A 115,343-nucleotide genomic window follows, 5' to 3' on the forward strand; every position below is an offset into this window, starting at 1 on the left:
CGTACTGGCGGAGCACCCCCACGTGCGTGGGGAGGACACTTCGTGACCTGTGCGTCTATCGGCCGTGGGCGCGGTTTTGCGTCGGTCGAGTCGTGGTGTCGTACGGCTGTGGTTGCATGCTGATGCCCTTGCGGAGCGGGTACGAATGGAGGGGGTCGGATTGGGGGTCGACCATGACGGGGTCGATGCTGGGATCTGGGGCAAGTCTAACCATCTCCCGAGACCGTATCCGTTGCTCTGGCATTTGATCGATACCGCGGCCGTTGCTGGTGCGTTGTGGGATCGCTATCTGGCCCCGAACCAACGGCGGGTCATTGCAGAGGGGCTGGCCACCGACGACAGTCACGCTAAAACGTTGATCATGTTTTGGGCGGGGTTACACGATGTCGGCAAGGCAACCCCGGGGTTTCAGAAGAAGGACGGGAGCGCGTTCGATGCGCTGCGGAGTGCTGGTTCGTATGAGGATGTTGTGGGCGATGGCTCGTTGAGGCATGACGCCGCTGGCCAGTTGGCTTTGCCGGATCTTCTTGCTCCTTTGGGGTATCCGCAGTTGGTCAGGCGGGTCAGTGACCGCTTGGCCTACCGCGTCGCTCAGATCGTCGGCGGCCATCACGGGCGTTTCCAGCAAACCAGTGGTCCCCATGGTGGCCGGGCGCAGCTGGGCAAGGGCGGCTGGTCGAAGCAGCGCGCGGCCCTGGTACGGGTGGTGCATGAGGCCGTGGGTTCACCCGAGCAGCCGCCGGCGATAGGTGCCGCAGCCAGTGTGCTGGTCACGGGGGTCGTGATCCTCGCGGACTGGCTGGCCAGCCAGGAGCACTTCTTGCGTCAGCAGTCTTCACGAGTGCCGCAGTACACGGGCGCCGAAGCGGCGTCGACTCATCTCGCGGCCTTATCCGCGCCCGCTGCCGCCCTGCTCGACGACGCCGGCTTGGGGTCACCGTCGTTTCGGGCGGTGGGTTTCGATGATCTGTTCCCGCACCGTCCGAACGCTCTTCAGCGGTCGATCATTGAGGAGTTGCTGCCGGTGGTCGACAGTCCGGGCCTGTTGGTCGTGACGGCGGCTACGGGGGACGGGAAGACCGAAGCCGCTCTGGTGGCTGCCACAAGGTTGGCCGAGGTATGCGGGGCGCACGGGTTCTTCTTCGCTTTGCCGACGATGGCGACCTCCGACGAGATGTATCGCCGGGTACGGGCGTTTGCCGCCCGGCTTGCCGCCGGTCCGGCGCCGGTCACGCTGCTGCACAGCATGTCGTGGTTGAACGCTGAGTACGAGGCTCGGGCGGTTGTCGACCCCGGTGGTGCGGCTGAGGTGGTGTCCGATGATCCCAGTGGTGATGTGGTGGCACCGGAGTGGCTGCGCGGCCCCAAGCGGGGGCTGCTGGCGCCGATGGCGGTGGGTACGGTTGACCAGGCGTTGCTTGCCGTGCTGACCACCAAGCACAACGCGCTGCGTCTGCTCGCTCTCTCGGGCAAGGTGTTCGTTGTTGACGAGGCGCATGCGTACGACGACTTCACGACCTCCCTGCTGTGTCGCCTGTTGAACTGGTTGGGGGCCTACGGATGCCCGGTCGTCCTGCTGTCGGCGACGTTGCCCTCGTCGCAGGCGGCGACTCTTGTAAGGGCGTACGAGGAGGGTGCTGGCGTCGGGCCGACCAACACGTCTGTGCCATATCCGGGTTGGACCTTCGTGCCGGCGATCCAGGGGCGCGCCACGGTTTCGATCTCACCAACGATGCGGGAGGCCCTGGTCTCGGGTAGGACCGTGGAGTTCACGCTCGACCTACGCCCTGTTCGTCACCTCGTCGGGTCGGAGAGCGACCCAGCGGATCGTAGGGCGGTGGTGCGGCAGGTGCTGGCGCCGGTGGTCGAGCAGGGTGGGTGCGCTGCCGTGGTCTGCAACACGGTCAACGACGCTCAGCAGACCTACCGTGTCGTTCGTGACTGGGCGGCCGGGGGAGTGGATGTGGTGCTGCTGCACTCCCGTTTCCCGGCTCGGCGCCGGGAGGAGATCACGACGCGGATCATCGGTCGGCTGGGGAAGGACGGCAACCGCCCTAGATCGATGATCGTAGTTTCTACTCAAGTGCTAGAGCAGTCACTTGACCTGGACTTCGACCTGTTGGTGACGGATCTGGCGCCGATGGCGCAGCTGTTGCAGCGTGCCGGTCGGTGTCATCGACACCGCAGGACGAGGCCGCCGTGGGCTGCGCAACCGCGAGTGGTGGTTCTCGACCCGCGGGGCCCGGACGGTGTCGAGCATGTCAGGCCGGCCGCTTGGGGAGACGTGTACGCGCGGTACCTGCTACGGGCCACACACCTTCGGCTGGCGGGGACCGACAGGATCGCCGTTCCGCACGCAGTGCAGAACCAAGTGGAAGCGGTATATTCGCCACAGTCAGTCGACCTTGATCCCGTGCTAAGCGCCGAATACGACGAATACCGCGCCGAGGCGATGGCCCTACGTGGGATGGCTGAACTCGGTGTCATTCCTGAGCCTGTTCAGGTGGCCGACCTGGCAGCGCTGAGTCTTACCGAAACGCCGGAGTGGCGTGCGTCAACCCGCCTGGGAGCTGAGTCGGGGCGGGTGCTCTGCTGCTACCTCGACGCTGGCGGCAGGCAGTGGCTCGACCCCGAGCGGCGCACCCTTCTACCGCAGTGCGGGGCGAGACCCGACGGCCGTTTCTCCAGCCAAGAGGTACGGATGATCCTCCAGGAGACGATCCCGCTCCGAACCGACATCCTCATGGGATATGACCCACCCGCCGCCTTACCAGCATCCTGGAGCAACAACGCCTGGCTGAAGCGTCTCCTGCCGCTGTGGCTTCCGATCCTCCCCGACGGGCCTGGGTCGGCGGCTTGGGCTCGTCGATCAGTGCACCTTGACCCCGAACTCGGGCTGGTTGTTCTCTCCTCTTCGGAAGGACGGCAGTCTGGTGTGGTGAGTGAGTGAGCAAAGGGCGACGAAGGATGGACGCAGTAAGTGTGTCTCGCATCACAATTATCAATGCCTGCTCACGTCAGGCCAGCTCGATAGCTGTGGGGATCTCCGCCGGGTTGGATGCGGCGGCTTGCGAGACGGCGATCTTGGGCTTGCCCGAGCCCCCTCGCTGTACGATCCGGATTCGGCCAACGACCTTTTGGAGGAATCATGGAACGGTGTGAAGCAGGGCTCGACATCTCCCTCCGGTTGCCGGCTGCAACGGTGCTGACCGTCGTGGTGATCGTGATCCATGTGCTCGTGACGTGGATGTGAACCGTACGGAGTGAAGTGCGGGTTGCTGGCGGCAGCGCCGCAAGCAACCCGCACACCGCACCAATAGTGAGGAAGTCGATTGCCACGGGTCGTGGATGCGGCCGACGACCGGAGCACCCCCACGGTGAGGATCTCTCCGACTGTAAGTCATGTAGATGACATGCAACTTCGCGTCGGCGCGTGAGTTTGGCAACGTCAGTGGGCCTTCAAGTGGAAGCGATCACGCTTATGATCAAACCGTTCGATCTCACGGACCAGCCGTGGATACCGGTCGCGGCGAACGGCGAGCCGGAGTTGGTCGGCCTTCGGGAGCTTTTTACCCGTGCGGCCGAGTTCGATGACCTGGCTGTTCCGGTGCCGCCGGCGGCGTCCGGGTTGTGGCGAATTCTGTACGCGATCACTGCACGGGTGACTGGCCTGGACTCGCTGCGCGGGCCACAGTGGCGGCAGCGGCAGGAGTGGCTGCTTGACCAGGGCGGGTTCGCCGCAGGCGACGTCGATGCCTACTTTGCGAAATACTCCGACCGCTTTGACCTGTTCGATCCGCTTCGTCCGTGGATGCAGGATCCCCGGCTCGCTGTCGAGTGTCCGAGGTCCTCCGGGGTCAACAAGCTGGTGTTCGACCGTCCAGCGGGCAACTCTCAGGTGTGGTTCGGCCATCACACGGATGTCGAGGCGGTGGCTCTGGCTCCGGGGGAGGCGGCGTGGTATCTGATCGCGCAGCTGTATTACGGCGCATCTGGGCGGTGCAGCAGCCGTGAGGTGGCCGGGCAGAGGTTCGCCAACAGCAACGCCGGTCCGCTGCGGGGGGCCATGTCGTATCACCCGCTCGGGGAGAACCTGTTCGAGTCGCTGGTCGTGGGGGTGCCCCCACGGGTGTCATCAGGGCAGGACGAGGGGCTTGACCTGTGCCCGTGGGAGCGCGATGAGTTGCCGGATCCGCTCGGTGCGCCATGGTCGGTGTCGTGGCCGTGTGGCGCGTTGACGGGCCGTGCGCGGCATGCCGTGCTGCTGGTTCCAGATGCCGCCGGTGAGGCCGTGTCGGATGCCTACGTCACCTGGGCGTGGCGGCTTCCCGGGGCGGCGTCTCCTGATCCGTACGTGGTGCGTCGGCAGAACAAGGAGGGCGGCTGGTACCAGCTGCCGGCCGACGGTTCCCGGGCTCTGTGGCGGGACGTTGACGCCCTGCTGGGCGGCAACACCGAGGTCAAGACGCACCGTCCCGACATCATGACTGGCGCCGCCGACCTCGGTCTCGACGGACGGGTGCGCGCGTATGGCTTCGATCAGGACGGGCAGGCCAAGGATCGGCAGTGGTTCATCGCACTGACCCCACCAGTTCTTGGTTGGTTGAGTGAGCGCGACCCGGTGACCGCGGACGGCGTGGCCCTGTTGACCCGGGCGGCGGAGTCGATCGGTCGGCGTGTCGGGGCCGCACTGCGGCAGGCCTGGCGGGAGATGGTTAGCGTCAAGGACCGAGAGGGCCCGTGGGCTCATACGGGTGAGGCGTACTACTGGACGCGAGCCGAGGCGGTGTTCTGGGAGCACGTGCGAGACGGCCGTTTCGCCGAGGGTGGGCGGGCTTTCGCGCGGTTAGGGCACGAGGCCATCGACCACGCCGCGGATGGCGATGCCAGCTCACCGCGCCTGGTGCGGGCCACGCAGACCGCGCATCGGCTGTTGACAACACCGTTGAGGAAGGGATCGGGCGCGTGATGTCCACGGAGATTGAAGAACGGCCTTCCGACCGGTTCGCGAGGCGGGTCACCGAGCGGTGCCGTCGTGATCGTGGTCAGCGTGCGGCGCTGCGCCGAGGTCTACGTCGTCCTCCCGAGCAGGCGCACACCATGCATGCCGTTGTCGCCCCATTGCTGTCGGCGTCGGTGACGCAGGAACACGAGTATGCCCACTACGCCGTAGCGGCGATGATCGCCGCGTCGGTTCGTGACAGGCCAAAGGTCGAACCCACCGACGTCGAGCCAGCGAACGTCACTGACGCCGAGGAGGTAGCCGCAGCGGACGCCGACACCACGCCGCATAACCGCCCCAATCTGGGGCAGTCGTTGGCCTGGGCGGTGTGCCGGCCGGGCCTTGGCCGTCGGGCGATGAACCGGGCTACCGCGGAGAAGCGACTGCATCTGCTGGTCCGGCAGGGCTACCCCGGCGTCTACCAACACCTAGCCGGGGTGGTGCGGCATCTCGGCGCGGTCGAGGTCCAGGTGAACTGGGGGCAACTCCTCGACGACCTCTGTCAGTGGCGGTACCGCCGTGACCAGGTCGCCAAGCGATGGCTCCAGTCCTACTACCGCACCCTGCACGAAGCCGACCGCCACGCCGAGCAGCAGAAAAGCAACCCGAGCCTGGAGGAGCCCGCATGACCGCCCGTTACGTCGACATCCATGTGCTGCAGACCGTCCCATACGCCAATCTCAACCGCGACGATCTGGGCTCACCGAAGGCTGTGCGCTTCGGCTACGCCGATCGCACCCGGGTCTCCAGCCAATCCTGGAAGCGAGCCGTTCGGCGGGAGCTGGAGGAATCGTCAGGTGACAAGGCCAAGCGCACCCGGCGGCTGCCGCAGGCCATCCAGGCTCGGCTCACCGGGTCCGACTGGGACTCGGAGCTGGCGGCCTTCGCGGCGATGCAGGTCATGGCCACGCTCGCCACGATCGCGGTCAAGGCCGACGGTTTCAAGGTGGACAAGGCCACCGGTGAGGCGCAGGTGCTGTTCTACCTGCCGGAGCGGGCCTTCGACATGCTCGCCGAAGTCTGTGTGCAGCAGCGTGATCGGCTCATCGGCCTGCGGTCCGGCGCGCTCAAGCTCAAAAAGGGTGAGGCGCCGCTGCCGGCCGAAGCCGTCCGTGCGGCGATGGAGCACCGCAACGATGTGATCAACCTGTTCGGGCGGATGCTGGCGGAACTGCCCGGCAGCAACGTTGACGGGGCGGTCCAGGTTGCCCACGCGTTCACCACTCACGGCACGGACCCGCAGGTCGACTTCTTCACTGCCGTCGATGACCTCAAGCAGGACGCCGACCAGGCCGGCAGCGGGCACATGAACAGCGCCGAGTTCAGCACCGGCACGTTCTACCGGTACGCCAGCGTCAACCTGGAAGACCTTGCCCACAACCTCGGCGACCCGGCCACCGCGGTCGAGCTGACCACGGCGTTCCTGTCGGCGTTCATCACCGCCATGCCGCAGGCCAAAAAGAACGCCACCGCACCGTTCACGGTTCCCGAACTGGCCTACATCGCGGTTCGCGCCGACCGGCCGGTATCATTGGCCAGCGCCTTCGAAACCCCGGTACGGGCCACATTCGACAGCGGATACGCCGAGCCGTCACGTCGGCAGCTCGCCGAGTACGCCGGACAGATCTACCGACTGATCGGCGACCAGGGAATGGTCTACCACGGTTGCGCTAGCGTCGACGACAAAGGCCTGGAACAGCTCGGCGAGACTCGCCGGAGCTTCGACAACCTGATCGCCGCCGCCGTCGACAACCTGAGGACGAAATGACGGGTCTGCTGCTGCGGTTGGCCGGGCCCATGCAATCGTGGGGTGACCACAGCACCTTTAGCGTCCGAGACACCGGCACCGTCCCCACCCGATCGGCCATGATCGGCATCATCGCCGCCGCTCAGGGCAGGCACCGCGGCGAGCCGCTCGGCGACCTCGCCCCGGTGCAGTTCACCGTCCGCGTCGACCGGCCCGGCACGGTCATGTCCGACTTCCACACCGTCGGCGGTGGGGCACCGCCGGAACGGACCGTACCGACAGCAGAAGGCAAACGCAGGACGGCGGGTGCCGGCACCATCGTGTCGCGTCGGTCCTACCTGGCAGACGCGGTGTTCACCGTCGCGGTCACCGGCCCAGCCGAACTCGTGGGCCAAGTCCACGCGGCGCTGATCCGCCCGGTCTGGGGGCCGTACCTCGGACGCCGTTCCTGCCCCGTTGAGCACCCGTTCCTGCTGTCCGGCCCGATCCCCGACCCCGTCGGCCACCTGGAACACCTGCCGCTCAACCGACGCCGCCCCCCGGGCGACGAGGAGACCGTCAGGGTGGACTTCGTCGCCGGGCAACCAAGCGGCGACGGCGCCGCCAGCCGGATGACACTCAACGACGTACCCATGGAACCAGTGCCCGGAGACCCTGACCCGCGTCGACGGCGTTACCTCACCCGCCAGGTTTACGTCACCACCCGCAGCCTGCCCGCCGATCTGTGCGCCGGCACCGGCCTCAACTACCTGGACGCACTGGACGAGCACCTGCGAGGAGTCCGAACGTGATCGCCTGGCTGACCCGGATCTCACTTGACCTCCGCCATCCGGCGGCACGACGGGACCTGCGCGACACGAGCGCCCTGCACCGTCGCGTGATGTCGCTGGTGCCGGACGGTCTGGGCGAACAGCCACGACACCACGCCGGCGTGCTCTTCCGGCTCGACCACACCACCACTGGCCCGATGCTGCTGGTCCAGACCACCCTGCCACCTGACCCGAACCGGCTGCCCGACGGCTACGCCACCGTCGACACCCGCGACATCAGTCCGCTACTGAAGGCCCTGACCAACGGAATGGCGATGCACTACCGGATCGCTGCCAACGCATCCAAACGAGCGTGGAAGGGCAACAGCGCCGGCAAGGTCGTCGCCTTGTCTGGCCAGCAGGCTGAGCAGTGGTGGCAGCGCAAGGCCGAGGCCACCGGACTCGATCTGCGTCACCTGCGCGCCCAGCCACAACCGGCCGCTCGCGGACGCGCCATCCCCGTACGCCATGCCATCACCCTGTTCGAAGGGCAAGCGGTGATTACCGACGCGGACCAGGTCCGCGCAGCCGTGCTGACCGGCATCGGCCGCGGACGCTCGTTCGGCTGCGGTCTACTCAGCCTCGCACCGATGCGATGAGCACCAGCGCCCAGCGGCGACTCGCCGCACCGACCCTGGCCATGCTGCCCCGCGTGGCGGACTCGCTTAGCTTCCTCTACGCCGACATCGTTCGGATCGTCCAAGACGACACCGGAGTCCTCGCCCAGGTCGATACCCCGAAAGGGGCCGAACGCGTCTATCTGCCCACAGCCGCGCTCAGCTGCCTTCTCCTCGGACCCGGCACCTCGATCACCCACCACGCCCTGTCCACCCTCGCCCGCCACGGCACCACCGTCGTCTGCGTCGGCTCCGGTGTCGTCCGCTGCTACGCCGGCATCACCCCCACCTCCCTGACCACCAACTGGCTGGAAAAGCAGGCCCGCTGCTGGGCCGACGACAACACCCGACTGCAGGTAGCGATACGCATGTACGAGCAACGCTTCGGTGAAGCCGTCCCCGACGGCACCACGCTGGCCCAGCTCCGCGGTATGGAAGGCCAGCGCATGAAGACGCTCTACCGCCTTTTGGCTCAGAAGTATCGAACCGGCAAATTCCGCCGCAACTACGACCCCAACAAATGGGACACCCAGGACCCGGTCAACCTTGCGCTATCAGCGGCCAGCGCCTGCCTATACGGAGTGGTCCACGCCGTCATCCTCGCTTTGGGCTGTTCACCAGCGCTCGGCTTCGTCCACAACGGCACCCAACACGCCTTCGTCTACGACATCGCCGACCTCTACAAGGCCAAGGTCACCGTGCCGCTCGCCTTCTCCATGAGCACCTCCGCCCACCCCGAACGTGACGTACGTCGAAAGCTGCGCGGCGAGTTCCGCCTACTCAGGCTGATGCCGACGATCGTTACCGACATCCAACATCTACTCGACCCCGACAGCACGCCGAAACAGCGGCAACCTGCCGCCGAAATCACCTCACTCTGGGATCCAGAGATGGGAGCCATGCCGTCCGGAGTCAACTACAGCTCAGATCCCTGGGACTAGCATGGCTTCCCTTGTCGTCCTGGCAACCACGGCCGTACCCGATCATTTGAGAGGCGCACTCAGCCGCTGGATGATCGAAGTAACACCCGGCATGTTCGTCGGAACGCTCTCCGCCAAAGTCCGCGACGAGCTATGGAACGCAGCAAGCGGCGTCGTCGGCGACGGCGCCGCCGTCCTCATCCACCCAGACGACACCGAACAAGGCTTCTCCCTACGGACCGCAGGAGAACGCAGACGCCGCCCGGTCGACTTCGACGGCCTCACCCTGGTAGCCATGAGCCCGAAAGAACACCACGACGACGCCCCCACCCCAGCAGAAACCATCTGGCCGGAAGGCTGGTAAAACCGCAGGTCACTAAGTGTCCTCCCCACGCACGTGGGGGTGCTCCGGCGAGCCTCAGACAGCCGGCCCCGCAACCCGTGTCCTCCCCACGCACGTGGGGGTGCTCCGGAGAACGAGGTGTCAGTAGTCAGCGTATCGGCGTCCTCCCCACGCACGTGGGGGTGCTCCGAGAAGGTGGACCGTAAGGTCGTACCTAATCCGGTCCTCCCCACGCACGTGGGGGTGCTCCGCGACGTGGGGGCCGGCGCCGGCGAGGATGATCGTCCTCCCCACGCACGTGGGGGTGCTCCGGACCCCACCGAGCAGGCAAACGCCGCCATCGCGTCCTCCCCACGCACGTGGGGGTGCTCCGCTCATCTTCGGCGGGATGTCCAACGGCGCCGAGTCCTCCCCACGCACGTGGGGGTGCTCCGCCGGGTCGGCGCCGCTCGTGCCCGCTTCCGCCGTCCTCCCCACGCACGTGGGGGTGCTCCGTACGAGTGAGCAGGCCACATGTCCGCCACAGCGTCCTCCCCACGCACGTGGGGGTGCTCCGCAGCACTCGCACACTGGATGCGCAGCCCCGCCGTCCTCCCCACGCACGTGGGGGTGCTCCGTCTGTGCTGACCAGGCCGGTCGCGGGTCGAGTGTCCTCCCCACGCACGTGGGGGTGCTCCGGCGGCGCGGCACTTGGCCGATGACTGGCGAGCGTCCTCCCCACGCACGTGGGGGTGCTCCGCCAGGACGGCCCTCGACGGCCATGGTTGCTACGTCCTCCCCACGCACGTGGGGGTGCTCCGGCTACTGGGCCACGGCCACGGCCGTGTCGGTGGTCCTCCCCACGCACGTGGGGGTGCTCCGCTTGAGTAAACGCTCATAGCTTGAGACACGGTGTCCTCCCCACGCACGTGGGGGTGCTCCACGGAAGCCGGGTCGTACACCTGGAAGATCAGCGTCCTCCCCACGCACGTGGGGGTGCTCCGCTACGGCCGGTGCTGCCGCTGCTGCTGATCAAGTCCTCCCCACGCACGTGGGGGTGCTCCGGTCGAAGAGCGCTAAGCGCGCCGACCCGCCTGGTCCTCCCCACGCACGTGGGGGTGCTCCGCTGGCAGTAGCGGGCGCCGTGCTCTGGAGGCCGTCCTCCCCACGCACGTGGGGGTGCTCCGACCTCGCCGGTCAGCGATACGCCCTGCACATCGTCCTCCCCACGCACGTGGGGGTGCTCCGTGACCAATGACTCGCCAGTCTTCAAGTCTGACGTCCTCCCCACGCACGTGGGGGTGCTCCGCCGCCCGCGCGAAACTCGCCGCCCGGGTGGGCGTCCTCCCCACGCACGTGGGGGTGCTCCGCCGGTGTGGCACTGGAGGCGTCCGCCAGCCAAGTCCTCCCCACGCACGTGGGGGTGCTCCGGCTCCCGGCGGTGGTTGCGTCACCGGCCCGGGGTCCTCCCCACGCACGTGGGGGTGCTCCGGAAGCGCCATGACCGAGATGGCCGCCCATCGGGTCCTCCCCACGCACGTGGGGGTGCTCCGACCTGGGAGCCAGAGCGGGGCCAGCTCTGGCTGTCCTCCCCACGCACGTGGGGGTGCTCCGATCCGCAACGGTCGCCACCTGCCATCGGCGGAGTCCTCTCCACGCACGTGGGGTGCTCCGCTGGGCCGCCTACTGGCACGACTCCGCGGCTTGTCCTCCCCACGCACGGCTTCTGGAGGCGACAAATGATCGAGCCTGTGCAGATCTGCAGGGCGCCCGCGGGTGAGAGCATGCCGTCGCTGGGCTCCCGTGCCCTGGCCACCGCGCCGATGGCGCTGCGGACTTCTGCACCCGCGATCCAGCCACTGCCGAACCGCCTGAATCGCTCACCCTTTGGTGGCAGGTCCGCGGTGGTGCGTGGTCCTGCCACCGATCAGCGAAGGGCCACAGTCGAGTCGAAGCGGTCCGCCACGTAGTTCAGCATGCTGGTCAGCTCCTGAGCGCTGACCGCATGGCCGGCCGGACGTGGCCCGTCGATCGGTAGGGAGCCGACATGGGCCCACTCCAGCCGTCCGTCGGGGCCGACCCGGCTCCTGGTCCGGCCCTGAGTGTCCGGGTGCAGGCAGTACGGAACGTCCAGCAGGCCGCGCCGGAAGGCGATGCGCAGGGCGGTGCCCAGGTCCGGGTCGAGTGACCGGACCGTGTCGATCATCGTGCGGGCCTCCTCGTACAGCCCGGACTCCGACGGCGTCCAGGGGTGGCGGCCGGCGGCCCGCATCTGCTGGGAACACCGGACCTCGCGCTCGGCCCGTTCCACGGCCGCGACGTTGTCGGCGACGTCCGGGATCCGGACCGACTCCATGACTGTCTTGACGATGAGCCGCTCGGCACCGCCGAAGACGGCGATCCGGGCGCTCTCGTCGAGCAGGGCGGAGGAGCCGGCCCGGGTCCGGGGGAAGACGCCCATGTACGTGTAGAGGACGACGTGGACGTCAAGGTCCGGCAGCAGCTCGCCGATCAGGCGCCGGAGGGCGGCCAGGGCCTCCAGGTCCTGTTCGGGCTGGGTCTGCTGGGCGTAGCTCAGTGAGATGCTCGGCACCCGATGCTGGGCGAAGAACAGGCCTTCCAGTACGGCGATGGCCACCAGCAGCGATGGCGGGCACATCTGCCCCAGCATGCAGCCGCCGAAGCTCTCCAGGTGGGCCGGTCGTTCCGGCGTGGACATCTCGGCCAGCCGGTCGCATGCGGCCGACCATTCGTTGACCGCGGACCGTAATGGGGTGCGGCCGTACGGTAGGCAGTAGGAGACCGGTCCGCCCTCGGTGGCGTCCAGCCCGATCCGTGCCATGGCTTCGATGATGTGACCGGGCCGCGCTGAGCCGTGCCGGATCTGGATCGGGAATCCGGGCCGGTATACCTCGGACAGCATGGACCTGGTGGTGTCGTCGGGATGAGTGCACAGCGGGTAGCCGTTGAGGCGGGTCCGGGTCCGCACGGCGGTGCGGGCGCTGTGCAGGTCGCCGACGCGGGTGTAGCTGTCGAGTGTGATCGTGCCAACGGTGGTCGCCCGGGCGTCCCGGACCGCGACCAGTCCCGCCCGCATGGCTGATGGCTCGGCGAAGCCCATCCGGGGCTGGACGACCACCAGACCGGCACGCCGAGTGTGGTGGATCGCACCGGCGAAGCCAGTCTCCGGTGGAGCTGTCATCGCGCGCCTTCCAGTTCGCGGCCGGCAGCGGCAGGGGCAGTGGCGGCGGCGGCAGTGGCAGTGGCAGTGGCACGGGTCTCGGCGAGCAGCCGCATCAGCTCCGGCAGGTCGTCCTTCTCGAGGACGGCGGTCACCCCGGCGGCCTCCAGCGCGGGCGCGTGGTCGGCGTTCGGGTCCCCGGCGGTGCCGAGCAGCCCGCCAACGATGATCGGCATCGCGTCGTGCCGGGGGTCGTCGCGCACCACGGCGGCCGCCCGGGCCGCGTCGGTGTGGCCGTGTCCGTTGACCGAGCTGATCACCAGTGCGTCGGGCCGCAGCCGGACGCAGGTCTCGGTCAGCAGGTCGTCCGGGACGCACGGCCCGAGGTTGGTGACGTCGTGGCCGGCCTCCTCCAGGGCGAGCTGCAGGTACATGAGGTTCCAGGTGTGGGCGTCGGACGACGTGCCGGTCACCAGTACGTGCAGGCGGCGCAGGGTCACGACGGACGCCCGCCGATCAGGGCCGCCAACTCGGCCGGAGTGCGGTGCTCAAAGACGTCCACATAGGTCAGCTCGGCGTCGAACCGCCGGTACACCTTCGAGATCAGCCGGGTGGCCTTCAGGGAGTCGCCGCCGGCGTCGAAGAAGTCGTCGTTCACGCCGCACGGGGCGCCCAGGACGGCGGAGCACAGGTCGGCCAGCTCGGTGGCGACCGGGTCGACCTCGGGTGTGGCGGGCGCGGTGTCATTGCTGGAGATCATGCTGAGGTTCACCTTTCCGTTTGGGAGCAGCGGGAGTCGGTCGGCGATGCGCAGGGTCGCGGGTACGAGGTAGCTGGGCAGCCGCCCGGCGAGCCAGGTGCGGATCGCGGCGGCGTCCGGGGCGGTACCGGGGTCGAGCGGGACCACCCAGGCGGTGAGACCGCTCGGGCCGTCGGGGCCGTCAACCGGCGCCACGGCCGCGACGTGCAGCTGCGGGTGGGCGCAGAGGGCACGTTCCACCTCCTCGGGTTCGACGCGCAGTCCCCGGATCTTGATTTGCCGGTCGCGGCGGCCCAGGTAGTCGAGCCCGCCGTCCGGCCGTTCGGCGACCAGGTCGCCGGTGCGGTAGTAGCGGCCGGTGCCGTCCGGGCCGGGACCGAACCGGGCGGCGGTCTCCTCCGGCTTGCCGGCGTAGCCGAGGCTGAGCGACGGTCCACCGACGAGCAGTTCGGCGATGCCGTCCTGGTCCGGCAGGAGGATCTGTTGCACGTGGTCCAGGGGTGTGCCGATCGGCACCCGGTCGCTGGGCCCGATCCGCCGGCCGAACCCGCCGCCCAACTCGGCGGCGTGGGTGACGAGCACCGTCTCGGTCTGCCCGTACGTGTTGAGCAGCCGGATTCGGTCGGGGGCGCGCCTGGCCCAGGTCCGTACCTGGGGCGCCCGGACCTCCTCCCCGCCGATGATCACCAGCCGGAGGTCGCCGAGCAGTGCCGCCGTCGCCGCCGGGGTCTCGTCGGCCTCATCGAGGAATGCCACCAGCTCGTACCAGAAGGCCGTGGGCAGGTCGATGACGGTGATCCGGTGGCGCCGGACCGCGCTCAGCAGGGCGGGCACGGATCCGCTGGTCGCGGCCGGGTCGATGACGAGGGTGGCTCCGGACAGGAACGCCGACCAGATCTCCTCGCCGCTGGTGTCCCAGCTCAGTGCGGCGAAGCTCAGCACCCGGTCGCCCGGGCCGGTGGCGCACAGCCTGATCAGCGAGGTGGCCGCCGCGTGCAGGGCGCCCTGTGACACCCGGACGCCCTTGGGGTCGCCGGTGGAGCCGGAGGTGTGAATGACGTACACCGGGTCGTCGGGGTCCGTGACGTCGTCGTCCAGGCTTTCGTCGGACCGCGGAGCTGGATCGGTGTGCAGGAGTTCCACCGAGAGGCTGCGCGGGAAGCCCATCAGGGCGTCGGACCGCCCGATGACTGTCCGGACACCGCTGCCCGCGATCATCCGTTCGAGTCGGGGAGCGGGCTGGGCCGCGTCGAGCGGCGTGTAGGCCGCGCCGATCCGGCCGAGCGCCAGCAGGCAGAGCAGGCTCTGCCGGGTGCGTTCGGCGGCGACGCCGACCACATCGCCGTGGCCGATCCCGTGGCGGCGCAGGGACCCGGCGAGCATCCCGGCCTCAGACCACAGGTCGTGGTAGGTCAAGGTTCCGTCGGGGTCGACGAGGGCGGGGGCGCCGGGCCGCAGCGTCGCCGAGCGGCGCAGCGCCGCGACGACGGTGCCGGGGCTCGGCCCCGGGTCGGTCACCGCTTCGGCGGCGGCCGGGCCGGTGCGGGAGTAGGTCGCTGTCATGGCGTGTCCCTGTGGTCGGAGGCGGCGGGGATCAATTCGCGGCTGTCTGCTGGCGCTGCCGGAGGCTCAGCGGCCGCATGTCGGTCCAGAGGGTCTCGATCCGGTCCAGGCAGGTCTGCTTGGGGCCGCGGGTCCCCTCCTCCCGCCAGCCTTGTGGGGCCGGGCGGCTGGCCGGCCAGATCGAGTACTGCTCCTCGTCGTTGAGTACGACCTTGAACTGTTCGTCGGTGTCGGACACGGCCTCGCCTTTCTCGGAGGTGATGCGCAAACGGTGGATGTCAGTGCCGGCGAACGCCGTCCACCGTGCCGAGTGCTTCCACGCAGGCGTTGACGACGGTGGGACAGCGGTCGGTGGTGAGCATGGTGGCGTGGATCCCTGGCAGGTGGATGGTCCGCGGCGCCGCGGACCGGCCCAGCAGCTTCCGCCACCCGGCCGCATACGGGCCGTAGGCGGTGTGCGAGGTACCGGAGGGGCGCTCGGGCGCGGCGTCGGTGCATTCGGCCGAGACCACGAACTGGGTACGCACCGTCGACTCGTCCGGCAGCGGGAGTGGGCGGTACTCGGCGAAGGCCGCCAGCATCTGGCCGCAGGCGCGCATCGGCAGGGCGTCGCCGAGGCTGACCTCGCCGGCCGAGTACCCGGCGTCTTCCAGCAGCCGGGTCAGTTCGGCCCGCAGCCGGTCGCCTTCCGGGTCGCCGGCGGGCAGCCGGAGGATGCGCTCCGCGAGGTCCGCGCCGCGCAGGTAGCTGTCCCGGGCCGGCCGGTGCAGGTCGATGGTCCGGGCCACCTCGGGCAGGGTGGGCTCGAGCAGGATCAGCTGGACCGGCTCGCCGAGCCGGTCCAGCTGCCGCGCCAGCTCGAAGGCGATGGTGCCGCCGAGGGACCAGCCGACCACGACGTACGGGCCCTCGGGCTGCACCAGTCGCAGGTCGGCCAGATACCCGGCGGCCATGTCCTCGATGGTCTCCGCGGGTGCCTCCCGCCCGTCCATGCCCAGCGGCTGGAACGCGTGCACCGGGTGCGCCGTGGGGAGGGCGCGCGCCAGGGGCAGGTACCAGGCGACGCCGCCGCCGCTTGGGTGCACGCAGAACACCGGACGTCCGTCGCCCCCGGCACGCAGGGTCACCACCGTCCGCGTCGTGCCGGTGTGCCCGGCGCCGAAGACGGTGTCCAGCACCGGGGCGTACGCATCGTCGCGGCTCCGCGCGATCGCGCGCATGGCCTGCCCACGGACGGTCGGTTGCTCGAAGACGTCCTTGGGCGAGATCTCCACCCCCGCCCGGCGGCAGGCGCCGGAGAGCTGGATGACGGAGATCGACGTACCGCCAAGGTCGAAGAAGTTGTCCTCGATCCCGACCCGGTCGGTGCCCAGGACCGTGGACCACACCTCGGCCAGCAGCTGCTCGCCGGGGGTGCGTGGCGCCTGGTACCGGTCCTCGAGTTCCGGTCGTCCGGACGTCGGGCCGGGCAGCGCCGGGTGGTTGACCTTGCCGTGCGGCGTGAGGGGGAAGGCGTCGAGCGCTACCCACTGGGTCGGCACCATGAACTCCGGCAGTTGCTCCGCGCAGAACCGGCGCAGCGCCGACACGGTGACCGGCGGGTGGTCCTCGGCCGGGATGAACCAGCCGACCAACTGCTCGTCGCGGGCCAGCACCACCGCTTGTGCCACCCCGGGGTGCTCGGCGATGCGGGCCTCGATCTCGCCCAGCTCGATCCGGTAGCCGCGCAGCTTGACCTGGTCGTCGACTCGTCCGACGAAGTCGAGGAGTCCATCGCCGCGCCACCGCACCAGGTCCCCGGTGCGGTACATCCGCGCGCCCGGCTCGCCGGCCGGATCGGGCAGGAATTTTTCGGCGGTGAGGGCGGGCCGGCCGAGGTAGCCGCGGGCGATGCCGTCGCCGCCGATGAAGAGTTCCCCGACGGCCCCGACCGGAACCGCCTCGAGCCACGCGTCGAGAACCTGGAGCCGGGTCTCGCCGAGCGGGCGGCCGAGCGGCAGTGGGCTGTCCCCCGCCAGCTCCCCGGCATCGCGCACCGGGTGCACCACCCGCCCGATCACCGTCTCGGTCGGCCCGTAGTGATTGATGACCTCGGCGTCCGGGCGCAGCTCCAGCAGCTGCTTCACCAGAGCCGGGTCCAACGTCTCGCCGCCGACGACCCAGCCGCGCGCCGCCGGTGGCAGCCCCTGGCCGGTCCAGTGCCCGACGAGGTGGCGCAGGTGCGACGGGGTGAGCCGGATGTAGTCGTACGCCAGTGGCCCGGACAGTTCCTCGGCCAGATCGGCCAAGGTCGCATCGGCTGGCATCAGGGTGACGCCGCGACCGGACACCAGCGGCTCGAAGAGGGCCGACATGGTCAGGTCGAAGCCGACCGACGAGTGCGCCAGGGTGCCGCGCCGTCCGGCAGTCGGGTAGTGCGCGGCCGCCCAGGAGAGGTAGCGCACGAACCCGATGTGCTCCACCGCGACGCCTTTCGGCTGCCCGGTCGACCCGGACGTGAAAATCGAGTAGGCCAGGCTGCGGGGGGCGACGGTCACCTCGGGGCGTTGGTCCGGCATCGCGGTGAGCCGGTCGGCCACCCGGTCCAGCGCCACCACCGGCACGTCGCCGAAGACCTCGGTCCCCGGTAGGCACCCGCCCTGCCCGGTGCGGGTCAGGACCAGCGCGGGGGAAACCGTGCTGGCGATTCGGGTCAGCCGGGCCATCGGGTAGCCCGGGTCCACCGGGATGACGTAGCCCCCTGCCTTGAGGACGGCGAGCATCGCGACCACGAGTTCCGGGCTCCGGTCCAGCAGGAGCAGCACCGGTGTCTCCGGGCCGACCGGCGGTGCCCCCAGCGCCCCGGTGTGCAGGGCGTGGGCCAGGCGGTTCGCCTGGGTGTCGAGGCCGGCGAAGGTGAGGCTGCTGTCGCCGGTGCGCAGTGCGGTCCGCCCCGGGGTCCGGTCGGCCTGCGCCTCGACGAGCTGGTGCACCGTACGGTCGTCGCCGACGTGCTGCTCGGAACGCCCCCACCGGGACGTGCGTACCGTGTCGCTTGCGGACGTGAGGGCCAGGCGGGTGACCGCGAGCTGCGGGGTACGGACGGCAGCGGCGAGCAGATTGGTCAGCGAGGTCACGAGCCGTTCGGCGGTGCTGGGCAGATAGAGGTCGTCGGCGTACTCGAGGACGCCCTCCAGTGTCGAGCCGTCGTCCACCACGGTCAGGACGAGGTCGAACTTGCAGGTCGTGACCGGTACGGGTACGGGTTCGAGGTCCACGTCGCCGGTGCTGCGGCCGGCCGGCTCCTGGCTGCTGAAGCTGTACATGATTCGGAGCAGTGGCCCGCTGCCGGCGCCGCGGTCGACAACCAGATGCTCGAACGGGAGCTCCTGGTGGGCCAGGGCGTCCGCGGTCCGGGCGTGGGTGCGGCGCAGCAGTTCGTGGAACGTCGGGGTGCCGGACAGGTCACCCCGCAGGACCACCGTGTTGACCAGGCAGCCGATCAGGTTGTCCAGCCGCGGGTCGCCGCGCCCGGACACGGTGCTGCCGATCACGACGTCGTCGCCGCCGGTGATCCGGTACAGCAGGGTCTGCAGTGCCGAGAGCACCACGGTGGACACCGTGGTACCGCACCGGCGGGCCAGCGCACGGATGTCCTGGATCTGCCGCGGTGCCAGCGCGAACTCCACCGCGCCGCCACCGCCGCCGGGCGTGGCCGGGCGCGGGAGGTCCCCGGCCACCTCGGTGGCGACGGCGCCGGTCAGCTCGGTGCGCCAGAAGTCCCGCTCCGCCGCGTACCGCCCGTGCTGCGCCGACTGGCGCTGCCAGAACGCGTAGTCGGCCTGCGCAAGGGCCGGCTCGCCGAGCGCGGGTTCACGGTGCCCGGTGTTGGCCGCGTACAGCTCGGTGAGCTCGCGCTGGATCAGGTCCATCGACCAGGCGTCAACCGCCACGTGGTGGGCGGTCAGCAGCAGGACGTGCTCCCGCTCATCGAGGCGCCACAGCACGGCGCGCAGCGGGTGCTCGGTCGCGAGGGCGAAACCGAGGGCGGCTTCGGCCAGCAGGAGCTGCGCGAGGGCCGTGCCCGGTGCGGCATCGCGTTCGTCGAGTGTCGCGCCGCATCCGGCGGGGTCCGCGACCTGGACCGGCCTCCCGTCCGGGCCGGGGTAGATCCGGGTGCGCAGCATCTCGTGGCGGTCGACCACCCGGTTCAGCGCGCGGCGCAGCGCCCCGCGGTCCAGCGGGCCGATCAGCCGCAGCGCCAGCGGCACGTTGTAGACGCTGTCGCCGGCAGTCACCTGATCCGCCAGCCAGATCGATTCCTGCATCGGCGACAGGGGCATCGGCTCATCCCGGGGCACCGGGGCCAGGCTGACGGCGTCGTCACCGGTGGACGCCTCGGCGGCGAGTTCCGTGGCGACGGCGGCGACGGTCGGGGCGGCCAGCAGCCGCCGCAGGGAGAAGCCGGCGCCGAATTCGTCGCGGATCCGGGCGAGGAGCCGGAAGGCGAGCAGCGAGTGGCCGCCGAGTGCGAAGAAGTCGTCGCTGACCGCCACCTCCGGCAGGCCGAGCACCTCGGCGAAAGCGGTGCAGAGGAAGCGCTCCCGGTCGTCCCGCGGCGGGCGGGCGGCGCTGCGTGTGCCGTAGTCCGGCGCGGGCAGCGCGGCGCGGTCGAGCTTGCCGTTCGGTGTCGTGGGGAAGTCCGGCACCGGCACGATCACCGCCGGGATCATGTAGTCGGGCAGCGTCCGGGAGAGCTCTGTGCGCAGCGCGTCGGGGTCGACCGGGCCGTCCGGGATCACGTACGCCACCAGTCGCAGGTCACCGGGCCGGTCCTCGCGGACGACCGCCGCGGCCCGGCGCACCGGACCGGCGGCGATCAGCGTCGTCTCGATCTCTCCGAGCTCGATCCGGAATCCGCGGAGCTTGACCTGGTGGTCGGTGCGGCCCAGGTACTCCAGGTCGCCTGCGGCGGACCAGCGGACCAGGTCGCCGGTGCGGTACATCCGGGTACCGGGCGGGCCGAACGGATCGGGCAGGAACCTCTCGGCCGTCAGACCGGGCCGGTTCCAGTACCCGCGGGCCAGCCCTTCGCCGGCGATGTGGAGTTCACCGAGGACCCCGATCGGGGCGGGGCGCAGGTTCGCGTCGAGGACGTACACCTGGGTGTTGTCGATGGGCCCGCCGATGGACCCGCGGCGGGTGCTGCCCTCGCTGGCCGGGCCGCTGGTAGACCAGATGGTGGTCTCCGTCGGTCCGTACATGTTGGTGACCTCGGCGCCGGCGTCGCGTAGCCGGCGGGCCAGTTCGGCGGGGAGCGCCTCGCCGCCGACCAGGACCCGAATTCCGGCCAGCGCCGGTCCGGACAGCTCCGGTACGAGGGCCTGCCACAGCGTCGGTGTGGCCTGGGCCAGGGTAACCCGGTGGCGGCCGGCGAGGTCGATCAGCGCCGCCGGGTTGCGGGCGGTGTCCGCGTCGGCGAGCACCACACCGGCGCCGGAGCGCAGCGGCAGGTACAGCTCCAGGGCGGCGATGTCGAACGAGGTGGTGGTGGTGGCCAGGACCCGGTCATCGGTGGTGAGGGGGAACCGTTCGGCCATGGCCGCCAGGAAGTTGTCGAGCGCGGCCCGGGTGATCACCACACCTTTTGGCCGGCCGGTCGAGCCCGATGTGTAGATCACGTACGCGGTGTGCCCGGCGGGGACGGCGGGCAGCTCCGCGGCGGAGTAACCGCCGGTGTCGGTCTCCTCGAGGACCACGAGCCCGGTGCTGTCGTCCGGGCCGAGTCGCCCGGCCGTGGCGGTGTCGGTCACCACCAGTACCGGGCGGGCGTCGGACAGCAGGTAGGCGATCCGCTCGAGTGGGAGGTCCGGGTCGATGGGCAGGTACGCGGCCCCGGCCTTGATGACGGCGAGCAGGGTGACGAGCAGATCGGCGGAGCGCGGGAGCAGCACGGCCACGAAGGTCTCGGCCCCCGCGCCCCGCTCCATCAGGAGCCGGGCCAGCCGGTTCGCCCGCTCGTCGAGCTCGCGGTAGCTGAGTGTCGTGTCCCCCTCGATCACGGCGACCGCACCGGGTGTGCGGCGGCACCACTGCTGGAAGCGTTCGCCAAACGACGCGGCGGGCAGCGGCCGGGCGGTGTCGTTCCACGTGCGCAGGACGGTGTGCAGCTCGTCCGCGTCCAGCAGGTCCACCTCGGACACCGGCCGGTCGGGCGCCCCGGTCAGCCCGGCGAGCAGGCTGAGGAACCGGCCGGCCAGTTGTTCCGCGGCCGCCGGGGTGAACAGGTCCGCGGCGGCCAGCAGGGTGACGGCGAGGCGATCGCCGTCGTCCAGGACGCTCAGGTCAAGGTCGCATTTGGCGAGGGCCACGTCGACCGGCTGCTCGGTGCCGGCGGCCTCGCCGAACGTCAGCGCCACGGCGGTCGGTTCGGTCCCGGCCATCGCCTGCACCAGCGGCTGGCTGCCCGCGATGCGGTCCCGGCGCAGCTCGCGCACGAGCCGGTCGAACGGGATCTGCGGGTGGGCGAAGTCGTTGCGCGAGCCGGCGACCGTACGGCACAGCACCTCGTCGAATCCGGGCCGGCCGGTCAGGTCCAGCCGGACCGGTACCACCCCGGCGAAGAGGCCGACCACCGATTCGAGGTCGGTACGCTCGCGACCGGCGACCGGTACGCCGACCGCGAGGTCGTCCTGGCCGGTGAGCCGGTGCAGGAACGTTCCGTACGCGGCGAGCAGCACGGTGAACGGTGTGGTGTCGTGGGCTGCGGCCAACCGGCGGACGGCCGCCGCGGTGGCGGCGGGCAGTTCCCGCCGGCTGCTGTGCGCGCGCCAGTCCCGGTCTGCCGGGCGCTGCCGGTCGCCGGGAATCTCCAGGTCGGGCAGCCCGGCGAGCCGCTGCCGCCAGTACCGGAGTTGGTCGTCCAGGGCACCGGCGGCGAGTCGCCCGTGCTGCCACGCGGCGACGTCACGGAAAGCCGGTGCCGCCACGCCCGCCGGGAGTTCGCCTGTGTAGGCCCGGGCCAGGTCGGCGAGCAGCAGGCCGCCCGACCAGCCATCCAGGACGAGGTGGTGGACGGTGACGAGCAGGACGTGCTGCCGGGTGGCGACCCGGTGGAGCCAGGCCCGCAGCAGCGGCCCGCGTTCCAGGTCGAAGGGCTGCTCGGCGGCGGTACGCAGCGCCTGCGGCAGATCGGCCTCGGTGAGGTCGATGACCGGCAGTGTGACCGGTGCCGCGGGGGCGGTCTGCTGGACTGGTTCGCCGTCCGGCCCGAGCCGGAACACGGTGTGTAGCGCCTCGTGCCGGGCCGTCACCGCGTCCAGCGCCGCGCGCAGCGCGTCCACGTCGAGCGGGCCGGTCAGCCGGACGGCGAGCGGCACGTTGTACAGCGGCGTCCCCGGCCGCAGCTGTTCGGAGAACCAGATGCCGGCCTGCCCCGGCGCCAGCGGCACGGGTCCCGGCGGCTGGACCGGTAGGCCGCCGCCGTGCGCCGCGCCCTGGCGCAGACGGGTGCCCGCGCGAGCGATCCGGGCCCGGACCGCCTCCAGGCGCGGGTCCGTCTCGGCGCGGGGCAGCTCTTCGATGGTCATGCTGTGCCTTCCTGCGTGTCGGAGACGAGGGCGCTCAGGACGGATTCGGCGACGGCGGCCACCGTCCGGGTGGCGTACAGCTGGGTCAGGGAGAACTCGATGTCGAAGCTCTCCCGGAGGCGGGCGACGAGCTGGGTCGCACGCAGGGAGTGCCCGCCCAGGTGGAAGAAGTCGTCGAACACCCCCGGCGGGTCCGTCTGCAGGACCGCGGCGAACAGCTCCGCGACGAGCTGCTCCAGGTCATTGCGGGGCTCCGTGCGGCTGGTCCCGCGCAGGCCGGTTCGCCGCGGATCGGGCAGGGCCTGCCGGTCCACCTTTCCCGCGGTGGTCAGCGGCAGCCGGTCGAGTGCGACGAACAGGGCCGGGATCATGTACGACGGGAGCGTCGCGGAGCAGAAGCGGCTCAGGGCGGCGGCGTCCAGGCGGTGCTCGGCGTCCGGCACCACGTAGCCGACCAGGACGCGTTCTGCGCCAGGCTCGGGTGCGAGATGGTCGACGACGGCCGCCGTCTCCACACCGGGCGCCACCGCGAGCCGGGCCGCGACCTCACCCGGCTCCACCCGGTGGCCACGGATCTGCACCTGGTCGTCGGCCCGACCCAGGAAGTCGAGGCGCCCGTCGGCCCGGGCCCGAACCAGATCGCCGCTGCGGTACATGCGTTCGCCGGGGACCACCGGGTCGGGCAGGAACCGCTCGGCGGTCAGCGCGGGCCGCCCGAGGTACCCGCGGCTGAGGCACCCGCCGATGTACAGCTCGCCGGTCGTGCCGGGTGGCACCGGCCGCAGGGCGTCGTCGAGCACGTGCACCCGCGCGCCGTACCGGGGGCCGCCGATACCGACGACCTCCGCCTGCGCCTCCGTCAGGGTGACGTCGACGGCGGTGGCGGTGATGGTCGCCTCGGTCGGGCCGTACGTGTTCACCAGCCGGCACCGCGGTGCCCACGCGAGCCAGCGTCGGGCGACGGCACCGGATACGGCCTCACCCCCGAGAACGAGCAGCCGGAGCAGGTCCGGCGGCGGCGCGTCACCGAGGCGGTTGACGACGGCGGACCAGTAGGCGGGCGGCAGTTCCGCGACGGTCACCGCCGTGCGGCGCAGCAGCTCCGGGAACTCCTCCGGCTGCCACAGCTCGTCCGGGCGCAGCACCACCGTGGCGCCCACCGTCAGTCCGGGCAGCAGTTGTTCGAGCGAGGCGTCGAACGAGTGGCTGGCGAACTGCAGGACGCGGTCGGCGGCGGTGAGCTCGTACGCCGCGGCCATCGCCCGGCAGTGCCGCGTCAGCATGCCGTGCAGCCCGATGACGGCCTTGGGGCGGCCGGACGTTCCCGAGGTGTAGATGAGGTACGCCGGCTGCTGGACGTCCACCGCGGGCAGCGGGCCCGGGCCGGCTTCCGGGCCGGTGACCGGGACCGGGACGACGCCGTTCGGCAGGGTCAGGCCGCCGTCCACGACGGCGAACCTGGTCCCGGAGTCGAGCAGGAGTGCGCAGCTGCGATCGGCCGGCAGGACCGGGTCGACCGGCAGGAAGGTGCCGCCGGCGCGGAGCACCGCCAGCAGGGCGACCACCGAGTCGACGCCACGCGGCAGGTGTACGGCCACCGGCTGCTCGGGCCGCACGCCGAGGGCGACCAGCCGCCGGGCCAGGTTCCCGGCCCGCTCGGTCAGTTCCGCGTAGGTGAGCCGGTCCGCGCCGCAGACCACGGCTGTGGCCGAGGGGGTGCGCGCCGCCTGCTCGGTGATCAGGTCATGGATCGGGCAGTCCGGTTCGTCCGCGGGTGTCCGCGTGTCCCACGGGAGAATCGCGGAACCGCCACCGTCCAGTTCGCTCACCCGGACGCCCGGGTGGGCGGCTGCCTGTTCGAGCACGGCCAGGAAGCGGGCGGCCAGTTGCTCGGCCGCAGCGGTGGTGAACAGGTCGGTGGCGTATTCGAGCGTCGCGCTCAACCCGCCGTCCGTGTCCAGTTCCAGGTCAGCGGTCAGGTCAGCGGAGGCGCTGAGCCGGGGGAGCGCGGCACCGCAGACAGTCAGGCCGGCGACGGCCACCGGCGTCCGGTCCACGTGCCGCACGTCGAACAGCACGGTGAACGGACTCTCGGCCGGCAGGTCACCCCGGCGGCGCAGCTCGCCCAGCAGTCCCTCCACCGAGCAGCCGGGGACCGCCCGGCCCGCTGCCGACCGGACCCGGCCCCGGGAGTACCGGTGGGTGTCCAGGTCGCCGGTGCGGACGGTCTCGATCAGGGACAGTATCGTCGGGTCCGCGGACAGGTCGACCGGGCGCGGGACGGTGTCGACGAAGAAGCCCGCGACGGTCTCGCCGTCCGCGTGCAGGCGGTCGGCCAGCGGCGTGCCGACACACGTGCGGGGGTTTCCGGTCCAGCGGGACAGCAGCGCGTGGAAGCAGGCCAGCAGAACCACGTTCGGGGTGGTCCGCGAGCTCGCCGCCAGGTGGCGCAGGGCCGCCGTGGTGCCGTCCGGGACGGTGACGGTGAGCGTGGCGCCGCGCCCGGTCCGCGCCGCCGCTGCGGGGACGTCAACTGGCAGCTGCGGTGCGACGGCGTTGGCGAGCCGGCGGCGCCACCAGTCGAGCCGCTCCGCGGCCGGCTCGGCCTCCTCGGCCACCCGGGCCAGCGTGAAGTCGCGGAATGACACTGGTTCGGGCAGGGTCGGGCCGTCCCCGCCGGCGGCCTCCCGATACAGGTGCAGCAATTCGTCGCGCAGGACGTCGAGTGACTGGCCGTCGGCGGCGACGTGTGCGACGGACAGCAGCAGCACATGCCGGTCGTCTCCGGTGCGGACCAGCAGGACCCGGGTCAGTGGCCCGGCAGCGAGGTCGAACGGGCGGGCGAGCTCGTCCTCCAGCCGGTCCGTCAGCGCGGCGGCCGGGTCGGCCGCGCTCCGGACGTCGGCGTACCGGGGGATGATCACGGCCGGGCGGCGCGATGTCCAGTGCGGACGGCCGTCCGCGCCGGCGACGATGCGGGCGCGCAGGGCCTCGTGCCGGGAGACCAGCCCGGTCAGCGCCTCGGTCAGGGCGGCCCGGTCCAGCGGGCCGTCCAGCGCGAGGGCCAGGGGACACGCGTGCGCGGCGGAGTCCGGCCGCAGCTGGTGTGCCGTCCACATCCGCTGCTGACCGGCGGTCAGGGCGAAGTCCGCGGGCGCCGAGCGCCGGGACGGGACCAGGCCGAGCGGTGCCAGCAGCCGCAGGGCACCAGACGGCGCGACGGCGAAGACGTCCACCCCGGCGTCGGCGTCGGCGGCCACCGCCGTCAGCCCGCGCGTCAGCGTCTCGCTCAGGGCCTCGATGCCGGCCGGGTCGAACAGCCCAGAGTCGTACTCCACAAACGCGGTCATCGCGCCGGCCTCGTCGGCGACGTCCAGCAGCAGGTCGAACTTGGCGGTCGCCCGGGGCACCGTGACCGGTTCGACCGAGATTCCCGGGAGGTCCAGGGTCTTGCCCACGGCATTCTGGTAGTTGAAGCCGACCTGGAACAGGGCGGTCCCGGTCGGGGTCCGCCGCGGGCTCACCCGGCGGACCACCTGGTCGAAGGGGACGTCCTGGTGGGCGTAGTTGTGCAGTGCGGTCCGGCGGGTGTCGGCCAGCAGCGCGGTGAACGAGCTGCCGGGCACGACGCGGACCCGCTGCACCACCGTGTTCACCAGGTAGCCGACGACGTCCTCGCTGCCGGGAACCGACCGGGTGGCGACCGGTGAGGTCACCGCCACGTCCGGGCTGCCGCTCCAGTCGCTCAGGGTGGCCTGCAGCGCCGCGAGCAGCACCATGTAGACCGACGAGCGGGACGTCCGGGCCAGCGCACGGATGCCGTCCGCCGTACTGGCCGGGATGACGAAGTGGATGGCGGCGCCCGCGCCGCGGTGATGCCGGTGGCGGGGCCGGTCGGTGGGCACGGCCAGGTGCCGCAGCCCGGCGAGCCCGTCCGCCCAATACCGCAGGTGCTTCTCGGCGTCGAGCCCGGCCAGACGTTCGTTCTCCTGCCGGACCAGGTCCGGATAGTCCAGTTCCGGTCCCGTCCAGGCTGCCCCCTCCTGGTACGCCGCGCCGAGGTTGCGCAGCAGGATGCCGGTGGACCAGTCGTCGAAGACGATGTGGTGGACGGTGAACACCAGGACCGCGTCGTCGGGACCGAGGCGCAGTAGCTGGGCCCGCGCGAGGGGTCCGTTCGCCAGGTCCAGCGGCTGCCAGCCGAACCCCGCGGCGGCGGTCCGGGCCGCCTCGACGGTGCCGCCGGGCAGGTCGACGACATCGAGGTCGAACAGGGCGTGCGGGTCGATCTCGTGCCAGGGCTCGCCGTTCTCGTCGACCGTGAACCGGGCGCGCAACGCGGCGTGCTGCCGGGCAAGTGTGTCCAGGGCGGTCCGCAGCCGCTGCTCGTCGAGCGGGCCGCGCAGGCGAACCGCCACCGGGACGTTGTAGGCGGGGGCCGCGTCCTCGAAGAGTTCGGCGAACCAGATGCGCTGCTGCCCGGCGGTCAGGGGCAGGCGGGCGGCCTGCGCGGTCTCCGGCGGCGCCACGTTCGGCGTGGTCATCGACTCACCTGCTCGGCGGGCGCGTGCCGGCACCACCACTGTCGGTTGCTGACGCCGGTCTTCGCCACCTGCGGGTTCTGGTGCCAGTCCGGGTCGGTGAGCTCGCGGCTGCGGTACGTGTACGGCTGATCGGGCAGAGCCGGTGCGGTGGGCGCCGCCTGCCGCAGCGCGGTGGCGGCGTCGAGGGCGGTCTTGGTCACGTCGTCCTCCTTGTGGGGGAAACGGGCGTGGAAGGTCAGCGGGCAGGGTCCTCGACCGCGGCGGCGAGACCGGCGACCGTGGGCTGTTCGAGCAGGTCGAAGTAGGTGAGCCGGACGCCGTGCGCGCGCTGGATCGCGTGCAGGGCGCGCGCGGCGAGCAACGAGTGCCCGCCCAGTTCGAAGAAGTCGTCGTCGGCGCCGATCGGGTCGACCTTCAGCAGCTCGGACCAGATCCCGGCGATGCTGGTCTCCAGGTCTCCCTGCGGTGCCCGGAAGGCGGCGGTGCAGGTGCGGCCCGCCACGGCGGGTCCGTGCAGCGCGGACCGGTCGACCTTCCCGGTCGGCCCCAGCGGCAGCTCGTCCAGGGCGGTGACCGTGTGCGGGATCTGGTAGGCCGGCAGCGTGTCGCGGAGCCGGTCCTGCACGTGCGCGACGAGGGCCGGTCCGGCCGGTGCGTCCGGGGCGGTGACCACGAAGGCCTGCAGCCGCGTGGTGCCGTCGTCGTCGGCCTGCGCGACGACCGCTGCCTTGCCGATCTCCGGCAGCCGGGTCAGGGCGGCTTCGACCGCGCCCGGTTCCACCCGGAACCCCTGGATTTTGACCTGCTGGTCGGCACGGCCGAGGAACGTGAGGGTGCCGTCCGGTTCCCAGCGGGCCAGGTCGCCGGTGCGGTACATGCGGACCATGGTCGCGTCCGGGCCGGGCAGGTTCCGGAACTTCTCGGCGGTCGCATCCGGGCGGCCCAGGTAGCCGCTGGCCAGGCCGTCGCCGAAGGCGTACAGCTCGCCGTCCTCGCCCACCGGGACCGGCTGGTGCCCGGCGTCCAGGAGCGCCACGCCGGTCCCGCTGACCGGCCGCCCGATGGGGACCGGCCCGTCGATGGTGGCCGGGCCGTGCACCGTCCAGCAGGTGGTGAAGGTGGTGTTCTCGGTCGGACCGTAGCCGTTGGTGAAGGTGAGGTGCGGGTGCGCCGCGAGTAGGCGACCGACGAAGTCGGGCGACAGGACGTCCCCACCGGCGAGCAGGTGCCGCAGGCCGCCGAGGGCGTCGAGCCGGGTGTCGACCATGTGGTGGAAGAAGCCGGCCGTCAGCCACAGCACGCTGACCTGCTCGTCCGCCAGGACCTCGGCGAGAGTGTCGGGGGTGGTTCGGCCGGCTGGGTGGATCGCCAGCCGGCCCCCGAGGGTCAGCGGGGTCCAGATCTCCAGCGTGGACGCGTCGAAGGCGACCGGCGCGAGTTGCAGGAACACGTCGTCCGCGGTGAACGACGCCCAGTCCGGCTGCTGCACCAGGCGGGCGATCGCGCGGTGCGGGACGCACACGCCCTTCGGCTCGCCCGTCGACCCCGAGGTGTAGCTGACGTATGCCCGGTCTTCCGGGGTGACCGGGGTGGCGGGCGCCGGGTCGGTGACCGGTTCGGCGAGGAGCCGGTCCAGGTCGGCTACGGGTGCACCGCATGCGCTGGCGGTGCCAGACAGGGACGGGTCGGCCAGCAGCAGCACCGGGTTCGCGTCCGCGACGAGGGCGGCGAGGGCGGCCGGCGGGGCGTCGTGGTCGAGGACGAGGTACGCGCCGCCGGCCTTGAGGATGGCCAGAAGTGCGACGATCAGCCGCGGGGACCGTTCGGCCAGCACCGCGACCACCCGATCCGGTCCGGCTCCGCGCGTGACCAGGTGTGCGGCGAGCGCGGTCGCGAAGGCGTCCAGTTCGGCGTACGTCAGCCGGTCCGCACCGCTGGACACCGCCACCGCGTCCGGGGTGCGGCGGGCCGCCTCCGCGACGAGATCGTGGATACACCGGGCGGGCGCCGGTGGGGCGGGGTGCCCGCTCCACGAGCGGATCGGTTCGGGCCAGGGGCTCGGGTCGGCGCTGCGCGGCTCAGCCGGACGAGCCGGCGACGTGATGGTCATACTGGGCTCCGATCGTTGTCGGGCGGGCCGGCGTCCAGCCAGCCGGTCAGTTCCTTGGGGGATCGGCGCCAGGGGTCGAACGCCTCGATGCGCCAGGTCGCCCCGGCGGCGGCCAGCAGGCCGGTGCGGTCGGCGGCCTGCCCGGTGCCGGGCCGGCTGCGGTCCAGGGCGACCACCTCGTACGGGCGGTCCGGGGACTGCGCGGGTGCCAGTTCGGCCAGGCGGGTCAGAATGGCCGTCAGCTCCGCCGGTTCCGGGCCGCGCAGGTGCCCCCGGTCGTCGCGGACCATGGGGGCGACCCCGTCGAACCGGGCGGCGCGGCGCAGCGCTCCGATCCGTGAGGCGGGCCAGGTGGCGGCACTCCAGACGGTGACGGCCGGGTGGCCGTGCCGGTCGGTGCTGCGAGGCGTCGGTAGGAAGGTGGCCCGGTCGACCCGGTAGTGCTCGCCGGTGTGGCTGAACTCGGTCCCGCGCCACAGGCCGGACAGCACGCGCAGCGCCTCATCGAGTTTCGCGGCCCGGGTCCGCAGCCCGGTGGGTTCGCCGAACGCCCCGAAGTCGAGGTCTGGTTCGGCGCCCAGTCCGGCCCCGAGCACCAACCGCCCGGCGGACAGGTGGTCGAGTGTCGTCGTCTCCCGGGCCACCTTCCACGGCCGGCGCCGGGCCAGGGGGGTCATCAACGGGCCGCTGCGCAGCCGGGTGGTGCGGGCGAGGATCGCGGTGACGACGGTCCACGCGTCGGCCATCGGGAGGCGCAGTTCGCGGGCGAACATCAGGTGGTCCCAGAGGAACAGTCCGTCCCAGCCGGACTCCTCCGCGCGGACCGCGACGTCGACCAGCCGCGCCGGGTCGGCGTAGTAGCCGGCGTTCGGGAGCAGGAGACCGTGCCGGACGCCCGGAGCGCTCACCGCGGTACCCGTTCGCCGGATCCGGCCGGGCGGGGGATCCGCCGGACGAGAGCGTTCGCCGAGCGGACGGCGCCTTCGAGGTGGCCGAAGAAGTACGGCGAATGTTCTGCACCCACCCGGTGCAGGGGACCGCCCGGGTCGGCGGGGGATCGGGCGTCGAGCCAGGCGCCGGGATGTGGCACCGCCGCGTAGCAGCCCTGGACCCACGGCTGCCGCTGCCAGTCCTGCGCGGTGACGTGCACGGGCGTCAGGGCCGGGGGCCCGAACCAGTCCGCCAGCCGGGCCGTGAGGCCTGCCCAGGTGATCCGGCCGGCGCGGTAGGCCCGGGCTTCCGCCCCGGTCAGGAATCCGACCAGAACACCGAGGCCGTCGCGCCCGTTGGAGTCGTCGACCAGGAAGCGCAGCGGTGCGCGGTCCGCGGTGACCCAGCCGCTGAGCCCACCGTCGCGCCAGAACGGCGTCCGGTAGACCAGGTGGATCTTCACCACCGACCCGCCGGTGGATGCCGGCACCGGCGACGCGGCCACGCCCGGGATCGCCACTTCGACGGCTCGTTCCGGTCCCGGTCCGATCGCTAGGACGACCCGGTCGCAGTCGGCGACGAAGCCGTCGGCCTCCACCCGGATCCCGCCGGTGGTGCCGCAGATGCGGCGGACCGGGCGACCGGTCCGCACCGGGCGGTCCAGCCGGGCGGCGAGCCGCTCGCTGAGTCCGGCGGCTCCCCCGGCCAGGCGGAACTCCTGGGCGCCGCCGGCGAAGGCGGTGAGAAAGTCGAGACCGCCGCCGGATTTGACGTAGAAGAGGAAGTGGAGCAGGGACACCTCATCCGGCTCCGAGGCCAGCATCTCCCGTACGATCTGCTCGATCAGCAACGTGGTTGCGGAGGTCATCCGCTCGGTGCTCAGCCACTCGTGCACGGTGATCCGGTCCTGCTGCGCCGCGTCCGGTGACGAGCCGGGGGAGTGGAGGTCGACGGCCTCGGTCAGCTCTTCGATACGGTCCAGGGCGAGGCCGAGGGCCAGCGCGTTGAAGGGCGCGTCGGCGTCGTCGTCCCGGTACCGGCGACCGGACAGGTCGAACAGTGCGGCGCCGGGGGCGACAGTACGTTGGAGCGGCACGCCCAGCCGGTCGGCCAGCTGCCGGACCTCGGTGTGCCGGTTCCCGAGGTAGGCACCGCCGCAGTCCAGTGCGAGTCCGAGCGGCGTCGCCTCCGTGCGGGTGCGTCCACCCAGCCGGTCGGATGCCTCCAGGACCTCGACGTCGTGCCCGTGCGCGGCGAGCGCCTCCGCGGCGCACAGACCGGACAGACCCGCCCCGACGACGACGACGCCGGTCCGGATTCGGGTACCGGTCACCGTGCTGTCCATAGCGGACGAATCTTGCTGTCGTTGCGGTATGCGTCAGCCAATGCCCGTAGGAAGGTGTGGAGCTCCTCCTCGTGCGAGGCGAGCGGGCCGGCCATATACCGCGGATCGGAGACGCCCCGCTGGGTGGACGAGCAGGCGTCCCAGTCCTGCTGATTGGTGGTCTTCCAGAAATCGATCGCATAGTCCGGCGTGAAACCGGTGCTGGTCAGCAGTTCTTCCGGGAAAAACCATTCGCAGATCACCCGGGTGCGATCCGGAGCGACCGGGTCGAGGCGGTGGGTGACCACGTAATCGTGCATCGCGGTGACGAAGAGACCGGGTAGCACCGCGTGGTAGCAGACCTGTCGTGCCCGGTTCTCGTCGAGCTCAGGGAAGGTCCACTCCGGGCCCTTTCCGTCGAGGGACATGCTCGCCGCGGAGTTCTTCAGATCAAGGGAACCGCCGAGCCACATCCCCGTGCTGGCGAATCCCTCGCCGTTAACGGTACGTTGGACCCTGCTGAGTTCGGGATGCGTACTGGGGCAGTGGTAGCACTCCAGGTAGTTCTCGACGAGGAGTTTCCAGTTGGCGTGGACGTCGTACACCTCGGTGCCGACCTGTGTGAGGGTGCCAAGGTGATAGGGCGCGAGGATGTCGGTGAGATTGCCGAGGGATTCGCCGAAGTCGTCTGCGTCCCCGGAGTGGTTGACGAACAGCCATCCGTTCCATTCGGCGGATCGGACCGGAAGCAGGTCCATGCCCTGCGGGTAGCGCTCGGCGGCGTCCTCGAACCGCGGCGCCCGGCGCAGGTCGCCGTCCAGGCCGTAGACCCAGGCGTGGTAGGCGCACCAGACCTGGGCGCGCCGGACCGTGCAGGCGGGGGCGACCAGCTCGTGCCCACGGTGGCGGCAGGCGTTGACGAAGACGTTCACCCCGTCGCCGGTGCCGACGATCAGGATGTTGCGCCCGGCCGACATGACGGCGGCCTGGGTGCCCTTCTCGGCGAACTCGGTGACCCGGCCGACCGGCAGCCAGCCCTGCCCGAATAATCGCTCCAGCTCCCAGGCGAACAGGACTTCCGACGTGTATGCGGGGCCAGGAAAAGAGCGTTCGTCCTGCGTCTCGGCTATTATCCGATCGATTGTGTCGGATCCAGTCAAATTGAATCCGACGCCATTTTTGGGCAGCGTTGAGCGCATATACCTCACCTTTATCGGGATGGGGCGACGGTCCGGGGAATGGCGCAGCGCTAAGCGCGCCGGGTCGGCTGGTCGCGCTTAGCTGCACGAAATGTCAACCATCGAATCGGTGACTACGCAAAACGTACTACTCGGGGTAGGGCGCAGATCTACCGAGTTCGTAAAGTTTGGCCCGCCGCCAGTGCATTGCGATTCCCTCCCCCTGGTGCGTGGCCGTGAGGTTGGGATGATTATTTACCACTGTGAGTCCGCCTTAAAGAGCATGTAATTCTCGTCATAATCCTTTATTAAGTCTTGACTGCAGGGTTCTGGCAAGGTAAAGATATGGCGGACGGGAGCGGATTTCCCGGATAATATATAGACGGATAGGAATATTCGGTGATCACCCCGGTGTCGGCGGGCCTCGCGTACCGGCCGGCACCGGGGCGGGGCGGCGGGCGCGTACCGTGGACGTCAATGCCCCGCGTGGCAGTGGCCCGGCTTGCGCCCGCCGTCGCCCAGCGGGGCGTGGACGCCGTCGCGGCACTGGCCGAGATGGGCTCGCCCTGCATCAGGCGTTGCGTCGTGCCGCCCTGGATGGCCTCGGCTGCCCGCCAGCGTGGTCATGGCGCTGGTGACCGGCAGGCTTTCGTCGCCCTTTCCCCGATCCCGGAGATCGACGCTCCGTTGACGAGATGGGTGTGAGCAGCATGATTGCCGTGCTTGTAGGCGGGCGGCAGCCGCTACCGCCAGTCGCTACCGCCAGTCGCATCGAGGCGTCTTGGCGAATTCGGGCTAGGCGGCAGACGGGGTGAGCAGGTACGGTGCACCGGTTGACCTTGAGCAGGAGGAACGGGGCGCGTGGGCTGCACCTTCTATGTGGACCTTCGAGGGGTTGTTGATCTGCTTAGTCACCATCCTTACGCCAGTCCTCGCGTGTATGTGCGGGAGTTGATGCGAAACGCGGCAGACGCGATTACCGCACGTCGCCTGGGTGAGGTGTGGTGTGAGCCGTCCGGTATCACCGGAGATGACACGCCAAGGGTCCATGACAGTGGGATCGGACTCACCGAATCGCAGGTCCACGCGCTGCTGGCGACGATCGGGCGCAGCGCTAAACGCGACGATCTGAATTCTGCCCGGCACGTGTACGTGGGGTCGCGTTCGTGCTTCCGATACCGGCGAATCCGGCGTCACGCGTGGCGCACCGGGTCTATCTGAAGCAGATGCTGCTGTCAGAGCGCGTCGAGGGCCGGTTACCGGACTGGGCGTTCGCTGGCGAGGGCGGCTGCTGCGGCAAGCCGGACGTGCTGCCGACGCCGAACGGATCGCCCGCGAAGTCCTGGCCGGCCAACCCGATGAACACAACCGGGAAGCGGCGGTGGGGGGTCGTCTCCGCGCTACTGCAGCAAGGCCAGCAAGCGACGACGGACCAGTTCATGGAAGATCACGATCTCGACGAATGTGGCCTAGCTGGCTACGACGACACAAACCAGGCACCGTGCGGAAGCGAGTGGCAATGACCGAGGACTTCTACTGCGACGAGGCGCTCAGCGGCCGAACCAAAGTGACCGTGGTGGCAGAGACCGATCAGGTCCTTGCCTTCGAGCACACCAGGCCCTTCTGGCCGGTGCACATCGTCGTGGTGCCGAAGCGGCACGTGCCGTCTCTGGTTGACCTGGGCGATGCGAGCACGGATATCTTGCAGCGCGTTCTCGAGGTGGTTCGCCAGGTCGCCGGCCGGGTTGAGCGGGAGCAGGGTGCGTGCCGGGTACTGACCAACCTCGGCCGGTATCAAGACTCCAAACACCTGCACTTTCACGTCTGCAGTGGACTGCCTTTCCGCCCCGACACCACATAGGGAGAGCGGGTGCTCTGCATCTGTCCTCGCAAGGGGCCGCGAGCACCGGGAAGTGCTGTGGTGGTGGGTGGAACAGTCACCGTCGACGACTGATTCGCGAGGTTCACCTGGTGCCCGTACACATCAGGGATTGTTCGTTCCAGTATCGGGCAGATGTTCCTGTGATCCGTGACCTGACCATCGAGTTTCAGCCCGGTGCGACGGTGTTGCTCGGTCCTAACGGCGCCGGTAAGTCCACGCTGCTGTCGCTGATCGTGGGGCTGCTGCGGCCAGATGCCGGCACCGTACGGATGGGTCGGCTGGTCAGTCACGCCCGGCGTACCCGGTCCCGATACCGTCGTTCGGTCGGTTGGTTACCGCAGCGCGTCGGGGCGATGCCGGGTTTGCAGGTGCGGGAGCAGGTCGCCTATGCGGGCTGGCTGAAGGGGCTCAACCGCCGGGATGCCTGGGCCAACGCGGCGCAGGCGTTGGGTCGGGTTGGCCTGCGGGAGCTGGCGGGCCGACCCAGTAAGACGCTCTCCGGCGGTCAGCTCCGCCGGGTCGGGATCGCGCAGACCCTGGTCCACGACGCGAAACTGATCGTGATGGACGAGCCCTCGGCTGGGTTGGACCCGCCGCAGCGGCGGGTGCTGCGGGAGGTGCTCAACGACGTTGCCGGCGATGTCGACCTGCTGGTGTCGACGCATCAGACCGAAGACATCAGTGATATTTACCAGCAGGTGACGGTGCTGGATCACGGCGTGGTGCGGTTCCACAGTGGGGTGTCGGAGTTTGTGGCGCTGGCGCAGCCGAACGTCGAGCTGTCTCGACGGGCCGAGGACGCCTACGCGCAGTTGATCGGTGCGGAGGTATGAACGAGCGGAGCGCGGGCAGCTGGCGGACAATTTACCCCTGGCGCGCTCGTGCGGAGACCTACGTGATCGGGACGATGCTTGCCCTGGTGCTGCTCCAGGGAACGGCAGTGGCCGACACGGTCATGTCCGGGTACTGGATGGGCGCGGTGGCCAAGGCCAACCTGGTGTGGGTGGCGTTGGCAGCCGGGGTGCCGGCATCGACGTTGGACTCGGCTGCCTCGCCGGAGCTGATCGACCTGGCGGTCCGGGTATGTCAACAACTCGGCAACGAGCAGCAGCTCGCCTGGTACCGCGCCAACCGCGCGCCGATTGGCGACTGTACGACCCAGCCGCGACTTGACCCCGCTTTCTTCGCATCGGAGCAGGCGCGGTGATCTGGTGGTGGCGGACCCGCGCGTTGACCGCGGTGACGGTCGCGTTCGCTGGGAGCCTCGCCGCCGCGATCGTGATCGGCGGTGAGGTGCTGCCGCTGCCCAGTCTGGCCGGGGCGTTGCTCGTGCCGATCGTGTTCGCGCTGTTGCTGCCGCTCGTCCCGATCGTCTTCCTCTGGCATGGCATCGACCGCAGCGGCGGTGACCTGGACGCCACCGCAGTCCGCCTGGTAGCTGCTCGGGATCTGGGTGTCGCCGCGACGATCGTGCTGGTGACCGCGATTCTGGTCGGCGTCACCTCGGCGACCGGCTCGTGGCAGCTCGGCCCCGGATACCTGCGTAACCTCATCGGTTTCCTCGGGCTAGCCCAGCTGGTCACCCCGATCATCGGCACCCGACTCGCGGCGCTGGCCCCAGTCGGCGCGGTGATCGTCGCTGCGTTCTTCGGCACCGGCCACGGTGGCCTGGTGTACTGGTGGGCGTGGCCGGTCGCCGACACCCACTCCACACGTGCCTTCGCCGAAGCGGCACTGCTGCTGGGGATCGGTGTGGTGGTAACGGTGTGGCGGTTCAACCGAAGCGGGCCTACCCGGCTGGGCCGATGGCGAGTAGCCCGATAGCCGGCCCAGCTGCGCTGATCCAAAGGCATGCCCCGGAGTCTGTCAGCGGGGCATGGTGGTGTACTCGGCGACCAGGTACGACCGGTAGGTGATCACCGCGGGGATCGTCACGTCTCCAGCGCCACCGCACCGGCAGCCACCGCCAGGACCACCCCGCCGGCCACCAGTACGAGACGACGTCGTAGCACCGCGCGCCTGGCCGGGGGAGCGGCGCGGTCGAAGGCGAGGATGCGCGCCAGGTCCGCGCGACGCTCCGCATCCTCGGGCCGACTGTCCCACGCAGGAACGAAGCCGCCCAACGTCAGACGAACCTCATCTACAGCCTTCACCCTCGTCGTCCCCCATTCGACATCGACGGCGTGGCCCGTGGCGCCGGCCCTGCCTCAGCCGTGAACGGGCAGGCCGGGGCACCCGGGCGGGCGGCCGTGCGTCGTCCTGCCGGGGCCAGCCGGTGCTGTGCCGCCCGCTGTCGAGTTGCCCTCATGGATGGGGCGCAGGAATACCCATCGCCCGCCCAGCAGCCCGCCGTTGCCTGGCCTACGCCGAAGGACTGCGCTGGCCGCCCCTGGTCACCGCCGAAAGGACTGCGTGGGCCGCCCCTGGTCACCGCCGAAGGACCGCGTCGGCCGTGTTTGTGCCGGCGGAGCCGGTGCGTCCAAGTTGGTCGACTCGCGGCGGCGCACCCGCCTCGATCAACACCTCGTTCTACTCCGGCTGATGGCACCTGCTCGCGACGGCCCGAGTGGCGCCTTGGTGTCGGTCCCGCCGGTGGGCAGCTCGACAGCAAACGTAACGCTGGCACCCTAGCGCCATCAGCATTGACACCCGTTAGCACCAACCGATGCTGCTTCGGTGTGCCCCTCCTCATCCGCGTCGCCGTCAAATCCGTGCCCGCCGACGCGCCAACCTTTTCGGGACATCGCCAGCCACCATCTCGGGGGCGCCCCGGGTCCGCAACATCAACCTCTGTCCCTGAAAAATCGGCGATACCATCGCGGCAGCCCTGGTCATCCTCCAGGCCGACCACCAACAAGCCACCTGACCACCCAACGTTACGACCCGTTACCCGGAAAAGGCTCACTCACTGTGGAGCACCGCGGCGATCGGGAGTCTGCCGGCCCTCCTGGCCGGCAGGGCAGCGCCCAGGACCGCGATCGTCACGCCCACGAGCACCACCAGGGACAGACCGCCGACCGTCCAGACGTTGGTGATTCGGGCCGGTAGGTCGCGCTCCGCGGCCTCGGCCATCAGCGGTAGGACCAGGCGGTGCGCACCCACCCCGAGCGGGATGCCCAGGCAACCCGCCGCCAAGCCCAGGGTGGCCATGGAGGTCACCATCATCGTCATCACCTGACCTGGCGTCATCCCGATTGCCTTCAGCATGCCGAGATCCCGGCGACGTTCTCGCGTGTTCAGCAGGACGGTGTTGAAGACGCTCAGCGCGACGACCAAGCCGATGATTGAGGCGAAGGCGATAGAAATGATCGTGACCGACGCGGTGAAGGAGTTACCCAGGCCGGAGTCGGCTGACCAGGCCGACAGGCCTGGATCTGCCTGGCGAACCGCGGCCAGGTAGGTGGCGACCGGCGTGTCGGAGGCGAGTCGGATGTAGTAGAGGACCTCGTGACTCACCACTCGGTGGTCGGGTGTGAGGCGGGTGCGGAGCTGCCAGTCGGCGAAGATGGTGTCGCGGTCAAAGGCGCCCTCGATCGTCTTGCCCACGATTGTCACCGGCTCGTTGCCACCGGCATAGGCCAGCTCCAGCCGGTCACCTACCTGGGCGCCCAGGTGGTGGAGCGCGGCCGAGGAGGCGACCACCTCATTCGTCGCGGTCATCCACCTGCCCTCGACGAGCTGGTCCTGATGGCCGAGGGTGGCCGAGTCGCCGCGCAGGAAACTCACCAGGACCGGGTCGCGGTGGCCGAGGGCGGTGAGTTGCATGGGCAGCTCAGCGGTGACGTGGGAGGTTCCGGGCAGTCCGCGTAGCAGCGACTCCACCTGCGGGTCGGTGCGGTCGGTGGGGGGATTGCCCAGGGACGGGTTGTTCGGGCGCACCTGCACCTGCACGGCGTCGGCGCGGTCCACGGCCTGGCCGTAGCGGACCAGCGACGCGGCCAAACCGCCAGCGAACGTCACGCTGGTGACGCCGAGTAGCAGCGCCGCCATGGTCAGGCCGGTCCGTCCGGGACGGCTGAAGGGTAGCCCCAGACCCAGGCTGACGGCCCGGGGCAGCCGAATCCCGGAGAGCGCGCGCTGCACCCACAGGCCGCGCTCTGTCCTCGGTGCGGCACTGGCGCTGATCGCCTCGGCGGCGGACAACCGACGGGCGCGGGACGCGGGAACGAGAGCGGTCAGTATAACCAGCGCCGGGACGCCGAGGAGCCCGGTGAGTGGCACCCACGTGCCGGTCTCGAGCTGACCGCCGAAGCCAAGCCCCTGAAACGCGATGCCGATCAGGGGACGGGTAGCGACCGCGCCCAGTGTAGCCCCGGCAACGGCACCGGCCGTCGCCGGCACCGTCACCATGACGAGGTAGACGGACACCACCTGACGCGGTGTGAAGCCGAGCGCCTTCAGCACGCCGATGTGCCGGAATCCGGAGACGACCGCGCCGCTGATGACGTTCGCCACGATCAGGACGGCGACGATCAGGCCGAGCACTCCGAAGACGATCAGAAACGGCAGGATCGTGCCAGGGCCGGCGGCGACGGCTTCCTTCTGGGTCAGGTAGGAGCTGGCCGCGAGCAGGCCATCACGTGGCAGGCTGGCTGTCGCCACCTCCACCTGCGCGGTGGTCGCGGCGTCGCGGAAGCGGTAGAGCACCTGGGCGGTGGTCGGCCCAAGCTGGGCCATCGTGGCGGGAGAAACCCAAGCGTCGGCGGTGTGGGACACGCTGTAGGCGACACCGACGATGGTCAGCTGCGGCCGGCCCGGCGTGATGATCATCTTCCCGATGACGTCCTGGGTGAAGCTGTCCGCCGCGCTCAGTGACGGCGGCGGCACCATGTTCACCACGATCTCGTCCGGGTCGGTGGCCCACCGCCCGGCCCAGAGGTCTACCCGGTCCACCGGTCCGGCGGGGTCGGCGCGGCCGACGACGGTGAGCGGTCCGGTTGCCCAGACCGGCCCGCCGTCCGCCGGAACCTCCAAGACGAGTTGTCCGAACGGGCCGGCGACCGCCTCGGTGTCGGTGGCGTCCGTGGGCGGTGCCGGGGTCGAGTAGGTGGCGATGACGTGCGGGCCGCGCTGCGCGGCGAAGGCCCGCTCGAAGGGGCCGCTCGACAGGTCCAGCAGCCCCGCCGCCAGTATGACCGTCGCGCTTGCGCAGAGCGCCACCAGCGCGATCACCGAGGTCTGGAATCTCCGTCGCCGTACCGCCGCCCGGGAGGCTCGCCATACCGCGCTCATGCCGTCCGCTCCAGTGCCCGCTCGCCGACGATCCGGCCGTCGGCCAACTCCACCACCCGACTCGCGCAACGTTCGGCGACCGCCGGGTCGTGGGTGACCAGCAGCAGCGTTTGGCCGATCTGGTTGAGGTCGAGCAACAGGTCCATCACCTGCTCGCCGGTACGGCTGTCGAGCGCTCCGGTCGGCTCGTCGGCCAGCAGCAGCGCCGGGCGGTTCATCAGCGCGCGGGCCACGGCGACCCGCTGCCGTTCCCCGCCGCTGAGCGTCGCCGGGTAGGCGTTGCGGCGATCGGCGATGCCGAGCTCCTCGAAGAGCTCCAGCGCCCGCCGCCGCGCCTGCCCGGCCCGTACGCCCATCAGCTGGGCGGCCAGCGCCACGTTGTCCAGCGCGGGCAGGTCGTCGAGCAGGTTGAAGAACTGGAAGACGAAGCCGATGCGGCGTCGCCGGAACAGGGCCAGCCCGGCCTCGCTGAGTTCGCCGAGGTCCTCGTCGTGCACCTCGACCCGCCCGGCGCTCGGCCGGTCCAGCCCCGCGATCACGTTCAGCAGCGTCGACTTACCGCAGCCCGACGGCCCCATGATGGCGACCGCTTCCCCCGACCCGACCCGGAGTGAGACACCGTCCAGGGCCGTCGCGTCGCCGTACTCTTTGCGCACCTCATCCAGGCGCAGCACCGTTGTCATGGCCCGAGGCTAGGTCGGCTTCCAGGTCGGAATCGTCCCCGCCGGGATGTAACTCGGCGCCGGGTGTCATCCTGCCGATGTACGCCACCACCACCAGGGACCGATGCGTGCACGCGCCCGATCTGAGATTGTGGCCCGGTGATTCCCTTGGCCGCCGCGCTGGCGGCAGCAGGTTTGGCAGCTGGAGCCGCCGTGGCGTTCGGGATCGCCGCGGCCCGTGCGCGACACCGGCACCGCCGGGTCTTGGCGGAGCGGGGGTGGCTGTTGGAACGGGAGCGCCAGGCTGCCGCCGCTGCCGCGGTTGACGCCGAGCGGGCCCGCATCGCCCGGGACCTGCACGACATCGTGAGTCACCACGTCAGCGTGATGGTGGTGCAGACCGGTGCCGCCCGGGAGGTGCTGGCCGCCGCCGGAGAGTCGGTCCCAACCGAGGCCGCCGAGGCGCTGGCCGCCGTCGAGGGGGCCGGTCGTGATGCGCTGACGGAGCTACGGCACCTGCTGGGACTGCTCGCCCCCGCCGCCGACGGCCGGGAAGCCACCGAGACGCCCGACGAGTACGCGCCGCAGCCGAGCCTGAGCCAGCTGAGTCAGCTGGTCGATCGAATCGCCTTCGCGGGCCTGCCGGTCGACGTACGCGTCAGTGGCGAGCCGCATCCCCTACCGACCGGAATCGACGTGACGGCGTACCGCATCATCCAGGAGGCGCTGACCAACGTGCTCAAGCACGGCGAAGCCGACCGGGCCGAGGTCGAGGTCCGGTACGCGCACCGGTACCTGCGCGTCGAGGTCCTCAATCCGGGGCCGAGCGTCCTGTCCGGCCTGCCCGCGGCAAGGCAACCGGCCGATGGCGCCGGCCGCGGCCTGCGCGGCCTGCGCCAGCGGATCGCGGTCTACGGTGGCGACCTCGACGCCCGGCGTCGTCTCGGCGGCGGCTACCGGGTTCGCGCCCGCATCCCCCTGGACCCGGCGTGACCGGGCCACGGGTTCTCATCGCTGACGATCAGCTGCTGGTCCGCACCGGATTCCGGCTGATCCTCAAGGCGCGCGGGGTGGAGGTGGTCGGTGAGGCCGCCGATGGCGTTGAGGCCGTCACCGCGGCGAGACGGCTCCACCCTGATGTGGTTCTCATGGACATCCGGATGCCGAACCTCGACGGTCTCGCCGCCACCCGGCAGGTCATGGCGTTGCTACCGCGGTGCCGGGTCATCATGCTCACCACATTCGACCTCGATCGATACGTCTACGCGGCGCTCGCCGCGGGTGCCAGCGGCTTCCTCCTCAAGGACGTGACCCCCGAGCACCTGGCCAACGCGGTACGCCTCGTCACCACCGGCGATGCCCTGCTCGCCCCCGCGATCACTCGCCGCCTGGTGGAGCGGTTCACCACCGAGTCCGCCCCGGTGTCACCGCACCACGACCTCAGCCCGCTTACCCCGCGTGAGCTCGAGGTATTGACCCTGCTCGGTGCCGGACTGTCCAATGCCGAACTCGCCCAGCGGCTCACGCTCAGCGCGGCGACCGTCAAGACGCACATAGCGCGCATCTTCGCCAAGCTTCACCTGCGGGACCGGGCCCAGGCGGTCGTCCTGGCGTATGAGACCGGTCTCGTACGCCCTGGCGGCCCGTCCCGTCCGCCGACGGCCGATGACATCACCGGGGTGCACCAAACGCTATGGCGTACCACCCAGCACCGGCGCACGGCGGGCGGCGACGGTGATGACGATCAAGCCGATCAATGAGGCGAAGGTGACGGCAATGATCGTGACCGACATGGACGCCGACTGAGCCGACAGCGGGTGGACCGGAAAGTGCCCGGTCCACCCGCTGCGCCGTTGGTCAGTCGTCGAAGCCGGATGGATGGGCGTCGCCGACCGCGTTCAGCAGCACATTCTGCTCCAGCAGCGCCTTGCAGGCGCAGAGCACCATGGTGAAGCCACCCATCGAGTCGATCGCCTTCGTCACGGCCTCGTCGGCGGTGCCGGTGAAGCCAGTTTCGGTGATTCGGACCAGGGTGGTGTTGCCCTCGCCCGGCAGGAACCGCCATTCGAGTTGGGTGGGGGACTCAGGATCCCACTCGGCGAGGATACGGCTGTTCTCCTCGACGTCCTTGACGGTCACGACGGTGGAGACGCCGTACATCTCCCAGTCCCAGGTGACGGTGGCGCCGGGCTCGAGTCGGCCGCTGCTCTTGGTGAACCAGAACTTCGTGGTCACCGCCGGGTCCACGAACGCCTGGAAGACCTCGGTGACGGGCTTGCGGATGAGCATCTGCGCGGTGATGGCAGGTGCTTGGGTCAAACGGTCACTGTCCACGGGGTAGCCGTGTTCCCTTCTCGTGTAGTCATGCACTGCATACAAAGGTGGCAGTCGGCGGCACGTGTCCGCCGCACGGGTGGGTCAGGCCCGTCGCCGGTACAAGAACATGGAGAGCGGTGCGAAGATCACCACCAGCGCCGCGCAGCCGAGCAGCGCCGCACCGACCTCACCGGCGGTCGCCGTGCCGTGGGCCAGACCACGGGCGGCGGTGATGGTCAGCGCGAACGGGTTCAGGCTCACCACGGCCTGAAGCCAGCCCGGCAGCGTCTCCTGCGGCACGAAGAAGTTGCTGACGAACGAGACCGGGAAGACGATCGCCTGGCAGGCGCTCAACGCGGCGGTCGGTGATTTCAGGGCGAGCCCGAAGACCACGTACACCCAGGAGAAGGAGAAGACGAAGACCAGGGTGATCAGGATCGTGGCGAGGACGCCGAACACGCCGCCCTCCGGTCGGAATCCGACCGCGAGACCGACCGCCACGGCGACCGCGCAACCGACGATGTAGAGCACGTTGTTGCCGAGCAGGGTGCCAACGATCGCGGCGGGACGCCACACGGCCAGCGCGCGGAACCGGTCGGACACCTCTCGGGAGTTGTCCAGGTTGACCACCGCGCCGATCCGCATGCTGATCATGATCCCGGTGAACACCACGATGCCCGGGATGTAGAACTGCATGTAGCTCGAGGTCGAGCCGGCCAGGGCACCACCGAACAGGAACCCGAAGACCAGCGTGAACATGATGGGTACGCCGAGGGCCTCAAGGATCTGGGTTGGGTCACGGCGTATCTTCTGCACCGCCCGCCAGGCGAAGGTCAAGGTGGACGACAACGGGCCCGGACGCCTCGGCCGCGCCGCGGCGAGAGAAGAGTCACCTCGGCCGGCGCCGGCCTGCACCGCGCTGCTCACGCTGCCTCCTCGGTCTCGGTCTCGGTCTCCGTCCGCGCCCCGTCGGCGGGGTGTCCGGTGAGGGCGAGGAACACCTGATCCAACGTGGCGTGGCCGAAGGCGTACTCGGCCAGCCCGATGCCGGCCCCGGCGAGGGCGGCCAGCGCCTGGGTGGCGTCGTGCTCTGCCGCGACCTGGGCGCTGAGCTCCGCCCGGTCGGCTCCGGTGTGTACCTGGGCGCCCAGGGCCCCGGCCAGTATCCGCTCGGCGGTCTCCCGCTGCTCGGCGGTGCGCAACCGTATCCGCAGCACACTCGAACCCACCGACCGCTTCAGCTCCACCGGAGTGCCCTCGGCGATGACCCGGCCGTGGTCGATGACCGCGATGCGGTCGGCAAGCTGGTCCGCCTCGTTGAGGTACTGGGTGGTGAGCAGGATGGTGGCGCCCTCGGTGACCATGCCCCGGACGAGGTCCCACACCTGGTTGCGGCTGTGCGGGTCGAGCCCCGTCGTCGGCTCATCGAGGAACAGCAGGTCAGGCGTCACGATCATGCTGCTGGCGATGTCCAGCCGTCGGCGCATGCCGCCGGAGTACGTCCGCACCAGCCGGGAGGCGGCCTCATCGAGACCGAACGTGGAGAGCAGTTCCTCGCCGCGGCTGCGGGCCTCGCGCCAGGACAGGCCCCGGAGTCGGGCGAGCAGGACGAGATTGTCCCGGCCGGACAACTCCTCGTCGACCGATGAGTGCTGCCCGGTCAGCCCGATCCGATCGCGGATCGACCCGGCCTCGCGCACCACGTCGTGGCCGAGTACCCGGACCTCGCCGCTGTCGGGTGGGATGAGAGTGGCGAGTGTGCGGACGATCGTGGTCTTGCCGGCTCCGTTGGGGCCGAGCACTCCATAGACACTTCCGGCCGGCACACGAAGATCGACCCCGTCGACGGCGTGCACCCCACCGTAGGATTTGCGCAACTGGGTGACGCTGACGGCGGGAGTGCTGGTCTGCTGTGCGGACAAGTCAGCCGTACGGGACATAGCGTTCACAAATATATAGTAGCAGGACGTTTTAGTCCGGTCACGCCCTCTGAGTCGACGTGTCGCAATTCTTCTATCGCGAAGGCGACGAAACTTGCTCCGAAATGGCCGGATGTCCCGGAATTTACCCGACACTCGATCGCCGCATGGACACCCGTCGGGTAGTAGCTATAGCATTCTCAAGCGGAATGTGGCGACGGGAGTGAGGAGTGGACGTGTCCCCACGCGAGCTGGTCGAGGTCGACGAGGTGGCGGAGATCTACGACGACGGCGCCTGGGCCGTCGAGGTGCTCGGTGGAAATATCCACTTCGGGTGGTGGGAGGACGACGATGACCGCACACCCTTCCTGGAGGCCATCAACCGGTTCACCGATATCGTCGGCGACCGACTCGCGTTGCACCCCGGGCAGCGGCTGCTGGACGTCGGGTGCGGGGCCGGCGAGCCGGCTATCCGCCTCGGCCAGCGCAGCGACGCCGACATCACCGGCATCACCAACAGCAGCGAGCACCTCAGGCGGGCCCGGGAACGCGTCAATGAGTCCGGGCTTCGGGGCCAGGTCCGTTTCGAGCTGGGCGACGCCGCCGCGATGAGCTATCCGAACGCCTCGTTCGACACGGTGCTCGCCTTCGAGTCGCTGGTGCACGCGCAGGACCGGCGGCAGTGGCTCGCCGAGATCCACCGGGTGCTCAAGCCGGGCGGCCGGGTGGTGCTCACCGACCTCGCCGAGGACGCCCCGCTCACCGAGCGAGACCGGCAGATCCTCACCGATTTCACACTCGCCCCGCCCGGTCCGCCGATGGCCGCGTTTGACCTGGTCCGCGACGCGGGGTTCGCGGTCGACGAGTTCCTCAGCTGTGGCGACAAGATCAACCGTTCCTTTCCGGCCTACCACGAGCGGGTACGGCAGCGGCGCGACGCGCTCGCCGCCGCGTACGGGGCCGAGAAGATCGACGCTTTTCTCGCCGAGATGCCGGCCGTGCTCGACGTCCTGCGTACCAAGGTCGGCTGCGTCATCATCGTCGCCCACAAACCCGCGCCGACCCCGCCGGAGGCGCAGGGGTGAGCAGGATGCGGATCGTCCCCGCCGACCGCGGCTGTCGGATCTGCGGCGGCCCGATCACCGAGCTGCTCGACCTCGGGCGACAGCCCCTCTCCGACGCGTTCCTGCGCCCCACCGAACTCGCCGACGAGTTCTTCTACCGCCTCGCACTGAGCCGGTGCGCCGACTGCACGATGGTCCAACTCGTCGAGGAGGTGCCCCGCGAGCGGATGTTCCACCACGACTACCCGTACCGATCGTCGCTGTCGACGGTGATGCGCGCGCACTTCACCGCCACCGCCCGGGAACTGCTCGCCACCGAACTGACCAGCCCTGGCGCGTTCTGCGTCGAACTGGGCTGCAACGACGGGGTGATACTGCGGACGGTGGCCGACGCGGGCGTACGGCATCTCGGCTTCGAACCGTCCGCCGGGGTCGCCGAACTCGCCCGGCGGCAGGGCGTACGAGTGAGCACCGACTTCTTCGAGGAGGAGACCGCGGCGGAGGTCCGCGCCAGCGACGGGCCGGCGGACGTCATCTACGCCGCCAACACGGTCTGCCACCTGCCCTACCTCGACTCGGTACTGTGCGGAGTCCGGCTGCTGCTCGCCCCCGACGGAGTCTTCGTCTTCGAGGACCCATACCTTGGCGACATCCTCGCCAAGGCCGCCTTCGACCAGATCTACGACGAGCACTTCTACTACTTCACCGCCCACTCGGTGCGGGCCACCGCTGCCCGCTTCGGGCTGGAACTCGTTGACGTTCGCCGGCTGCCGGTGCACGGGGGCGAGGTGCGCTACACCCTCGCCCACACCGGGCGGCGCACCCCGTCTCCGGCCGTCGCCGAGCTTCTGCGCCGAGAGCGGGAGCGGGGGGTAACCGGGGCCGAGGCGTTGCGCCGGTTCGCCGCCGACGTCGCGCGTATCCGGCAGGACCTGGTCGCTCTGCTGCGCTCGCTGAAGGAAGAGGGCCGCACGGTCGCCGCCTACGGGGCCACCGCGAAGAGCGCCACCGTCACCAACTACTGCGGCCTCGGGCCGGAGCTGGTCTCGTACGTCTCTGACACCACCCCGGCGAAGCAGGGGCGGCTGACCCCCGGCGCGCATATCCCGGTCCGCCCACCCGCGGCCTTCGCCGACCCGTACCCGGACTACGCCGTGCTCTTCGCCTGGAACCACGCCGACGAGATCATGGCGAAGGAAACCGGGTTTCGGGCCGCCGGCGGTCGATGGATCCAGTACGTGCCCACCGTGCGCGTCTGGTGAGGGCAGCGGTGCCGTGAGTATCTACCGCGCCGGATATGCCGAGTGCTACGACCTGGTCATGCGGCACCGAGGCCGCGATCACCCAGCGGAGGCCGCCGCGCTCGCTCGGCTGGTCCAGCACGGCAACCCCGCCGCTACTACGCTGCTCGACGTGGCCTGTGGCACCGGGCTGCACCTGGTCCACCTGCAGGACCACTTCGCCCGGGTGACCGGGGTGGACCTGTCGGCGGAGATGCTGGCCCACGCGGCTACCCGCGTGCCGGGCGTGCCCCTGCACCAGGGGGACATGCGGGATCTGGACCTGACTGCGGTCTTCGACACGGTCGTCTGCCTCTTCGCGGTACCGCACCTGCGCTGCACGGTGGAACTGGACCGGATGGTGGCTCGCCTCGCCGCCCACCTGAGCACGCGCGGCGTGCTGGTGGTGGAACCCTGGTACACGCCGGAGGAGTTCGTCCCCGGGCACGTGGCCCGCGACGTGGTGGAGGTGCAGGACCGGGTCGTGGTCCGGCTGTCCCACTCGGTGTGGCTCGACGGCGCGCCCGACCGGATCCGGATGACCGTGCACCTGGCGTACGCGGACCGGGAGGCGGGTATCCGGCACGACACGGCGACGACCGAGCTGACGCTGTTCCGGCCGGAGCACTTCGCCGCCGCGTTCGGCCGGGCCGGCCTCGTGGCGGCCCACGTCGCGGCGCGGCCGTTCCGCTGGGGTCTGTGGATCGCCCGCCCGGCGGGTGCGTGGTGACCGGCGACCGGGCGCGGGTGGTGGTATTGGGCGGCACCGGATTCGTCGGCCGCCACGTCGCGGACGCCTTCGCCGACAGCGGTCACGAGGTGCTGACCGTGGCCCGCCACGTCCCGGCCGACCGGCGCCGGCACCGGTTCACCGCGCTCGACCTCGGTCACACCGACCCGGAGACGCTGGCCCGGCTCGTGGACGCCGAGGCCCCGGCCACCGTCGTTGACGCCACCGGCAGCAGTTGGGGGCTCGATCCCGACCGGATGGCCGACCGCTGTACCCGGCTCAGCGGCCTGTTGCTCACCGCGTTACGCCGCGCCGACTGTCGGCCACGACTGATCCACCTCGGCTCGGTGCTGGAGTACGGCCCGCAGCCGCGGGGTGGACCGGCCGATCCGCGCGGTACGCCCCCGCCCGGCACCGCCTACGGACGGGCGAAGCTCGCCGCGACCCGTGCGGTACTGGCGGCGGCGCACGCCGGTCACGTCGACGCGGTGGTGCTGCGCCTGGTGAACGCGCTCGGCCCGGGGTTGCCTGCGACCAGCCTGCTGGGCCGGGTCGCCGGCGCGCTGGCGGCGGCGGCACGGGCCGGGCTCGCGGCGGAGGTGACGCTGGCCCCACTGGTGGCCCGGCGCGACTTCGTTGACGTCCGGGACGCCGCCGCAGCCGTGCTGGCCGCCGCCGGACGCCCGGTGACTGGCCGGGTGCTCGACATCGGCCGGGGCGAGGCGGTGCCGGTGCGGACGCTGGTGGGGCTCCTGGTACAGGTCAGCGGGGTGCCGGCGACGGTGACGGAGCACGCCGAACGGCCCGGCTGGCGGGCCGCGACGGAGTGGTCCTGCGTGGATCCGGGGCCGGCCGCAGCGGCGCTGGACTGGTTGCCGCGGCGTGACCTGCACCGGGCGGTGACCGACTTCTGGCACGACGAGCTGCGTCGGTACACCGGCGTCGGTCTCGGAGACCCGATGGCGGTGCGGGAGTCGCGGCACCCGACCAAGCGCGGGACGCCAAGCGTGCGGCGCGCGACGAGATGACCGGCGGCGCGACCGGCGGCACGGACTCGACGAGGCGGCGCCGGTAGGCCCGCCTCGGCGACAGGGAGGGCAGGAATCATGCGGGTACTGTTCATGGCGGGTCCGGCCATTGGCCACGCGTTCCCGTTGGTGCCGCTCGGTTGGGCGTTCCGCGCTGCGGGGCACGAGGTCATCTTCGTCGCTGCCGGTGATGCGCTGGCGGTCGCCCACGCCGGGTTACCGGTCCTGGACGCCGCACCCGGACGGACAACCGCGGACATGCAGGCACAATTCGCCCAGGACGTGCCGCGTCTCTTTGAGCCCATCAGGGCCGACCCGATCGGCGAGATGGAGCAGCGCAAGCCGTACATCGTCGCGGCCTGGGATCCGTTCGTGGACGCGCACGTCGCGCTCGGCGAATGGGTCCAGCCGGAGCTGGTGGTGTACGACCCGGTTTTCGCGGTCGGCCCGGTCGTCGCCGCCAAGCTGAAGGTGCCCGCTGTGGCGCACAGCCTCGGGCTGGCCCGGTTCACCCCGGAGCTGTTGCGCGAGCTGCCCGGCGCGGTGGCGCTGCGCCGGCACGGGCTGGCGCTGCCCGAGGGCATCCGTACCGTGGACATCGCCCCGCCCAGCCTGGTGGAGGGTGGGCCGGCCGAGCTGTCCATGCGGTACGTGCCGTACAACGGCGGTGGGACCCTGCCGGACTGGCTCCGGGAGCCGGTCACCCGTCCCCGGATCGCGGTCACCTTCGGCACGCTCGGTGGGCCGGACCGGTTCGCCGCCGGCATCGAGCGGGTGCTCGCCGTCGCGCCCGAGCTGGATGCCGAGTTCGTGCTGGCGATCGGGGAGTCGGCCGCGCCGGCGGACCTGCCGCCGAACGTACGCACCACCGGCTGGGTGCCGCTGAACCAGCTGCTGCGTGGCTGTGCCGCCGCGATCCACCACGGCGGGGACGGCACCACCCTCACCTGCGCGGCGCTCGGCGTCCGCCAGCTGGTGCTGCCCGGCGCGCCGGATGAGCTGGTCACCGGCGCGCTGCTGCGTGCCCGAGGGCTGGCGCACGTGCTGGGCGAGATGCGGGAGCTGGACGCCGCGGCGGTCGGCCGGCTACTCACCGATGTGGAACTGGGCCGGGCGACCCGGGAGGTGCGGGCTGAGATCGCCGCGCTGCCGGCCCCGGCCGACGTGGTGCCGCGGTTAGCCGCCCTGGCGTGAGCCCGACGGGCGGGCGGCGACGACCCGGCCGGGTGGACCGGCCCGTCGTCGCCCGTCGGGTCACCGCAGCTGCGCGTCGGCCACCGCCAAGAGCGGGGCCGCGCGGACTCGCCCTACCGGTGGCCGTGCGGCCAGCTCGGCCGGTCGACACTCACGCAGGGTGCGGGGGCCGGATGATCGTCAGGTACACACACAATGATTGAGAATCATATAGCAAACCCGATTGCGGTGGCTCTACCATCTCGGGATGGAGCCTTCCACGTTCAGCAAACCGGTCCCCGACTTCGCTGACCTCCGTGACGACTTCCTACGGCTGACCACCCAGATCGGCTGGTGCACCGTGGCCACCGTCGATGGACAGGGCCGGCCGCGCAGCCGCATCATGCATGTCTCCTGGGAGGTCGGTGACGGCCCGACCGGCTGGGTGAGCACCTCCCGCTCGCCGGTCAAGACCGCACACCTGGCCCGCAACCCGTACGTCTCATGTAGCTACTGGACGCCCGCGCACGACGTTGTCTTCGTGGACTGCCGTGCCTCCTGGCTGGAACCGGGCGACACCAAGCGCCACGTCTGGGATCTGGTCGCCGCCGAGGCCACGCAGCGTGGCTTCGACCCGTACGCGATCTGGCCCGACGGCCCCACCGACGCCGGCTTCGAGGTGCTCCAGTTCGACCCCTGGCGGGTGCAGATCACCCTTGAGGACCTGGCCAACGGGCAGACCATCGGATCGTCGAGGGTCTGGCACGCCGCCGGGCGGCGCGCGCCCGCCGAGGCACTACTCTTCCGCTGATCCCGCCCCGGACCGCCGTCGCGTCGGCAGCGGCGCCGGTCCCGTCACCGGCATCGCCGACGCGGGCAGCCGCGCCGGCCCGACACCAAGAGAGTCCACCATGACCAGGACCCTGCGCACACCCACGTCGGCGCCCGGCCGGCTGCCCGTGCTCGGCCACGGCCTGCACATGAAGCGACGGCCCGCCGAGTTCCTGCTCGAGCTCCAGTCCGGGGAGCCGGTGGTCACCATCGCGCTCGGCCGGCGCCCGGCGTACGTGGTCAACGATCACACCCTGATGCGCGAACTGCTCCGCGACGGTGACACCTTCGTCCGGGGCGGACCGATGACCGAACGCTTCCGGTCCATGTTCGGCAACGGTCTGGGCACTTCCGAGGGTGAGTTCCACCGTCGGCAACGGGCGCTGATCCAGCCCGCCTTCCACCGCAACAAGGTCATCCACTACACCGAACTGATGAGCCGGACCGTCGCCGGCACGCGCGACTCCTGGCGGGACGGCCAGCGTCTCGCCGTCGAGAAGGAGATGGACGAGCTGGCCCTCACCAACGTCGTCGAGGTCATCTTCGCCGGCGACCGGAGCGTCGACCGCGCCCGGTTCATGGCGGCGACCACCACCGTCCTGGGCGGACTGTTCCGCCGGATCACCGACGTGACCGGCGTGCTGACCCGCCTACCCACCCAGGCCAACCGCGACTACGACGCCGCGGCCGAGTACCTGCGGGCCACCATCCGCCGGGTCATCGCCGAGTACCGTGCGGCCGGCACCGACCATGGCGACCTGCTGTCGATGATGCTCTTCGCCCGCGACGAGGACGGCCGACCGGCCATGAGCGACCAGCAGGTACACGACGAGGTGATGACCTTCTTCATCGCCGGCAGCAACACCATCGCCAACACGCTCTGCTGGGCCTTGCACCAGATCGGCGCGGACGCCGAAGTGGAGCGGCGGCTGTACGCCGAGGTCGACCGGGTGCTCGACGGGCGGGCGGCGGGCTACGCCGACGTCGCGAACTTGGAGTACACCCGCCAGGTGCTCTCCGAGACGTTGCGGCTGCGTACCCAGGGCCTGTTCAACAACCGGGTGACCGCCCGGGACGCCGAACTCGGTGGCTACCTGATCCCGGCCGGCTCAGCCGTGCTCTACAGCTTCCACGCCGTACATCACAACCCTCGGATCTACCCCGAGCCCGAGCGCTTCGACCCCGACCGGTGGCGGCCGGAGCGGGCCCGGGCGCTGCCGCACGGCGCCTTCATGCCGTTCGCCACCGGCGTGCACGGCTGCATCGGCGACCAGTTCGCCTGGACCGAGATGATCGTCTCGCTGGCCAGCATCGTCGCCCGCTGGCGGTTGGAGCCCGTGCCGGGCCATCAGCCCAAGCCCGTGCCGGCCATGACCATGCCGGTCGACTCGCTCCCGATGACCGTCCGGCTGCGTAGCCGCTAACCGGCCGGTGCCCCCGGCGGTCGCCCCAGCCCGGGCGACCGCCGTGCCGCGGTACGGAGGAACCGGCCCGCCGGTGCAGCACCGTTCAGAGTTCCCCGGCGATCACGTTGCCGGGCGCGTCGGGGTCGGCGCTGAGGTAGAACTCGTGCGCCGCCCGGCCGTACTCCTCGCTGGTGAGGTAGCCGTCCCGGTCGGTGTCGAGCCGGTCGAAGACCCGCTGAGTCTCCTCCGAACGCATCCCGCTCTTGCTCTGCGCCGCGAACATCTCCGCGTGGTTGATGCGCCCGTCGCGGTCGGCGTCGGCCACGTCGAAGACGGCCAGGCTGAACGGCACCGCCGCCTTGCTGACGAACTCCGAGAAGTCCGGCTTGTCGGCCCAGGCCACCCATTCGGCGACGGTCACCCGCTTCTCGCCATCCGGTCCGTCGCTGCCGCGCATCCCGCGCCACATCCGGGCCGCCGCACCGTGAATGCGTCGCCAACCCGGCGAGTACGGCGCGACCCCGTAGGTGTCGCACCAGATCTGGGCCATCGCGGTGATGTCCAGCCCATCGATGACACCGTCGCCGTCGGCGTCATACGAGGCGAAGACCTTCTCCAACTTGCGGCGTTGCAGTTCGGTGGTCATGCCGGTCCTTCCTCTACTACGGATCGGTTCTCGCTACGCCCACCTCGTGGACGCCGGCGTGCCGCAGCTCAGGCCGGGGCGACCGCCCGGACGGTGAGTGCGGTCGAGGTCAGGTCGACCGCGCCGTCCCGGTCGAGGTGCTGCTTGACGGCGGCGGCCACCTCGGCCCAGAGCGCCTCCTGCTCGGCCGTACCGAGCGCGTCGACCCGCTGGCGTACCGGCGGCGGTGCCACCGCCCGGGTGAACCGCGCGTACTCGCCGGGGTCGTGGAAGCGGAACGGGACCGGGTACCCGGCGACGGTCACGTCACGCAGTCCGGCGGCGGTCAACCCGGCTGCCAGCGCCGCCGGGTCGCAGAGGCGGTACGGGCCGGGGGAGTTCGGTGGCGGGGACGGGAGGTCCAGCCGCCGCGCGAGTACGCCGTACCCGAGTGACATCAGCGGCACCCGGGCCGGCGGTCCCCACACGGCCGCGGCGAGCACCCCGCTTGGGACGAGCAGTCGGGCGACTCTGCGGAACGCGGCGTCGGGATCGACGGCGAACATGAGCCCGAGCCGGCTGAGCACGACATCGAAGGCGTGCGGGGGGAGCTCCATCGTCTCCAGGTCAGCGACGAGGAAGTTGACGTTGCGCTGGCCCTCGGCGCGGCGGCGGGCCGTGGCGAGCATGGCGGGGGAGAGATCGATGCCGGTGACTGTACCGGTCGGACCGACCACGTCGGCGGCGCTGAGCGCCGGCTCCCCCGGCCCGGTCGCGACGTCCAGGACGCGGTGGCCCGGTCGCACCCCGCCGAGAGCCAGCAGCCGCGCGGTCAGCGCCGTCCCGCCCCGCTCGAAGGTTCGCCACTCGCGCGTCCAGCCGTCGCTAACGGCGTCCCAGGTCCGCCGCTGTTCGGCCTTGACGGCGGCGGCATCGGTCGATATGGACATCGCTCTTCCTCCTGTCGGTCCGAGCACCCATCCGGCCGCGCCGACTCCGGCATGACAGGTGGGCCGTCGGCGTCTCCCGGCGCACGCAGCACCCAGGCCTTCCGGGTAGCGGTAGCTCTCTCGGACGACCGCGACTCTGCTCATGTCCTCTCTCCTGGAGATGTGCGGTTCGCGGATCAGGCGGGTACGGGCCGCTTGTGGTGGTCCGGGGAGACCGGACCGATCGTCGTCGGCGTTTCGGGTGTCGTCGGTGAGCGGGGGTGTCCCTGCTCTCGGCGCGTCTGTTCCCGGCGCGCGACGTGCAGCGACCAGAGGAAGACGCCGCGGACCAGGCAGACGATCGCGGTGGCGAAGAAGAGCCCGTACGCCACCGATGCGCCGGTCAGCACGCCGTACACCAACGCCACCCCGCCGCCGAAGGCGAACTGGGTGGCGGGCCGGCTCGGTGTGGTGCCCGGGTCCGTGATCATGTAATTGGTGAAGAGCACGAACGCGGTGCCGGTCATGGTGGCCAGGGCACCCGGGATCGCGGTGTCCAGCACGATTCCCCGGACCACGGCCTGCACCACGAAGATCGACAGCCAGCCGGCGATCAGCCACATCCGGCGGGTGAGCTTGGCGTTGAGCATGGTGCCCAGGACGAGAACCACCGCCACGACGGCCCAGTCGGCGGGACCGGAGAGGTTCTCGGTGAAGTGGTACGGCGGCGCGATGGAGACCCACGGGTACAGCAGCAAGACGATCGAGATGCCGAAGTTCGACGGGTTCATGTAGTGGCGGAGCCGCCCGTTGACCGGTGCCCGCAGCAGCCACTTTCCGCTGATCGCCACCAGCACGCCGAAGAGCATCACCAGTACCCGGTCGTTGGTGTAGAGCAGCATGTTCACCGCCAGCGCGGTGATGTGGGCGGGGAAGAGGAACTCCACCAGGTTGCGGAGGCCGCCGGCGTACCGCGGGGGGCGGCCCTCGCCCCGCGCGCCCAACGCCTCCAGCAGCAGTTCGGCGCCGTACGCGGTGAGCACGGCGTACACCGGCCAGAGCGCGGGTTGCTCGAAGCCGAGGACGGTGTAGCCGAGGATGTTGAGGACGGTGATCGAGATCGCGAAGCGGCGCAGCGCGGTCACTCGCGGGTCGCGTGGCTTCGTCATGAACTCGCCTCCTGTGCCTGCTTGCCGAGGGTGAGTGCGTGCCGGCCGGGCGCGAGCGTCAGGGTCTGCGAGCGGGGCGCGCCGGTCCGGTCCCGCCAGGCGAGGTCGACCTGGACCGGGCCGGTGACCTCGCCGAGGCCGATGTGCACCTCGAAGCTGCGCCGACCGGAGTGGCCGCTGCCGCCGTCAACCCGCCCGCGCAGCAGGCGGCCGTCTGGGGTGCGGACAGTGACGTCCGCGCCGATTACCGGTGACCCGGTGACGGCGTCGCCGACCGGCGGACGGGTCAACGTCAGTGACAACTGCGACCCGGTGCCGGGGCTGTCGTTGCGGTAGAACACCGGGGCGTCCCACTGCCGGGCCACCGCCATGTCGAGCCGACCGTCGCCGTCGGCATCGCCGAGCGCGATGCCGCGGGTGGGAATCGGTACCGCCAGCCCGAGGTCGCCGGCGATGTCGGCGTAGCGGCCACCGGGCATCTGGGCGTGCAGGCGCAGCGGCTGGCCTCCGGCGATGTCGTCGCCCAGGGTGACCCGTGGCCACGACCGGGGGTGCTCCAGCAGCGTGTCGTTGGTGGTGGCGAGTTCCTGAAGCTGCGCCCACCGGTTCACCTCGCCCTTGACGAAGCCGCTGGTCTGCGCGATGTCGGGTCGGCCCTGGTTGGTGAGGTCTGCGATCTTGACGTCCCAGCTCCAGCCGCTCCAGGCGAGGTTCAGCGGTGCGCTGCGGTCCACGAACGGTGCCCGGCCGGCGGCGAGCCGCTCGCGCAGATCGGCCTCGTCGCGGGCCTGGTTGACGAAGGCGAAGTTGCTTTCCTGGATGCCGAACGGGGTGGTGATGTTGCCGACGTATATGTCGTAGAGGCCGTCGCCGTCCAGGTCACCGACGTCAACGCCCATGCCCTTGAAGGAGTCGTGTCCGAGCACCTTGGACTTGGGCACGGTAAGCCGGCTGTTCTCCCCCTCGACGAGGGTCAGCCGCATCTGGCCAGGGGTGGAGCGGTTGTGCAGCAGCCGGTCGGGGCCGAAATCGTTGGCGACGTACAGCTCGGGCAGCAGGTCGCCGTCGAGGTCGGTGGCGGTTGCCGCGAGGGCCCAGCCGCGCGAGACGTTTTCGTCGAAGAGGTCCGGCACGTCGGAGAAGGTGACGGCGTCGGCGGTCGCGCCGGTCCAGCGCAGGACGTGGTTCCGCCCGCCGTTGTACGCCGCCGACATGGACCGGTTCATCGTCACTCCGCCGCTGACACTGTGGTCGAGTACCGGGCCATCGGGGAAGTAGTTGCCGAGGAAGATGTCCTCGTGGCCGTCGCCGTCGAAGTCGGCGACGCTGGCCGTATTGGTGTTCCATCGCGGCCCGGCGTACCCGCCGTCGGCGGTGGCGGGTGGCGGAAGAAGCTCGACCGGCTGGAATGCCGCCTCGGAGAGCCCGTCGGTGCCGGGCCGGGCCAAGAAGATCACCGGGGTGCGGCCCCACCAGTAGACCAGCAGGTCGGTACGGCCGTCCTCGTTGAAGTCGCCGGGGGCGCAGCCCATCGGTGCCATGGGTGGCCCCATCGGCAGCGGGGCCGGGTCGAGCACGAACGGCTCGTACCGCTCCTGTCGCGCACCGGGGGCCGGAGTGACCACCACCCGGTCGATCCGTACGTCGGTGACACAGAGGTCGTTGGCCAGCCCGTCGCCGTCGATGTCGTTCATGGCGACGCCGGCGCCGATCGAGGAGATCCAGGCGTCGATGTGCGTGTAGTCCTGGTTGACCCGGCGGATGCTCTGCTGCGGCAGGCCCCCGGGGATCGCGATGGACAGCGGCGTGAACTGGTAGGCCGCGGCCACCTGCCGCCGTTCGTCGTCGGTGGCCGTGGCCGGTCTCGCGATCAGGAATAGGACGACGATCAGCAGCAGGGCGGTCAGCCCGGCGAGATGACGTCGGCTCCAACCAAGGATCATGGACACCCGATCAGCACCTTTCCAGCAGGACGATTTGGTCGGCGATGCGCTGACGCCACACGCGAAGGCGGGCAGCGAGGCCGAGTCGGTCAGGTCGGTCAGAGCCGCGTCGGTGATCGCGGCGCCCGCGTAGGCGAAGCCACGCCACGGTGCCGGTCGGCGTTCCAGAATCTTCTCGGCGGCTCGGGGTGGGGCGCTCCGGTGGCGTCACCGAAACGGCCGATGAAGCTCAGCCCGGCACTCCAGGGACTGCCGGCCGGTGTCGTTCTCTACGTGGACGTCACGCACGTTTAACAACACTTCTTGTTTATCCGGGCTCAGTGTCCGTTGCCGAAGTGCCAGGAATGGTCGGGCCATGGCACGTCCATTCGCCGTGGTTTTGCTCATGCGGATTCGACCGCAGGGAATAAGATTCCCCTCGATGGGTCCCTCCGCTCCGGCTAATACTTGCGGAACGTGTCCGTCAGTGTCTTCTCGCAGGTTGCTGTGTTGTCTTCGTCGGGTGCCGGCGAGCGGCCCGGCGAGCCGGCCGGCCGGGTGTAGGTCAACCGTCCCGTGCCGCACCGTGCACAAATGCGACGAGGTGGTGGCACTCGGACGGTCGAAGCTGCCGGTGCGCTGCTAATCAAGAGGAGTTCAAGAGCCGTCCACCACCATCGGCTGTGGTTCCCGAGTAGTGCTGGAGGGGGCATGAGGCAACTTGATGGTGCCGTCCGCAAGGAACATGACCGCCGCCTGGCCACTATTGTCCGCGTGGTCGAGCACATGAAGAGCGAACTCGGCAGGCCGTTGCCGCTGGAGGTGTTGGCGAACCTCGCCACATTCAGCCCCTTTTATTTTCACCACATGTTCAAACAGGCCACGTCGATGCCGCCGGCGCGTTTCCTGGCGGCTCTGCGCATGGCCGAGGCCCGGCGGTTGCTGCTGCACTCGTCGCTCACCGTCACGGCGATCAGCGTCCAGGTGGGGTACTCGAGCGTCGGCACCTTCACGGCCCAGTTTCGTCGCTGGGTGAGCCTGCCCCCGGAGCGGTTCCGCCAGCTCGCCCGGCAGTTGGTCGGAGTGTCCGTGGCGGCGTTGCTTCCGGTGATCAGCAGCCGCGCACTCGCCCTTGGCACGCAACCGCGGGCGTTGATGGACCTCGACACCGTCGAGATGCCGGGACTGCTGCTCGCCACGGTGGCTCTCGGCAACGGAGGACGGAACCAGTGGTGGACGGCCGCGCCGCGCCCCCTGCCCGCGGCGCTGCCGGCCACCGTGCCGCCGGGCGAGCACCGGGCCCGCGTACTGCTGCTGCGGCCGGATCGGGACGCCACCGCGGCGCTTGTCGACGGTGTGCCGGATAGCTTCCTGACCGGCGGCACGGAGCTGCGGCTGCCGGCGGAGACAGACGGTGACCAGCGGGTCCGGTCCTCCGCGTGGAGGACGGTCACGGTGCCGGTGCGTCCGGTGCGAGCCACCGATCCGCCGCTGCTCTCGGCCACACCACTGCGCTGGCTGCTGGGCCTGGCACAGGCCGGTTGGCGGAAACGGGCGCCGGTGGTGGCCGAGCGGCGCGTGCTCCGTGCCGTCTGATGAACCCGTCCTGGGCCGGACCAGCTCCCAAGATCGAACTGCACGTCCACTTCGAGGGGACGGTCCGGCCGGAGACGCTGCTCGTCATCGCCCGACGCAACGGCGAGCGGTTGCCCGCGGAGACGGTCGAGGGTCTGCGTCCGCTCTACGAGTTCACCGACTTCACCGACTTCGTCAGGACCTGGGTGCTCACCACCAACTGCCTGCGGACTGCCGACGACTTCCGGCGCATCGTGGTGGAGTATGCCGCCGGGGCGGCCGGACACGGCGCCCTCTACCTGGAGGGCATCTTCTCGCCCGCCGAGCGGGTACGCCGGGGAGTCCCGTGGAGGGACATCTTCGAGGGGTACGCCGACGGTGCGGCCGAGGCGTACGAGCGGTACGGCGTGCGGGTGCGGTTGACCCCCGACGTGGACCGTGAGCTGGAACCGAGCGTGGCCGAGGAGTGTGCCCGTCACGCTGTGCGGTACCGGGACCGGGGCGTGGTCGGGTTCGGTCTCGGCGGTCCGGAGCTGGCCGCACCCGCCAAAGCGTTTGCCCGAGCGGTGGCGATCGCCCGTGCGGGCGGCCTGGCGTTCGTCCCGCACGGCGGCGAGGCGGGCGGTCCGGATTCGGTGCGTGAGCTGCTGGAGCTGGCTCCAGCACGGATCCGGCACGGCATTCGGGCCGCCGAGGATGACGACCTGCTCGCCGAGCTGCGGGACCGGGGTGTGGTGCTGGATGTGTGCCCCACCTCCAACCTGCGGACCCGGGTGGTGGCGTCCGAGGCCACACATCCGCTGCCTCGCCTCGTTGCCGCCGGTCTGCTGTGCACGGTCGGCACCGATGACCCGGCGATGTTCGGTACCGACCTGGCCCGTGAGCATGACCTGGCGGCTCGTCTCGGGCTCACGCCCGAGCGGGCATACGCCGCCGCGGTGGCCGGGGCGCTCTGCGACGACACGACTCGTGGCTACCTTGCGGCGATGGGTGCCCGGGCCTACGGCTGACCCATCGGTACCGGTTTGTCGGTGCCGCGGAAGGTGAGGCTGGCGGAATCGATGTTGGTCGGGTCGCCGTCGCAGTCAACGATGACGATCTGGCCGGGGTTGAGTTCGTTGAACAGGATCCGCTCGGAGAGGTTGTCCTCGATGTCACGCTGGATCGTGCGGCGTAGCGGCCGGGCACCGAGGACCGGGTCGAAGCCCTTCGTCGCCAGGTACTGCTTGGCGTTGTCGGTGAGTTCCAGCCCCATGTCCTTGTTACGCAGCTGGGTCTCGATCCGGCCGATCATGATATCGACGATCGAGAGGATCTCCTGGTGACGCAGCTGGTGGAAGACGATGGTGTCGTCGATCCGGTTGAGGAACTCCGGCCGGAAGTGCTGCTTGAGCTCGTCGTTGACCTTCTGCTTCATCCGGTCATAGTTCGAGTCGGAGTCATCAGAGGCCTGGAAACCCAACGAGACCGCCTTGGCCACATCACGGGTACCAAGGTTGGTCGTCAGGATGATGACCGTGTTCTTGAAGTCCACGATCCGGCCCTGACCATCGGTGAGCCGCCCGTCCTCAAGGATCTGCAGCAGCGTGTTGAACACGTCCGGGTGGGCCTTCTCGATCTCGTCGAAGAGGACCACGCTGAACGGCCGCCGACGAACCTTCTCAGTCAGCTGCCCACCCTCGTCGTAGCCGACGTAGCCAGGAGGCGCACCGACGAGCCGAGACACCGTGTACCGGTCATGAAACTCGGACATGTCCAACTGGATCAACGCGTCCTCACTACCGAAGAGGAACTCCGCGAGAGCCTTGGACAACTCGGTCTTACCAACCCCGGACGGGCCGGCGAAAATAAACGACCCAGACGGCCGCTTCGGGTCCTTCAGACCAGCCCGCGTACGACGGATCGCCTTCGACACCGCCTTGACCGCGTCCTCCTGGCCGATGACCCGCTTGTGCAGCTCATCTTCCATCCGCAGCAACCGAGAGGTCTCCTCCTCGGTCAACTTGTAGACCGGGATACCCGTCCAGTTACCGAGCACCTCAGCGATCTGCTCATCGTCAACCTCGGTGACCACATCCAGGTCACCGGCCTTCCACTCCTTCTCCCGCTGCGCCTTCTGACCCAACAACTGCTTCTCGGTATCCCGCAGCTGCGCGGCCCGCTCGAAGTCCTGCGCGTCGATCGCGGACTCCTTGTCCCGACGCACCTGCGCGATCCGCTCATCGAAGTCCCGCAGGTCTGGCGGCGCCGTCATCCGCCGGATCCGCATCCGCGCACCCGCCTCATCAATCAGATCGATCGCCTTGTCCGGCAGGAACCGATCCGAGATATACCGATCAGCCAGAGTCGCCGCCGCCACCAGAGCCGCATCCGTGATCGACACCCGGTGATGCGCCTCGTAACGGTCCCGCAGACCCTTCAAAATCTCAATCGTGTGCGGCAACGACGGCTCACCCACCTGGATCGGCTGGAACCGACGCTCCAACGCCGCGTCCTTCTCCAGATGCTTACGGTACTCATCCAACGTCGTCGCACCGATGGTCTGCAACTCACCCCGCGCCAGCATCGGCTTCAGAATGCTCGCCGCGTCGATCGCACCCTCCGCGGCACCCGCACCCACCAACGTGTGAATCTCATCAATGAACAAGATGATGTCACCCCGGGTACGGATCTCCTTGAGGACCTTCTTCAACCGCTCCTCGAAGTCACCCCGATACCGTGACCCAGCCACCAACGCACCCAGGTCAAGGGTGTACAGCTGCTTGTCCTTCAGCGTCTCAGGCACCTCACCCTTGACGATCCGCTGCGACAGGCCCTCCACCACAGCCGTCTTACCCACACCCGGCTCACCGATCAACACCGGATTGTTCTTCGTCCGCCGGGACAACACCTGCATGACCCGCTCGATCTCTTTCTCCCGACCGATAACCGGATCAAGCTTGCCCTCACGAGCCGCCTGCGTCAGATTGCGACCAAACTGATCCAACACCAAACTCGTCGACGGCGCAGCCTCACCCGGCGCCGTCCCCGCCGCCGCCGGCTCCTTACCCTGATAACCCGACAGCAACTGGATCACCTGCTGACGGACCCGGTTCAGGTCCGCCCCCAACTTCACCAGCACCTGCGCCGCCACACCCTCACCCTCACGGATCAAGCCCAGCAGAATGTGCTCAGTACCGATGTAGTTGTGCCCAAGCTGCAACGCCTCCCGCAGCGACAGCTCCAGCACCTTCTTAGCCCGCGGGGTAAACGGAATATGACCACTCGGCGCCTGCTGACCCTGCCCGATGATCTCCTCAACCTGCTGACGCACACCCTCCAGAGAGATCCCCAGACTCTCCAGCGCCTTCGCCGCCACACCCTCACCCTCGTGGATCAGGCCCAGCAGAATGTGCTCAGTACCAATGTAATTGTGGTTGAGCATCCGGGCCTCTTCCTGGGCCAGGACAACAACCCGACGCGCTCGGTCGGTGAACCGCTCGAACATGCCCTCGTGCTCCTCACCTGAGTCATCCGGCCAGTCGAATACTATGATTTTATATAGTGGGATGTCTATCGTGGGTCGCCGACACGTTCATGCGGGCGACCGGAAGCCCTGCTTGTCGGCGTGCTCGCCGGGCTTCGGGCGGCCGCAGCGTGCGCCAGCTGCAACCTCCACCAATAGCTTCGCCATATGAAAACAACCTCATAGCCGCTGGCGTCCGCACAGCTGGCCCTGTGGGCGCCTCGTGGTGCGACCACGCTGCTCAGGCGGGTGGCGCGGGGCTCCAGGCCCGGCCGCAGGCGTCGATCGCTACCTGTGGCGGGGTGGTAACCCGGTGTGTCAGTCTCGGCTCACGCTGAGGCTGGGGGACTGATGACAGAGACGCGCACCTGCTACCGGGTCGACCTATTGGGTCCGCTGTACGTCGAGCGGAACGGGAGGCGGTTGGAGCCCGGCCCGGCTAAGCAACGGGCCATCCTCGCCCTGCTGGCGTTACGCCTCGGCGACAGTGTCCCGATGGGTGAGGTGGAGGAGGCGGTATGGGGCGGGGCAGTTCCGCCCGCCGCCCGCTCACTGGTGCACACCTATGTCGCCCGGCTGCGTCACGTTCTGGAGCCGGAGTACCCACCGCGCCGGAGGGTTCGCGTAATCGCCTCGACCGTGTCCGGGTACCTGCTGCGCACGGAGACCGTCGATACCGACGTCGCCCGCTTTCGAAGGTACGTCTCTCGGGCCGAGAAGCTGATCGGCGAGGGTAGCCGCGAGGAGGCGTTCACCCGGCTCGGCCAGGCGCTGAACCTGTGGCGCAGCCCGAGCGTCGGTGAACTGCGTTCCCTGTTGCACGACAACGTCGAGGTGGAGGCGCTGGGTGCCGCCTGGGTGGCGACTGCCCACAGCTACGTCGGACTGGGCCTGCGGCTGGGGCGCGCTGCCGCGATACTCGACACCGCCACCCGGCTGGCCCGGCTGGAACCCCTGCACGAGGCGATCCAGGCCGACTACCTGGCCGTGCTCGGCAGAAGCGGGCATCGGACGGTGGCCCTGCACCGGTATGCCGAGGTCAATGAGCGGCTGCGCACCGAGCTTGGCGTCGACCCGGGTGAGGAACTGCAGGCGGTGCACCGCCTGCTGGTGCGTCCGGCCGGTCGGCCACCGGTACCCCGTCCGGCGCCGATGGTTCCCGTCGCGCGTCGGCGGCCTGGTTACGGACCGGGCTCCGGGCATTTGCACTGGCGGGCCGGAGCCATCGTCGACCTGGTGGGGCTCTTGGCCAAGCACCGTGCGGTGACGGTCACCGGCGCGCCCGGCTGTGGCAAGTCGGCGGTGGCCCTGCGCGCAGCCCAGCAGACTGCCCGCGTCTTCACCGGTGGGACCCTGGTCGTGGACACCACCGACCTCAGCGACCGACGGCAGTTGGAGCGCCGGCTGGCCCGGATTCTCGGAGGAGGCGGCGCCGAGGACCCGGTCGAGCTGTTGCGCGATCGGCCCACACTGTTGGTGCTGGACAACGCCGAGCACCTGGTTGACGCGTGTGCCGTGGTCGTCGACCGGCTGCTGCTGGCCTGTCCCGACGTGGCGGTGCTGACCAGCTCGCGCCAGCCGCTCGGCTTGCCGTACGAGCGGGTTCAGCGCCTACATCCGCTGCCGGTGCCGCTGCCGGGAGAGTGGCCGTCGGTCCGATCCAATCCGGCGGTCGCGCTCCTGGCCGAACGGGCAGCCCAGGCCCGCCCCGGGTTTCGCCTCGACCGGCGGGACGCGGAGGTCGTGGTGGAGATCTGTCACCGGCTGGACGGGCTGCCGCTCGCGCTGGAGATGGCGGCCGCCTGCCTGTCCACCGAGAGCCTGGACAGGGTGTTGGACAAGCTGGAGGGACCGTTGGACGGGCTGCGCCCGCCCGCCGTCGCACCAGCGCTGCGGCACACGTCGCTGCGGGCGATGCTGGACCGTAGCGTCCGGCGGCTTGACGTTCTCGAGCGGTGTCTCTTTCACCGGATCGCGTTGCTGCCGGGGGCGTTCGACCTGGCGGCCGCCCAACGGTGCTGGCGACCCCACCCGTCCGGCCCGATCGACGTGCGGGTGGTGCTCGCCGCCCTGGTGGACAAGTCGCTGGTGACGCCGGTGGGGGAGACCGGCGGGCGCTATCAGATGCTCGGCCTGCTGCGCCGGTTGGCCATCGAGTCTGGCCCCACCTGGGCCGAGCCGAGGCCTACCCCGGAGTGGTCCGCGCCGCTCGCCCGGCCGCTGCTGCGGGTGGGGGTGGGGGTGGCGTCCACGGTGGAGTGACCTGCTACCGGACGTGACGGGCCCGCTCCCGCCGGGGAGCGGGCCCGTCACGTCTCGGTTCCGCTCGTGCGACCTCCCCGAAGGCATTGACAGTATGCTTTAAAAACACATAGCTTCGAGTTTGGCGAGACCGGTCGGATCCGGTCTACCAGCGGCCCTCAGACCGCCGCTGAGTCCTGCAGACATTGGAGGTGTCTGGGTTGAGTTCCACCAGAGAGACCTACGAGTCCCTGAACCTCGAACCCAAGCCCATCCGTCCGCACATCCTTGCCGCGGCCACCGTGGTCTTCGGCGAGGACTACTACTCGGGTCGCCGCGAGACGATCAACCTGTCGGGCTTCGTGCAGCTCAACAAGTGGCCCATGCCGGGCTTCGAGCACAAGGTCGACGAAGACGGCTACGCGCAGTTCGGGACCGAGCTCATCAGCGCGCCCGAGGTGGGCATCAAGGGGTTCAGCTACGAGCTGGACGACCGCATCCAGGTGCTGTCCAACCCGTTCCTACCGAACAGCGGGCACGTGCGGCAGATCGTGCCGGGTAAGAACTTCCCCGCCGAGTTCTACATCCGTCGCTTCGGCATCCTGGAGTCGAGCACCCTGCGGCTTGCCCACCGCAACGTCATCGACATCTACGGTGTGGTGGACAGCGTCCCGCCGTTCAAGAAGCCGCTGACCGGCCCCTACCTGGGCAAGCCGCGCGGTGACGGTCCCTTCGACGTGATGGCCGCGCCGAACGTCGTCAAGGGCACCACGCTGCCGGAGGCCTGGTACCCGGCGAACGACGAGAACCAACCGGTCGGCATCACGCCGAACCTGTTCTTCGCGCCCAGCGCCGGCCCGTGCATGTCCATGCTGGTGGACCCGTCAATGATCATGCAGACCTCGTTGGAGGGGCAGATCGAGGTCGAGGTCAACGGCAAGACGGTGCGGGTCGACCTGGCCGGGGACTACCAGAATGCGGCCGGCGCCGAGGTGCTGCTCTTCGGTCCGGACAAGCACGACGAGGGTGCGGGCGTGCTCGCCCAACTGGCCCGGGTCGCGGTTGTCGGACACAGTCCGGAGCTGGGTGGCCGGGTCATGCTGCGGGCGAGCTGGCCGCGGGTCTCCGGCGGCACCCTGGGTGAGGGCAACGAGGACAGTCTGAGCCGGCTCAAGTTCCCCGGCGACCTGCACATCGACGCCGAGTTCGAGCTGGTGACGCCGCACGAAACCCTCTACGCTGCCAACTCCGTGCACGTCAACGGCAAGATGCGTGGCATGGAGGCCACGGGCACCGAACTCAAGCTGGACGGTTCGGACACCGCCCTGGTGACCGTCGACGAGCAGCCGAAGGCCCGACTCACTGGCGTCAACCTGGTGATGCGGGACGCGCTGGTCGGCGAGCACGCCGCGGTTAACGCCTGACCGACGGGTCCGCTTGACGGGCCTGCAGTCAGACGTTCTACTGGGAAAATCGATAGCAACGCACCGCTACGATGTCCCTCCTGGCTGCTACTGCGGTCGGGAGGGACACGCGCTCAGGGGGCACCGCGTGGACCAGCGGCTACTGCTCATGCACCAGATGATGCTCGGCGACGCGCCCCGGCTGCGAGCGTACGACCGGGCGTTGGAGGCGGCCATCAACCCCGGCGACGTCGTGGTGGACGTGGGCGCGGGGCTGCTCGCGCTCTCGCTGCTGGCCCTGCGGCACGGCGCCGAGCACGTGTACGCCGTCGAAGCGGACCCGGCCACCGCCGCGACGGCTGCTCGCCTCATCGAGGCGAACGACCTCAAGGGACGGCTCACCCTGGTCACCGGGGACGCCCGTACGGTTCGGCTGCCCCGCAAGGCTGACGTGCTGGTGTCCGAGATGATGGGCAACCTCGGCCCCGAGGAGGAGATGGCCGAGGTGCTGCACGTGATCGCCCGTCGACACCTGCGTCCCGACGGCCGGGTGGTGCCCTGGCGGTTGCGGACCTGGCTAGCCGGGGCCGAGATCGTTGACGAGGGCTGGGGGCTGTGGGGCACCGACTTCTTCGGCTACCGCCTCGACCCGGTGCAGGAACTCGTGGCATCCACCTCCCAACTGCACTTCTTTCAACGCCCGCCGAGGCTGTTGACCGAGCCGACGGTGGTGCTCGACCAGACACTCGGCGGCCGCGCACCGTCCCGCCAGCGGCTGCGCCAGCGGCTCCCGGTCACTGCGCCGGGGCGGCTGCACGCCGTGCTCGGCTACTTCACCGCCGACTTCACCGACGACGTGGAACTGTCGAACTTTCCGTCGTACCCCGGCTGCAACTGGGGGGTCTGGGTGTGGCCACTGCGGCACACCGATGTCGCTGAGAGCGACGAACTGTCCGTCGCCCTGCGCCGCCCGCCGCGGCGCGATGTCCGCGCCGTCACCGAGTGGCGCCTGGATTGCGGCCTGTCCCGGCAGAGGAGGTCCTGATGCCCTTCGCGGTGGGTACCGTCCGCGACATTCCCGTTCGTGGTGCTCTCAAGCTCTGCGGCCTGACCTGGTCCGCGGAGTACCTCTGGTTCTCCGAGGCGGTCTCCAGCAAGATCGCCTCGCTGGATCCGATCAGCGGCAAGGTCGTCCGCCGGCTCGACTGCCCCGGCGTGCGTACCGACCTGACCACCATCGGCGGGCGGCTGCTGCAGGTCGCCGGGGACGATCGTGTGCTGCGGCTGGTCGACCCCGAGGCCGGCGAGTTGCTCGGCGAGTTCGCCAACCCGCGTCCCGGTAACGTGCTGTGCGGGTTGGAGGCGACCCGGCACGGGCTCTGGCTGGGCTACGAGGATCTGCGCCAGGTTGACCTGCGCGACCCGGAGGACTTCGGCCTGATCGACACCTTCCGGGTCCGGCAACCGATCGCCGGTCTGACCGTCTCCGACAGCTATCTCGTCTACGCGGACCACAAGGCGGCCACGATCAACCTCTACGACGTCGTGGCCCGCCGCGAGGTGGCCGCCTACTCGGTCGCGGGCAACCCCACTGGCATCACCTGGGACGGCCGTCGGATCTGGTACTGCGACTTCGCCACCCTGCAGCTCCGGGCGATCGAGGTGCCGGGCATCACGAAGGAGTGACGCCGATGGCGACCACGCGCGCTCTGCTCGCCCGCTCGACTCGGATCGGTGCGGTCGGCGCCGCTCACCTGCTGCCGGTGCTGCCCCGCGCATTGGTCAAGGCGGCACGCGGGGACCGGGAGGCGGCCCTTCGGCTCCTGTACCCCCGCCTCACCACCCTGCTGATGCGGCTGGGACCCACCTTCGTCAAGGCTGGGCAGGTGCTCGGCACCCGGCGCGACGTGCTGCCCGCCGCGTTCTGCGACGCGCTGTCGGTGCTCCAAGACCGGGTTGACCCGATGACTCCCGAGCAGACCAGCCGGGCGCTGGTCGAGGCGTACGGCAGCCAGACGCCGGCGGAGTTCGCCGAGATCGACCCGGTGCCGGTGGCCAGCGGTAGCGTCGCCTGCGTCTACCGCGGACGGCTGCTCGACGGCGCCGAGGTGGCACTCAAGCTGCGCCGGCCCGGCATCGCCTCGACGATGGCCCTCGACCTCGCGCTGATGCGGCGCGGTGCCCGGATGATGGCCAGGCTGCCGATGCTGCGTGGTGTCCCGGTCGAGGAGGTGGTGGAGAACATGTGCGGCGCGGTGTTCGGCCAACTCGACTTCACCCGCGAGGCGGAGAACCTGCGCCGGCTCAAGACCAACCTGGCCGTGGTGCCGCGGGTCCGGGTGCCCAGGGTGCGGGTGGATGCCTGCCGGCCACGTTGCCTGGTCATGGAGTTCATTCCCGACCTGGACGTGGACGTGGCGCGGTCGATGTCGGCCGCCGTGCGTAAGCGGTTTGCCGCCTCCGCGATGACCGCGATCTACCACATGCTCTTCGTGGACGGTTTCGTCCACTGCGACATGCATCCGGGCAACCTGTACTTCACCAGCGGCGCCCAGGTGGTCGTCCTCGACGCCGGGTTCAGCGTGCAGCTCACCGAGGAGCTGCGCCGGCTGTTCGCGGAGTTCTTCATGAACATGTCGACCGGGCGTGGCCGGTACTGCGCCGAGATCGTGGTGCGCAGCGGCACCGGCCTGCGACCGGACGCGGACGTGCAGACCTTCCTGGCACGGATGGCCGACCTGGTGCGGCGCAGCCACGGGTTGCCGGCGCGGGAGTTCAGCCTGATCGCCTTCGCCGCCGAGATGTTCGACCTGCAACGCCGCTACGGCGTGCACGCCGCGCCGGAACTCATCTTCCCGCTGCTCTCGCTGCTGGTGATCGAGGGAACAGTACGCGAACTCGACCCTGAACTCGACTTCCAGGAGCTGGCCAAGCCGGTGCTCATGCGCGGGCTCTTCGGTCGGCGCACCGCCGCCTGAATCTGTCCGTACGGTCGGTTGAGCGTGGCCGCTCGCTTCGAGCGGGTGCCCCCACCTGCGCAAACAGCCAACTAAAATATACGATAGCGCAATGGCATCAACTGGCGTCGCCGGTAAGCGCTCCTACCACCAATACTGCGGGCTCGCGTCCGCCCTCGACGTGCTGGGCGAGCGCTGGACGCTACTGATCATCCGTGAGTTGCTGATGGGGCCCCGGCGCTACGGCGAGCTGCTGGCAGACCTGCCCGGCATCGGCACGAACCTGCTCGCCGACCGGCTCAAGTTCCTGGTCGACTCGGGTGTGCTGCGGCAGGTTGACGTTCAGGGCGCCGGGGGTCGGCTCTCGTACGAGCTGACCCCGACCGGGCAGGCGCTGCGGCCGATGGTGCTCGGGCTGGCCCACTGGGGTCTGGAGTTCGCGGGCGACCTGAGCCCAGCCGACACCGTCCGACCGCACTGGGGCTTCCTCGCCGTGGAGGCGATGTTCCAGTGGGACAAGGTCTCCCCGATCGACGAGAGCTACCAGTTCCAGGTCGACGACGAGGTCTTCCGCATCGACATCGCCGACGGGGTGCCGACAGTGGCCAAGGGGCCGACCGAGGATCCGGCCATGACGGCGACCACCGACGCGGCCACTTTCGTCCGGATCGGCGCCGGCCGGGTCACGCCACTGCTGGCCATGGTCGGGGGCAAGCTCAAGCTGGAGGGCGACATCGACGCCGTGTTGCGCTGCTGCGAGTTGCTCGGCCTGGACTCCGGTGTGACCCCCGCCGCCCAGGTGGTCTTCGGGCGCTGAGGCGCGGCCGGGGATGACGGGACCAGATCACTATATTATTCTGAACCAGCCTCGGCGTTCGTCGGGGCCCGTCGTCGTCCGGTACGCCGCATCCGTGTGGCACCTCTTCGTGAGCGCGATCGTCCCACGGGACGGTCGGTCAGCCCTTTCCGTCGCCCGAGCGCCTGTGGCGTCCGTCCGCGATCCGGGCCGGCCCGCGCGGCAGGTCCACCGGCACTGACGACCGGCCGTCCAGCGACAGGAGCCGGCATGACGGACACGATGCGACACGACCCGGGCACGCTACCCACGGCGGTACGGGAAGATTTTCCCCTGCTGGCCTGCCGTGCCGGCGACCTCGTCGCCTATTTGGACAACGCCGCCACCACCCAGAAGCCCCGCGTCGTGCTGGACGCGATGACCGACTACTACACCAGGGCGAACAGCAACGTCGGCCGCGGCTACCACCGGCTCGGCCTGGAGTCCACCGAGCGATACGAGCAGGCGCGGGAGACCGTCGGACGGGCGATCGGCGCGGCCGATCCGGAGGAGGTGCTGTTCACCGCCGGTACAACCGCCGCCGTCAACCTCGTCGCGGACACCGCCGGTCGGCGGGTGGCCGGACCGGGCCGGCGGGTGGTGGTGACCGGTATGGAACACAACAGCAACCTGCTGCCCTGGCGCAGGCTCTGTGACCGTACGGGGGCCACCCTGACGGTGGTGCCCGCCGGCCCCGACGGTCGGATCGCCGCCGACCGGCTCGCCGCCGCACTCGGCCCGGACACCGTCCTGGTGGCGGTCAACCACGTCTCCAACGTGCTCGGCACCGTCAACCCGGTACGGGAGATGACCGCTGTGGCCCGCCGCGCCGGCGCGCTGGTGGTGATCGACGGCGCTCAAGCCGTTCCGCACCGATCGGTCGACGTACGCGAATTGGACGCTGACTTCTACTGCTTCTCGGGACACAAGGCGTACGGGCCGATGGGGGTGGGCGTGCTCCACGGCCGCCGGGAACTGCTCGCCGAGCTGCCCCCGTACCAGGTTGGTGGCGGCACCGTGAAGGGCGTCGCGGCCGACCAGCCGGTCCGCTATCTCGACGGGCCGGCCCGGTGGGAGGCCGGTACCCCGCATGTGGCCGGCGCGGTGGGCCTGGCCGCCGCCCTGGAGTACCTGCGCGGCCTCGGCCGGGACGCGATCCGCCGGCACGACCAGGCGCTGGTCAGGCACGCCGTCGAGGTGTTCGCCGCGATCGACCGGGTGCGAGTGGTCGGTGACCCGGCTGCCGACCCGAGCGGGATCGTCTCCTTCGTCGTCGAGGGCATCCACCCGTACGACGTCGGCGCGCACCTGGACCGGCACGGGGTGGCGGTGCGCTGCGGCGTGCACTGCGCCAGCACCTTCCTCGACGAGTTGGGGCTGCTCGGCACGGTCCGGCTCTCCTTCGGCGTGTACAACACGCCGGCCGAGATTGATCTCGTCGGCGAACTGCTCGCCAGCGTCCGACCCGGGCCCTGGACCACCGACCATCCCGACGTCCGGTTCCTCTGAGCACCGCCCGGGAGGCAGCGCCATGAGGTTCGACACCCGGCTGGTGCACGTCGGCCAGCAACCCGTGCCCGGCACCGGCGACGTCGTGCCGCCCATCCATCTCAGCACCACCTACGACCGCACCGCCCAGGATCCACCGCGCTACTTCTATGCCAGGGGCGAACAGCCCAACCGGGAGGCGCTGGAGGAGTGCCTCTCGGCCCTGGAGGACGCCCGCCACGCCACCGTCTACACCAGTGGCCAGGCCGCGGCGACGACCGCACTGTCGGTGGTACCCCCGGGCCGGCTGGTGCTCGCCTCCGACGACGTCTACGGCGGCACCCACCAACTGCTCGCCGCCGCCCGCGAGCGCGGGGTGACCGTGCGGCCGGTGGACCTCGCCGACCCTGCCGAGCGGGACCGAGCGCTGACCGGGTGTGGCGCGGAGCTGGCCATGGTGTGGCTGGAGACGCCCACCAATCCGCTGCTCAAGGTCGCTGATATCGCCGAGGTGTCCCGGCTCGCGCACCGGCACGGCGCACTGGTCGTGGTGGACAACACCCTCGCCGGCCCGGTGCTGCAACGACCGCTGGCCCAGGGCGCGGACATCACCCTCTACAGCACCACCAAGTTCATCGCCGGGCACCTCGACGTCCTCGGTGGCGCCCTGGTCTACCAGGACGAGGAACTGCACCGCAGGTTCCTGGCGTACCGCACGGTGGCCGGGAACGCCCCCGGCGGGTTCGACTGCTATCTGACGCACCGGGGGCTGAAGACGCTGTCGTTACGGACCGCCCGCCAGGTGGCCAACACCCAGGCGATCGTGGCGGCGCTGCTGGCCGAACCGCGCGTCGCCCAGGTCAGCTATCCGGGGCTGCCCACGCACCCCCAGCACGCGGTCGCGGCCCGGCAGATGGCCGCGCCCGGCGCGTTGGCCAGCTTCGAGTACCGCGGCGACCCGGCCAAGCTGCTCGACGGGGTACGGCTCTTCACCGCCGCGGTCAGTCTTGGCGGGGTCCGTTCTCTGATCGAGTGCCCGGCGTTGATGACCCACCGCCCGGTGCCGCCCGAGGTGCGCCGACGGCTCGGGTTGACCGACCGGCTGATCCGGATCTCGCCCGGCATCGAGGATCCGGCCGACCTCGTCGAGGACCTGCTCACCGCGCTGCGCGACAGCGCCTGATCCGCTCCCCGGCACCCCTTGCCCCCGCAAAGGAGGAGACATGTCCGGATTCATGACCGGCGGCCCCCCGGTGGTACTCGACGGCGGGCTCGCCACCGAGCTGCAGCGCGCCGGGATGGCGTACCAGGCCCCGTGGTGGGGAACCGCGGCGCTGCTGGCGGACAGCCGGCGACGTGTGCTGCGCGAAGTCCACGAGCGGTTCCTGACCACCGGGGCGCAGGTGCTCACCGCGAACACCCTGCGCTGCAACCTGCGGGCACTGCGCCGTGTCGGACTGGAGGACGCCGGGCTCGGCTGGATGGTGCACGCCGCCGTCGGCGTCGCACTCGCCGCCCGCAACGCGGCCGGCGCACCGGGCACCCTGATCGCCGCCTCGATGGCTCCGGTGGAGGACTGCTACCGGCCCGACCTGGTACCGACCGACGACGAACTGCGCGAGGAGCACCGCTGGCTCGCCGTGGAGCTGGTCCGCGCCGGGGTGGAGTTGGTGCTGGTGGAGACCATGAACACCGTCCGCGAGGCGCGGATCGCGGTGCAGCAGGTGCGGGAGGTCGGTACCCGCGCCTGGGTCGGCTTCGTCTGCGACGAGCAGGGTCGGCTCCTGTCCGGGGAGTCCCTGGTGGACGCCGCTGGTGCGGTGCGCGCGGCCGGCGCCGAGGTGGTGCTGGTGAACTGCACCGCTCCGGCGGCGACCGAGCGGTGCCTGCGGGTGCTGCGGGATGCCGACGACGGCGCGATCGGCGCGTACCCGAACGTGGAGGACCGCCGCGCCGGTGGGCCGGCACCGTACCCGCTGCTCGATCCGGGCGAGTTCGGCGACCTGGTCGCGGGCTGGGCGGTGGAGTACCAGCTCGCGGTGGCCGGGGGGTGCTGCGGCGCGTCGCCGGAGCACATCGGCGCTCTGGCGGCATGCCTGAACACCCCGGTGGCGGCTGTCGACTGACGCCGCCAGCGGGTCCGCGGGCCCGGCGCGGGCCGGGTCGGCCAACGAAGGGAGAACGAGACGGTGAGCGGCTCGACGACCGCACCGCCCGTCGAGGTGGTGCGCAGCCTGCCCGGACCGGCCGGCTACATGTGTGGCCTGACCTGGGACGGTACCTGGCTCTGGCACTCCGACCAGGACGCTGCGCGGATCTTCGCGATCGACCCGGCGGACGGCACGGTGCGCCGGTCCTTCGCCTACCCAGACGTGCGGGCCGATCTGGGGTACGCGCACGGCACACTGTGTCAGATCGGTGGCCGGCCGAAGCGGATCCTGCTGATCGACCCGGCCAGCGGTGAGACCGTCGGCGCGAAGCCGGTGCGTCCCTCCAACGGCCGGGTGACCGGCATGGAGACGGGGCCGGAGGGGGTCTGGCTCTGCCTGCGCGCGCCGGCGGTGATCCAGCTGCGGGACTTCGAGACCATGACGGTCCAGCGGGAACACCCGGTCCGGGGAGCGCCCTCGGGTCTCACCTACGCCGACGGCCACGTGCTCTACGCCGAGTTCGAGGACGGCCTGCTGCACGCGGTCGATGCGGAGTCGGGGCAACTGCTCTCCACGGTTCGGGTGCCGGGGCACCCGACCGGCCTGGCCTGGGACGACGAGGTGATCTGGTACTGCGATTTCGCCGACCGTCGGTTCAAGGCGGTACGGCTGCCGGACGTGCTCGACGGTTGACCGCTTCGGTGGGGGCGGCCCGGCGCCCCCACCGAAGCGGCGCCGGAGTCAGGGCACCCGGTCGCGGGGCTCGAACTGTTCCTGTCGGTGGTCGCGGCCACCGCCGGCCTCGACGGATTACTTGAGAATTATATGGTAAATTTCCTGGCGGGTGCCAGCTCCAGACAGGAGGGACGCCATGCATGTCAGCGTGACCGACGACCCCGCGACCGCGACTGCCTCCCGCACCGGCGGGCCACCCACCCCGGCCGATCACCTGCGTACCGCCTCGTTCAAGGAACTGCGGTCGCTGTTCGCGATGGAGCCTGACGCGGTCCACCTCAACACCGGCACCATCGGCGTGATGCCGTACGAGGTGCTGGAGGTCAACGACCAGGTGACCCGGGAGTGGAACGGCGGAATACGTAACGTCTATCCGCCCGGCATGTACCCCGAGCACCGCGCCGCCATCGGCCGGGCGTTCGGCGTCGACCAGGATGAGATGGTGATCTGCCACAACGCCACCGAGGGAGTGGCCCGGGTCATCAACGGGCTCGACCTGCACGAGGGCGACGAGGTCATCACCACCAGCCACGAGTGCTACTCGGTGCTGTCCAACTTCAACCTGTTGCGCAACCGGCACCAGATCTCCCTTACCGTGTTGACCCTGCCGGTCGGCCCGGACGTTACCGCCGAAGAGATCGTTGACATGTTCGACCGGGCGATCACCCCGCGGACCAAGGTGCTGGCGTTCGCGGCGATCACCCTCTTCACCGGCACCCGGATGCCCGTACGCCAGCTCTGCGACCTGGCCCAGCGGCACGGTCTGACCACCGTGGTTGACGGCGCGCTGCTGCCCGGCATGTTCGACACTGACCTGCGGGCGCTCGGGCCTGACTTCGTCACCTGCTCCGGATCCAAGTTCCAGTGCGGACCGCTCGGCACCGGGCTGCTCTACGCCCGCAACAAGGTTCACCCCGAGCACAACCCGCTGCCACTGCCGGCCTTCTGGCCGATCATCTCCACCTGGTACCCGATGATGGGCAGCCCGCCGCCGCGCACCACCACTCGGGTGGAGAGCTACAACATGGGCGACTACCTGCAGAGTGCGGGCAGCGCCAGCATCGCCCGGGGCGCCGCGCTGGCAAAGGCGTGCGAGCTGTGGGATCGGATCGGCCGGGACCGGATCGAGCGGCACGCCGTGGCGCTCGGCGACCACACCCGAGCCCGGATCGCCGAGCGGTTCGGTGTCGAATCGCTGTACTCTCCGGTCACCGACGCCCGGCTGACCGCGCCGGTGGTGGCCTTCAACCCGTTCCCCGACCCGGCCGACGGGTGGAACATCACCAAGTTCGCCCGCCTCGTTGACGAGTTGGAGAGCCGACACCGGATCTGGACCCGGTGGACCGAGTTCGACATCGCAGGGTCGCCGCACCAGCACTACGCCGCCCGGATCTGCACCCACCTCTACAACACCGCCGAGGAGGTCGACCTCGCCGTTGACGCGATCGCGGACCTGGTGCGGGAGCTGTCATGACCGTCGCCCCGTACCGGCCGGAGTCCACTGGCGCCGTCCCGCGCCGCCGCGGCGGTGTACTGCGGGTTCTCGCCCCCACCGACGCCGCCCCACTCGACCCCAGCTGCGCCCCGGTGTCGGCGGCCGCGTTTGTCCGGCTGCACACCCGGCAGTTGGTCACCTGGCAGGTCGCGCGGGACGTACGCGACTGGCAAGCCGTCACCCCGGTGCCCGACCTGGCCCTGGAGGTTCCCTCGACGTGGAACGCCGGGCTCGGTGCCAGCCACCGTAGTTACGTGTTCCACCTGCGACCAGACGCGCGCTGGGACACCCCCGACATGCGCCGGGTCACCGCGCACGACGTGGTCCGTGGCTTCAAACGGATGTGCAACCCGGTGCGGCCGTCGCCGTCGCTGGCCTACTTCACCAGCACGGTGCGCGGCATGGCCGCCTTCGCCACCGCGTGGGCGGCGGAGGCCCGACAGCGGGCCGGGGACGCCAGGACACTTGCCGAGTACCAGAACCTGCACGCGATTCCCGGCGTCTTCGCGCTCGACGACGAGACGCTGGTCATCGAGCTGGCCCGGCCGGCGCTGGACTTCGTGCAGATGCTCGCCCTGCCCGCCGCGTCCGCGGTGCCCACAGAACACGACGCGTTCGTCCCGGGTAGCCCTGATGCGGCCACCCACCTGCGGGCCAACGGCCCCTACCGGATCCGGCGACACCGGCCCGGGGAGTGGGTCGAGCTGGTCCGCAACCCGGCCTGGGAGCCGGCCGCCGATCCGTACCGGCGGGCCGAGGCCGACCGGGTGGAGTTGCGCCTGAGCGACGGCGTCGGCCGGCTCGACCTCGGTTCAGCCACCGAGGTGTCCTGCGCGCCTGCCGTCGGCGGGTTGCCGACCGCCGAACCGATCGATGGCGACGGCGGGCTCGGCTGGGTGCTCGACCCGTACCTCGTGCTCAACCTGCGCGACCCGATCTGGGTCGAACCGCAGGTACGGCAGTCGGCGGCGATTGCCGTGGACAAGGCCGCGGTGGCGGCCCTGTTCCGGCGCCACCAGCCCGGTGTGCCGGTACGGGTGGCCGGCTCGCTGATCCCGCCCGGCAACGTGGGACACGGCGCGACCGACCCGTACCCCACCCCGCACGGCGTCGGCGACCCGGCGCGGGCCCATGACCTGCTGGCCTCGGTGTGCCACGCCGACGGGCCACCGCTGATCCTGATCCACCCCAACTCCGGCCTCGGCCCGGAGGTGGCCCACGCCTGCGCCCTGAGCCTGACCCGGGCCGGCCTGCCCACCCGACCGGTGGGGCTCCCCGACGCTGCGTACGCCGAGGCGCTACGCCGGCCCGCCGCAGTCGGCGGGTGGCAGCTCGCAGTGGCGTCCCGGGTGCCCGACTGGCTGGACCAGAACGGGCGGGTCTTCGTGCAGGCGATGCTGCAGGCGACCCCGGTGCCCGGTGGAGCCAACCACGGCGGCTACGCCTCGCCGGAGGTGGACGCCCTCATCGAGCGGGCGCTGGACGCGGCGGAGCCGTGGCGGGCCGAAGCCGCCTGGCAGGCCGCGGCGGAACGCGCACTCGTCGACGTTGCGGTGGTACCGATCCTGCACCGGGCGCCCGTCAGCGCCCCGAGGCGACCGGACGGGGTCGACGGGGTGCGACCGCTACCACCGCAGGGGTACGCCGTGGACCTGACCGTGGTCCGCCCGGAGGTGAACCGGTGAACCCCCTCGTGCGCGACTACCTGCTGATTGGTCTACGGCTGGGGCGGCTGGTGGACGGCCTGGTGGACTGTTACTACGGCGACCCGACGCTGCGCGACCAGGTCGCCGCCGAACCGTCCGTCGATCCTCGGGACCTGTCCCGCCAGGCCACGCGGACACTTGCCGCGCTGCCCGCAAGTTACCTCGATCGGCCCCGCCGCCAGCACCTCACCGCCCAGCTCGCCGCGCTGCGCGCGGTGGCCGATCGGGTCGCCGGCACCCCGGTGTCGTTCCGAGACGAGGTGCGCGCCTACTTCGATGTCGAGGTGACCCGAACTCCGCAGGAGCGCTACGCGGCCGTACATGACGAGATGGAATCGCTACTGCCCGGACCGGGGCCGCTCGTCAACCGGGTGGAAGAGTTCTATCGGCGCAACACAGTCCCTCCGGAACTACTGCAGCGCTGCGTACAGGCCGTCTCCGACGCGGTGCGGGAGCGGACCAGGGACCGGTTCGACCTGCCGGAGAGCGAACGCGTCGAGTACACCGTGGTCCGGGACGCGCCGTGGAATGCCTACAACCGCTACCTGGGCGACTTCCGCTCCGCCGTGGCCCTGAACGCCGCGAGCGGCCGGTCGGTGGCCGCACTGCCGATCATCGTGACGCACGAGTCATACCCCGGGCACCACACCGAGCACTGCCTCAAGGAGGCCAGCCTGGTCCGGGGCGGTGGCCAGGACGAGCACACCATCGCCCTGGTCAACACGCCCCGGTGCCTGGTCGTCGAGGGCATGGCTGAAGCGGCGGTGGACGCGGTACTCGGCCCTGGCTGGGGCGAGTGGACCGCCCGCATCCTCGCCGGCGAGGGGGTCCACGTCGAAGGCGAGCGGGTCGAACGGATGCGTGGTCTGGTCCTGCGTCTCCTGCCGGCACGGGTGGACGCCGCCCTGCTCCTGCACGACGAGGGCGGCAGCCGGGAGGAGGCGCTGGCGTACCTGCGGCGCTGGATGCTCCTGCCGCCCGAACGTGCCGAGCAGATGATTCGGTTCCTCGCCGACCCGCTCTGGGGCGCCTACTCGGTCACCTACTCCGAGGGGGGCAGGCTGGTTGACGCCTGGCTGGCCGCTCGCGATCCGGGCACCAGTCTCACCGACCGATTCACCGCGCTGCTGCGGGAGCCGCTGCTCCCCGCGCAGTTGCGGGCGGACGTGGCCGAGGCCAGCCGCATTCCCCTCTGAGCGACAGACCCGGCATCGGCAGTGGCGATCAGAACAGCGAAAGGTGTGTGTTGATGAACGGTGGCCAGCCTCGGTACGGGGGAACACTACGGCTCTACGGCCCGGGCAGCATGGATCACCTGGATCCCGCCTGCGCCTACTACATGCTCGGCGGGCAGGTCATCAGACTCTTCGCGCGCCAGCTCTTCACCTACCGGCCGGTGACCGACCTCCGCGACCCGTCGGCTATCACGCCCGTGCCCGACGTCGCCGAGGCGGTACCGACCCTCGACAACGGCGGCATCAGCGCCGACCACACCCGCTACACCATCCGGCTGCGCCCCGGCGTGTACTGGGACACCGTACCGCCCCGCGAGGTGACCGCCGGCGACTTCGTACGCGGCTTCAAGCGGATGGCCAACCCGGTGCTGCGGGCCGGCGCGATCGGCTACTACACCAGCACCATCCAGGGGCTGGCCCGGTACTGCGACGAGTACGCCGCCGCCATCACCTCGGCCGAACCGGCCGCCGTCGAGGTGGCTTCCTTTCAGAACAGCCACGAGATCTCCGGCGTCCGGGCCGTCAACGACCGGACACTTGTCTTCGACCTGATCCGCCCGGCGGTGGACTTCCTGCACATCCTGGCGCTGCACTGCGCCTCCGCCGCCCCAGTCGAGTACGACGAGGTGCTGCCGGACAGTACGGAGTTCCGTCGCCGGGTGCGCTCCAACGGGCCGTACCGGGTGACCCACTACGCGCACGGCGAATCGGTGCGGCTGGACCGGAACCCGGTGTGGCGCAAGGAGTCCGACCCGGTGCGCCAGCAGTACCTGGACGGGGTCGAGGTGTGCATGGAGGTCGCCACCCCGCAGCAGGTCGGAGGGATGATCTCCTCCGGTCGTGCCGACCTGTCCTGGGCCTCACCGATCACCGAGCCCTATGACGTGCCGCCCACCGATCCCGGCAACGACCTCGGCTACGCGCTCAATCCCTACCTCGTGTTCAACACGCTCAGCCCGAACGCCGAGCGGGCGATGAGCAAGCTCAAGGTGCGCCAGGCCATCGCGTACGCCATCAACAAGGCGGCGATCGCCGATATCTACCACGACCTCGAGGCGGGGACGGTGATGCTGCCCGGGCACACGGCGATTCCGCCGGGCAATGACGGACACGTCGACTTCAACCTGTATCCGACACCTGGTGACCGGGGCGACCCGGAGCGCTGCCGGGCGCTGCTGGCGGAGGCGGGCTACCCCGACGGGCTCACCCTCACCGCCGTGCACCGGGACGTGGACGCCAACCCGGAGGTGGCCCGTTCCTACGCCAGCGACCTGGAGAAGTGCGGCATCAACGTCCGCCTGGTAGCGCTAGGTCACGCGGGGTACTACCAGTTCCTCCGTGACCCGGCGAACGCCCGGGCCGGAGCCTGGGACATCTCCGCGCCCTCCTGGACGCCGGACTGGTTCGGACCGAACGGACGCACCTACGTCCAACCGATGTTCCAGACCAACCTGTCCCGAGGCACCAGCAACTACGGCGGGTACAGCAACCCGGAGGTCGACCGGCTGATCGAGGATGCCCTCGGCGCCACCGACCGGGCCCGCGCCACCGAGCTGTGGCATCAGGTCGACCTGCGGGTCATGCAGGACGCCGCGATTGTGCCGATCCTCGTGCACGCCCCGACGATCCCGCACCGCAAGGGCCGGCGGGTCCGCAACGCGATCGCCATGCCGACAGTCGACCGCTGGTTCGACCTGTCGAACCTCTGGCTGGAGGAGCCCCAATGACCGTAGGAGGAACACCGAGGGTCGTCGCGCAGACCTCCGATGCGGCCGGGCCGTCGGGGGGTGGGACCCTCACCCTGGTCGGCGCGGGCGACGTCGACCACCTCGACCCGGCGCTGGCGTACCACACGGTGACCCGGGGGATCATCCGCGCGTACACTCGGCAGCTGGTCACGTACCCGGCCACCCGCGACCACCGGCGCGCCGGCGACCTGGTGCCGGACCTGGCCGTGGCGGCAAACGCGCCGTACGACACCGAGGGCCGGTGCTACCGGTTCACCCTGCGCGACGGGCTGCTCTGGGACCTGCCCGACGGCCCCCGGCCGTTGACCGCCGCCGACGTCGTACGCGGGATCAAGCGACTCGCCCACCCGATGGCACCCAGTCCCGGCCTGCCCTACTACCTGACCACCGTCGAAGGGCTGGCCGCATTCCGCGACGACCTGCTCACCCTGCCCTGCCAGCTCGACCTGGTGGCACCCTACCTGGAGGCCGCCGAGGTGCCGGGGCTGCGCGTGCTCGACGACCGGACGCTGGAGCTGATCACCCGCCGACCCACACCGGACTTCCTCAACATCCTGGCGTTGCCGTTCGCCTCCCCAGCACCGGAGGAGTACCTCTGGTGCGTGCCCGGCAGCCCCGAGCTGAACCAGCGGATCGGCTCCATCGGACCGTACCGGATCACCCGCTACGAGCCGGAGCAGCGGATCACCCTGGAGCGTAGCCGGACGTGGGACGCCGCCACCGACCCGGTCCGAGCGGCCCACGTCGACCGCATCGAGGTGCGGCAGGGGCTGGACGAGAAGACCTGCCACGACATGGTGATCGCCGGTGACGCCGACATGATGTGGGACATCCAGCCGCTGACCGAGCGGCTGCCGGAAATGTTCGCGGCCGAGGATCCCCGGTTGGAGGTCTGTCCGGCCGGACTGTTCAGCCCGTATCTGGTGATCAATATGCTCAGCCCCAACGAGGGCGGGGCACTGGCCCACCGGGAGGTCCGAAAGGCGTTGCAGTACGCCATTGACAAGACCACCGTCGCCGAGATCTGGGGTGGGCCGCGACTCAACGACATCGCCGAGCAGATCCTGCCGCCGCTGTGTCGCGCGTACCAGCCGTTCGCCCCGTATGCGGCCAACGGTGGCACCGGCGACCCCGACCGGGCCCGCCGTTTGCTTACCGAGGCCGGCTACCCGGACGGGCTCACGCTGAAGTTGGTCTACCGTGACCGGGACATCCACCCGGAGACCGCGCGGGTGGTCCGGGCGGCGTGTGCCCGCGCCGGGATCACCCTCGACCTGATACCGGCCAGCATCACCGAGCTGTTCGGCACGTACCTCGGCCGGGCCGACGGGGCTCGCGAGGGCCGGTGGGACGTGGCGCTCTCCGGCTGGGAGCCGGACTGGCACGGCAACAACGCCCGGGTCTACCTCCAAGCCCTCTTCAACAGCTTCGGCGTCTCCGAGAACGACGACTGGGGTTCGAACTTCGGCCACTACCACAATCCTGCGGTCAACCAGCAGATCGACATCGCGCTGAGCTGCGCCGACGAGGCGACCGCCAACGAGCACTGGCGGGCTGCGGAGCGGGAGGTGCTGCGCGACTGCGCGGTCGTGCCGATCCTCTTCGCCCATCAGTACTGGCTGCGCGGACACCGGGTGCGCAACTGGCTGCCCTACCCGGTGCTCAACGGCGACCTGACCAACCTGTGGCTGGGGGAGGACTGACGCTCGGCGCCTTGAGGCGCATCTTCCGGGAGCATCGATGACAGGCGACAACCAAGGGCGCACCGCACGCCTCGGGGCGCTGGCCCAGTCCCACGCAGACCGTGTGGCGACGTGCGAAGGCCTGCCCGCCGTCCGGCTGGACCGGCTGGCCGCCGAGCGGCTGCGCATCGACGAGGACTTCTGCCGGGAGGTGGCGGACTGCTACGACGCCGCTCCGATGGTGACCGACCCGGCCGGCACGGCCCGCGGATACGCCCGGCTGGCCGAGGAGAATCTGCGCCAGTTCCGGCTCATCGGCGATGCGGGGATCCGGGTGCTGCCGTGGACCGGCCCAGGGCAGCCGTACCGGGACTCGCAGGATCTCGTCGCGCGGGTCCGATCCCGCAGCCTGCTCCACGTCTTCCTCACCCGTCACGGGCACGGACCGGACGGTGCGGGCGGTGAGCATCCGCTGCGCGCCCGCGCCGGAGTCCGGGCCGGCGGCGAGGAGTTGCTGCACAACGACATCTTCCGGGCGGTGCACGACGTCTTCGGACACGTTCTCTTCGGCAACACCTTCGGGCCGCACGGCGAGTTCCGGGCCACCCGCTGCCACCTGGCGATGTACCCGGCCGACCTGCATCCGCTGGTCTTCGCCGAACAGGTGGGTCAGCTCTGCTGGTTCTTCAACGGCCCGCACCTGCGCCGTCCGGACGGGACGCTGCCCCGACGCGGCGAGCCCGGACACCTGCCGCCGGCCCTGCGTCCGTACCCGCCGCAGAAGCAGTTCGCCTACGACCGGTGCACCCTCGACCGGTTCGCCGCTCTGTTCGAGCCGCCGGCCGCCTGAGTGCCGTCGCCGTCTCAAGTCGCCGGGCTGACCGCCGACATGAGGAAGTCGGGCACGCGCAGTGGCGGCATCACCATGCGTGTGAAGTAGTCACCCCACTCCCGGGGCAGCGCCGGTTCCGGCCGGCCGACCTCGGTGGCACGGGCCAGCAGCGACAGCGGGCTCTCGTTGAACCGGAAGTTGTGCACCGGGCCGACGATCGTGCCCTCCTCCACCAGGTGCACGCCGTCGCGGGTGAGACCGGTCAGCAGCAGCGACGCCGGATCGACGTCGCGCAAATACCATAGCGAGGTGAGCAGCAGACCGCGCCGGGTGGAGCGGATCATCTCGGGCAGCGACGGCCCGTCCGGCCCGCCCTCCAGCACCAGATTGTCCACCATCGGCGTGAACGGGCTGCCGGTCCGCGCAGCGGTGTGTCGGGTCTGCACCAACGCGGTCAGCACACCCTCGTCGATCCAGCGGGTCGGTCGCAGCGGCAGTCCGCTGTCGACCGCGGAGGTGAGGTCGTCGGTGCTCCGGCTGAGGGTGAACGGCGCGCAGGGCAGCATCGGGTCGTCCGGGTCACTGCGCAGCGTCAACGGCAGCGCGGTCAGGCGTTCGCCGATCGGCAGTCGCCCGTCCGGGCGGCTGAAGGCGGTCCGCCCGTCCAGGGCGCCGCGCGCCCCTGCGGCGAGATAGAGGTGCAGCATCAGGTCGGCCACACAGCTTGGGGTGAGCAGCACCTCGTAGCGCCCCGGAGGTAGCTCGACCCGACGACCGAACCGCCCCAGTGTCGCGGACAGCTCTCCGGTGAGTGCCAGAACATCCAGTTTGGACAAATCCGGTGCGGTGACGCCGGCCCAGGTCGAAGCGCCGGCTTCGTCCCGCATGCTCACGTCGAACAGGCCACTGGACTGGAGGTGCCGCAGACGGACACCCGTCGAAGCGGCGAGATAGGTGGTGACCACCCGGTGCTCGGTGTAGCCGTACAGCTGTCGCCGTCCGGCCGCCGCGAAGGCTTCCCGAAGGCCGGGCAGCACGTCGCGGAACGCGTCGACCGAGGTACTGCCGGGCGGTTCCGCCCAGGACGGTGTCTGCCAGGGCGTCGGTAGCGAAGCGGCGTCTGCGGCCGGTGGTGCGTTCCGGGCCGCCCGCTCGGCGGCGCGGACCAGGTCAGGCAGGGCGTCACCGAGCGCCCCACCGTGGCCGACCAGGCCGACGTGCGTCCGGGCGGCGCTCTGTCGCACCGCCACCGCGGTCATCCGTCTGGCCCGGACGCTGCCGTTGGTGGTCAACGCGTTGCCCGCCCAGCGCAACTGCGCGACGGCAGTCTCGTCAGCGATCAGCAGCAGCTCGTCGGCGTCCCGCCGGTGCCGTAGCGCCGCTTCGAGGTCATCCTGTATTCCGCTCACCCGTCCCACCCTCCGGTGTCGACGACGTCGATGCCGTGAAACACCGCGGCGGGGCAGCCATGGCTGGCGGCGCTGGCCTGAACCGGTTGCCCCTTGCCGCACATGTCGGCACCGGAGAGCAGCCAGGTACCTTCTCCACCCAGCCCGCAGAGCAACGACCAGAACTTGGTGGTCTCAGCCTGGTAGGCGGCGCGGGACACCTGCCCGGTCAGTCGGCCGTTGCGGATGCGGTGCCAGCGTTGCGCGGTGAACTGGAACTGCCGGCGGCGCATGTCGATCGACCAGCTGTCGGAGCCGGCCAGATAGAAGCCGTCGGTCACGCCGGCGATCAGGGCCGCGGTGTCCGGCCCGTCGGTCGCCGGGCGCAGCGACACGTTCGGCATCCGGGCCATGGGTGTGTGGCTGTACGACTCGGCGTACGCGCAGCCGGAGGAGCGCGCCAGTCCGGCTCGCGCGGCGGAGGCTCGGTCGTGCTGGAAGCCGACCAGGACTCCCTTCTCGAGCAGCGGCCAGGACTGCGCCGCCACCCCCTCGTCGTCGAACCCGACGGTGGCCAGCCCGTGCTCGGTCGTTCGGTCGGCGTCGACGGTCATCAGTGGGGACCCGAACCGGAGCCGGCCGAGGGATTCGGGCGTGGCGAAGGTGCCGCCCGCGTACGACATCTCCTGTCCCACGGCCCGGTCGTATTCGGTGGCGTGCCCGACCGACTCGTGGATGGTGAGCCAGAGCTGCGACGGGTCGATGACGAGGTCGTACCGCCCGGACCGTACCGGCGGGGCCTGCACCTTCTCGGCCAGGTGCGCCGGCAGCCCGGCGAGTTCGCCGGCCCAGTCCCAGCCCTCGCCGTGCAGGTACTCCCAGCCGCGAGCCACCGGTGGGCCGACCGTCCGCAGCGTCTGTGTGCCGCCGTCGCGGGGATGCCGACCCACCACCAGCACCTGCGGATGCACCCGGACGCGCTGCTGGGTGACGCTGGTTCCCCCGAGGTCGGCGTAGTACGTGTTCTCCTGGGTGGCGGTAACGCGGGCCTGCACCTGCGCGACCGACTCGTGCCCGAGTAGCCCGGCGCACCAGTGGCTCAGCAATTCCACCCGTTCGCTCTCCGGCACCTGGAACGGGTTGATCCGGTGCGGCGAGGCCCAGGTCACCGCCGCGTGTGTCGGTTCGGGTGCGAGCGCGAGGGGTGTGCCCCCGACGTCCGCGCAGGCCCGCGCCAGCGCCATGGCCTCGTCACAGGCGCGCACCGCCGCCTCCGGTGTGAGTTCCGGCGCGGCGGCGAAGCCCCAAGCGCCGCGGTGCAGCACCCGAACCGCCAGGCCGAGGTCGATCTCCTCCTCGCTGGCCCGCAGCGCACCGTCGTGCACGACGGTGCGTCCGGAGCGGACCCGCTGCACCCGCAGCGCGGCGTACCGCGCACCCTGCTCACGAGCCCGGGACAGGGCGGCTTCGGTCAGCCTGGCCAGTGGGAGGGCGAGGAATGACTCGTCGAGCTCGTCGGGCACACGCGCCTCCCGGTCGCCGGCGTGCCGCCATCGCCCGGCGGCATGGCGACCCGGTGTTGCGCACCGACCCTAGTGCGCGGTGCAGGAAATAGACAGGCGCTGCGGCGCGGCCGAGCAGCCGACCAGCGCTGGGGCGTCGGAACAGAGCAACTGGGAAGAAGCCCACGGGCATCGTCACCCGCGGGCGAGCTGTTTTGACGCTCGCCGACGCTGTCGACATACCCCTGGTACGCCGACAGGGCGAGGCATCGGCGGCTCCGCGTGGCGCGTCGGCGTCCTCTGCGCTGGCGCCGTCTAACGACGACGGCGCACTAACTTGATCTTTAACCTGTGCGGCGTGGCCTCGGGTTATTGGAAGTCTTCGTTTTCGTCGTGCCGTCTGTCAGTTTTGTGCTGGTGGCGGCGGTGACGATGTGGACGTCGTGGCGGGCTGCTGGGTGGCGGGGGCGTAGTCCGGGTGGTCGGCCGGGTCGACGCGCGCCGGGCAGTCGCGAGGGGCCGATGGGGAAGCCCCCACGCCAGCGTCCCCCGCCCTGCCCGCCCGCGCGTCTCCGGTGACCTCCAGGCTCAGCACTGGTCGGGCGCACGCTGGGAGCCGACGCTGGAGCTGCTCCACACCTGGCAGCGCCGGCGTTGGGTGTTCATCGAAGGGACCAAGGTCATCGCGCTGCCGGTACGGCACCCGCCTTCGGCGTACCGCACACCGCCCACCGCGAGCAGTCCCCGTCGGCCCCGGACGGCGGCGTCGGCCGTGCTGGCGACGCCGACGGTTCGCACCTGATCCGACCGGCGTGGCACCGGTGCGTCCGGTCGGCGTGACAGGATGCGATTGCTCCGATTCAGTGGACAGAGTGGGGTCCGTGCCGGCCGTGGTGGCCGGTGTTGTCCCGACCACACAGAGGGTGAGGTGCCTGCGCCCATGGCCGACCCAGAGCCGCCGACTGACTCTGCCGAGCGTCCGCCGTCCTGCGGCGACATCGTCGGCCTGCTGGCCGAGCCGGCCCGGCGCACGACGTTTGCCGCGCTCGTGCTAGGTTCGCGCACCCTGGTGTCGGTGTCCGAGCAGACCGGGCTGACCCCGAAGGCTACTGCGGTCGCCCTCCGGCGGCTGGTGGACGGAAAGGTCGTTGCCGAGGACCGGGCGACCAACACGTACGCCTTGGTGGACGACGCCTTCCGACGCGCGGTCCAGGCCGAGGTCATGGTCGCCGGACGGGGCGGCGGGGACGGCGCGGGAGCCTACTTCCGCCGTGGCCGGATCACCACCATTCCCGGCGACGCCGAGGTTCGTGCCCGGGTGCTGGCAGTGGTCGCCGATACCTTCAGTCCCGGTGAGGTCTATCCCGAGCCCCGGGTTAACGCTCTCTGTGGCGAGTGGTTCGACGACTGGGTGACCCTGCGTCGTGCCCTCGTTGACGAGGGGCTGCTCAAGCGCAACCAGGCCGGCACCGCCTACGAGCGAGCCTGACCCGTGCCCGGCGTCGTCGTAACCTCCGTCCCCGACGCCAGGCCCGCGGACGTGGTCGCCCTCACGTTAGGCGGCGAGGATGTCGGCGACGATGCAGGTGATGTTGTCCGGCGCGCCGGCGGCGTAGGCGAGGTCGATCAGCCGTTGTGCTGTGGGTTCGGGGTCACCGGATTCGGTGAGGGCGGTGTGCAGGTCGCTTCGGCTGACGACGGCGGACAGGCCGTCGGAGCAGAGTAGGTAGCGGTCACCGGCCAGGGCGGTGCGCAGCGCCAGGTCGGCTTCGACGGGCTGGCTGCCACCACCGAGCGCGCGGGTGAGTAGGGCGCGCTGCGGGTGGGTGGCGGCCTCCTGGGGGCTGAGCTTGCCGTATTCGACCTGGCTCTGTACCCAGGTGTGGTCCTGGGTGAGCTGCGCGAGTTCACCGCCGCGTAGTAGGTAGGCACGGGTGTCGCCGATGTGTACCAGGGCTAGTTGTGTGCCGCGACGCAGTAGCGCGGTCAGGGTGGTGGCCGGCTGGTTGTCGTCGGTGCTGGTGGCGTGCACCGCGCGATCGACGTCGTCGATGGTTGCGGCCAGCATGGCAAGCAGGTCAACGGCGGGCCGGTCGCTCAGCTCGAGTGCTTTGAGCGCGTTGACGGCCGTGCTACTGGCGGTGGCGCCGGCGCCCCGGGTGCCGTCGGCGACGGCCAGCAGCCGGTCACTGGCGTAGGCGACGTCCTCGTTGCTGTTGCGCCCGGTGCCCTGGTCGCAGCGGACGGCGTAGCGGATGGCCGGGGTGGGGCTGGTTGCGGACATGGTGACGCCCTTCTGGGACAGGTGTGTGACGAGGCGGGCGACGTGGTGTGCGCGGGTCGCGGTGTCGGCGGTGACCTGCTGCCAGTAGTCGGTGACCGCTCGGGCCGCCGCGTCCGGCTCCAGGTCGCACACGATACGGATGTCGGCCAGTGGCATGCCGATGCGGCGTAACTGGGCGATCAGCCGCGCGTGCGCCAACTGCTCCGGGTCGTAGAACCGGTAGCCGGACTCGGGATCGACCGCCGCGGGCGGTAGCAGCCCCACCTCGTCGTACAGGCGCAACGCCTTCGGGGTCAGCCGCGCCGCCCGGGCGAACGCGCCGATCGTCAGCAGCTCCACGGTGTCATCCTCCTCGTGCCGGCCGGGTGGCCGGCACGGACCACGGTGCTGCTTGCCCAAGGGGCAAGGTCAAGGGGCGAGTGGGGCCTGCCCGGCGGCAGCGTGCCGGGCCAGTGGCGGGGCAGGTATAGCTGGCGGTACGTGGATCGCCGGCATCCCCGCGTGGAACTGGTCGACCACTAATGTAATAATGAAAACCGTTGTCGTTACCGTTTTCGACACGCCTCGCGGCGTGCGAGCCGAAGATCTGCTGGCCCGGCCGGCCGACGGTGACATCACCAGATATCACCGCGCGGGCACGCGGTGTGAAAGGGGAGGTATGAATGCGACGGTGCGGGCTCGCGGCTTTGCGGCCCTACTAGCCGGGGCGGTGGTCGTTGGCCTTGTGGCAGCGCCTGTCGCTGCGTCGGCAGCGGAGAAGGTGGTGCTGTCCAAGGGGCACGCCGACGCGATCGACGTGCGCTACAGCGACGGCAGTCTGTCGTTGAAGGTCAACGACGACACGGTCAGCCCAGCCGTGGTCCGGGATCCGGCGGATGTCACGTTCCAGGTCCTGCCGGAGGCGGCGATGGCCGTTCCGGACGATCCCCGGTTCGCCTTCCTCGGCCCGGCGGGTAGCCAGATCTGGCTGCTGCCGATGACCCAGGACCCGGATCTGCTCTGGCCGGGTTGGAACACCACGACTCTCGAGTCCGATGTGTTCGAGGACGACACGGTGCGACTGAGCCTGGTCGAGGTGCAGGGGCCGGGTAGCGTCACGCTCTTCACCCAGGACTCGTTCGGTGGTCCGATTATCAAATTCCGCGGCGACGATGGACTCCCGGACGCAATTGACGTGCCAGTATCCACCCACGCGCACTCCAACTGGGCGTTCAGCGCGTTGGGCGACTACACGCTGACGTTCCAGGTCGAGGCGACGCTGACCGGCGGCACCACGATCAGCACCGGACCGGTGGACTATTCGTTCCTCGTCGGCGAACTGCCCGGTGACGGCTCGGAGGTCAGCCTGTCGGTCAGCGGCATGGCCGATGAGTACCAGCCCAACGACACCGTCACGCTCACCGCGGTGCAGACGCCGCAGACCGAGCTACATTCCTACCACTGGTTCAGCAGGTGTCCGGGTGCGACGGACTGGACGATGATCCCGGGGGAGGCGGGTGCCAGCTACTCGTTCACTGCGACCCGGGAGCTGAATGCCTGCGAGTATGTGGCCACGCTCTACGACGACGATGACATGGTGTCGGCCGTCAGCGAGCCGGTGATTCTCTGGGTGGCGTTCGCGCCCGCGGAGCCGGGGAACTCGCAGACGATCACCGCGTCGATCGAGGAGACCCAGGGCTCGCTGGTCATCAGCGTTGACCCGGACGACCGGGCGGTGGTGCTGCCACCCGCCCAGCTCAACAGCGCCGGTGACCGATGGGAGAGCAGCGGTGAGCTCCGGCCGGTCACGGTGACCGACACCCGCGCCGGTCAGCCTGGCTGGAGCGCATCCGGGCAGATCCCGGATGACTTCGCCGGGCCCGACGGCTCCTCCTTCAGCGCCGGCTACCTCGGCTGGATCCCCCGGGTCCTGACTCAGGGCGCCGGGCAGGGGGTCGTGGCCGGCCCCGAGGTGGCACCGTACGTCGTCGGCAGCGGCGGCGGCCTCGGCAGCAGCGCGGTGCTGGGTTCGGCGCCGAACGACGCCGGGCGAGGCACTGCCGAACTGGGTGCCGGGCTGCGGCTAAGCCTGCCCACCGAGACGGCCGCGGGAACCTACACCGCGACCCTCACCCTTACCGCGATCTGAGGGTGGCGGCCGGTCCGAGGGCCGGCACTGACCTCAGGGCCCCGGACAGCCGCGGGGTGGGCGGAGCGCAACCCGCGCCCGCCCACCCCATTCCCTGCCCCACGGAACGGAAATCGTCGCCCCCATGCGCCTGCTCGCCGTCATCGCCACCGGCCTCGCCCTGCTCGGGGCTGCCCCGGCCCCACCCACGCCGCCACCGGGTGCCTCCTCGGCTCCATCCGCTGTGACCTGGGGGGTGGCGCCATCGAGTCCGGACGGACCGAACGGCCGTCCGGCGTTCACCTACAAGCTCGACCCCGGCGCGACACTGACCGACTACGTCGCGGTCACCAACCATTCGACGCGTCCGCTCACCCTGAGCCTCTACGCCAGCGACGCCTTCACCACCGAAAACGGCGGTTTTGACCTGCTGGCCGGCGGTCAGCAACCCACTGATGTGGGTTCCTGGATCGGCTTCACCCAACGCAGTGTGACGATTCCGTCTACGTCGCGACTGAACGTTCCGTTCACCCTCACGGTGCCGGAGAACGCCACACCGGGCGACCACGCCGGAGGTGTGGTCGCGTCACTCACCACCACGGCGGCGGATGGCCAGGGCAACCAGGTCGCCGTCGACCACCGCGTCGGTGCCCGGATCTACCTGCGGGTCACCGGTGAGCTGAGTCCCGCGTTGACTGTCGAGAACCTTCGGGTACGGCACACCGGGTCGCTGAACCCCCTGGTCGGTGGCACGCTCACCACCACCGTCACCGTCCGCAACATCGGCAACGTCCGGCTCACCGGCCTACCCACGCTCGAGGTGGCCGGCCCCCTCGGCCTCGGCCGGCGGTCCGTGGAAGCGGCGGACCTACCGGAGATCCTGCCCGGTGGTGAGGTGACCACCACCGTACGGATGACGGGTGTGCCGCCACTCTTCCGGCTGACCACGAGGCTCACTGTCACCCCCGCCGCCGTCGGTGACCAGGTCCTTGACCCGCCACCACGGGGCGATACGACGCGGGCCACCGTCTGGGCGGTGCCCTGGCTACAACTGGCCCTACTGATCCCGATCGGGCTCGCCGGGTGGCTGCTGATCGTTGCCCGCCGCCGGCGGCTTCGAGCGATCGCGCAGGCGGTGGCCGCCGCCCGTGAGCAGGGCCGGGCGGAGGCCAGCCGGACGACGTCGCAGGACGCTGCCAACAACGGTGCCGCTCAGGAACCGCACGAGACAACACCATCACGTCGCCTGGGGAGCGAGCAATGACGATGAAACGCAGGTGTGCCGGCGCGGCCGGCCTTGCCCTGGCCGGCCTTGCCCTGGCCGTAGGGGCCGCGCCGGCTGTCGCTGAACCGGCCACGATCGGCGCGACCGATGCGGACCTGGTGTCGGTGACGCTCGACGGTGACGCGATGTCACTGCGGATCCGAGACGCCGGCCAGGTGGCCCGCGACGTGCCGGGCTACGACCCGGCCGAGGTGGTGCTCGGCCCCGGCGGGGGTTTGGCGGGCCGGGTTCCGGCCAGGTCAGCCCTCGCCTTCCTGGGGCCGGCGGGCCAGCCGGTGTGGTCGCTGTCCGCCGGCGACACCAGGTTCCCCACCCTGGACACCACCGGGGTACCTCTGGGCGCTGTCATCGAGGACACGGTGACGCTGCGCCTGCGGTCGGTCGAGGGGCCGGGCACCTTCACCGCCTACCGACTGTCGGGCCTCGAAGGGGCGACCGCGTTGTTCGGCAGCGGCACGAATCTGCCGCGGTCTCTGCGACTACCAGCGGCTACGCGTACCGATGGTGTGGTGTGGGCCTTCGACGCGGCCGGCGACTATCGGCTCACGCTGACCGTGTCGGCGGACCTTCGCTCCGGCAAGGCGGCCAGTGCTGAGGCGACATATCGGGTTCGCGTACCCGAGATCGTCCCGCCTGGGCAGGTGCTGCCGTCGGCTGCGCAGCCTCCGCGGCCCGGCAGTCAGCCGGACACGGTGGTGCTCGCCCCGACCGCCGCCGAAGTGAGGCCGACTGCGATACCGAAACCTCTCGCCGCGCCGATGGCGCCGGCCGCCGCGAAGACGGGCACCACCACGGAGACGGGTGCCCAGCAGGTCATCGCCGACGGACACGTCGACATGGGGCCGCAACTCGCCGGAGCCGACTGGACAATTCGGATCAAGGACGATCGCACCAGCCCGGCTGTCTGGCGAGAGACCGCCGACGTGGTGTTGTGGATCAAAGACAACGCGAAGATAACTGTACCCGCCGGCGCGGACTTTCTCGGCGCGCAGGGCGATTCGGTCTGGCTGCTGCCACAGTCCCAGCAGTCCGGCATCGTCTGGCCGGGCTGGAACACCCAGCACGAGTCGGTCGTCTCCGGTATCAAGGGCGACGTCACCTGGACGCTGAAGGGCGTTGACGGGCCCGGGCGGTTCGCGCTCTTCCTGACCGGCTCGTTCGGTGAGGCCGACGTGCTGTTCGACTCCGCGACGTCGTTCCCGCAGCAGCTGGTTGTTCCGCTGAACACGCACGCGCACGGAAACTGGGCCTTCAGTAAGCCCGGCCTGTACCGCCTCGCGGTGCAGATGAGCGGCACCACCACTGCCGGCAAGGCGGTCACCGACACGAAGACGCTCACCATTGCCGTCGGCGACAGCACCGACCCGAGCGGTGGCTTCGGATCGGGCAGCGGCTCCGGGGACGACGGACAGGACCAGGGCGGCACCGGCCCGCTGCCGCGTACGGGCGCGGGGTGGGTGTTGCTGGCCGGCACGGTTGGCGTCGTCCTTGTTGTCGCCGGGGCGTTGCTGGTGCTGCTTGCCCGTCGCCGTGCTGGTGCCAACCAGGAGGGCTCGTGATTCCGGCGCCCCGGTCCTGGTGGCGGCGGGCGATCCTGCCGCTGCTGATTGTGGGGCTGGTCGCCGGCTGTCGGTCGGAGGTGGCGTTGAGCGCGAACGACGAGCGCCTGCAGGTCATCACGACCACCGGAATCCTGCGCGACCTGGTGCACCACGTCGGCGGTGACCGGGTAGCGGTCAGTTCGCTGGTGCGCGACGGTGCCGATCCGCACAGCTATGAGCCGTCGCTGCGCGACATCCGGGACGTGGTCTACGCCGACGTCGCCTTCAGTAACTATCTGCTACTCGAAGAGCAGGCCATCATCAAGGCGCTGGACGCCAACCTGCGCGCGGGGGTGCCGAACATCTCGCTGGCAGAGGGAGCGGTGAAGTACGCCGCGGAGATTATCCCGCTGGTCGAGGACGTGTCGCTGGACACCCTCTGGTTGGGCATGCGGGTACGGGGGACTGGTGCGGTGCACGGTGCGAACCGCGCCTCGGACGTGTTGCTCAGCGCGACATCGGCCGATGGTCCGGGTGGTGTGGTCGCTTACCTCACCGAGTCGTTCGGCAACCCGTCGGTCTACGTGGACTCCACCGACGGGTTCGATCCGGCAAATGGCTTCCGTGCCGACACCGCCGTGCTCCCACCCGACGCGCACACGCACATGAGCTGGGCGTTCACCAAACCCGGTGTCTACCGGCTGAGCATGCGGGCGACGCTGTCCGTTGACCCGCAGGCACCATCGGTTCCCATGGGCGAGCAGGTGTTCACGTTTGCCGTCGGGGTGGATCCGCACTCGGTGCCGGGCATGCCCGAGGCGACGGTCCTGAATGCCGGCCACGCTGATCTCGCCGTTGACCTCGATCAGCAACGGCTCTACCTGTTCGCCGACCCGGAGGGTAGTGGGGAGGCCGAACAGCGGGTCTACGATCCGGCCCGCACGGTCATCGAGGTGCCGGGTAAGGCGCTGCTGGAGGTGCCCGGTGATCGCCGGCTCCGGTTCCTCGGCCGACCCGGAAGTCGGGTGTACCAGCTTCCGCAGGCGGTACTCGGCAAACACGTACACGGGGAGATTGACCCGCATCTGTGGCAGAACGTGCGAAACGCGATCTCCTACACCGAACTCATCCGCGACACCCTCATCGAGGCCGATCCCCGAGGCGCAGCGGCCTATCGGTCGAACGCCTCGGCCTACATACACAGGTTGGAGCAGCTCGACACGTACGTGCGCAACACCATCGCCGAGATCCCGCCGTCGCGACGGCACCTGATCACCACTCATGACGCCTTCGGCTACCTCGGCCAAGCGTACGGGGTGACCATATCCGGGTTCGTCGCCCCGAACCCGGCCGTCGAACCGAGCCTTGCCGACCGGCGCCGTCTTACCGAGACGATCCGCAACCTGAAGATCCCGGCGGTGTTCCTGGAGCCGAACCTGGCAGCCCGGTCTACCACCCTCAACGAGGTGGCTCGTGAGGAGGGGCTCCGGGTGTGTGCGATCTACGGCGACACCTTCGACCGCGACATCACCAACTACGTGCAGATGATGCGGTTCAACGCCGAATCGCTGCGTGACTGCCTGACCACCACCAACCAGGGGAGGCCTCAGTGACATCCGGATGGGTGCGACGCCGCACCCGCACCCGCGTACGCGGACTGCTCCCACGCTGCGTGCTCGCGGTGCTGATCGTGCTGACGACGACGCCGGCTGCCGCGGCGGCGCAGGAGCCCACCCCGGGGCTCAGCCAGTCGATCGCCGCCGACCAGCCGCTCACCACCGGTCGAGCGGAACTCGGCGCTGGACACATCGACCTCGGCCCCCGCTACGTCGATGACCAGTGGACACTGATGATTCACGACGGTACGCAGGCGCAGCCGGTGTGGCGTGACCCCGACGAGACGGTGTTGCGGGTGTCCGACGCGGCGCTGCAGACCGTTCCGGAGGATCCGGCGTACGCGTTCCTCGGCGTTGACGCCGGCAAAAAGGTGTACGTGGTGCCGCAGGTCCAGAACCCCGATGTCGTCTGGCTCGGCTGGAACACCCAGGACCCCCGCATCATGGAGCGCATCGACCGTGGCATCACCCTCTCCCTGCTTGGCGTGGACGGCCCCGGAACCCTCACGACGTACCTGCAGTCGGGGAACTTCGCGGCCCCCGAGCCGCTGTGGCGCTCCGTCGAGCCGAAGGCACAGCCGTTTTGGGCGGAGGTCAACACCCACACCCACGCCAACTGGGTCTTCACCGAACCGGGTGTCTACGTGATCGCGGTGCAGGTCTCCGCCGACCTGATCAGTGGGGAGACAGTGTCAGCGACCCGCGCGGTGCGCTTCGCCGTGGGCGACGGCACCAGCGTTGACGAGGCGTACGCCGCCACCGCCGACCTCCCCGGGTCGGCGGAACAGGCCTCGCCGGTCAGCGACCGCGCCGAGGCCGGCAAGCCAGCCGCCGAGTCCATGACTCTGCTCCTCCCCGCGATGGTGACGCTGGCGGTCCTGCTCGCCACCGGCCTGGTGCTTGTGCTGCTGCGGGGACGCCGGGCCAAGCGGCAGGCTGAGCGAGAAGGCGGGACCTCGCTGTCCGGGGGTGACCGTTGAGCGAGCTCGAGGTAGATCAGCTGGCGGTGGACCTCGGTGGTCGACCGGTCCTGCGGGACATAAACCTGTGCCTGGACCGGGGTGAGCTGGTCGGGCTCCTTGGCCCGAACGGCGCCGGTAAGACCACCTTGCTGCGCGCGATCCTGGCGCTGACCGGTATCCGCGCCGGCCGGGTGCTGGTGGGGGGCAAGCCGTCGCACCCCGGCCGCTGCGAGATCGGCTATGTCCCCCAGCGCCACGAGTTCACCTGGGACTTTCCCATCTCCGTTGAGCAAGCCGTGTTGAGTGGCCGGACCGGCCGCATGGGGCTGTTCCGCCGCCCCGGCGTCGCCGACTGGCGGGCGGTCGGTGCCGCGCTGGACCGGGTACAGCTCACCGAGCTGCGTCGCCGACCGGTCGGCGAGTTGTCCGGTGGGCAACGTCAACGCGTCCTGGTCGCTCGCGCGCTGGCCCTCGCGCCGCGGATCCTCCTGCTGGACGAGCCGTTCACCGGGCTGGACATGCCCACCCAGGAACTACTGGGTGACCTGTTCACCAGTTTGGCCGGTGCGGAGCACGCGGTACTGATGACCACCCATGACCTCGTAGCCGCGGTGGACACCTGTAGCCGACTGGTCCTGCTCAACGGCCGGATCATCGCCGACGGACACCCGGCGGACCTGCAGGACGCCGCGCTGTGGATGACGACTTTCGGCGTGAGTGACACCTCCCCGTTACTGAAGCTCGTGAGGGCGATCTGATGTCGATCACCGACTTTCTCACCGACCTGTTCAACCCCAACCTCGCGTTCCTGCCGAAGGCCTTGGCGATCGCGGTGATGTCGAGCATCGTCTGCGGTGTCGTGGGTTGCTACGTGGTCCTGCGGGGCATGGCCTTCATCGGCGACGCCGTGGCCCACGCGGTCTTCCCGGGAATCGCGGTCGCCTTCGTCCTGCAGGGCAGTCTGGTCCTGGGCGGAGCCGTCGCAGGGGTTGTCACCGCGCTGCTGATCGCGATCTTCTCGCAGAATCGACGGGTCAAGGAGGACTCGATTATCGGTGTCTTCCTCGTTGGCGCGTTCGCCCTCGGCATTGTGATCATTTCACAGGCCCCGGGGTACGCCGGGTCCCTGCAACAGTTCCTGTTCGGCTCGATCACCGGCATTCCCGATCGGGACCTCTATGTCGTCGGTGGCGCCGGCTTGGTCATCCTCGGCCTGGTGCTCGCTCTGCACAAGGAGTTCGTCGCGGTCTGCCTCGACCGGGAGATGTCGCGCTCGATGGGGCTTCCGGTCTTCTGGCTCGACATCGTGCTCTATGTTCTGGTCACCCTCGCCGTGGTGATCTCGTTGCAGACGATCGGAAACATTCTCGTCCTCGCCTTGCTGATCACCCCTGCGGCGGCGGCGCGTCTGCTCACCGACCGACTCGGCGTGATGATGCTGCTCGCCCCGGTGATCGGCGGCTTGGCAGCGGTGGTTGGCCTGTATCTGTCGTGGAGCTACGACACACCCGTTGGCGGCACGATCGTGCTGATCGCCACGGCCGTCTTCCTTGCCGCCTGGTTGCTTGCCCCTCGACATGGCCTCGTGGCCAGGCGGTGGCGGCGGCGGGGTGGGCAGGGTGACAGTTCCCGGCCCTCGTCACTGTCCGACCCCGGATCCCGTCAGGAGGCGTCACCGGTTGCCCGGTAGACCGCCCGGAGGGGTTTCCGGCCCACAGCGTGCCGATCCACCGAGGACGCACCACCGTGACCGACCCCACCCGACAGTCACTTTCCCCAGTTAAAGAAAACGACTATCATTTCCAATAGCCGCGGTCCAAGGGGGACCGCGGGGAAGGAGTTCCTTCGTGCGTAAGCCCATTCGCCTGCTGCTCGCCTCCGGTGCGGCAACCGCGGCGCTGCTCGCGGCAACGCAACCAGCGCAGGCCTCACTGGTGAGGTTCAGCTCCGGGCACATCGACCTGGTCGACATCGCCTACGAGGCCGGCGAGCTGGAGCTCGGTGTCCACGACGAGGACAACGACGTCGAGTACGCCACCGACGAGGTGAAGATCGTCGTCACGCAGCAGGCCGAGGCGACGGTCCCGAACGACCCCGCCTTCGATTTCCTCGGCACCCCCGGCGTGTCGACGGTGTGGATCCTGCCCCAGATCCAGGACACCGACCTCGTGTGGCCCGGCGTCGCCACCGAGGAGGTCGAGGCCGGCGTCTTCACCGACGACGAGCTCACCCTCGCGGTGCAGTCGGTCAGCGGGCCCGGGGAACTCGCCCTCTACACCGAAAACGCGGTCGGGCAACCCAACATCCTCGTCGACAGCGGTGCCGGTCTGCCCGACACCATCGCCCTGAACGCCGGCGACCACCAGCACTACAACTGGGCCTTCGACCGCGCCGGCACCTACTGCGTCACCGTCAGCGCCACCGGCACCCTCGCCGACACCGGGCAGCAGGTCAGCAGCGAGGCGGTCACCCTGCGCGTCGTGGTTCAGGGGTGAGCACCATGCACCTCCGTCGCCGAATTCTCACCGGCCTCGCCGTCACCGCCGCGCTGCTCGCCGGCACCACCACTACCGCTGCCGCAACGCCGATCGTGATCTCCCGCGGTCACGTTGACGTCCTCGACGTCGACTACGCCGACGGCGCACTGACCGTCAACCTGCTCGACGACGATTCGGTGGAGCGCGACCCCGCCGATGTCATCCTGCGCGTTCCCCATACCGCCGAGGTCACCGTGCCCAGCGGTAGTGAATGGTCGTTCCTCGGCACCGACAACCAAGCCTGGGTGCTACCGCAGTCCAGCAGTTCCGAGCTGCTGTGGGCCGGCTGGAACACGGCCGAGGTGCCCAGTGGCGTGTTCCAGAACAACCGGGTCACCGTCACGCTCACCAACGTCACGGGGCCGGCCGGCTTCAGTGCCTACACCGTCTCCGGCGGCACCCCGTCGGTGCTCTTCGACAGCGGTGACGGGCTCCCCGACAGCCTGAATGTCAGTCACAACACCCACGCCCACGTTAACTGGGGCTTCGACGCCGCCGGAACCTACGGCGTCACCTTCGAGGTCACCGGCGTGCTTGCCGCCAACGGCACCACCATCAGCTCCGGCGCCAAGACCTGGACCTTCGAAGTCCTTTCCTGATCCCCACCCCCGAGGCCGCCAACCACAGACGCCCGCAAGGTACGGGAAATCTGTGGGCAGCTGAGCCGGCCGGCGCGGGCCCAGCACCCCTGGGCCTCGCGCCGGCCACGTCTATCCCAGTGCGGCCGTCCGGCCCGACTGCGGCAGGAGCCGCGCGCCGGCCCAGGATGAGGAGGCCGGTCAGGGGCGCTCGATCCGTGTCGGGTCGCCCCGGACCAACTCGTCGTGGGCGCGCCTTCTGGTGGCCACCAGCGCTCGCTGGGCTGCCTCGTCGCCGACGGCGAGCCGTTGCCGTAGCAGCCGCAGGGCGATGCCGCGGTTGAGGCTGAACTGCCGCTCGGTGTCGACCACGACGACGGTGCCGGTCGGGCGGTGCGTGGCCCGCACGGCAGTGCTGGCCTTGTTGCGGTGCTGACCACCCGGTCCACCCGTGCGTACGGCAAGCACCTCCACGTCAGCCTCGGCGAACCGGGTGACCGGGGCGTCTACCTCGCACCGACGGGCTGCGACGTACCAGTTCTTTCTGCCCTGGCCGGCGCGGTAGGGGCTGGGCGCCTGCCAGCACAACGTCCCCGTCCAGCCGTCGGCGAACGCCTCCACCCCGGCGCCGGTGAGTCGGAGTAACACCGACCGGTAGGTGCCGGGCCGGTCGCCGACGACACTGTCCAGCCATACCACATCCACGTTGTTGCGGGCGGCGTCGGCCTCCAGCCGGCGTAGCAGCCGGGCCAGTGCCCAGGCGCACTCCTGGGGACCCCGGCCAGCTGACAGCAGGAGGTGCAGGTTCATCGCTGCCCCCGCCGCCGGCGTTCGGGTCGTCGATCGCCGCCCGGGGTGACCCCCATGTCCGGGGTCTTGTAGGTGACCAGTGGGACCGTGGTCGTCACCGGGGTGGCGAGCTCGTGGGCAACCAGGTCACCCACCACCTGCTCGATCCGCTTGTACGCGGCCGGCGCCTCCTCGAAGAGCAGCTGCCGGTCGCCGCAGACCACCAGTGAACCCAGCGGGGTGCGGCGCAGCTCCTTGACCGTGTGCTTGGCCCGGCCCCGGCGCAGCGCGTCCGCCCGGGACATCTTGCGGCCCGCCCCGTGCGCCACCGAATGATTGGCCTGCGCGCCCGCGTGCCCGGCCACCAGGTACGACGGGGTGCCGCGGGTGCCGGCGACGAGCACGTCCCGGCCGTCGCCCGGCGCCGCGCCCTTGCGGTGCAGGTAGTGCCCGTCGCGTACCTCGACCAGGTTGTGGCATTGGTCCACGATCGGCGCCGTCGGCTCGGCACCCAGCGCGATCGCGGCCCGGGCGGCCAGCAGCCGCCGGTTCAGCGAGCCCCAGCGCACCGCGTCGTCGTGCCGCGCCAGGTACGCGGCCGGGTCCTCGGCGGGCCCGGCGCCGCGCTGCTCGGTGTGCGCGCGCAGAATCCGCTCGCCGAGGCCGCGGGACCCGCTGTGGACGACGAGGACCGTGTCGCCGACGGTGAGCCGCAGTCGCGCGGCGTGGTCCGGGTCGAGGACCTCGCCGACGCGGGCGAGCTCGACGAAGTGGTTGCCTCGCCCGACGGTACCGAGACCGTCGAGGTGGCCGGCGGGGATGTCACCGTCCAGCACGGACCAGGCCGGGTCGTCGGCGTCTCGGTCAGGGTCGAGCGGGCGGTCCAGGTCGGGGAAGCGGGCAGCGAGCCGCTCCGGTACGACCCGCTTCAGCATGATCGGGAAGACGGCGATGCCACAGCCGATGTCCGAGCCGACCAGGTGGGGGTAGAGCACGGTCGAGGTCATCGCGGCGCCGATCGGGGCGCCCTTGCCGGGGTGCAGGTCCGGCATGCCGGCGACATGGACCATGCCGTCGAGGGCGGCGACCTGGTGGCACTGGTCGACGGCGTCGGACTCGACCCAGCTGGTCGGGGAGGCGAAAACGGTAACGGTGGCAGGGGTGGGTGCCGGTCGGGACTCCGGCCGGGCAGGTGGAACAGACAAGGACGCTCGCTTTTCGTCAAGGTTTGGGTGGACGGCCGCCGATCGCGATGGTGTGGCGGCGACGAAGGTGCTGCCCTCACAACGACATGCCGCCCAGCGTCCCGGACTGCACTGTCGCCGACAACCGACTTTTGGATCCGCCGGCACAGACGGATCACCCCGTACGGGCCCCGGTTCGAACGGCGCCTCGTCTACCGAATCACCATTGTTCGAACATGAGTGGTGAACGTACCCGCTATGTAGGTGTGGAATAGCACAGAGACACTGTCGTCCTGATAACTCCATGGGTCGGCGCGCTCCCACGGCAACGCCGCCGTCGACACCACCCCGGGGGCCACCAGCAACGGCACGCCCGCGAAGGTGGTGAAGACGGCCGCATGGGCGTGGCCGGCCACGACCGCTACGACCTGCGGGTGGCGGGACAGCACGGTGGCCAGGGCCGACGGATTGCGGAGGCCGATCGCGTCGATGACAGGGATACCCAGAACACCCGGCGGGTGGTGGAGAGCGACGAGGGCGGGAACCTCGGGTGCCGCGGCCAGCCGGGTGTCCAGCCATTCCAAGCTAGACGGCGACAGTAGGCCATCGTCTCCACCCGGGACCGAAGAATCTGCCAGCACAATCTGGACGCCACCGTGGACGGCTGCCGACCGCCGAGGAGCCAGATGTGCGGCGAAGACCGGGGCGACGTCGTGGTTGCCTGGGCACATCAGTACCGGGAGGCGGCCGTGTAACGGCTTCAACACCTCGCGTACCTGGGCGTATTCCTCCGCCGTGCCGTTTTCCGTCACATCGCCGGTGATGATAACGGCGTCCACGGCACCGGGCAGGCCACACAGGTACGACACCACCCGGCTCGCCCGGCTCGCGCGGGTAGCGCTGCCGTCAAGATGCAGGTCACTGAGGTGCGCCAGGACGGTCATGTCCGGCTCCCGACGGTTTTCGTACCTTCGGTCTCGGCCGAAACGTCGGGGGGCGGATTGTTGCGACCGTGCCGCCAGCGAGCCCACGCACCAAGGCACATCGCCGCGGATAGCACCATCACACCGATGAAGGTGGTGGTGGACTGGTGTAGTCGCGGGTCGAACGACTGTGCCACATACGTGATGATCAGATTCGTTCCGAACAGCATCGACACGGTGATTGGTTCGGTGCGGACGATGCCCGCCTGGAGCAGGTACAGCGAGATGATGACGCCGACGATGCTGATCAGCAGAATTGCGCCGATGTTGCGCGGCGTGTAGGCGCCGAAACTATTCCGCGCGACCAGCAAACCCAGGGTGGCCACGATGAGTACACCGAACCGGGAGGCCATCATTTGCGGCACAGACATGCCCTTGTCGCCTAGGCGCTTGGTGAAATAGGTGACGGCGGCCAGCGCGAAACTGGTCAACACGCAGTAGATCAGGCCCGCCGCAAGGTCGTCCGGTGGAAGATCACCAATCGCCGACGAGCCGGTCCAGGCAGCCGCGACCAGGAAGCTCATTGCCGCCAGCATCCCTAGCGCGGCGACCAGCTCCAGGCGGAGCACCCGCACGCCGGGACGCAGCTTGAAGCCGAGCGCGATGGTAATGCCGGGTACCAGGCCGAGGATCACCGAGTTGGCCATGGCCGGCTCGAACACGGTGAACGCGTACAGCACCGCGACCCAGCACACCATTGTCGACACGTTCAGCGCAATGACCTCCGGCAGGCAGCGCCGGATCGTGGCCAGGAGCGCCCTCTTGTCCCGGCAGATCAGGAAGTAGAAGGCCTGCGCGAGGACGAATGAGTTGAACGCGATGAACTCCGGCGACAGGTGTTGGACCAGCGAGCCCTCGAACACCGACTTGGTGGAGTTGATTACGCAATAGCCCAGGACCAGTAGGGTCCCCAAAAAGGGGGCGAACCGGCTCGGCGATATAACGCTACGCGACATTGTAGAAACCCTCTCCGTCGAGGTAGCGCACCGTCATGTAGTCACGCATGAGGATGCCCTCCGCCTCGTGCATCAGGTGTACGAGCATCGGATACGTCATATCGTTGGTGGTCTGCGCCAGTTCCTGCCCGGGGTCGACCCGGGTAAGCCGGCCGTGGTAGCTCTCCAGGGCTTCGATCTCGGTGATTCTCGGGTAGTTGATCAACTTTCCGCCAGTCGGCGCGATCATGTTCACGCACACGGCGTGCCGCGGTATCTCGTAGTGCCGTTGCCAGTTCGCCAGGAAAGTGTCTGGGTCGGTGTACGCGGTGACCGTCCATTCCAGCTGGCTGCTGCCCAGTGCCGCCCGGGTCAGCAACGGCAGTTCAGCACCGCATACGCGCGCCCCGGTCTCGATCAGCCGCGGGCCGTCCGGGGTCAGCTTGACCTCGGTGTGTGCGGGACCGTTTGCCACCCCGAGTGCGTCCAGCACCTGGCAGACGTAGCTGACCAGGGCCTCCTGCTCCTGGCCGTCCCGGGCCATCAGCTGCGAGCCACCGAGCAGGTCACGCACACCGTTGACCCCCAGGTGGTGGGTGCGCCACAGGTCACAGACGTGATGCCGGCCGTCCATGCTGACGGTATTCACGTAGTATTCCGCGCCCACCAGGTACTCCTGGGCGACAACACCGTCGTCGCCCTGTCCCAGCGCGCTGCGCCGACCGGTTAGCCATTCGAACGCCAACCGCACCTCGGCCGCGGTGCCACAGAACCGCACGCCGTCGTTCAGCGAGCCACGCAGCGGCTTGAGCACAACCAGCCGGTCGGTGTCGCCGTACCAGTCGAGCAGCGTGTCCAGGTCGGTGGCGAGGACCTGGTCGGCGGTTGGCAGACCAGCCGCTCTAACCGTCTCGGTCATCCGGAACTTGTCCCGGCGGGCACCGCTCAGCGCGGTCCCGTTGGTACGGACCCCGATCGACTCACTCAGAGTGTCCGCCATCTCGACGCCACTCTCGGCGCCGGCGAGCAGCGCGACCGGAGCGTACGGCCGGATAGCGGCCACCGTGGCGTGCACGTCGCCGGCGTGCACGACGGTGTCCAGGAAATCACCCGCCTGGAACGACGACGCGAACAGCGCGGGCGGGTCGGTCAGGCTCTGCACGTGCAGGCAGTCGTAGCCCGCGGCATGAAATAGCGGGGCCAGGTGACGCGCGGTGGAAAAGGCGTCGACGATCGCGACGACAGGTCGATGCGTGGAACTCATGTTCGGAACCTCGTCTTTCCAGGGGCGCTCGGAAGTTGCGCGCCGAAAATGGGTGGTCAGCGCAAAACCGTGGTGGTGGGCTCGTGTTCCACGAACCCGACTGTGTCGTCGTCAGTCCTCAGGGTGCCGCGCCGAACCACTACCCCCAGTGCCCAGCCGGCTAGTTGCGACGTCACGATAGCGGTCAGAATCAGGGTGGTGAACATCGACTCGTTCACGATTCCGGCGTCGTAGGCCACGGTGGCGAGCACGATACCGGGACCGCCGCGGGCGTTCAGCGCCACGGCGAGGTTCACCGATTCGGGTTTCGACCGACGCGCCAGGCGAGCACCCAGGTAGACGCTGGCGGCCTTGGCCACGCAAGCGACCAGGATGAACGCGACGGTGAACCACGGGTCCAGCGCGTGCACCAGGTCCAGCTTGAGCCCGACGACGGCAAAGTAGATCGGGATAAAAAAGCCCGCGGAAAAGCGCCGGATGGAAACCAACGCCTCGCTGTTGTCCGGTTTGCCGCGCCGGCCGGACAGCAGGCCGACCACGAACGCGCCGAAGATCGGTGCCACGCCGAGGAAGACGCAGAGCGCGACCACGGCCAACAGCACACTCAGCCGGAGGGTCACCTCGCCGGGCCACGGCACCAGGGGGCGATCACCGCCACGACGCGGCAGCCACACCGCCATGAGCGCGGCCCCCGCGAAAAACGCGACCGAGACAATCACGTGGTAGGCCGCGTTCGCCACAGTGGTGTCGAGGTCGAGCAGCGCGCCGGCACCGAAGGCCTCGTTGGTGCGGGCGGTGACCATGCCCAGCACGATCGAGATGATCACGTTGAGGACGATGTCCTCCAGGACCGCTACGGACAACACCACCCGGGCGAGCCGGGACCGGATGATGCCCAGGTCGAGCATGATCCGGGAAATTACCGGAATGCTGGTCACCGCGATGGCACAGGCGATCATCAGGGTGAGTCCGGTGGCGCTGTGCGCCGGACCGGCCAGCGCCGAGGTGTCGATCGCCCGGACCATGAGCAGGCCGATGACGAACGGCACCACCATGCCGACCACCGAAACGACCGCGACCGTGCCGCGGTCCTCCCGGGAGAAGACGGTCCGCATCTCGACGCCGGCCAGGAACATCAACAACAGCATGCCGAGCTGGTAGATCAGCGAGACGCCGATCGCGGCGGGACCCTCAGCGGGGAAGAGAAACCGCTGCACGTCCGGTGCGAACTGACCGAGCACGGTGGGGCCGAGCAGCAGACCGCCCAGGATCTCGCCAATCACCGGCGGCTGCCGGAAGCGGGCAAAGCACCGGCCGCCCAGGTGCGCCGCGAGCAGCAGCAGCACCAGGGCGGCCAGAACCTTGAAGAGGTCAGCGGACGCCACGACCCTCCTCCAGGCTCAGGCGCGAGACCACAGCCGACTCCGAACCGGTGTATTTACCGTTGTAGGTGGTCGGCTCACCCTGCATAGACCAGAACGCCAGCTTGCCGATCACCATCCCGGGGTAGACCCGGACCGGCTGGGCGACTTTCATCTCCAGCGTCCAGGGGAACACCGCACCGCTGTGCCCGAGCGGGGCGGAGAACTGGATCCAAATGCCCAGGGTGGACGCTGAGCGGCAGGCGTACAGGGTAGCCGCGTAGTGCGGGCTACCCATCGCCTCCATGGTGCCGCCCAGGTAGAACCGGCCCGGTTCCAGGACCATGCCCTCGGGGCCCATTTTCACGCGCTCGGCTTCCGGCGGACGGAAGCAGTCGATGATTTCGTTGTGGTACCAGAGGATGTCTTCAGCGAGCCGAAAACCATAGCTGTTCGGCTCGATCCGCTCGGCGTCGAAGTCGTCGATGTGGATGCGACCCGCTCGCACCTCGGACAGGATCTCCGGACCGCTCAGAATCACATCCAGCTCCTCAGTACGGCGTGGACTCGATCCCGGTACTCGCCCAGGCTGCCCAGGTTCTCGATCACCGCGTCCGGCGGGATCCGATCGATCTGCCGGGTGGAACGGTCAGCCAGCGACGGGTCGCCCCGCGCGGCCAGCCGCTTCTGGCGGACATCCTCGTCACAGGTGATGCGCAGGATCCGGAAGCCGCGTCCGGTCAGCCCGGGTGCGTCGTGGTCCGGGTCGCGCAGGTCGTCGTTGACGATCACGTCGGCGGTGGTCTCGTCCAGCCGGGCCAGGAAGTCGTCCACGATCGACGTGGGCCGGATCCGCCGCATCGCGTCCGCCAGGTGCTCCATCAGCACTTGGTCCTGAGCGCCCGCGTTGAGCGCGGCACCGGAACGCCGGTAGACCTGTTTCTGGAGGTCGTACAGCGGCTTGGCGAGCTTTACCACGGCGTGTGAGAGCCCCTGCTCGTGGGCGAACTCGGCGATCAGGGACGCGCAGGTGGACTTGCCCACACCGGCCAGGCCGACGACGGAGACGCGCAGAACGGTCACGACCGGTGCTCCTCCTCCACCAGCAATGCGTGGAGATCGATGTCGAGGGTGCCGCGCAGGCGGATCATCTCGACGGTCTCCAGGGCCGGGCGCAGTTCGGCCAACGAGGCGTAGAACCGCGCATAGTCCGGGACCAGATGCGACTGCCAGGTGAAGAACGTGGTATCGACCTGCCGGTCGACGATCTTATTGAGATGTGCCCATCGCTCGTTGCCGTCGGTCAGCCGCCACGTGGTCAGCGGCTCGCCCGGCTTCACCTCGGGCAGCAGCAGCGCGGCCAGCGGCAGCGGCTCGGCGGAGAACTCGGCCCCCACCCAGGACTCGAACACGTCCGGGTCCATCAGAATCTTGTGGCCCGGTTCGTACCCGTCGATCCGCTCGTCCACGTTCTCCCGGACCAGCTTTTCCAGTCGCGGATCGGACCGGATCGTGCCGACCCCCACGTACGGATAGTCGCGCCATGGGTAGACCGTGATGTGGTCGTCCTCCAGCTTGCAGAACAGCTTGTCCCCGGTGAAGTACCGCCAGCCGGGCCGGCGCAACACGGACAGCAGCGTGGTGGTCTTACCCGCGCCCTTGGCCCCGGCGATGATCACCGCCCGGCCGTCTCTGCACACGCCGGACGCGTGCAGCACGACCGTGCCCTCGCTTTCCTCGTGTCGAATCACCAGGTCCCGCACGAAGTCGAGGACCTGCACGGTGGACTTCTCGGTGATCCGGATGGTGAACATGTTGTCGATGGCCACGTCGAGCGGCGCGTCCACCAACGTCGCCCGGTTGACGTAGCGCTTGCGGCCGCCCTCGACCACCACGTGCGCGTCGAAGTTGAACTCAGCGGCGTTGCTGCGTCGCACGATCGACGACGGGATCCGCCACACCGCGGTCGGCACATCAGTGTCCGGGTCGTAGTCCAGCACGGCGATCCGAAACGTCGGCTCGTGTATCGGCCGGTCGCTCATCAGATGCCGAAAGAACCGGTCCACCGGCGCGAACGCTGCTGCGGCCTCGTCCGCCACGTCGAACGCGACAGTGGTGTGCAGGAAGTTCAGATAGCGGTTCACGCGTGCTCCGATCCGTTTGGCACGACACGCAACAGCGCATCGGCATGAGCCCGCAGCGACTGAGCCCACATGGGTTCCAGCAGCGGTGCGAGCCCGTCCACGCCAAGCTCGAAGTCGATGGTCAGACGTACCCGGGCACCGTCCGCGGTCGCGGCGACCTCCCAGGTGCCGGACATCGCCTCGAGGTCACCCGTGGTCTGCGCGAAGCGCAGCACGGTGTCCGGCCCCACGGTGTCGCGCTGTTCCCAGCTCACCTCGCTGCCGTTGAGCAGCACCGTCCAGCGGGTGGTCGCACCGTTCGCCTGGACGTCCACCACGTGTGGGGCCCGGCGGGCCAGCGTGGCCGCGCTGCGGACGGCGGCCCACGCCTGGGCGGCGGGGCGGGCGACGTGGGTCTGCGCGGTTATGGTCGGCATGTCGCTCCCTCTTCTCAGGCGGCTTTAATCGACGACGTGAGGAAGCCGATGTCCAGGTCGGCCTCCCGGGCCAGCCGGGCCCAGACCCGCACGGTGCGCAGCATGTCCCGCTGTCCCTCGGCAACGAGCCGGTCCGGTAGTTCGCCGGGGAAGCCCTCGAGCAACCGCTGCCACAGGACGTAGATGTCATCCACCCGGCAGGTGCCGCCGCCGAGTTCCTCGTCCAGCCCGAACACCGCGGCGAGTTGCGGGCCGGTCGCGTCCATCACCTCGTGCATGCCGTACTCCAGCGCCAGCGCGAGGCAGTGCGCGTCGTCCACCGGCTGCCGTCCCGCCAGCCGGTGGTCGACGTCGAGAAGCTGCTCCAGCAAACGCAGCTTGGCCGCCTGCTGCATCTGCGGCTGCTCAGTACCGCCCTCCAGATCCTCGATGTACGCTCGCCCTTCGGCCAGCATCAGCCACGCGGCCTGCACCCAGGCCTCGACCGCCGCCTGGCTCGGCATGGCGTGGCCCGCGCGCACCGACGGGAACGCGGTGATCTCGCCGGCCGGTGACGTTCTGGTGGTATCGGTCATGCCGCCGTCTCCTCCTCGTGGTACGTGATGCCAAGGCGCGCGGCGCCGGCCCGCAGCGCGCGCAGCAGGGTGCCGGCCGCGCGGGAGTCCAGACCGGCCAGGTCGGCGAGGTCCACGGGGCCGTTGGTCAGCGGCAGTGTGGCCGCGCCCGGTAGGACCACACCGGCACCGTTGCCGATCAGTAGCGACGCGCTCGGCAGGTACGGCATCAGGTTGCCGTCGGCCTCGGCGCGCACCTCGACACCGGTCACGGTGCCGATGGCGCGGGCTACGTCCAGCGCCAGCGACACGTACTCACCGGCCAGCGGGCGGGCCGCGGCGGTCGCGTCGAGCGCGGTGGACACCGACTTGCGCAGGCTCTCCAGCGTGGTCGCGGCTGCCTGCACCCGGGCATCGCGCCAGCGGCCCTCGGCGACCAGTCGGGTCCAGCGCAGGACGTACCACTTGCGCGTGGTGTAGACGTCACCGTGGTACGACAGCAGCGCGTCCATCAGGTGCAGCAGCGTGTTGTACGCGTACCCGACTCGGCCCCGAGGCTCACCGGCAGCCTCGGCCAGCGCGACAAACGCGGCCTGCTCCAGCGCGTTGTGCAGCGAGAGCCGGCTCCACACCGTGGCTAGCGCGGGCAGCCACGGCAGGTATGGCGCGGTGGCGTCCATGGTGATTCCGTTGACGATTCGCTCGGTCTGCTTGCGGCGCGGCTCACGTGTCCTGTCCCAGCTGCGGATGCCCGCCACGGTCGTCCCCAGCGGCAGCGCGGCCAGCCGGTCCAACTCGTCCAGATTGGATGCCAGCTCGCCCTCGGCGAAGCTCACCACCTCCAGGTGGTGGCCGTTTTCAAAAATCTTCGTGGAGATCCGCGGCCCGTCGATCGGTGCCTGCTGAATGCGGATGAAGTCCAGGTCGCTGGTCGGGTTGGCCAGCCCGTGCACCGGCGAGCTGGTGAGCAGCAACCGGCCGGGGCCGATCCGCTCGTGCATCAGGCTGGACAGCCAGCCGGGGTCGAGGTCACGACCGGTGAGGAAGGTACGGACGTGCTCGTAGCGCCGAGCCGTCAGCTCCTCCGGCGACAGGGCATGTGGGAAGTCGGGCATCGAGGAAAGCCTTCGTCGGTGGGCAACAGGGGGTGCGGTCACCTGACGGCGGACCAGCCCCGCCGGTGCCGTGTTGTCGATAACGCCAGGTGTGGACCCGGCGACGATGCCCGGCCCGACCGCCGCATGGATCGCGTGCAGCCGGTCCGAGCCGGTCCAGACCACGTGCGCGCCGACCTTGCGCAGCGGCCGGACGTAGGGTGGCGCACCAGCCACCGCCGCGGTCGGCTGGTAGTCGTCATGCAGAGCCACGAACGTCACCCGTGAGTCGTCGGTCGCGTCGTCCGCCGCCGGCCGGCCGTCCGGTTCCAGGAACCGCATCGGTACGGGTAACTCGCGAAGCGCCGCCTTGGCCCGGGGCATCAACCCCTCCTTGGTGACGTACAGCGCGCCGTTGTTCGCCGGGTGGTAGAACGCTGCGGAGCCATCCGGATCCACCTCGCCGTCCGCGCCGGTGACCGCCAGGCCAGCCGATACCAGCTGGTCGTTCAGGTGCACCAGGTGGGCGCTGCCCACCATGCCGTGGTCCGCGCCGAGCACCACCGAGTCATCCGGCCCGGCGGCGTCCAGCACCCGGCCAAGGATCTCGTCCGACCACCGGTAGCAGCGGCCGATCAGCGACCAGACCCGCTCGGCGATGTCCGGCCGGTACGCCGCGCTGCGTTCGTCGCAGAATCCGAGCATGTCGTGCCCAACATCGTCGGTCATCGGCAGGTAGACGACCACCAGGTCAGCGTCGTGCCCGGCCAGCACCGCGTCGGTGACCGCACCGAACGAACGGGCGGCGCACTGCACCGAGGACAGGAAGAAGTCCTCGGCCGAGCCGTCGCCGCCGTCGGCGAGCCGATCGCCGAACACGCCGGCGCGGTACAGCGGACCGAGCCCTTCACCAGCGAACGGTGGGCAGCGGCGCATCCGGTCGAGCAGTGCGGTGTCCGCGCCGCCGTGCCGGGGACGCCACACACCGGTGTGCGCCAGCAGTAGCCGGCCACGTCCCCGCACGCAGGTCACCCAGGTGCCGATCCGTTCGCCGGTCAGCCACAACGGTTGCCAGCCACCGCCCGCGGTCAGCCGCACCTCGTTACGCGCCGTCACCCTTACCGCGTCGGCTGTCGCCTCGACCGTGACCGGGTGCGGCCCGATCAGCCACTCCCGGGCCGGCCCCGGCTCAACCTCGGTCACCGCGTGCCGGACCGTACGGCGGCTGTACGCCTCCACCGCCGCCTCGACATGCGCGCCGACCGCGTCGGCACCGTCGAAGACCCACGGCACGTGCACGTGTGCGGTGCGCGCACCCATCGTCTCCCACACCGGTGCTACGGCCGGAAACTGCGGGCCGAACCCGCTGACGTGGCTGCCCAGCCCGCCTGGCCCGGCACCCGGCACGGTGTAGCCGGTGACGCCGTGCTCCGCGGGCCAGGTGCCGGTGAACAGGGTGGCCAGCGACGGCGGTGTCTGGCAGTTCGGGCGCGCGGGGCGGGCAGCGGCCAGCTGCCCGCGTTCGCGCATCCGCCGTACCGCGGGCAGCATGCCCTGACCCTCCAGACGGTCGACCACCCAGTGCGCGGCGGCGTCCCAGACCACCCAGTACACGGTCATTTGGCGATCAGCTCCCGCAGCAGCGCGGGCAGCCCGGCCACCGAGTCGACCTCGTGGTCAGCGGCGCCGGTCAGTCCTTCGCCCTGCTGGTCGGCGAACTTGCCGGTATGGACCTGCACGGTACGCAGGCCCGCGGCCCGGCCGCCGGCGATGTCCGTGGTGGCGTCGTCGCCGACCACAGCGCACTGCGCCGCCTCGAGACCCAGCGAAGCGGCGGCCAGCCGAAAGAAGTCCTCGGCCGGTTTGCCCAGCACCCGGGCGGTGACACCGGACGCGTACTCGATCGCCGCGACCACCCCGCCGGTGTCGATATGGTCGCCGTCGGCGCGCTTGAAGTACCGGCCGCGCTGCAACGCGAGCAGCTCCGCGCCGCCGCGGACCGCCCGGAACGCCTCGTCCAGCACCGTGTAGTCCAGCGTCTCCCGGCAGTCGCCGATCAGCACGTGGGTGTACGGCCCGTCCGCGGCCACCGTCGGCATCAGCCCACGTAGTTCCTTGGAGAGCAGCGCGTAGGTCCGCGCGCGCGCCGCCGTGAGCACCCGCTCGGCGGCAACAACGGGCGTGAACACCTCGTCGGCCGCCACCTGCAGCCCGTAGCCGGCCAACTCGTCGCGGATTCGATCGGTGGTCTTCGAGTCCGTGTTCGTGAGGAACCGGACGCCCAGACCGAGCCGCCGCAACTCGGCGACCGCCGCGGCGGCACCGTCGATCACCCGCTCGTTGGCGTACAGGGTGCCTTCCAGGTCGATCAGGACCGCACGTACCACCGCCATCAGGCCACCGTCCGGGCCAGCTCGGGCCGGGCCGCCACCGCGTCCCTGAGAAAGGTCCGCTTCGAGTAGAAACTGCGCTCGGCCTTCAGGCCGTGCGCCCGCAGGAAAGCCTCCAGCCACTCCGCGATCGTGGTGAGCTCGGTGAGCACGTCGTCCTCGTCCGGCTCGAGCGCGGTACGGCTGCGCAGGTACTCCAACTCGCACTGGTTCAGCGTCACCTCACGCGCGTCGACCAGCGAGCAGTGGTCGAAGAAGACGCCGTACACGTGGCCGGTGCGCACCGACTCGAAGTTGATGTCGTACCGAACCCGCCGGAACGACGGCAGCCGGGTGGCGGTGACCCTCAGCTCCTCGCGGATGTACCGCTCGAACCCGCCGTCGTCGGCCAGGTCCAGCCCGTAGGTGTGGGTCTCGCGGCGCGCGAACGCGTCCTCGGCGTACCATTTGCGCTTGAGCAGGTGCTTGCCGTCAGTGGTGGGAATGAACGAGGCGTAGCCGCGCTCCTGCTCGGCGGGGCCGGTCACCTCGAACAGGTGGTTGAGGTAGTCCCACGCCTGGAACTCGTCGCGATATTCCATCACGTAGCCGGGCAGCGAGCCGGTGCGCATCTGCTCGTACAGCTCCACGGTCAGCGTCCAGGTGTCCACCGGCGGTGCCAACGTGTACTTGTACTCCAGTTCCATGCCGCTGAAGCACTTGCGGTAATAGCGCTGATGGTTGTTGAGGAACAGGAACTGCTCGCTGTGCCGGCGGACCGCGCCGGCCAGCCAGTCCAGCGCGGCCACGTCACCGGTGAGCGCGTCCGGGGTGATCCGGATGAAGCAGGCGTCTTCGGCCAGGAACCGGACCTGGCTGTGCACGTGCGCCCGGTCGCTGTCCGCGGTCACATAGAACAGTGGCACCAGCGGGCCACCGGCATCAGATACCGCGGCCACCGCCTCGCGCACCGCGGCACCCGGCAGCATGCCCGGGAACAGCTCGACACCGTCCGTCTTGGCGCTACCGGTGCGGCTGCCGTCGACCGTGCGGGACAGCAGCTCAACGGGGCCGATCTCGTCCCACCGGAGCACGATCGTGTTGCTGGGGAAGTCGGACTCTACCGGTGCGGGTAGTGGCACCAGCACCACCGGGTCAGACGTGGCGAGTGGAGCGCTGCCGTTGAGCAGGTGCAGCCCGCCGAGAACGAGCCAGGCCTGACGGCCCGGAGCGGTGTGGAAAAGCATAGTCATTCTCCCTTGCGACCGGTCGTGGTGACCGTGCCATCGCTGATCACCGCATCGTCACTGACCACACCGGCAGCGGCTACGGCCGGCACGCCCGCCTCGCGTAGCAGGATCGCCAGATGGCCCAGGGCCGATCCCTGGTCGAAGACGAACCCGGCGACGTGGCCGATGAGGACACTGAGCACGGCGTACGGCCGGGCGACCGCGATAATCGGCTTCTCCTCGCACGCCTTGACCAGGTCCAGGATGCGGGCCAAGCCCTCGTGCTCGGTGACGTCCTGCGACTTGTCGATACTCACTGCGGGACCGATGGAGAGCCGGCGCAGCAGGTCGTCGTCGTCTAGGCGTAACACCGGGCCACGCGCGGTCCCGGACGAAATGCACACCTCGCCGTGCGTCACCGAGACCAGGTCGTGACCGCCGAGTAGCGAGTAGTCGACGAAGTAGAGCCGGTCGTCCTCGAAGACCCATTCCAGGGTCACCGAGCCGTGCTTCGCGTGCATCGCCGCGGTCAACCGGGCGATCTGGTCCAGGTACGGCCGTAGCACCGCACCGGATTCCGCCATCCGGATGTTGTCGTCGGCATCGAAGCCCTTCCTGACGTCGCTGACCACGATCGTCTCGCCGCCCGCGGTGCCCCGGTTCAGCGCCATCAGGCCCTCCGGGGCGTACTCCACGACCAGCCCGTTGTCCCCAGCCAGTCGGGAGATCACGCCGAGCGTGCCGCGGATGAAGTCGCGGATTACCACCGCCTGCAGCGCGGTGCCATCCGCCTTCGCGCCGGTGGTGACGACCAGGTTCTCCAGCACCTCGTCCTTGGCCACCACGATCTGTCGCAGGGTGTCGCCGAAGTCGAGCACGCACTCGTCGGAGCCGCCGCTAAGAGTCTCGCGTAGGCTGGTCACGGTGGCTGGGTCGTGCAGGCCACGGCCGTTGAACTGAAGCACCCAGCCGGCACCGGTGTGGACACCGTTGTCGTGTGCCATCCGGTGTGCCGGGCCGCGTTTGGTGACGTAGCTCCCGTACACCCCGGCCACCTCACCGAGGTGGAACGAGGTGGGCAACTCGTCGAAGTACAGGCTGTACGCCTGAACCAACGGCTCGGCACTGTTCCTGGTGAGGTTGCGGGCGGCGGTCAGTGGACGCACCTGGATCAAGTGGACGCCAGACTCGTCGGCCGCCCACTCCACATCTACGTCCTGCTCGCGGGCGCGGCGCAGCTCCTCGGCGAGCACGGTGACCTCGCGCAGCACCGCGACGTCCGGGGTCTCCTCGGTGATCGTGGCCGAGTTGACCCGGGTCGGCACGGTCACCCCGGCCACCAGTTCGTCGGACAGTCCCTCGACATACTCGATAGTCACGACGTCGTCGCCGTTCAGACCAGTGAACGCCACCCCGGCCAGAGTGGGCTGTACCAACTGCTGCACGATCACTGCGAGCCGCGGAGCGGGATCGAAGTTGCCAACCCGGATCCGGGCGGCCACTGCGGGTGCCTCGTAGTAGGACCGCCAGCACTGCTCAACTGCGGTGATCACCGCTTCCGTGCCCTTGACACCAAGAATCGACTGGTGCACGCCGGCCAGACTGGACGACTCGGTGTCCTCGTCCAGACCGGACGATCGGACCGCCAGTGGCACCTCGCTGTCCTCGCCATACATCTCGGCAATCCGGGCACGCAGCAGCTTTCGTACGTCGGCGGGCACCCGGATGCCGTCGACGATCTTTTGGATCTTCGCCATAGAGTCGGCGAAGAAGGCGCCAACGGTGGCCCTGAGGTCAACGAATGCGTCGGCCAGCGCGGCCCGCTGCTCGTCGGTGATCGCCGCGGCGAACTCATCCGCGGGTATCACGAAAGTGCGCGGCACCCGGAACTGGTGACTCGACCTGGCCAGCTCGGCGAACTTCGCGCCCACCTCGGCCACGTCGATAGACGCACCCAGCCCGGGAAGCCGCTGCCGGGCGAACTGCTTGTCGAAGTCCACGTGAATGTCGCTGGACCGCGGTCCAGCCGCGCCCTGGTACTTGCCGTCGTACAGCAGAATTTCACCTCGCGGCTGCCACCACATCATTTGTCCGATGTTGATGCCCGGGTAGATTCGGACCCGGTTCATGCCGTAGAGCTGAAGCGTCCACTGACCGATGTAACCGATGTCACCCAGACTTGCCGAGAGGTTGATGAACAATCCCAGCCGGGCCACCGAGGAACGCGCCGCGAATGTCGGTGCGTAGTGCTCACTTCCGAGCACCTCAATGGTGTGTGCCAGGTAGAGCCGGCCGGGCTCCAGTACGTATCCTTCGTCCGGGATTTCGATTTCTTCGAAGTCGTTGGCCCGGCGCGCGTCGAGCGGGCTTTCCTGGTATACGCGCAAGGTCTTCCCGAGTCGGAAGTTGTAGCTGTTCGGGTTGACCTGCTCCGGGGTAAACGGCTCGATCGTGATGTGGCCGTTGGCCCGCTCTCGCGTGATCTCGGCCCCTGTCAGAATCATGTGCCACCAACCTTCGTGTGGTGCGAAGAATCCCGTGCCGCAGTGGACCACACGTTGTCACCGCCCGGCATCACGCGATTGCAGCCAAAGCAGCCTTGCGCATTTCCACGAGGAGCACATTGGACGGTGTCAGCCTAGCGGATGGATTGGATCAACGGTGGCTCAGCCGGGTAACGGTGCGGCAACTGGCCCCACGGTGGGCCGCTCGGCCATCCTGGGACAGGAGGCACAGGTGTTTCGACGATCACTGGTGCAGGAAGCTTCATGGGAGTCAGTCAAGATGCGGTGGAGATCGGCAATGGTGAGGGTCGAGGTCTTTTTCGAGTGCTATTGACGCCGCATAGGCGTAGTTGATCTCTTGGTACGTTCTACGATCCGCATGGGCCA

Annotated in this window: 91 protein-coding genes, 2 pseudogenes and 1 CRISPR repeat array; of the genes and pseudogenes, 52 read left to right on the forward strand and 41 right to left on the reverse strand. The window is 70.0% G+C overall.

All coding sequences use genetic code 11. The features are described from left to right. Positions 1-145: 145 nt before the first annotated feature. The 8 genes from cas3 (at position 146) to cas2e (ending at position 9,459) form a co-directional block, all read left to right on the forward strand. On the forward strand, positions 146-2,950 hold the full coding sequence (cas3, locus tag AC1UKG_RS13590) for a CRISPR-associated helicase Cas3' (protein ID WP_482642190.1): 2,805 nt from the start codon (positions 146-148) through the stop codon (positions 2,948-2,950). Between the two features lie 531 nt (positions 2,951-3,481). After that, the gene (gene casA, locus AC1UKG_RS13595) at positions 3,482-4,969 is read left to right on the forward strand and encodes a type I-E CRISPR-associated protein Cse1/CasA (protein WP_018744963.1); all 1,488 of its coding nucleotides are present in this window, start codon (positions 3,482-3,484) and stop codon (positions 4,967-4,969) included. Then, positions 4,969-5,631 (forward strand): type I-E CRISPR-associated protein Cse2/CasB, encoded by a 663-nt coding sequence (casB, locus tag AC1UKG_RS13600; RefSeq protein ID WP_482642189.1) that lies wholly within the window; start codon positions 4,969-4,971, stop codon positions 5,629-5,631. The genes casA and casB overlap by 1 nt, the downstream gene beginning before the upstream one ends. Then, the gene (gene cas7e, locus AC1UKG_RS13605; RefSeq protein WP_482642188.1) at positions 5,628-6,770 is read left to right on the forward strand and encodes a type I-E CRISPR-associated protein Cas7/Cse4/CasC; all 1,143 of its coding nucleotides are present in this window, start codon (positions 5,628-5,630) and stop codon (positions 6,768-6,770) included. The genes casB and cas7e overlap by 4 nt, the downstream gene beginning before the upstream one ends. Continuing rightward, positions 6,767-7,540, forward strand: a complete 774-nt coding sequence (gene cas5e / locus AC1UKG_RS13610; protein WP_482642187.1) for a type I-E CRISPR-associated protein Cas5/CasD — start codon at positions 6,767-6,769, stop codon at positions 7,538-7,540. Before cas7e ends, cas5e begins: the two co-directional genes overlap by 4 nt. Continuing rightward, on the forward strand, positions 7,537-8,157 hold the full coding sequence (gene cas6e, locus AC1UKG_RS13615; RefSeq protein WP_475889180.1) for a type I-E CRISPR-associated protein Cas6/Cse3/CasE: 621 nt from the start codon (positions 7,537-7,539) through the stop codon (positions 8,155-8,157). Before cas5e ends, cas6e begins: the two co-directional genes overlap by 4 nt. Further along, positions 8,154-9,116 (forward strand): type I-E CRISPR-associated endonuclease Cas1e, encoded by a 963-nt coding sequence (gene cas1e / locus AC1UKG_RS13620; RefSeq protein ID WP_482642186.1) that lies wholly within the window; start codon positions 8,154-8,156, stop codon positions 9,114-9,116. The genes cas6e and cas1e overlap by 4 nt, the downstream gene beginning before the upstream one ends. Before the next feature lies 1 nt (position 9,117). Next, entirely contained in the window at positions 9,118-9,459 is a 342-nt protein-coding gene (gene cas2e / locus AC1UKG_RS13625) for a type I-E CRISPR-associated endoribonuclease Cas2e (RefSeq protein WP_025619856.1), read from the forward strand. An 18-nt stretch (positions 9,460-9,477) separates the two neighbouring features. Further along, positions 9,478-11,031: a CRISPR direct-repeat array (repeat unit 29 nt; unit sequence GTCCTCCCCACGCACGTGGGGGTGCTCCG). 313 nt (positions 11,032-11,344) lie between these two features. Here the strand turns inward: cas2e and AC1UKG_RS13630 are convergent. The 11 genes from AC1UKG_RS13630 to AC1UKG_RS13680 are packed head-to-tail and all read right to left on the reverse strand — an operon-like array spanning position 11,345 to position 32,530. Then, positions 11,345-12,619: a methylaspartate mutase gene (locus AC1UKG_RS13630; RefSeq protein ID WP_482642185.1), complete on the reverse strand. Its 1,275-nt coding sequence runs from the start codon at positions 12,617-12,619 to the stop codon at positions 11,345-11,347. Further along, positions 12,616-13,098: a cobalamin-dependent protein gene (locus AC1UKG_RS13635; protein WP_018815200.1), complete on the reverse strand. Its 483-nt coding sequence runs from the start codon at positions 13,096-13,098 to the stop codon at positions 12,616-12,618. Before AC1UKG_RS13635 ends, AC1UKG_RS13630 begins: the two co-directional genes overlap by 4 nt. Next, positions 13,095-14,921 (reverse strand): non-ribosomal peptide synthetase, encoded by a 1,827-nt coding sequence (locus tag AC1UKG_RS13640; RefSeq protein WP_482642184.1) that lies wholly within the window; start codon positions 14,919-14,921, stop codon positions 13,095-13,097. Before AC1UKG_RS13640 ends, AC1UKG_RS13635 begins: the two co-directional genes overlap by 4 nt. Before the next feature lie 31 nt (positions 14,922-14,952). Further along, positions 14,953-15,159, reverse strand: a complete 207-nt coding sequence (locus tag AC1UKG_RS13645) for an MbtH family NRPS accessory protein (protein ID WP_026271693.1) — start codon at positions 15,157-15,159, stop codon at positions 14,953-14,955. 40 nt (positions 15,160-15,199) lie between these two features. Next, positions 15,200-22,489, reverse strand: a complete 7,290-nt coding sequence (locus AC1UKG_RS13650; protein WP_482642183.1) for an amino acid adenylation domain-containing protein — start codon at positions 22,487-22,489, stop codon at positions 15,200-15,202. Continuing rightward, a complete protein-coding gene (locus AC1UKG_RS13655; protein ID WP_482642182.1) occupies positions 22,486-27,033 on the reverse strand; it encodes an amino acid adenylation domain-containing protein in 4,548 nt (1,515 codons plus the stop codon). Before AC1UKG_RS13655 ends, AC1UKG_RS13650 begins: the two co-directional genes overlap by 4 nt. Then, complete coding sequence (locus AC1UKG_RS13660; protein ID WP_482642181.1) at positions 27,030-27,233, reverse strand: hypothetical protein; 204 nt, start codon at positions 27,231-27,233, stop codon at positions 27,030-27,032. Before AC1UKG_RS13660 ends, AC1UKG_RS13655 begins: the two co-directional genes overlap by 4 nt. A gap of 35 nt (positions 27,234-27,268) precedes the next feature. After that, complete coding sequence (locus tag AC1UKG_RS13665; RefSeq protein WP_482642180.1) at positions 27,269-29,143, reverse strand: amino acid adenylation domain-containing protein; 1,875 nt, start codon at positions 29,141-29,143, stop codon at positions 27,269-27,271. Next, positions 29,140-30,051: an LLM class flavin-dependent oxidoreductase gene (locus AC1UKG_RS13670; RefSeq protein ID WP_482642179.1), complete on the reverse strand. Its 912-nt coding sequence runs from the start codon at positions 30,049-30,051 to the stop codon at positions 29,140-29,142. Before AC1UKG_RS13670 ends, AC1UKG_RS13665 begins: the two co-directional genes overlap by 4 nt. Further along, complete coding sequence (locus AC1UKG_RS13675; RefSeq protein WP_026271692.1) at positions 30,048-31,406, reverse strand: FAD-dependent oxidoreductase; 1,359 nt, start codon at positions 31,404-31,406, stop codon at positions 30,048-30,050. The genes AC1UKG_RS13670 and AC1UKG_RS13675 overlap by 4 nt, the downstream gene beginning before the upstream one ends. Then, on the reverse strand, positions 31,403-32,530 hold the full coding sequence (locus tag AC1UKG_RS13680; RefSeq protein WP_482642192.1) for an aromatic ring-hydroxylating oxygenase subunit alpha: 1,128 nt from the start codon (positions 32,528-32,530) through the stop codon (positions 31,403-31,405). The genes AC1UKG_RS13675 and AC1UKG_RS13680 overlap by 4 nt, the downstream gene beginning before the upstream one ends. A gap of 522 nt (positions 32,531-33,052) precedes the next feature. On the opposite strand from AC1UKG_RS13680, the gene AC1UKG_RS13685 reads away from it, so the two are divergent. The 7 genes and pseudogenes from AC1UKG_RS13685 to AC1UKG_RS13715 all read left to right on the forward strand — a co-directional run bounded on the left by AC1UKG_RS13685 (position 33,053) and on the right by AC1UKG_RS13715 (position 36,281). Beyond that, a complete protein-coding gene (locus AC1UKG_RS13685) occupies positions 33,053-33,280 on the forward strand; it encodes a hypothetical protein (RefSeq protein WP_482642178.1) in 228 nt (75 codons plus the stop codon). 156 nt (positions 33,281-33,436) lie between these two features. Then, positions 33,437-33,775 (forward strand): annotated as a pseudogene (locus tag AC1UKG_RS13690) (HSP90 family protein); the annotation flags it as partial. Beyond that, entirely contained in the window at positions 33,775-34,098 is a 324-nt protein-coding gene (locus AC1UKG_RS13695; RefSeq protein ID WP_482642177.1) for a hypothetical protein, read from the forward strand. The pseudogene AC1UKG_RS13690 and the gene AC1UKG_RS13695, both read left to right, overlap by 1 nt. Continuing rightward, positions 34,095-34,436, forward strand: coding sequence for an HIT domain-containing protein (locus AC1UKG_RS13700; RefSeq protein WP_018744943.1), 342 nt, complete (start codon positions 34,095-34,097; stop codon positions 34,434-34,436). The genes AC1UKG_RS13695 and AC1UKG_RS13700 overlap by 4 nt, the downstream gene beginning before the upstream one ends. 161 nt (positions 34,437-34,597) lie before the next feature. Beyond that, positions 34,598-35,290, forward strand: a complete 693-nt coding sequence (locus tag AC1UKG_RS13705; protein WP_018815191.1) for an ATP-binding cassette domain-containing protein — start codon at positions 34,598-34,600, stop codon at positions 35,288-35,290. Beyond that, positions 35,287-35,664, forward strand: coding sequence for a DUF7224 domain-containing protein (locus AC1UKG_RS13710; RefSeq protein ID WP_026271690.1), 378 nt, complete (start codon positions 35,287-35,289; stop codon positions 35,662-35,664). The genes AC1UKG_RS13705 and AC1UKG_RS13710 overlap by 4 nt, the downstream gene beginning before the upstream one ends. Next, positions 35,661-36,281, forward strand: coding sequence for a hypothetical protein (locus AC1UKG_RS13715; protein ID WP_482642176.1), 621 nt, complete (start codon positions 35,661-35,663; stop codon positions 36,279-36,281). Before AC1UKG_RS13710 ends, AC1UKG_RS13715 begins: the two co-directional genes overlap by 4 nt. A 107-nt stretch (positions 36,282-36,388) precedes the next feature. Here AC1UKG_RS13715 and AC1UKG_RS13720 read toward each other — a convergent pair whose 3' ends face one another. The 3 genes from AC1UKG_RS13720 to AC1UKG_RS13730 all read right to left on the reverse strand — a co-directional run bounded on the left by AC1UKG_RS13720 (position 36,389) and on the right by AC1UKG_RS13730 (position 40,372). Further along, on the reverse strand, positions 36,389-36,610 hold the full coding sequence (locus tag AC1UKG_RS13720; RefSeq protein ID WP_482642175.1) for a hypothetical protein: 222 nt from the start codon (positions 36,608-36,610) through the stop codon (positions 36,389-36,391). Positions 36,611-37,358: 748 nt separating this feature from the next. Then, positions 37,359-39,689, reverse strand: coding sequence for an ABC transporter permease (locus AC1UKG_RS13725; protein ID WP_482642174.1), 2,331 nt, complete (start codon positions 39,687-39,689; stop codon positions 37,359-37,361). Beyond that, positions 39,686-40,372 (reverse strand): ABC transporter ATP-binding protein, encoded by a 687-nt coding sequence (locus AC1UKG_RS13730; RefSeq protein WP_018732439.1) that lies wholly within the window; start codon positions 40,370-40,372, stop codon positions 39,686-39,688. The genes AC1UKG_RS13725 and AC1UKG_RS13730 overlap by 4 nt, the downstream gene beginning before the upstream one ends. A 138-nt stretch (positions 40,373-40,510) precedes the next feature. On the opposite strand from AC1UKG_RS13730, the gene AC1UKG_RS13735 reads away from it, so the two are divergent. Both AC1UKG_RS13735 and AC1UKG_RS13740 read left to right on the forward strand, forming a co-directional pair. Continuing rightward, positions 40,511-41,344 (forward strand): sensor histidine kinase, encoded by an 834-nt coding sequence (locus AC1UKG_RS13735; protein WP_018744937.1) that lies wholly within the window; start codon positions 40,511-40,513, stop codon positions 41,342-41,344. Beyond that, a pseudogene (locus AC1UKG_RS13740) lies at positions 41,341-42,003 on the forward strand (response regulator transcription factor); the annotation flags it as partial. The gene AC1UKG_RS13735 and the pseudogene AC1UKG_RS13740, both read left to right, overlap by 4 nt. Positions 42,004-42,208: 205 nt before the next feature. On the opposite strand, the gene AC1UKG_RS13745 reads toward AC1UKG_RS13740, so the two are convergent. The 3 genes from AC1UKG_RS13745 to AC1UKG_RS13755 form a co-directional block, all read right to left on the reverse strand. Continuing rightward, the gene (locus AC1UKG_RS13745; RefSeq protein WP_482642173.1) at positions 42,209-42,670 is read right to left on the reverse strand and encodes an SRPBCC family protein; all 462 of its coding nucleotides are present in this window, start codon (positions 42,668-42,670) and stop codon (positions 42,209-42,211) included. Positions 42,671-42,769: 99 nt separating this feature from the next. Further along, the gene (locus AC1UKG_RS13750; RefSeq protein ID WP_018815184.1) at positions 42,770-43,594 is read right to left on the reverse strand and encodes an ABC transporter permease; all 825 of its coding nucleotides are present in this window, start codon (positions 43,592-43,594) and stop codon (positions 42,770-42,772) included. Continuing rightward, positions 43,591-44,607, reverse strand: a complete 1,017-nt coding sequence (locus tag AC1UKG_RS13755; protein WP_029124244.1) for a daunorubicin resistance protein DrrA family ABC transporter ATP-binding protein — start codon at positions 44,605-44,607, stop codon at positions 43,591-43,593. Before AC1UKG_RS13755 ends, AC1UKG_RS13750 begins: the two co-directional genes overlap by 4 nt. 215 nt (positions 44,608-44,822) lie before the next feature. Here AC1UKG_RS13755 and AC1UKG_RS13760 point away from each other — a divergent pair, with 215 nt between their 5' ends. The 7 genes from AC1UKG_RS13760 (at position 44,823) to AC1UKG_RS13790 (ending at position 52,116) form a co-directional block, all read left to right on the forward strand. After that, positions 44,823-45,671 (forward strand): class I SAM-dependent methyltransferase, encoded by an 849-nt coding sequence (locus AC1UKG_RS13760; protein ID WP_018815183.1) that lies wholly within the window; start codon positions 44,823-44,825, stop codon positions 45,669-45,671. A 5-nt stretch (positions 45,672-45,676) separates the two neighbouring features. After that, on the forward strand, positions 45,677-46,912 hold the full coding sequence (locus AC1UKG_RS13765) for a class I SAM-dependent methyltransferase (RefSeq protein WP_018815182.1): 1,236 nt from the start codon (positions 45,677-45,679) through the stop codon (positions 46,910-46,912). Between the two features lie 13 nt (positions 46,913-46,925). Then, entirely contained in the window at positions 46,926-47,660 is a 735-nt protein-coding gene (locus AC1UKG_RS13770; protein ID WP_482642172.1) for a class I SAM-dependent DNA methyltransferase, read from the forward strand. After that, positions 47,630-48,688 carry an NAD-dependent epimerase/dehydratase family protein gene (locus tag AC1UKG_RS13775; protein ID WP_482642171.1) on the forward strand — a complete coding sequence of 353 codons (1,059 nt, stop codon included), beginning with the start codon at positions 47,630-47,632 and terminating at the stop codon, positions 48,686-48,688. Before AC1UKG_RS13770 ends, AC1UKG_RS13775 begins: the two co-directional genes overlap by 31 nt. 78 nt (positions 48,689-48,766) lie before the next feature. Further along, positions 48,767-49,882 carry a nucleotide disphospho-sugar-binding domain-containing protein gene (locus AC1UKG_RS13780; RefSeq protein ID WP_018744928.1) on the forward strand — a complete coding sequence of 372 codons (1,116 nt, stop codon included), beginning with the start codon at positions 48,767-48,769 and terminating at the stop codon, positions 49,880-49,882. 247 nt (positions 49,883-50,129) lie between these two features. Beyond that, positions 50,130-50,672 carry a pyridoxamine 5'-phosphate oxidase family protein gene (locus AC1UKG_RS13785; RefSeq protein ID WP_482642170.1) on the forward strand — a complete coding sequence of 181 codons (543 nt, stop codon included), beginning with the start codon at positions 50,130-50,132 and terminating at the stop codon, positions 50,670-50,672. A 100-nt stretch (positions 50,673-50,772) separates the two neighbouring features. Further along, on the forward strand, positions 50,773-52,116 hold the full coding sequence (locus AC1UKG_RS13790; RefSeq protein WP_482642169.1) for a cytochrome P450: 1,344 nt from the start codon (positions 50,773-50,775) through the stop codon (positions 52,114-52,116). Between the two features lie 85 nt (positions 52,117-52,201). On the opposite strand, the gene AC1UKG_RS13795 is transcribed toward AC1UKG_RS13790, so the two are convergent. The 4 genes from AC1UKG_RS13795 to AC1UKG_RS13810 all read right to left on the reverse strand — a co-directional run bounded on the left by AC1UKG_RS13795 (position 52,202) and on the right by AC1UKG_RS13810 (position 56,770). After that, positions 52,202-52,744 (reverse strand): EF-hand domain-containing protein, encoded by a 543-nt coding sequence (locus tag AC1UKG_RS13795; protein WP_018815178.1) that lies wholly within the window; start codon positions 52,742-52,744, stop codon positions 52,202-52,204. A gap of 68 nt (positions 52,745-52,812) precedes the next feature. Beyond that, positions 52,813-53,673 (reverse strand): class I SAM-dependent methyltransferase, encoded by an 861-nt coding sequence (locus AC1UKG_RS13800; RefSeq protein ID WP_482642168.1) that lies wholly within the window; start codon positions 53,671-53,673, stop codon positions 52,813-52,815. A gap of 176 nt (positions 53,674-53,849) precedes the next feature. Then, positions 53,850-54,821 (reverse strand): enediyne biosynthesis protein, encoded by a 972-nt coding sequence (locus tag AC1UKG_RS13805; protein ID WP_482642167.1) that lies wholly within the window; start codon positions 54,819-54,821, stop codon positions 53,850-53,852. Further along, the gene (locus tag AC1UKG_RS13810) at positions 54,818-56,770 is read right to left on the reverse strand and encodes a CRTAC1 family protein (RefSeq protein WP_482642166.1); all 1,953 of its coding nucleotides are present in this window, start codon (positions 56,768-56,770) and stop codon (positions 54,818-54,820) included. The genes AC1UKG_RS13805 and AC1UKG_RS13810 overlap by 4 nt, the downstream gene beginning before the upstream one ends. 684 nt (positions 56,771-57,454) lie before the next feature. Between AC1UKG_RS13810 and AC1UKG_RS13815 the strand changes: the two genes are divergently transcribed. Continuing rightward, on the forward strand, positions 57,455-58,339 hold the full coding sequence (locus AC1UKG_RS13815; RefSeq protein ID WP_475889188.1) for a helix-turn-helix domain-containing protein: 885 nt from the start codon (positions 57,455-57,457) through the stop codon (positions 58,337-58,339). After that, positions 58,339-59,328 (forward strand): adenosine deaminase, encoded by a 990-nt coding sequence (add, locus tag AC1UKG_RS13820; protein ID WP_475889189.1) that lies wholly within the window; start codon positions 58,339-58,341, stop codon positions 59,326-59,328. Before AC1UKG_RS13815 ends, add begins: the two co-directional genes overlap by 1 nt. Here add and AC1UKG_RS13825 read toward each other — a convergent pair. Beyond that, positions 59,319-61,805, reverse strand: coding sequence for an ATP-dependent Clp protease ATP-binding subunit (locus tag AC1UKG_RS13825; protein WP_482642165.1), 2,487 nt, complete (start codon positions 61,803-61,805; stop codon positions 59,319-59,321). The genes add and AC1UKG_RS13825 overlap by 10 nt on opposite strands. A gap of 369 nt (positions 61,806-62,174) precedes the next feature. On the opposite strand from AC1UKG_RS13825, the gene AC1UKG_RS13830 reads away from it, so the two are divergent. The 16 genes from AC1UKG_RS13830 to AC1UKG_RS13905 all read left to right on the forward strand — a co-directional run bounded on the left by AC1UKG_RS13830 (position 62,175) and on the right by AC1UKG_RS13905 (position 82,348). Beyond that, the gene (locus AC1UKG_RS13830) at positions 62,175-64,085 is read left to right on the forward strand and encodes a BTAD domain-containing putative transcriptional regulator (RefSeq protein WP_018815300.1); all 1,911 of its coding nucleotides are present in this window, start codon (positions 62,175-62,177) and stop codon (positions 64,083-64,085) included. Positions 64,086-64,285: 200 nt separating this feature from the next. Further along, positions 64,286-65,488: a DUF6004 family protein gene (locus AC1UKG_RS13835; protein WP_018745867.1), complete on the forward strand. Its 1,203-nt coding sequence runs from the start codon at positions 64,286-64,288 to the stop codon at positions 65,486-65,488. A gap of 127 nt (positions 65,489-65,615) precedes the next feature. Further along, a complete protein-coding gene (locus AC1UKG_RS13840; protein WP_018745868.1) occupies positions 65,616-66,512 on the forward strand; it encodes a 50S ribosomal protein L11 methyltransferase in 897 nt (298 codons plus the stop codon). Continuing rightward, positions 66,512-67,153 carry a hypothetical protein gene (locus AC1UKG_RS13845; protein ID WP_018745869.1) on the forward strand — a complete coding sequence of 214 codons (642 nt, stop codon included), beginning with the start codon at positions 66,512-66,514 and terminating at the stop codon, positions 67,151-67,153. The genes AC1UKG_RS13840 and AC1UKG_RS13845 overlap by 1 nt, the downstream gene beginning before the upstream one ends. Positions 67,154-67,158: 5 nt before the next feature. Further along, positions 67,159-68,445 (forward strand): AarF/UbiB family protein, encoded by a 1,287-nt coding sequence (locus AC1UKG_RS13850; protein ID WP_018745870.1) that lies wholly within the window; start codon positions 67,159-67,161, stop codon positions 68,443-68,445. 91 nt (positions 68,446-68,536) lie between these two features. Continuing rightward, positions 68,537-69,241 (forward strand): winged helix-turn-helix transcriptional regulator, encoded by a 705-nt coding sequence (locus tag AC1UKG_RS13855; RefSeq protein WP_018745871.1) that lies wholly within the window; start codon positions 68,537-68,539, stop codon positions 69,239-69,241. A gap of 249 nt (positions 69,242-69,490) precedes the next feature. Next, a complete protein-coding gene (locus AC1UKG_RS13860; RefSeq protein ID WP_018745872.1) occupies positions 69,491-70,768 on the forward strand; it encodes a cysteine desulfurase in 1,278 nt (425 codons plus the stop codon). 22 nt (positions 70,769-70,790) lie between these two features. After that, positions 70,791-71,930, forward strand: a complete 1,140-nt coding sequence (locus tag AC1UKG_RS13865; RefSeq protein ID WP_029124187.1) for a trans-sulfuration enzyme family protein — start codon at positions 70,791-70,793, stop codon at positions 71,928-71,930. Between the two features lie 40 nt (positions 71,931-71,970). After that, the gene (locus AC1UKG_RS13870) at positions 71,971-72,873 is read left to right on the forward strand and encodes a homocysteine S-methyltransferase family protein (RefSeq protein ID WP_018815302.1); all 903 of its coding nucleotides are present in this window, start codon (positions 71,971-71,973) and stop codon (positions 72,871-72,873) included. Positions 72,874-72,936: 63 nt separating this feature from the next. Further along, positions 72,937-73,590: a hypothetical protein gene (locus AC1UKG_RS13875; RefSeq protein ID WP_018815303.1), complete on the forward strand. Its 654-nt coding sequence runs from the start codon at positions 72,937-72,939 to the stop codon at positions 73,588-73,590. 178 nt (positions 73,591-73,768) lie between these two features. Then, positions 73,769-75,106, forward strand: coding sequence for an aminotransferase class V-fold PLP-dependent enzyme (locus AC1UKG_RS13880; RefSeq protein WP_482642164.1), 1,338 nt, complete (start codon positions 73,769-73,771; stop codon positions 75,104-75,106). Further along, positions 75,103-76,812: an ABC transporter substrate-binding protein gene (locus tag AC1UKG_RS13885; protein ID WP_482642163.1), complete on the forward strand. Its 1,710-nt coding sequence runs from the start codon at positions 75,103-75,105 to the stop codon at positions 76,810-76,812. The genes AC1UKG_RS13880 and AC1UKG_RS13885 overlap by 4 nt, the downstream gene beginning before the upstream one ends. Continuing rightward, positions 76,809-78,029, forward strand: coding sequence for a DUF885 domain-containing protein (locus AC1UKG_RS13890; protein ID WP_482642162.1), 1,221 nt, complete (start codon positions 76,809-76,811; stop codon positions 78,027-78,029). Before AC1UKG_RS13885 ends, AC1UKG_RS13890 begins: the two co-directional genes overlap by 4 nt. A gap of 53 nt (positions 78,030-78,082) precedes the next feature. Continuing rightward, the gene (locus AC1UKG_RS13895; RefSeq protein WP_475890463.1) at positions 78,083-79,795 is read left to right on the forward strand and encodes an ABC transporter substrate-binding protein; all 1,713 of its coding nucleotides are present in this window, start codon (positions 78,083-78,085) and stop codon (positions 79,793-79,795) included. Then, positions 79,792-81,519 carry an ABC transporter substrate-binding protein gene (locus AC1UKG_RS13900; protein ID WP_018745880.1) on the forward strand — a complete coding sequence of 576 codons (1,728 nt, stop codon included), beginning with the start codon at positions 79,792-79,794 and terminating at the stop codon, positions 81,517-81,519. The genes AC1UKG_RS13895 and AC1UKG_RS13900 overlap by 4 nt, the downstream gene beginning before the upstream one ends. Positions 81,520-81,556: 37 nt before the next feature. Further along, a complete protein-coding gene (locus AC1UKG_RS13905) occupies positions 81,557-82,348 on the forward strand; it encodes a hypothetical protein (protein ID WP_018815306.1) in 792 nt (263 codons plus the stop codon). A 14-nt stretch (positions 82,349-82,362) separates the two neighbouring features. On the opposite strand, the gene AC1UKG_RS13910 is transcribed toward AC1UKG_RS13905, so the two are convergent. The 3 genes from AC1UKG_RS13910 to AC1UKG_RS13920 all read right to left on the reverse strand — a co-directional run bounded on the left by AC1UKG_RS13910 (position 82,363) and on the right by AC1UKG_RS13920 (position 86,018). Further along, a complete protein-coding gene (locus AC1UKG_RS13910) occupies positions 82,363-83,739 on the reverse strand; it encodes a metallopeptidase TldD-related protein (RefSeq protein ID WP_482642161.1) in 1,377 nt (458 codons plus the stop codon). Then, positions 83,736-85,241 (reverse strand): TldD/PmbA family protein, encoded by a 1,506-nt coding sequence (locus tag AC1UKG_RS13915; protein WP_482642160.1) that lies wholly within the window; start codon positions 85,239-85,241, stop codon positions 83,736-83,738. The genes AC1UKG_RS13910 and AC1UKG_RS13915 overlap by 4 nt, the downstream gene beginning before the upstream one ends. Positions 85,242-85,808: 567 nt before the next feature. After that, complete coding sequence (locus tag AC1UKG_RS13920; RefSeq protein WP_482642159.1) at positions 85,809-86,018, reverse strand: hypothetical protein; 210 nt, start codon at positions 86,016-86,018, stop codon at positions 85,809-85,811. Positions 86,019-86,160: 142 nt separating this feature from the next. On the opposite strand from AC1UKG_RS13920, the gene AC1UKG_RS13925 reads away from it, so the two are divergent. Continuing rightward, positions 86,161-86,709: a DUF2087 domain-containing protein gene (locus AC1UKG_RS13925; protein WP_018745885.1), complete on the forward strand. Its 549-nt coding sequence runs from the start codon at positions 86,161-86,163 to the stop codon at positions 86,707-86,709. A 66-nt stretch (positions 86,710-86,775) separates the two neighbouring features. Here the strand turns inward: AC1UKG_RS13925 and AC1UKG_RS13930 are convergent, their stop codons facing one another. Further along, positions 86,776-87,843, reverse strand: coding sequence for a MerR family transcriptional regulator (locus AC1UKG_RS13930; RefSeq protein ID WP_482642158.1), 1,068 nt, complete (start codon positions 87,841-87,843; stop codon positions 86,776-86,778). A gap of 319 nt (positions 87,844-88,162) precedes the next feature. On the opposite strand from AC1UKG_RS13930, the gene AC1UKG_RS13935 reads away from it, so the two are divergent. From AC1UKG_RS13935 to AC1UKG_RS13975, 9 genes are all read left to right on the forward strand, one after another. After that, the gene (locus tag AC1UKG_RS13935; protein ID WP_196230305.1) at positions 88,163-89,632 is read left to right on the forward strand and encodes a choice-of-anchor M domain-containing protein; all 1,470 of its coding nucleotides are present in this window, start codon (positions 88,163-88,165) and stop codon (positions 89,630-89,632) included. A gap of 124 nt (positions 89,633-89,756) precedes the next feature. Beyond that, positions 89,757-90,875: a WxL protein peptidoglycan domain-containing protein gene (locus tag AC1UKG_RS13940; RefSeq protein ID WP_482642157.1), complete on the forward strand. Its 1,119-nt coding sequence runs from the start codon at positions 89,757-89,759 to the stop codon at positions 90,873-90,875. After that, on the forward strand, positions 90,872-92,455 hold the full coding sequence (locus AC1UKG_RS13945) for a TIGR03773 family transporter-associated surface protein (RefSeq protein WP_475890458.1): 1,584 nt from the start codon (positions 90,872-90,874) through the stop codon (positions 92,453-92,455). Before AC1UKG_RS13940 ends, AC1UKG_RS13945 begins: the two co-directional genes overlap by 4 nt. After that, positions 92,452-94,050: an anchored repeat ABC transporter, substrate-binding protein gene (locus AC1UKG_RS13950; RefSeq protein ID WP_018745890.1), complete on the forward strand. Its 1,599-nt coding sequence runs from the start codon at positions 92,452-92,454 to the stop codon at positions 94,048-94,050. The genes AC1UKG_RS13945 and AC1UKG_RS13950 overlap by 4 nt, the downstream gene beginning before the upstream one ends. Continuing rightward, a complete protein-coding gene (locus AC1UKG_RS13955) occupies positions 94,047-95,033 on the forward strand; it encodes a choice-of-anchor M domain-containing protein (protein WP_482642156.1) in 987 nt (328 codons plus the stop codon). The genes AC1UKG_RS13950 and AC1UKG_RS13955 overlap by 4 nt, the downstream gene beginning before the upstream one ends. Beyond that, the gene (locus AC1UKG_RS13960) at positions 95,030-95,773 is read left to right on the forward strand and encodes an anchored repeat-type ABC transporter ATP-binding subunit (protein ID WP_482642155.1); all 744 of its coding nucleotides are present in this window, start codon (positions 95,030-95,032) and stop codon (positions 95,771-95,773) included. Before AC1UKG_RS13955 ends, AC1UKG_RS13960 begins: the two co-directional genes overlap by 4 nt. Next, positions 95,773-96,705 (forward strand): anchored repeat-type ABC transporter permease subunit, encoded by a 933-nt coding sequence (locus AC1UKG_RS13965; protein ID WP_482642154.1) that lies wholly within the window; start codon positions 95,773-95,775, stop codon positions 96,703-96,705. The genes AC1UKG_RS13960 and AC1UKG_RS13965 overlap by 1 nt, the downstream gene beginning before the upstream one ends. Positions 96,706-96,862: 157 nt before the next feature. Then, the gene (locus tag AC1UKG_RS13970; protein ID WP_018745894.1) at positions 96,863-97,510 is read left to right on the forward strand and encodes a choice-of-anchor M domain-containing protein; all 648 of its coding nucleotides are present in this window, start codon (positions 96,863-96,865) and stop codon (positions 97,508-97,510) included. Between the two features lie 5 nt (positions 97,511-97,515). Then, positions 97,516-98,151: a choice-of-anchor M domain-containing protein gene (locus tag AC1UKG_RS13975; RefSeq protein WP_482642191.1), complete on the forward strand. Its 636-nt coding sequence runs from the start codon at positions 97,516-97,518 to the stop codon at positions 98,149-98,151. Positions 98,152-98,331: 180 nt separating this feature from the next. Here the strand turns inward: AC1UKG_RS13975 and prfH are convergent, their stop codons facing one another. From prfH to AC1UKG_RS14050, 15 genes are all read right to left on the reverse strand, one after another. After that, positions 98,332-98,940 (reverse strand): peptide chain release factor H, encoded by a 609-nt coding sequence (prfH, locus tag AC1UKG_RS13980; protein WP_018815316.1) that lies wholly within the window; start codon positions 98,938-98,940, stop codon positions 98,332-98,334. Beyond that, complete coding sequence (locus AC1UKG_RS13985) at positions 98,937-100,124, reverse strand: RNA ligase RtcB family protein (protein ID WP_018745897.1); 1,188 nt, start codon at positions 100,122-100,124, stop codon at positions 98,937-98,939. The genes prfH and AC1UKG_RS13985 overlap by 4 nt, the downstream gene beginning before the upstream one ends. A 191-nt stretch (positions 100,125-100,315) precedes the next feature. Continuing rightward, positions 100,316-101,047, reverse strand: a complete 732-nt coding sequence (locus AC1UKG_RS13990; protein ID WP_482642153.1) for a metallophosphoesterase — start codon at positions 101,045-101,047, stop codon at positions 100,316-100,318. Next, positions 101,044-102,042, reverse strand: coding sequence for an EamA/RhaT family transporter (locus tag AC1UKG_RS13995; protein WP_482642152.1), 999 nt, complete (start codon positions 102,040-102,042; stop codon positions 101,044-101,046). The genes AC1UKG_RS13990 and AC1UKG_RS13995 overlap by 4 nt, the downstream gene beginning before the upstream one ends. Further along, positions 102,032-103,285 (reverse strand): ATP-grasp domain-containing protein, encoded by a 1,254-nt coding sequence (locus AC1UKG_RS14000; protein ID WP_475890456.1) that lies wholly within the window; start codon positions 103,283-103,285, stop codon positions 102,032-102,034. The genes AC1UKG_RS13995 and AC1UKG_RS14000 overlap by 11 nt, the downstream gene beginning before the upstream one ends. 56 nt (positions 103,286-103,341) lie before the next feature. Continuing rightward, the gene (locus AC1UKG_RS14005) at positions 103,342-104,670 is read right to left on the reverse strand and encodes a cation:proton antiporter (RefSeq protein WP_018815320.1); all 1,329 of its coding nucleotides are present in this window, start codon (positions 104,668-104,670) and stop codon (positions 103,342-103,344) included. After that, positions 104,657-105,187, reverse strand: coding sequence for a dCTP deaminase domain-containing protein (locus tag AC1UKG_RS14010; RefSeq protein WP_018745902.1), 531 nt, complete (start codon positions 105,185-105,187; stop codon positions 104,657-104,659). Before AC1UKG_RS14010 ends, AC1UKG_RS14005 begins: the two co-directional genes overlap by 14 nt. After that, entirely contained in the window at positions 105,184-105,729 is a 546-nt protein-coding gene (locus AC1UKG_RS14015) for an AAA family ATPase (RefSeq protein ID WP_018745903.1), read from the reverse strand. Before AC1UKG_RS14015 ends, AC1UKG_RS14010 begins: the two co-directional genes overlap by 4 nt. Then, positions 105,726-106,790 carry a P-loop NTPase family protein gene (locus tag AC1UKG_RS14020; RefSeq protein ID WP_482642151.1) on the reverse strand — a complete coding sequence of 355 codons (1,065 nt, stop codon included), beginning with the start codon at positions 106,788-106,790 and terminating at the stop codon, positions 105,726-105,728. Before AC1UKG_RS14020 ends, AC1UKG_RS14015 begins: the two co-directional genes overlap by 4 nt. Next, a complete protein-coding gene (locus AC1UKG_RS14025) occupies positions 106,787-107,206 on the reverse strand; it encodes an SRPBCC family protein (RefSeq protein WP_018745905.1) in 420 nt (139 codons plus the stop codon). The genes AC1UKG_RS14020 and AC1UKG_RS14025 overlap by 4 nt, the downstream gene beginning before the upstream one ends. Positions 107,207-107,220: 14 nt before the next feature. Further along, the gene (locus tag AC1UKG_RS14030) at positions 107,221-107,781 is read right to left on the reverse strand and encodes a DUF6031 family protein (protein ID WP_018745906.1); all 561 of its coding nucleotides are present in this window, start codon (positions 107,779-107,781) and stop codon (positions 107,221-107,223) included. Then, a complete protein-coding gene (locus AC1UKG_RS14035) occupies positions 107,778-110,474 on the reverse strand; it encodes a DUF6001 family protein (protein WP_482642150.1) in 2,697 nt (898 codons plus the stop codon). Before AC1UKG_RS14035 ends, AC1UKG_RS14030 begins: the two co-directional genes overlap by 4 nt. Continuing rightward, complete coding sequence (locus AC1UKG_RS14040) at positions 110,471-111,247, reverse strand: HAD-IA family hydrolase (protein ID WP_018745908.1); 777 nt, start codon at positions 111,245-111,247, stop codon at positions 110,471-110,473. The genes AC1UKG_RS14035 and AC1UKG_RS14040 overlap by 4 nt, the downstream gene beginning before the upstream one ends. Next, positions 111,247-112,470: a hypothetical protein gene (locus tag AC1UKG_RS14045; protein WP_475890452.1), complete on the reverse strand. Its 1,224-nt coding sequence runs from the start codon at positions 112,468-112,470 to the stop codon at positions 111,247-111,249. The genes AC1UKG_RS14040 and AC1UKG_RS14045 overlap by 1 nt, the downstream gene beginning before the upstream one ends. Before the next feature lie 2 nt (positions 112,471-112,472). Further along, on the reverse strand, positions 112,473-114,956 hold the full coding sequence (locus AC1UKG_RS14050) for a dCTP deaminase domain-containing protein (RefSeq protein ID WP_475890451.1): 2,484 nt from the start codon (positions 114,954-114,956) through the stop codon (positions 112,473-112,475). Positions 114,957-115,343 lie beyond the last annotated feature (387 nt).

It is taken from the genome of Salinispora sp. CH2A1_6 (genome assembly GCF_056820975.1).

What these genes read in the sequence shown, in the direction of transcription:
- cas3 (WP_482642190.1), top strand. Translation starts at nt 146, where the DNA reads ATGGAGGGGGTCGGATTGGGGGTCGACCATGACGGGGTCGATGCTGGG.
- casA (WP_018744963.1), top strand. Translation starts at nt 3,482, where the DNA reads ATGATCAAACCGTTCGATCTCACGGACCAGCCGTGGATACCGGTCGCG.
- casB (WP_482642189.1), top strand. Translation starts at nt 4,969, where the DNA reads ATGTCCACGGAGATTGAAGAACGGCCTTCCGACCGGTTCGCGAGGCGG.
- cas7e (WP_482642188.1), top strand. Translation starts at nt 5,628, where the DNA reads ATGACCGCCCGTTACGTCGACATCCATGTGCTGCAGACCGTCCCATAC.
- cas5e (WP_482642187.1), top strand. Translation starts at nt 6,767, where the DNA reads ATGACGGGTCTGCTGCTGCGGTTGGCCGGGCCCATGCAATCGTGGGGT.
- cas1e (WP_482642186.1), top strand. Translation starts at nt 8,154, where the DNA reads ATGAGCACCAGCGCCCAGCGGCGACTCGCCGCACCGACCCTGGCCATG.
- cas2e (WP_025619856.1), top strand. Translation starts at nt 9,118, where the DNA reads ATGGCTTCCCTTGTCGTCCTGGCAACCACGGCCGTACCCGATCATTTG.
- AC1UKG_RS13630 (WP_482642185.1), bottom strand. Translation starts at nt 12,619, where the DNA reads ATGACAGCTCCACCGGAGACTGGCTTCGCCGGTGCGATCCACCACACT.
- AC1UKG_RS13640 (WP_482642184.1), bottom strand. Translation starts at nt 14,921, where the DNA reads ATGACAGCGACCTACTCCCGCACCGGCCCGGCCGCCGCCGAAGCGGTG.
- AC1UKG_RS13650 (WP_482642183.1), bottom strand. Translation starts at nt 22,489, where the DNA reads ATGACCATCGAAGAGCTGCCCCGCGCCGAGACGGACCCGCGCCTGGAG.
- AC1UKG_RS13655 (WP_482642182.1), bottom strand. Translation starts at nt 27,033, where the DNA reads ATGACCACGCCGAACGTGGCGCCGCCGGAGACCGCGCAGGCCGCCCGC.
- AC1UKG_RS13665 (WP_482642180.1), bottom strand. Translation starts at nt 29,143, where the DNA reads ATGACCATCACGTCGCCGGCTCGTCCGGCTGAGCCGCGCAGCGCCGAC.
- AC1UKG_RS13685 (WP_482642178.1), top strand. Translation starts at nt 33,053, where the DNA reads ATGCCCCGCGTGGCAGTGGCCCGGCTTGCGCCCGCCGTCGCCCAGCGG.
- AC1UKG_RS13700 (WP_018744943.1), top strand. Translation starts at nt 34,095, where the DNA reads ATGACCGAGGACTTCTACTGCGACGAGGCGCTCAGCGGCCGAACCAAA.
- AC1UKG_RS13710 (WP_026271690.1), top strand. Translation starts at nt 35,287, where the DNA reads ATGAACGAGCGGAGCGCGGGCAGCTGGCGGACAATTTACCCCTGGCGC.
- AC1UKG_RS13725 (WP_482642174.1), bottom strand. Translation starts at nt 39,689, where the DNA reads ATGAGCGCGGTATGGCGAGCCTCCCGGGCGGCGGTACGGCGACGGAGA.
- AC1UKG_RS13730 (WP_018732439.1), bottom strand. Translation starts at nt 40,372, where the DNA reads ATGACAACGGTGCTGCGCCTGGATGAGGTGCGCAAAGAGTACGGCGAC.
- AC1UKG_RS13755 (WP_029124244.1), bottom strand. Translation starts at nt 44,607, where the DNA reads ATGTCCCGTACGGCTGACTTGTCCGCACAGCAGACCAGCACTCCCGCC.
- AC1UKG_RS13765 (WP_018815182.1), top strand. Translation starts at nt 45,677, where the DNA reads ATGCGGATCGTCCCCGCCGACCGCGGCTGTCGGATCTGCGGCGGCCCG.
- AC1UKG_RS13780 (WP_018744928.1), top strand. Translation starts at nt 48,767, where the DNA reads ATGCGGGTACTGTTCATGGCGGGTCCGGCCATTGGCCACGCGTTCCCG.
- AC1UKG_RS13785 (WP_482642170.1), top strand. Translation starts at nt 50,130, where the DNA reads ATGGAGCCTTCCACGTTCAGCAAACCGGTCCCCGACTTCGCTGACCTC.
- AC1UKG_RS13790 (WP_482642169.1), top strand. Translation starts at nt 50,773, where the DNA reads ATGACCAGGACCCTGCGCACACCCACGTCGGCGCCCGGCCGGCTGCCC.
- AC1UKG_RS13795 (WP_018815178.1), bottom strand. Translation starts at nt 52,744, where the DNA reads ATGACCACCGAACTGCAACGCCGCAAGTTGGAGAAGGTCTTCGCCTCG.
- AC1UKG_RS13800 (WP_482642168.1), bottom strand. Translation starts at nt 53,673, where the DNA reads ATGTCCATATCGACCGATGCCGCCGCCGTCAAGGCCGAACAGCGGCGG.
- AC1UKG_RS13805 (WP_482642167.1), bottom strand. Translation starts at nt 54,821, where the DNA reads ATGACGAAGCCACGCGACCCGCGAGTGACCGCGCTGCGCCGCTTCGCG.
- AC1UKG_RS13815 (WP_475889188.1), top strand. Translation starts at nt 57,455, where the DNA reads ATGAGGCAACTTGATGGTGCCGTCCGCAAGGAACATGACCGCCGCCTG.
- add (WP_475889189.1), top strand. Translation starts at nt 58,339, where the DNA reads ATGAACCCGTCCTGGGCCGGACCAGCTCCCAAGATCGAACTGCACGTC.
- AC1UKG_RS13825 (WP_482642165.1), bottom strand. Translation starts at nt 61,805, where the DNA reads ATGTTCGAGCGGTTCACCGACCGAGCGCGTCGGGTTGTTGTCCTGGCC.
- AC1UKG_RS13830 (WP_018815300.1), top strand. Translation starts at nt 62,175, where the DNA reads ATGACAGAGACGCGCACCTGCTACCGGGTCGACCTATTGGGTCCGCTG.
- AC1UKG_RS13845 (WP_018745869.1), top strand. Translation starts at nt 66,512, where the DNA reads ATGCCCTTCGCGGTGGGTACCGTCCGCGACATTCCCGTTCGTGGTGCT.
- AC1UKG_RS13850 (WP_018745870.1), top strand. Translation starts at nt 67,159, where the DNA reads ATGGCGACCACGCGCGCTCTGCTCGCCCGCTCGACTCGGATCGGTGCG.
- AC1UKG_RS13855 (WP_018745871.1), top strand. Translation starts at nt 68,537, where the DNA reads ATGGCATCAACTGGCGTCGCCGGTAAGCGCTCCTACCACCAATACTGC.
- AC1UKG_RS13860 (WP_018745872.1), top strand. Translation starts at nt 69,491, where the DNA reads ATGACGGACACGATGCGACACGACCCGGGCACGCTACCCACGGCGGTA.
- AC1UKG_RS13865 (WP_029124187.1), top strand. Translation starts at nt 70,791, where the DNA reads ATGAGGTTCGACACCCGGCTGGTGCACGTCGGCCAGCAACCCGTGCCC.
- AC1UKG_RS13870 (WP_018815302.1), top strand. Translation starts at nt 71,971, where the DNA reads ATGTCCGGATTCATGACCGGCGGCCCCCCGGTGGTACTCGACGGCGGG.
- AC1UKG_RS13880 (WP_482642164.1), top strand. Translation starts at nt 73,769, where the DNA reads ATGCATGTCAGCGTGACCGACGACCCCGCGACCGCGACTGCCTCCCGC.
- AC1UKG_RS13885 (WP_482642163.1), top strand. Translation starts at nt 75,103, where the DNA reads ATGACCGTCGCCCCGTACCGGCCGGAGTCCACTGGCGCCGTCCCGCGC.
- AC1UKG_RS13895 (WP_475890463.1), top strand. Translation starts at nt 78,083, where the DNA reads ATGAACGGTGGCCAGCCTCGGTACGGGGGAACACTACGGCTCTACGGC.
- AC1UKG_RS13900 (WP_018745880.1), top strand. Translation starts at nt 79,792, where the DNA reads ATGACCGTAGGAGGAACACCGAGGGTCGTCGCGCAGACCTCCGATGCG.
- AC1UKG_RS13905 (WP_018815306.1), top strand. Translation starts at nt 81,557, where the DNA reads ATGACAGGCGACAACCAAGGGCGCACCGCACGCCTCGGGGCGCTGGCC.
- AC1UKG_RS13925 (WP_018745885.1), top strand. Translation starts at nt 86,161, where the DNA reads ATGGCCGACCCAGAGCCGCCGACTGACTCTGCCGAGCGTCCGCCGTCC.
- AC1UKG_RS13935 (WP_196230305.1), top strand. Translation starts at nt 88,163, where the DNA reads ATGAATGCGACGGTGCGGGCTCGCGGCTTTGCGGCCCTACTAGCCGGG.
- AC1UKG_RS13940 (WP_482642157.1), top strand. Translation starts at nt 89,757, where the DNA reads ATGCGCCTGCTCGCCGTCATCGCCACCGGCCTCGCCCTGCTCGGGGCT.
- AC1UKG_RS13945 (WP_475890458.1), top strand. Translation starts at nt 90,872, where the DNA reads ATGACGATGAAACGCAGGTGTGCCGGCGCGGCCGGCCTTGCCCTGGCC.
- AC1UKG_RS13965 (WP_482642154.1), top strand. Translation starts at nt 95,773, where the DNA reads ATGTCGATCACCGACTTTCTCACCGACCTGTTCAACCCCAACCTCGCG.
- AC1UKG_RS13975 (WP_482642191.1), top strand. Translation starts at nt 97,516, where the DNA reads ATGCACCTCCGTCGCCGAATTCTCACCGGCCTCGCCGTCACCGCCGCG.
- prfH (WP_018815316.1), bottom strand. Translation starts at nt 98,940, where the DNA reads ATGAACCTGCACCTCCTGCTGTCAGCTGGCCGGGGTCCCCAGGAGTGC.
- AC1UKG_RS13990 (WP_482642153.1), bottom strand. Translation starts at nt 101,047, where the DNA reads ATGACCGTCCTGGCGCACCTCAGTGACCTGCATCTTGACGGCAGCGCT.
- AC1UKG_RS13995 (WP_482642152.1), bottom strand. Translation starts at nt 102,042, where the DNA reads ATGTCGCGTAGCGTTATATCGCCGAGCCGGTTCGCCCCCTTTTTGGGG.
- AC1UKG_RS14000 (WP_475890456.1), bottom strand. Translation starts at nt 103,285, where the DNA reads ATGAGTTCCACGCATCGACCTGTCGTCGCGATCGTCGACGCCTTTTCC.
- AC1UKG_RS14025 (WP_018745905.1), bottom strand. Translation starts at nt 107,206, where the DNA reads ATGCCGACCATAACCGCGCAGACCCACGTCGCCCGCCCCGCCGCCCAG.
- AC1UKG_RS14030 (WP_018745906.1), bottom strand. Translation starts at nt 107,781, where the DNA reads ATGACCGATACCACCAGAACGTCACCGGCCGGCGAGATCACCGCGTTC.
- AC1UKG_RS14035 (WP_482642150.1), bottom strand. Translation starts at nt 110,474, where the DNA reads ATGACCGTGTACTGGGTGGTCTGGGACGCCGCCGCGCACTGGGTGGTC.
- AC1UKG_RS14040 (WP_018745908.1), bottom strand. Translation starts at nt 111,247, where the DNA reads ATGGCGGTGGTACGTGCGGTCCTGATCGACCTGGAAGGCACCCTGTAC.
- AC1UKG_RS14045 (WP_475890452.1), bottom strand. Translation starts at nt 112,470, where the DNA reads ATGCTTTTCCACACCGCTCCGGGCCGTCAGGCCTGGCTCGTTCTCGGC.
- AC1UKG_RS14050 (WP_475890451.1), bottom strand. Translation starts at nt 114,956, where the DNA reads ATGATTCTGACAGGGGCCGAGATCACGCGAGAGCGGGCCAACGGCCAC.